We start from the raw sequence: 113,261 nt of genomic DNA, 5'->3' as shown, positions 1-113,261 counted from the left end.
GCATTGTAGCCTGACCGCTACAATCGCCCGCATCGTGACAGCGTTAGAAAATTGGAGCATCACATGCAACGGAGGTTCGATGCCTGAGTTGCCGGAAGTTGAGGTCACCCGCCTAGGGTTGCTACCGCATATTACGGGGCGACGTATCGTGCGCGCCGTGGTGCGTCATCACGGGCTGCGCTGGCCGATCGATCCGGCGTTGCCCGGTCTGCTTGCCGGCTTGACTGTCACGCGGTTGCTGCGCCGGGGCAAATACCTGCTCATCGAATGCATGCCCGATGCCAGTCACGCCGATGCCGCCGGCGGCTGGCTGCTGGTCCACCTCGGCATGACAGGCACCTTGCGCGTGCTGGAGGCGCCCGTGCCGCCCGGCCAGCATGACCACGTCGACCTCGAGCTGATCGACGCAACCGGCGTTCCGATCACGTTGCGCTATCGCGATCCGCGCCGCTTTGGCGCGGTGCTCTGGCATCCCGGCGACGAGGCCGGCCTGGCCGAGCATCCGCTACTGCGCAACCTCGGCATCGAACCGTTCGACGCGCGTTTTGACGGCGATTGGATGTACACCCGCACGCGAGGGCGACGCGTCGCCATCAAGTCGGCGCTGCTGGCGGGCGACATCGTGGTCGGCGTGGGCAACATCTACTGCTCCGAAAGCCTGTTCCGCGCCGGCATCCGGCCGACCACGGCCGCCGGGCGCATTAGCCGGCCGCGCTACACGGCGCTGGCCGAGGCCATTCGCGCCACGCTCGCCGATGCCATTGCCCGGGGCGGCAGCACGCTGCGTGATTTTGTCGGTTCGGATGGCCAGAGCGGTTATTTCCAACTCGAAGCGTTCGTGTACGACCGGGCGGGCCTGCCATGCCGCGTGTGCGGCACACCGATTCGCCAGATCGTGCAGGGCCAGCGCTCCACGTTCTACTGCCCTACCTGCCAGCGCTGAAGTGCTCGCCAGGGCCCCGGTGCGGGGCCTGGTGGAGCGATCCGCCCGCCATTTCGCAAGGATTTCGAAGGGGGGTATCCGGCTGCCGATGGCATCCCGCAACACTTGATTGTCAGGGCTGCGGAAGTCGGCGGAAAGTTCTCCCGGAATAGGGCGGTTCCCTGTATCGTTCCACCTAAATTTGTGCATTTCTGTGCCGTAGGGGCGGTAGTAGCGATGCCGAGAGGGCGCGTTTTCGGGGCGCGCACACAATAAGACAGAACGATGAACAACACACTGAGCACACAGTTCGAGCAGTACAGCGCCTGGCGCGCTGCGGTACTGCAGTCGGTGGGGGAATTCCAGGACTGGCTGCAAGCCCAGGAGCTGTACGACGCCCAGGCCGACATGCGCGCCCAGCGCATTCGCGGCGTCCTGCGCAGCGACAAACTCAAGGTCGCCTTCATTGCCGAGTTCTCTCGCGGCAAGAGCGAGCTGATCAACGCCATCTTCTTTGCGGACTTTGGCCGCCGCATTCTGCCGTCGTCGGCGGGCCGGACCACGATGTGCCCGACCGAGCTGATGTACGACGACAGCTACGCGCCGTCGATTCGCCTGCTGCCGATCGAGACGCGTCTGCACGACGCCTCCACCGCTGATTTCCGCGATGCCGAGAGCCACTGGCTGTCGGTACCGCTCGACCCGTCTTCGCCCGAAGGCATGCTCGAAGCTTTCCGCCACGTGGTGGAAACCGTGCGCGTGCCCAAGGAAGAGGCCGAGCAGCTTGGCCTGTACAACGACGCCGATCCGGACGCAGCGTTTTCGGTGGATGCCGCCGGCACGGTGGAAGTCTCGAAGTGGCGCCACGCGATCATCAATTTCCCGCACCCCATGCTCAAGCAGGGGCTGGTGATCCTGGATACACCGGGCCTGAACGCCATCGGTACGGAGCCTGAGTTGACGCTGCGCCTGATTCCGGATGCGCACGTCGTTGTGTTTGTGTTGGCCGCCGATGCCGGCGTGACCAAGAGCGACCTCGAACTGTGGCGTTCGCACGTGGGTGGCGGCCAGCGCAAGGGTTGCATCGCCGTGCTCAACAAGGTCGACGGCTTGTGGGATCCGCTCAAGACCGAGCAGGAAATCGAGAACGAAGTCAGCCGCCAGATCATGACCACGGCGCAGGTGCTCGACATCGACGTCGAGCGCGTGTATCCGGTGTCGGCGCAGAAGGGTTTGCTGGCCAAGGTCAGTCATGATCACGAGCTGTTGGCCAAGAGCCGCCTGCTGGAGCTGGAGTCGGTGCTGTCGGATCAACTGATCCCACAGCGTCGCGAGATCGTCACCGAGCAGGTGCAACTGGCGGTGAAGGATATGGCCGCCGGTGCGCAGCAACTGCTGCAGATGCGCCGCCGCGACATCGTCGAGCAGTTGTTCGAGTTACGCGGTCTGCGCGGCAAGAACCACACGATGGTCAAGCACATGCTGATGCGTGTGCAGGGCGAAAAGGAAGAGTTTGAGCAGAGCATCGCCAAGTTCCAGGCGCTGCGTACGGTATTCGGCCGCCATAGCGCGGAAATCATCAAGAGCGTGCAACTCAAGCAAATCCGCTCGACGATGCGCGAGGCGCGCGAGAAGATGAAGGAGCGCGTGTTCTCGCGCGGCCTGCGCGACGACATGGACAAGCTGTTCGGCCACCTGACCGGCTTGGTGCGCGACGCGGCCAACCGCATCGACCAACTGCACCAGATGGTTGACGGCATGTACAAGAAGTTCAACGCCGAGCACGGCTTTACGCTGTCGCCGCCGCTGCGCTTCCTGGGCACGCGCTACGACGCCGATCTGAAAGAAACGCTGATGCTCGCGCACAACCACTTTGGCGCGTTCAGCTTCCTGACCCGTCCGAAGCCGCAACTCGTGCACGGTGCGTTCTCGACGGTGGCCAGCCGCGTGCTGGATACCTTCCAGGACATGAACCGCGACATCGAGATCTGGCTGAAGTCGGTCATGACGCCGCTCGAAGCGCAGGTGCGAGACCACCAGAAGCAGCTGCGCAAGCGTGTCGATTCGATCGAGCGCATTCACGAGGCCACCGACACGCTGGAAGCGCGTATCGCCGAGCTCGAAGCGCTGCTCAACACGCTGGACGAGCGCAGCGGCACGATTGCCCAGTACACCGACCGCATCCTGGCGGCCGGGACGATTCTGGAGCGGCAGTCGGTTGCGGCCTGACGCGAGCGTTGCTCATGAGAAAGGCGCCTGCGGGCGCCTTTTTCGTTCTGGTAGGATCGCCGCCAGCGCGTTCGTCTTCTGCGCCGCCTCTTCTCCACACGCATGACTGTCACCCAACGCCGCACGCGCCGCACCGCGCTTCCCGCTCCCGCCTTGCCGATGCTCCCCGACGATTTCGCTGTGCGCGTGATTGCTTGGCAGCAGCGTCATGGTCGCCACCATCTGCCATGGCAGAACACTGGCGACGCGTATCGCACGTGGCTCTCCGAGATCATGCTGCAGCAGACGCAGGTGAGCGCCGTGCTTGGTTACTACGCGCGCTTCATCGAACGGTTTCCGACCGTGCAGGCGCTGGCTGCCGCACCCGCTGACGACGTCATGGCCGCCTGGGCCGGTCTGGGTTACTACACGCGCGCGCGCAACCTGCATCGCTGTGCGCAGATTGTCGTGGCAGAGCATGGCGGCATCTTCCCGCGCGATCCGGAAGTGTTGGCGACGTTGCCGGGCATCGGGCGTTCAACGGCTGCCGCCATCGCAGCGTTCTCGTACGGAGTGCGCGCGGCCATTCTGGACGGCAATGTCAAGCGCGTCTTCGCACGCGTGTTTGGCATCGACGGCTTTCCCGGTGACAAGCGAGTCGAATACACCATGTGGCGTGTCGCCGAAGCCGTGCTGCCGCCGGCCGATGGTATCCAGCCGTACACGCAGGGTTTGATGGATCTGGGCGCCATCGTCTGCACGCGCGGCAAGCCCGCCTGCTTGACCGGCGAACGCGCTTGTCCGCTCGAATCGCTATGCGAAGCGCGCCGTACCGATCGCGTGATGGAGTTGCCTGTGCCGCGTCCACGCAAGGCGACGCCCGAACGCGCGGCCACACTGGTGATTGCGCTGCACGGCGACGCAGTGTTATTGCAGCGGCGTCCGCAACGCGGCATCTGGGGTGGGCTGTGGTCGCTGCCGCTGGTGGGGGACATGGGCGACGCGCTCGATGCGCATCCATTGGACGCAAGTGCCGTGCGCCAGGCCGCGCAGGCCTACGGCGTGGTCACGGCGGTGGTAACTGCCGGCGCGCTCACGCATACCTTCACGCATTTCCGTCTGCATATGCACTTGCTACGCGCGGAGATTGCCGCGCCCACCTCGCTCGACAGCGGCTGGCGCTGGGTGCCGCTCGCGCAGCTCAATTCGGTAGGATTGCCCGCGCCCGTCAAGCTGGCGCTGGAAACGTTGGTGCAGCCGAGCCTGATCTAGCGCGATCGCTCGGCTTGGGGCATCACAGGATGTGATGCTGCTTCATGTACCGATGGACGATCTCGATGCGCATGCCGGCATCCATCAATTCCATCAGCTTCTGCTTGGCCTTGAGCGGTACCGGTAGCAACTCGCACAGCCGGTTGGCGACCCAGCTCGGACTGCCCCATTCGTACGGCTCGGCCATCGGCACGTTGCCCTCTTCGCGCGCACCCAGCGTGGCAACGATGCGGCGCAAGGCGCCCACGCAATCGTCGAAGAGTTCGCCCTTGCAGTCTTCAACATCGGCGCCGATGGGTTCCACCGTGCCGCGCATCAGGCCGTTGGCATTGGTCTCGAACGACAGCACCTTGAAGCGCTGTGTGCCGCGCACCTTGATCATCAGCAGGCCGAGCTGCTCCATGTCGCACTCGACGATGTGGGCGATGCAACCGATGTCCACCGGCACGGTCGGCGCGTCCGTCGCGGCGATTTCATTTCCTCGTTCGATCATGCAGACGCCGAACGGGGTCTGGTCGCGCAGGCAGGTGCGCACCATGTCGATGTAGCGGGCTTCGAAAATCCGCAGCGGCAGAAGGCCGCCCGGGAACAGCACGGTGTGCAGTGGAAACAGCGGCAGTTCCGTAGGCAGCGGCGGCAGCGGTGAGAACGGCGAGAGAGCGATGTCTTCTTGCATGGGCGGGTGGAGCGAACGGCAAGTCCAACACGCGGCGCCGCGCAAGCCGATTCCTACGGGACTGGCCCGGCGCGCATGGCGCGCGGTTCAGCTCTCTATGGCCATTTCGCGGTGGCGGACCAACACATTACCATGCGCGCGGAAGTACGTGGCAAGCCGCTCGGCGATATACACCGAGCGATGCTGACCGCCCGTGCAGCCAATCGCGACGGTCAGATAGCTGCGGTTGTCGGCAATGAAACTCGGCAGCCACTTTTCGACGTAGGCGCGGATGTCCTCGGCCATCGCCAGCACCATCGGCTGGCTTTGCAGGAAGTCGATGACGGGCTGGTCGCGACCCGTGAGGGGGCGCAGTTGCGTGTCGTAGTACGGGTTGGGCAGCGAGCGCACGTCGAAGACGAGGTCGGCGTCGGTAGGCACGCCGTGCTTGAAGCCGAACGACTCGAACATCAGCGTGATGTCATGCGGCTCGTCGCTGATGAATTCCTTGATGTACGCGCGCAGGGCGTTGGTGCGCAGCGTGCTGGTGTCGATGCGGTGCGCCGGATCGGCCAGCGGGCTGAGGAGTTCGCGCTCCATCTCGATGGCTTCGATCAGCGATGTGTCGGCGCTCTTGGCGGCGGCGTGCGTATGGGCCTCGTCAGGACGGCCGTTGCGGATCGACAGCGGGTGGCGGCGGCGTGTTTCGGAGTAGCGCTGCACCAGCGCGTTCGAACTGGCCGTCAGGAACAGCATGCGCACGTCGTGTTCCTTGCGCAGCGCAGTGATGGTCTCTGGCACCTTGCGCAGCGATTCGCGGCTGCGGATATCAGTGGCCACGCCCAGGTGTGTGTAGCCCTGATCCGCCAGATAGCGCGCTAGTTCGGGAATAAACTGCGCTGGCAGGTTGTCGACGCAGTAGTAGCCTGCGTCTTCGAGCACGTTCAGGGCGACCGATTTCCCTGAACCCGACATACCGGTGATGAGAATGATCCGCATGGCGCGAGGATAGCATTCCTCTGTGGCAAACCCGAGACCAAACAAAAAGGCGGCCGAGCCGACCGCCTTTCCGGTACGACGTTAAGCGGTTGCTCAGCTCTTGTTCGAGAGGCAATCCTTCATGAATGCCTTGCGCGCGTCGCCCTTCTTGCCGCTGGCATCCTTGTTGCACATCTTCATGCGCTCTTTCGGATCAGCCGGCTTGGCGGCGGCTGCCATTGGCTTGTCCGACAGGCAGCCCTTCATGAATGCCTTGCGCGCGTCCCCTTTCTTGCCTGTGGCGTCCATGTTGCACTGCTTCATCTTGTCTTGCTGCGAGTTCTTGGCAGCCGGTGCGGCGGCGGGGGCGGCTGGAGCAGCGGCCGGTGCGCTGCCTTGGGCGAAAGCCTGGCCTGCCAGGAACGGGAGCGCCAGGGCGCAAGCGGCAATCAGTTGTTTCATCGTTTTATTCTCCTTGGGTGCAGTCAGAAGAGCGGGTGGAACTTGCCGCCGCGCTCGCGATGAACGCCGCCGCGTGCGTGCTCGGCGCATTCCCTCCCACAACGGGGCGAGCGCATGTCGGGTTGACGTTTCTCGACGAAAAGTAGGGTAAAACCCGTCCGATTGCGAAGCTTTGTGACGACTTTGTTAAAGCAGGCGGCCTTGTGGCGAATGCGACGCGGCTTCGGCCTGCATGGCGGCACGCTGGCGGTCCATGAAGTCTCGCAACGTATCGATGCCGCGCAGGCGCAGGATGGTGTTGCGTACGGCGGCTTCGACCAGCACGGCCAAGTTGCGGCCGGCTGCCACCTGGATCTTCACCATGTGGATCGGCAAACCGAGCACATCGAGGTATTGCGAATCGAGCGGCAGGCGTTCGAATTCGCCGTCGTTGCGGCGCACGAGTTGCACGATCAGCTTGATCTTCATCTTCCGGCGCACGGCCGTCTCACCGAAGATGGTCTTGATGTCGAGCAGGCCCAAGCCGCGCACTTCCAGCAGGTTTTGCAGCAGTGGCGGGCAGCGGCCTTCGATAAAGTCCGGCCCCAGGCGCACGAAGTCGACCGCGTCGTCGGCAACCAAGCCGTGGCCGCGGGAGATCAGTTCCAGGCCGAGCTCGCTCTTGCCCAGGCCAGAATCGCCCATGATCAGCACGCCCATGCCGAGGATGTCGAGGAACACCCCGTGCATTGTCACGCGCGGCGCCGAGATGCGCGAGAGGTACAGGCGCAGGTGGTCGATGACCGCCGCTGAGGAAATCGGCGAAGTGAACAGCGGCGTGGACGAGCGTGTGCAGCGCAGTTCCAGGTCGGGCGGTGGGTCGACGCCGTCGGCCACTACCAGGAACGGCGGCTCCAGCAGAATCAGCTCGCCCATCTGACGCTTGCGGTTTTCTTCCGACAGGCGCTGGTAGTAGGTGATCTCGGGCTTGCCGAGTACCTGGATGCGGTTCGGGTGAATAAGGTTCAAGTGCCCGACGAGATCGGCCGCCGAGGTAGCTTCCTTGGCGAAATCCACGTCGAACGCGCGGTCCGCACCTTCCAGGCCGGCGACCCACGACAGCTTCAGGTCGGCTGCGTTGTCGTCGAAGATCGATTGGGCAATGACGCCGGTCAGTTCCATAGCAGGGCAGTGGTGCCGATGGGGGCGGGGCGCATTCGCAATCGGTTGCGTTTCACACCGATTACGCTGCGTTCATGGCCGCCAGTCGGTCAATAGCTGGTGAATCGCCTCGGGCGAGGGCAGGGTGGCAAGGCCTTCGCGCATGTCGCGGTCGGACAGCAGTTGGGCGATTTCGGAAAGGATCTCCAGATGCTGCTGGGTCGCTTGCTCCGGCACCAGCAGGAAGATCAGCAGTGACACCGGCTTGCCGTCGGGCGACTCGAATGGCACCGGCTCGGATAGGCGCATGAACGCCGCCAGCGGCTGCTTGAGCCCCTTGATGCGGCCGTGCGGGATGGCCACGCCGGCGCCCAGGCCCGTGGAGCCAAGTGATTCGCGCGCGAACAGGTTGTCGGTGACGACCGCGCGTGCAACGCCGTGGTTGTTTTCGAACAGCAGGCCGGCCTGTTCAAATACCCGCTTCTTGCTGGTTACGCTGACGTCGAGGGCAATGTTCCCGGGCGGCAGCAGTTTGGCCAAGCGATTCATGTGCAATGCGTGAAATGAGCGGCGTCCTTCTGCACCAAAACGGCGCACGGACAATTGGGCCATTATAGACCACGCGCCGCGCGGCTTTGTGCGACGCACCAGCGGTGTGCCGCGCAGGGCAGAGAGGAGAATCCCCCAGGGCTGCAATCGGTCGTTGCCGGCAAATTGCGCCTAGGCATCGACCCTGTTGTTGCTGGCATCGCGGCAAGACCCGCGTCACGCCAAGCATTCATACTTTCGTCAGATTTTAGCCCGACTTAATTCGGATGCAATCGGATTCGTCGGGAATGCACCACGACATAAAAAAACCGCGCCATCCGAGGGCGCGGTTTTCTGCGGTGCGGTGTGCTATTGCTGCATCTGCACGGCCTGGAGGGCTTGGTGCTTCACGCTGTCACGATCATGGCCTTGCACGCGATCCTTGTATTTGATGACCTGCCGATCCAGCTTGTCGACCAAGAGGTCGATGGCCGCATAGAGATCTTCATGGTGTGATTCGACGAAGACGTCCTTACCCTTGAGGTGCAGGTTGATTTCCGCATACTGGCGACGGTTCTTCTCCTTGTGGTTATCGACCGATAGCAAGACGCTGACGCCAATCACCTGATCGAAGTGCCTGATCACACGCTCCAGTTTCGTTTCCACGTACTCACGCAACGGCGGCGTGATGTCCAGGTGGTGTCCACTGAGTTTGAAGTTCATAGCGGTTCTCCTTCTCACGGATGGGCCGCACCGGAACTGCCCGCGATGCGGCTATAAGGACTTACGCAGATTCACTGCAGGGATCTTGAGGGCTTCGCGGTATTTGGCCACCGTCCGACGGGCCACCACGAATCCTTGTTCGCCTAACAGCTCGGCAATTCTGCTATCGGACAGAGGATTCTTCGGGTCTTCGGCTCCTACAAGTTGCTTGATGAGCGCGCGTATCGCGGTGGATGACGCGGCCCCGCCGGTTTCCGTCGATACATGGCTGCCAAAGAAGTACTTCAGCTCAAACGTCCCCATCGGGGTCGCCATGTACTTGTTGGTTGTCACACGGGAGATCGTGGACTCATGTAGGCCCAGTGTATCGGCTATTTCCCGCAAAACCAAGGGGCGCATGGCGATTTCGCCGTGCGTGAAAAAGCTCTTTTGACGCTCGACAATAGCTTGCGAGACACGCAGGATCGTGTCGAAACGCTGCTGGATATTCTTGATCAGCCAGCGCGCTTCCTGCAGCTTCTGCTGCAGATTGGCGGCACCCGATTCGCCCCGGCTGCTGCGCAGGATCTGCGCGTACATGTCGTTGATGCGCAGGCGCGGCATGACGTCGGGGTTCAGTTGCGCCATCCAGCCAGCGCTGGTCTTGCGCACCACCACGTCGGGCACCACGAAATCGGCTTCCGCGCGCCCGAAGGCGTGACCCGGGAACGGCGCCAAGGAACGGATCAGCTCATGTGCCGCCTTCAGTGCGGGTTCGTCGACGGACAATGCCTTCTTTAGGCGCGTGTAGTCACGCGCGGCAAGCAGTTCGAGATGCTGATTGACGATGATGAGCGCCAGCGCTTTGGCAGGCGAATCGAGTCGTTGCAGTTGCAGCGTCAGGCACTCAGCCGCCGAGCGCGCGCCGATGCCGGGCGGGTCGAAGCTCTGCAGCATGCGCAGCGCGGCCTGCAGTTCATCAAGCTCGACTTCGAGTTCGGCGGGCAGATCCGTGAGGATCTCGTCGAGCGTGGCCGAGAGATAGCCCTCGTCGTCGAGCGATTCGATCAGGAAGATGACGAGGCCCTTGTCGCGCATCGACAGCTTGAGCGGCGCGAGCTGTTCCATGAGGAATTCGCGCAGCGTGGGCTCGGCCTCGCGCAACTGCATGGGGGCGCGGTCGTCCTCGTCCGATTGCGGTTTGCGGGCGAAATCGTCGAGGCTCCAGTCGGAGCGGTCGGAACCGTAGTCGCTGTCAAAATCGGCGCCGTTCTCGTAGCTGTTGTCGGGGGCGTCGCTACTCTCGGCGCCGTTGGGCGTGGGCGGCGGCGATTCGGTGGGCAGCGGCGTGGCGCTGTTGCTCTGCAGTGCGTTGACGGAGCCGTCCGCGCCGATGCGCGCGGAGGTGTCGAGCCACTCGTTTTCCCGCTCCAGCAGCGGGTTCTCGGTCAGGGCCTGCTCGACTTCCTGCTGCAGTTCGATGGTCGACAGTTGCAGCAGGCGGATGGACTGCTGCAACTGTGGCGTAAGCGCCAGATGTTGAGAGAGGCGGAGCTGGAGCGACTGTTTCATGCGGGCTATTCTATGCCCAACAGTCAACCGATGGAACGGATTTTGCTTTAAGGTGCGCCTTTGCCACGTCCATAAGACGTAGGTGCGGCGTGCGGCTTACATCCGGAAGTTATCGCCCAGATAGACCTTGCGCACATCCTCGTTTTCAACGATCTGCTCGGGCCGGCCTGCGGCAAGCACGGTGCCTTCGCTGATGATGTAGGCGTGATCGCAAATGCCCAGCGTTTCGCGTACGTTGTGATCGGTGATCAGCACACCGATGTTGCGATCCTTCAGGAAGCTGACGATGCGCTGGATTTCGCCCACGGCGATGGGGTCCACGCCCGCAAACGGTTCATCGAGCAGGATGAAGCGCGGCGACGAGGCCAGCGCCCGGGCAATTTCCACGCGGCGGCGCTCGCCGCCTGAGAGCGACAGCGCGGGGTTGTCGCGCAGATGCGCGATCTGCAGGTCATCGAGCAGCGCGTCGAGCCGGCGGTTGACTTCGGCTTGCGTGAGCTTCTTGCCGTCCTGCTCCTGCAATTCGAGCACCGCGCGGATGTTCTCCTGCACGTTGAGCTTGCGGAACACCGAGGCTTCCTGCGGCAGGTACGACAGCCCCATGCGTGCGCGCTGGTGGATCGGCAGGCGGCTGATGTGCTCGCCGTCGAGCACGATGTCGCCGGCGTCCAGCGCCACCAAGCCCACGATCATGTAAAAGGAGGTGGTCTTGCCCGCGCCGTTGGGGCCGAGCAGGCCGACCACCTCACCGCTCTTCACGTCAAGCGACACGTCCTTGACCACCGTGCGCGTGCCATAGCGCTTCTTCAGGTGCCGGACCACCAGCGTGCTGGAAGTCAGGGCCTGCGGCGCGACAGTCTTGGGATCAAGGGTGGTAGCGGACATAGACAAAACGGAAGGGCTGGCGGGACGGATCAGGGTTTGGCGGCAGGCGCGGCGGGCGTGCCCGGGGTGCTGCTGCGGGGGGCGAGAACTGCACGCACGCGGCCCGACGGGTTGGCGGCCGTGGTGTTCTCGGCGCCGCCCGTGGCCGTGTAGAACTCCTTCTGGCCGTCGTACGTGATGACTGCGCCGCGAATCTCATCGAGCTGCGTGGCGCCCTGCAGGCGTTCCATGCGCGCGCGGGTGATCAGCTTGGAGATCTCCTGCTTGCCGTCGTATTCGATGCGCTCGCCATAGCCCTGGATGTATTCGTCGACGTTGTCGCGCTTCTGGCGGATGAAGGCCAGGTTGCCGGGCTTGGAGGTGGCGATGGCGTAGTTATAGCCCTCGGGGTCGGTGCGCAGCTCGGCTTCGTCGGAGCGCAGCACCATGGTGCCCTTGGTCAGCACGACATTGCCGGTCAGGTGGTAGACCTGCTTCAGGTCATCGTAGCTGGCGTTGTCGGCTTCGAGCACCAGCGGCTTGTCGCGGTCAGCGCGCTCGGCGTATGCGGGCAGGGCCGGGAGCAGCAGCACGGCGGCGAGAGCAAGGCCGGCGGCACGGAGGGAGTCGGTCATGGAAGTCGAGTTGGAGAGAGGCGCGGTCGATCGTTGCGAGGGCTGGTTGGGGGCGGGCATGCAGTTTACTGCTTCGGCGCCCCCAGCCCTTCGATCCGGCCGCGCACATTGCCCAGCAATTGTACTTGTCGCGTCACGTTGTTGAAGACGAGGCCGTTGGCGTTCATGATCGACGGCCCGCGATGCAGCTCGACCGGCTTGTCGGTGCGCACGACGTCGTCATTGAGCAGCACCTGGAAGTAGGTCGAGTCGGCGGTCATCAGCGGGTCCTGGTGCGTGTCCGGGCCCTGTGCGCGGATGATCTTGGCGTTGTTGTACAGGTCGATGACGGTGCCCTCGCCATTCATCTTGCCGAGGTCGGCGCGGGCAGTCACCTGCGGGCGGTCGGGCGCATAGACGCGCAGCGCCGGGAAGGTGACGTCGTACGAGAGGTCGTCTTCGTAATGGTTCATGTGGACGCCGGTGAAGCGGTATTTGGTTGCGCCCTTTTCGTCCAGAGCGGTGGCCGAGACGCCGTCCATGGTGTAGTCGGCGACATGGCGCTTGGCCTGGTTGGCAGCGTTATCGGTCTGTGGCGTGTTGACCTGCACGAGCAGGAACGTGACACCGCAGACGATCGCCATCAGCAGGATCGGCAAGCCGCGCAGCATGATCTGCAGCACGGTGGAGACGAGGCGTTGGGAGCGTTCGCTGGCCATGAGGTCAGAAGGATTGCGGGGCCTGCAGCAGTTGCGCGAGCAGGGCATCGTAGGCGCCCTGGGCCTTGAGGATCAGGTCGGCCACTTCGCGCACCGCGCCGCGTCCGCCCGTCGCTTGCGCGACATAGTGGGCGCGGCTGCGCAGTTCGGCGTGGGCCTGGGCGGGGCAGGCGGCAAAGCCCACCAGTTGCATCACTGGCAGATCGGGCCAGTCGTCACCCATGTAGCCGGCGTCGGCGGCCTGCAGTTCGGTGGCCGCGAGCAGGTGGGCAAACGCCTCGCGCTTGTCGGGCACCCCTTGGTACAGATGTTCGATGCCGAGTTCCCCGGCGCGCCAGGCGACGATTTCGGACTGCCGCCCGGTGATGATGGCCGGCGTGATGCCCGCCTGGTCCAGCAGCTTGATGCCGTGGCCGTCGAGCGTGTCGAAGGCCTTGCTGATCTCGCCCTCGGGGCCGACCAGCAGGCGGCCGTCGGTGAGCACGCCGTCCACGTCGAACACCATCAGGCGCACGCGTGCGGCGCGTTCCATCGCCTGCGGAAAGCGTGCATCGATGTTGCTGTGGACGGGAGATTCGGCCGGAGCGCTCATCAGCGGAATGTCAGATGACCTTGGCGCGGGTCAGGTCGTGGATGTGCAGGGCGCCAACCAGCATGCCGTCAGCCTCGACCACGAGGAGCTGGTTGATGCGGTGCGTTTCCATCACTTCGACGGCCTCGACGGCGAGCTGGTCCGGGCCAACCGCACGCGGGTTGCGGTGCATGACTTCGTGTATCGGCACGGTGCGCCAGTCTCGCGGGGTTTCCAGCAGGCGGCGCAGGTCGCCGTCGGTGAAGACGCCCACGGCGCGGCCGTCGGTGTCGACCACGGCGGTCATCGCCATGCCCTTTCGGGTGATTTCCATCAAGGCTTGTGACAGCGGCGTGTCTTCCATCACGCGTGGTACGGCGTCGCCCGCGCGCATGACGTCGCGCACGTGCGTGAGCAGCTTGCGCCCGAGCGAGCCGCCCGGGTGCGAACGGGCGAAGTCTTCGGCGCCGAAGCCGCGTGCGTCGAGCACGGCCACGGCCAGCGCGTCGCCCAACGCGATCTGCGCGGTGGTGCTCGCGGTGGGCGCCAGGTTCAGCGGGCAGGCTTCGACGTCGACGTGCGAGTTGAGCACCACGTCGGCATGTTTGCCGAGCGAGGATTGCGGGTTGCCCGTCACGGCGATCAGCTTGGCGCCCAGCCGCTTGATGAGCGGCAGGATGGCGTTCAGCTCCGAGACCTCGCCGGAGTTGGAAAAGCCGATGAAGACGTCGTCGCGGGTAACCATGCCAAGGTCGCCATGGCTGGCTTCGGCCGGGTGCACGAAGAAAGCCGGCGTGCCGGTGGAGGCCAGCGTGGCCGCGATCTTGCGTGCAATGTGACCGGATTTGCCCATGCCCGAGACGACCACGCGCCCGGTGCAGCCGAGCACCATTTCGACCGCACGCGCAAAGTCGGCGGACACCTGGGATTTGAGGCCAAGCACGGCTTGCGCTTCGATGTCGAAGGTTTGCTGCGCCAGCGCCAGCGCTCGATCCGGATTGAAATTCGTTATCATGGCGGCGAAGTATAACAACGATTGACACCGTCCCTGGCCACTTGCGGCGTGTTGGGGCGTGGCCTGCGGGGGAGCAGCGGGGCGTGCGGGCGCTCTGTTTTGCTGCATCGCGGCAATCTGATTTCGAACCCCTTTCCTTCCCGCCGCCACGCCGCCATTTTCTGCACTGCGGCGTCCCGCGTTTCGCGTTCTTCGTTGATACCCTGGCATCGGTCTTGCAACGCGCTGCGTGCTGTCCTCGGCATGTTTGTCGTATGCACCGTCACGATGCCCGGGTGCTGTCCGTCCTGTCCAACCCCTTTTTGCTTGGCTTTTCGCGTCGCATGCATTCGCCGCTGGAACTCACCCTCGTGTTGTTGATTGCCGCCGTGATCGGCGTGGTGCTGTTCCGCATGCTGCAATTGCCGCCCATGTTGGCCTATCTGGTGGTGGGAGTCCTGATCGGGCCGAAGGCGACGGGCCTGGAGCCGGATTCCGCCCAGACACGCTACCTCGCCGAGTTCGGCGTGGTGTTCCTGATGTTCTCGATCGGGCTGGAGTTCAACCTTTCGAAGCTGCGCTCGATGCGGCGGCTGGTGCTGGGACTGGGTGCGTCGCAGGTGCTGTTGACCATACTGCTGACGATTCCGGTGTCGCTGCTGCTCTCGCACTGGTATCCGCTGTCGTGGCAGTCAGGGCTGGCACTGGGCGGGGCGCTTGCCATGTCGTCCACGGCCATCGTCTCGAAGATGCTGGCCGAGCGGCTGCAGCTCGAAACCGAGCACGGCCGCAACATTATCAGCGTGCTGCTGTTCCAGGATCTGGCGGTGGTACTGCTGCTGATCGTTGTTCCGTCGCTGGGCAAGAACCCGACCGATCTGGTGCTGGCATTGTCGATTGCGGCGGTGAAGATCACCATCGCGCTGGTGCTGATCCTGTTCATGGGGCAGAAGCTGTTCTCGCGCTGGTTCCACCTGGTGGCGGCGCGCCGCTCGCAGGAGCTGTTCATGCTGAACCTGCTGCTGGTGACGCTGGGCATGGCGGCGCTGACCGAGCGGCTAGGCCTGTCGATGGCGCTGGGCGCCTTCCTGGCTGGCATGCTGGTGTCGGAAACGCCCTACAAGCTGCAGGTGGAGGAGGACATCAAGCCGTTCCGCGACGTGCTGCTGGGGCTCTTCTTCGTGACGGTGGGCATGTTGCTGGACCCGCGCGTAGTGGTTCAGCACTGGACGCTGGTGCTGGCACTGGTGACCGGGCCGGTGCTGTTCAAGTTCGTGCTGATCGCGTTGCTGGCGCGTGCCTTCGGCTCGGGCGGCGGCGTGGCGATCCGTACGGCGCTGGGCCTGGCCCAGGCGGGGGAATTCGGCTTCGTGCTACTCAACCAGATCGACGGCATGAAGCTGATCGATCCGGTGCTGGGTCAGGCGATTCTGGCGGCGATGCTGCTGTCGATGCTGCTTGCCCCGTTCCTGATCGAGTACAGCGACGCGATCGCCATGCGGCTGTCGCGCACGGACTGGCTGATGCAGTCGCTGGCGATGACCAAGATCGCTGCACAGAGCATCGCCACCGAGCGCCACGTCATCATTTGTGGCTACGGGCGCAGCGGCCAGAATCTGGCGCACATGGTGGAGCAGGAAGGCATCGGCTACATGGCGCTGGACCTCGACCCCGACCGCGTGCGCGATGCCGCCGCCGCTGGCGAGCACGTGGTGTACGGCGACGCGGCGCGGCGCGAATCGCTGGTGGCGGCCGGTATCCATCGTGCGTCGGCGGTCGCCATTACCTATGCCGACACGGCCTCGGCGCTGAAGGTGCTGCACCACGTGCAGGCGCTGGAGCCGACGCTGCCCGTCATCGTGCGCACCATTGATGACACCGATCTGGACCGCCTGCAGCAGGCCGGCGCCACCGAAGTCGTGCCAGAAATCATCGAAGGCAGCCTGATGCTGGCCTCGCACGCGCTGGTGCTGCTGGGCGTGCCGCTGCGCCGTGTGGTGCGCCGTGCGCAGGAGATGCGCGATGCACGCTACAGCCTGCTGCGCGGCTACTTCCACGGCCAGGACGACGAAGATGACATGCTCGAGCGCGACGCCGTGCGCCTGCACTCCGTGCCGCTGGCCGCGGGCTCGCCCGCCATCGGCCGCAAGCTCGGCACGATGGGGCTGGAAACCTTCAAGACTTCGGTGACGGCGATCCGCCGCCAAGGCATCCGCGCGATCGATCCGGAGCCGGATACGGTGCTGGAGCTGGGCGATATCGTCGTGCTGCGCGGCACGCCCGAGGGGCTGCAGATGGCGGAGGAGCGGCTCTCCGCACGCTGATGCCGCGCTGCATCGGCCTACTTGGCCAGCGCTTCGAGGAGCGGGCCGCGCGAGCGGCGCGGCGGCGGGACATCCGCCATGCTCGGCGGCAGGCCGGCCAGCACGGCAGCGGCATCGAGCGACCGGATCGACACGCGCGTATCGGCCGGAATGCGTCCGTCCTGCTGCAACATCAGGTAGCGCAGGCAGCAGACCCGCAGGAACGAGGCGAAGTTGGCAACCTCACCGCGATGCTCAAGCAACTCGTCATACAGCTTGCCGATCAGTTGGCTGACCGTCAGGCCGTCGCGCTGGCCGATTTCTTCCAGCACCTCCCAGAACAGGCATTCCAGGCGCACGCTGGTCGCCACGCCATGCAGGCGTAGCGAGCGGGCCAGGGTGTCGTACGAATGGGGATTGGCGCGGATGAAGATTTCGCACATGGCCGGGCTCCTCGTCAGGTGCCCGGCTGGCGGGCAACCGGATCAGTGTAGAACCCGCGTGCCCAGGACTTCAAGAAATTGCGCGAGCCACGCGGGATGCGCCGGCCAGGCGGGTGCCGTCACCAATTTGCCATCGGTATGGGCCTGGTCGACGGGGATGTCCTGGTACTTGCCGCCGGCTGCTGTGACTTCCGGACCACACGCGGGGTAGGCCGAGCACGCCTTGCCTTCCAGCACGCCGGCCGCCGACAGCAACTGCGCGCCGTGGCAGATGGCCGCGATGGGTTTGTCGGCGCTGGCGAAGTGGCGCACGATGTCGAGCACGCGGGCATTCAGCCGCAGGTATTCAGGCGCACGGCCGCCGGGCACGACGAGTGCGTCGTAGGCGGCGGGGTCGATGTCGGCAAACGCGGCGTTGACGGTAAAGCGGTGCCCGGGCTTTTCGGAGTAGGTTTGCGCGCCCTCGAAGTCGTGCACGGCGGTGGCCACCGTTTCACCGGTGCGTTTGTCCGGGCAGACGGCGTGGACGGTGTGGCCGACCATCTGCAGAGCCTGGAAGGGAACCATGACTTCATAGTCTTCAACGTAGTCACCCACCAGCATCAGAATCTTCTTTGCCATCGCCGTGTCTCCTGTATGGTTGCGGTCTGCCCATTGTGGTGACGCGTTGCCTGCCGTGGGTGGTAGCCGGTTACCGCGGGCCATCTTCTCCTCCTTTCCACCATGACCAACGTTCCCCACCATCAGGCCGCCTTGCTGACGCCGTCGTCGTTGCCCGCCTCCACAGAGCTGGGCGACGTGACCCGCTACCTGTGCGACCGCATCCGCACCGTGCCCAATTGGCCGCAGCCGGGGGTGATGTTCCGGGACATCACGCCGCTGCTGCAGGACCCGAAGAGCCTGCGCGTGCTGGTGGACGTGTTCGTCCACCGCTACATGGGGCAGGGGCTGAATCTGGTGGCGGGCATCGACGCGCGCGGGTTCATCCTGGGCTCGATCGTCGCGTATGAGCTGAACCTGGGCTTTGTGCCGATTCGCAAGAAGGGCAAGCTGCCGTTCACGACGGTGGCGGAGGAATACATGCTCGAATATGGCAGCGCCACGGTGGAGATCCACGCCGATGCCTGCAAGCCCGGCGACCGCGTGCTGCTGATCGACGACCTGATCGCCACCGGTGGCACCATGATGGCCGGCAAGCGCCTGCTGGAACGCCTGGGCGCCACGGTGGTGGAAGGCGCCGCGATCGTCGACCTGCCGGAGTTGGGCGGCTCGCGCCTGCTGATCGAGGGTGGCCTGCCGCTCTTTACCGTCTGCCGCTTCGACGGGCATTGACGACTTCAGGGCGACATATCCGCCGCAGCCGCTCATGTGACAAAAATATGACACTGCGTGGCCGTGCGCGGTAGCATGGCCCTTTCCTCTTTTTCTGCTGCTGCCAGGAGGCGCCGATGCCGCATGTGCTGCTGTTTCTGCTGACTTCCGTCGCCATTACGGTGATGCCGGGGCCGGACAACCTGCAGGTGATCGCACGTGGCGCGAGCCAGGGCCGCAAAGCCGGGCTGTCAGCGGCGGCCGGGTTTGCCTCGGGCTGCCTGCTCCACACCACGTTGGCAGCGCTGGGGCTGGCGGCGGTGCTGCAATCTTCGCCCCTGGCGTTTCAGGCGATTCGCTGGCTGGGCGCAGCCTACCTGATCTGGCTGGGCGTGCAGGCGCTGCGCAGCAAGGGCGGCTTCGGCCTGAACAATGGTGGACCACAGGCGGCGCCGAACCTGCGGCAGGTGTTCCGGCAGAGCGTGTTCGCCAACCTGCTCAACCCAAAGGTCACGCTGTTCTTCGTGGTGTTCCTGCCGCAATTCGTCGACGCGCAGGCGGGCCATGCGGCGCTGCAGATGCTGTTGCTGGGCGGCGTGTTCATGGCACAGACCATCGTCGTGTTCAGCCTGTACGGCTGGTGCGCGGCAGCGCTGGGCGGCTGGATGCGCCGTACGCCGCGCGCATCGCTGTGGCTCGATCGGGTGAGCGGCTGCATCTTCATTGGGTTGGGCCTGCGCGTGGCGCTGACCAAGTAAGGCTTCGGGATCGATGGTCACGCTGCTCAAGCTGCTCTCGGGGGTGGCCCTGCTGGTGTGGGGCACGCAGACCGTCAAGGTCGGCATGCTGCGCCTGTATGGCGCGGACTTGCGCCGCCTGCTCTCGCGCAGCGTATCGAACCGGTTCTCCGCGCTGCTGGCCGGCATTGGCGTGACGTGCCTCGTGCAAAGCAGCAATGCCACCGCCACCATCGTCGGGGCGTTCGTGGCGCAGGGGCTGATGAGTGTGTCTTCGGCGCTGGCGATCCTGCTGGGCGCCAACGTGGGCACGGCGCTGATGGCGCAGGTGTTTGCGCTGAACCTGTCATGGCTGTCGCCGCTGCTGATCTTCTTCGGTGTGATCCTGCACCTGTCGCGCAAGGGCAGCCCGGTCGGGCACTTCGGGCGTGTGCTGATCGGGCTGGGGCTGATCCTGCTGGCGCTGGAGCTGATTGCAGTGGCGACCAGCCCGATGGTCGAGGCCAACGCGCTGCGGGTGCTGCTCGGTTCGATTTCGGCCGACACCGGCCTGAACATGCTGATCGGCGCGCTGCTCACGCTGCTGTGCTATTCGAGCTTGGCGGTGGTGCTCTTTTGCGCCACGTTGGCGACTTCGGCGGCGGTGTCGGTCAAGGCGGCGTTTGCGATCGTGCTGGGCGCCAACATCGGCAGCGCGATTGCCGCGCTGGCCACCACGCCGGCTTCCAGCCAGGCTGCGCGCCGGGCGACGCTGGGCAACCTGCTCTCGCGCGTGCTGGGTGCGGTACTGGTGGTGCCGTTTCTGGGCAAGCTGGCTGTGCTGGCACCGCACGCAGGGGTGGCGTTGCAGCATGTGGTGGTGGCCTTCCACGTGGTCTTCAACGTGGCGCTGGCGGCGCTGCTGATCGGCTTCACCGACCAGATGGCCAAGCTGTGTGCGCGCATCTTGCCGGGCGGGCGGCATATCGACGAGCTGGTCGCGCCGCGCTACCTCGATCCGTCGGCGCTGGCTACGCCCACGTTGGCGTTGGGGAATGCCTCGCGCGAGGTGCTTCGCATCGGCGACCGCGTCGAGCAGATGTTGGAGAACACACTGCGCGTGCTCAAGACCGACGACGTGCGCCTGCTGCAGACCACGCGCGCCGTCGACGACGAGGTCGATGCGCTCTACACGGCCGTCAAGTTCTACCTCACGCAACTCAGCCACGAGGCGCTGGACGAGCGCGAGGGCAAGCGCTGGGCAGACATCATCTCGCTCACCATCAACCTCGAGCACGCCGGCGACATCATCGACCGTCTGCTGCAGGACGTGCGCGAGAAGAAGATCGCGCACAAGCTGGCGTTTTCCGAGGCCGGCATGCAGGAACTGGAAGACATGCACACGCGGCTGGTCGCCAACCTGAAGCTGTCGATGTCGGTGTTCCTGACCGGCGACCTGCCCAGCGCCCAACGCCTGATGCTGGAGAAGGCGCACTTTCGCGATCTGGAGACGCGCTACGCGCGCAGCCACCTCACCCGTATCTCGGCGCAGACCTCCGAGAGCATCGAAACCAGCTCGCTGCACCTCGACATCATCAGCGACTTCAAGCGGCTGAACTCGCTGTTCTGTGCGGCGGCATATCCGGTGCTGGACGAGGCCGGGCTGCTCAACCGCAGCCGGATGCAAGAGCGGGAAGAGGTCTTATAGCTTGTAGCCGATCTGCCGCAGCAGGTCCTTGCGCCAAGCGATGTCGGCGTCGGTCTCGATGCCCAGCGGCGAGGCGCCGTCCACCACGCCCAGCACGCCGCGCCCCAGCTCTGTTTGCGCAACGATCACCTGCGTCGGGTTGGCTGTGGCGCAATAGACGCGGCACACCTCGGGCACCGCGCGCACGGCAGCCAGCACGTTGACGGGAAAGAACCCGTCGCCCAGGAAGATCAGGAAGGTATGGCCCGCGCCGATGGACAGTGCGTTGTCGCGCGCGAGTTGGAGTGCCGCCTCGTCATTGCCTGACCAGCGTACGAGCCGCTTGCCGGAGGCCTCGCAGAACGCAATGCCGAAGCGGATGCCCGGCACCGCACCGACGAGTGCCTCGTGGAGGTCTTCCACGGTTTTGATGAAATGCGATTGGCCAAAGATGAAGTTGGACGCTTCCGGCTTGACGATGGGCACCACGGTGAGGTCCATGGCGACGCTCCTGTGCGGTGGAAACGCTCTTCATCGTAGGGCGCGGCGGCTTGATTGCAAGCTGCCGCGCCCGTGCTGCCTTACTTCTACTTGCGCTTGAGCAGCGGCGCCAGATACTTGCCTGTGAAGCTCGCCTTGCTCTTCGCCACATCCTCGGGCGTGCCCTTGGCGATGATCTGCCCGCCGCCTGCGCCGCCTTCTGGCCCCAGGTCGAGCAGCCAGTCCGCCGTTTTGATCACGTCGAGGTTGTGCTCGATGATCACGACCGTGTTGCCCTGGTCGCGCAGCTTGTGGATGACCTTGAGCAGCAGTTCGATATCGTGGAAGTGCAGGCCGGTAGTCGGCTCGTCCAGGATGTACAGCGTGCGGCCGGTATCGCGCTTGGACAGCTCCAGCGACAGCTTCACGCGCTGCGCCTCGCCGCCCGAGAGCGTGGTCGCCGATTGCCCCAGGCGGATGTAGCCGAGGCCCACGTCGAGCAGCGTCTGCAGCTTGCGGCGCACCACCGGCACCGGCGCGAAGAACTCGTGCGCCTGCTCGACCGTCATCTCCAGCACTTCGGTGATGTTCTTGCCCTTGTAGAGCACCTCGAGCGTCTCGCGGTTGTAGCGCTTGCCGTGGCACACGTCGCAGGGCACGTACACGTCGGGCAGGAAGTGCATTTCGACCTTGAGCACGCCGTCGCCCTGGCAGGCTTCACAGCGGCCGCCCTTGACGTTGAACGAGAAGCGGCCCGGGTCGTAGCCGCGCTCCTTGGCCGAGGGCACGCCCGCAAACAGCTCGCGGATTGGCGTGAACAGGCCCGTGTACGTGGCCGGGTTGGAGCGCGGCGTGCGGCCGATGGGCGACTGGTCGACGTTGATGACCTTGTCGAAATGCTCCAGCCCGTCGATGCGGTCGTGCGCGGCCGGCTCCGGTGTGGAGCCGTACAGATGGCGCGCCACTGCGTGGTACAGCGTGTCGTTGATCAGCGTCGATTTGCCCGAGCCCGACACGCCCGTGATGCACGTCAGCAGCCCGACGGGGATGTCCGCCGACACGTTCTTCAGGTTGTTGCCCGTGGCATTGATGATGCGCAGCCAGCGCCCTTCATCGGGCGCGGTGCGCTGCTTGGGCACCTCGATGCGGCGCTTGCCCGAGAGGTATTCGCCCGTGAGCGACGTGGGCGATTGCTCGATCTGCATGGGCGTGCCCTCGGCAATGACTTGGCCGCCATGCACGCCGGCGCCCGGGCCGATATCGACCACATGATCGGACGCGCGGATCATGTCTTCATCGTGCTCGACCACCAGCACCGAGTTGCCGAGGTCGCGCAGGTGCTTGAGCGTGCCGATCAGCCGATCGTTGTCGCGCTGGTGCAGGCCGATGGAGGGCTCGTCCAGCACGTACATCACGCCGGTCAGCCCCGAGCCGATCTGCGACGCGAGCCGGATGCGCTGCGCCTCGCCGCCCGAGAGCGTATCGGCGCTGCGCTCCAGCGACAGGTAATCGAGCCCGACGTTGTTCAGGAAGTTCAGCCGCGCGGTGATCTCCTTGACGATCTTGTCGGCGATCTCGCGCTTGGCGCCGTGCATGTTCAACGTCAGGAAATACGTGAGCGCATCGCGCAGCGGCCAGCCGTTGATCTCGTAGATGGCGCGGGCCTGGTCGGCATCGCCCACCTTGACGTTGCGGGCCTCGCGGCGCAGGCGCGTGCCCTCGCATTCGGGGCAGGCCTGATTGTTCTGGTACTTGGCCAACTCCTCGCGCACGGCGATGGAGTCGGTCTCCTTGTAGCGGCGTTCCAGGTTGGGGATGATCCCCTCGAACGCGTGCTCGCGCACCGTGGTGCGGCCGCGCTCGTTGATGTACGTGAACGGAATCTGCTGCTTGCCCGAGCCGTGCAGCACGATCTGCTGGATTTCCTGCGGCAGCTCTTCAAAGGCGACGTCGATGTCGACGTCATAGAACGCCGCCAGGCTTTGCAGCATCTGGAAGTAGAACTGGTTGCGGCGGTCCCAGCCCTTGATCGCGCCCGAAGCCAGCGATAGGTTCGGGAAGGCCACCACGCGTTTCGGATCGAAGAAGGTGATCTGGCCCAGGCCGTCGCAGTGCGGGCAGGCGCCCATCGGATTGTTGAACGAGAACAGACGCGGCTCCAGCTCCTGCAGCGAATACGAGCAGATCGGGCAGGCGAACTTGGAGCTGAAGACGTGCTCCTTGCCTGTATCCATTTCCAGTGCCACCGCGCGGCCGTCGGCCAGGCGCAGCGCGGTCTCGAACGATTCGGCCAGGCGCTGCTTGAGCTCCGGGTTCACCTTCACGCGGTCGACCACGACTTCGATGGTGTGCTTGTCGTTCTTCTTGAGCTTGGGCAGGTCATCGACCTCGTAGATCTTGGCTTCGGCCTCGTGTGCCGTGCCGCCGCCGGAGCGCACGCGAAAGCGCACGAAGCCCTGCGCCTGCATCGCCTCAAACAGGTCGACGTGCTCGCCCTTGCGGTTGGCGACCACGGGCGCCAGGATCATCAGCTTGGTGTCGGCCGGCAGCGCCAGCACGGCATCGACCATCTGTGACACGTTTTGCGCCTCCAGCGGCTGACCGTGGTCTGGGCAGTAGGGCGTACCGGCGCGGGCATACAGCAGGCGCAGGTAGTCGTGGATCTCGGTGACGGTGCCGACGGTCGAGCGCGGGTTGTGGCTCGTTGCCTTCTGTTCGATGGAGATGGCCGGCGATAGACCTTCAATCAGGTCAACGTCGGGTTTCTCCATGAGCTGCAGAAACTGCCGGGCATAGGCCGACAGCGATTCCACATAGCGCCGCTGCCCCTCCGCATACAGCGTGTCGAACGCGAGCGACGACTTTCCGGACCCCGAGAGCCCGGTGATCACGATCAGCTGGTTGCGCGGCAGATCGAGGTTGATGTTCTTCAGGTTGTGGGTACGGGCCCCACGAATCTTGATTTCTTCCATGTGCGGCTTGCGCCTCGCGGGCCGCCTGCGGCAATCGGCGGGAGGGGGGGGGGAAAGGGTAAGCCTGCTAATATACCGAACTTCGGTTTTACGAGCGCTGGCCCCCACGTGAGGCAACTCGGAAGACCGTTCAAGTGTCCTTGCCGTCGCATTTTTGCGGCGGTTTTCGCGCCATGTCCTCCGCCTCCCCATCCATGACTTCCGCTTCCGGCCGCATGACCAGCCTAGAGCTGCGCGCTGCCGCCTCGCTGGCCGGCATCTTCGCGCTGCGCATGCTGGGTTTGTTCATGATCATGCCGGTCTTCGCGGTGTTCGCGAAAACGCTGCCGGATGGCAACAACACCCAACTCGTCGCCTTCGCTATCGGCGTGTATGGCCTTACGCAGGCGGTGCTCTACATCCCCTACGGATGGCTATCGGACCGCTTCGGGCGCAAGCCGGTCATCGTGACGGGGCTGGTGATCTTTGCGGTGGGCAGCCTGGTGGCGGCGTTCTCGCACAGCGTCGCGGGCATCGCTGTCGGGCGGGCCATTCAGGGCGCGGGGGCGATTTCCTCGGCGGTGATCGCCTTCGTGGCTGATCTCACGCGCGAGGAGCACCGCACCAAGGCCATGGCCATGATCGGCGGCAGCATTGGCGTGTCGTTTGCCGTGGCCATCGTGAGCGCGCCGATCATCTTCCGCTGGGTCGGCATGCCGGGGATGTTCCTCGCGATCGGCGTGTTGGCCGTCATCGCCATCGGCGTGGTGCTGTGGGTGGTGCCGAACCCGCCGCGCCCGCCCGAACACGTGAAAGCCCCCTTCCGCGAGGTGCTGCACAACCGCGAACTGCTGCGCCTGAACTTTGGCGTGTTTGCCCTGCATGCCACGCAGACGGCGTTGTTCGTCGTGCTGCCGCACATGCTCGAAGCCGCCGGCCTGCCAGTCGACTCGCACTGGAAGATCTACCTGCCGGTGATGGGCGTGTCGTTCGTGCTGATGGTGCCGGCCATCATCGCTGCCGAGAAGCGCGGCAAGATGAAGATTGTGCTGCTGTCCGCCGTGGCATTGGTGATGGCGGCGCAACTGGCGCTGGGTGAAGTGCAGCCGACGCTCACGGCTTTGTCGATTGCGCTGCTGGTGTATTTCCTTGGCTTCAACGTGCTGGAGGCGTCGCAGCCGTCGCTGGTGTCGAAGTATGCGCCGGGCGTGCGCAAGGGCGCGGCCATGGGCGTGTACAACACCACGCAGGCGCTGGGCCTGTTTGCGGGCGGTGCCGGAGGCGGCTGGATTTTGCTGCACGCGGGGCAGCATGCAGTGTTTTTTGCCTGTGCGGGACTCGCGCTTGCGTGGCTTATAATCGCCAGTCCAATGCAGATGCCGGCGCTGCGTCGTCACTAGACTTCTAGCCGGCCCCCCAACGGCGGCATCACTTCATTTACCTTCGGAAACTCATCATGGCGTCCGTCAACAAAGTCATCATCGTCGGCAATCTCGGCGCCGATCCCGAAACGCGTTACATGCCCAGCGGCGACGCCGTCACCAACATTCGCGTGGCGACCACCGACCGCTATAAAGACAAAGCCAGCGGCGAAATGCGCGAAGCCACCGAATGGCACCGCATCGCCTTCTTCGGCCGCCTGGCCGAAATCGCCGGCGAATACCTGAAGAAGGGTTCGCAGGTCTACGTTGAGGGCCGCCTCAAGACCCGTCAGTGGGAGAAGGACGGCCAGAAGCAATACAGTACCGAAATCGTCGCGGAACAGATGCAGATGCTCGGCGGCCGCCAAGGTATGGGCGGCGAGGGCGGTGGTGGAGGCGGCGGTGGCTACTCGCGCGGCGGTGAAGGCGGCGGCGGTGGTTATGGCGGTGGCCGTGGTCAAGGCGGCGGTGGCGGTTACGCGCGCGGTGGCGAAGGCAGTGGCAGCCAGGGCGGCAATCAAGGTGGTGGTGCACGCCGTCAGCAGGCACCGTCGAATGGTTTTGAGGATATGGACGACGATATTCCGTTCTAAGAGAAACGTAGTCCAGATCTGTAAAGAAGGGCCCCGAAAGTTTTGTCTAATGAATGGGTTAGACAAAAATTTGCGGAGCCCTCTTTTTTGGCTTGCTCCAGGCGCCAGTCGGAACAGGCTTGAGCAGCAAGCAGTGCGCTTCCATCACACGATGGAGCACGTAGTGGATTCATTCCCCGTCTGCGAAGTTCGCCTTGAGACCGGCGGGCTTACCTTACCTCTACTGTGCGGCTTGAGGAGGAAGGCGTTCGGCAACGGTCAGACACCCTTGCACTCGCTTCGCGGTATCACACTTGTTGCTCAAGGACTGCCGAACCTCTCTTCGGCCAAATAGCGATTCCGCAATCGCGTAAGTCTGCAAAAAGGGGCCGCAGCGCTTCCTTCATTCTGGGACGAGCGCTTCCTCAACCGCCGGTCGAAACAGCGCCTGCGGGCGCTGCCTTTCTGGTTTTTGTCGAGCGGCCGGAATAAACCGCTGCTCGCACGTGTTTACTGCGGCAACGTACCACCCACTTCAAGTGAGAGGAACTTGCCATGTCGCAGCTTCTGAAGACTCTTCTACGCAAATCCCTGTTGGCGGCGCTCATCGCCACTCTTGGTGGGCAAGCCAGTGCGGTGCTTGCCCAGAACACCCAGACTTCGGGCGATCGCGAGCGGGCTTTCCTTGCGGCGAACGATCTCGCCATGACGAAGATGATGGACGACATGACCATCAAGCCGACTGGCGACATCAGCCAGGATTTTGTCGCCATGATGATGCCGCACCATCAAGGCGCCATCGATATGGCCCAGGCGTATTTGCGCTACGGCCAAAACGAACAGCTGCGCCGTATCGCTCAAGAAATCATCGTGGATCAACAGCAGGAGATTCTGGCGATGCGGCTGGCCGTGGGTCTGCCGCTGCCCGCGCCCGCGCCCGCGCCCGCGCCCGCGCCCGCGCCGGTGCCAACCCAGCCGGCCGCCGCTTCAACATCAACCCAGTCGCAATCGCATTCGGCTGAGCTCACCGGGCATGCACACGCCCACACGATCAAGTAGAGGGGGTATCGATGAAAGCCAGATTGTTTGTCGCTGCTGCGCTGGCCGTAGCGGCGCTTGGATGTGTCGGAGGCGCCAATGCAGGTCAAGCACCGGCGCCGCTCTCGTCTCCGGACATTCCCATCAGCCATCGGGATCGGGTCTACGCTGCAGAACAATTTTCGAACACCGTTTCGGTCACGGACCCGGCTGACAACAAGCTCCTGGGGGTGATCAAGCTGGGCGATCCTGCGCCCGGCAACTTCAGCCCGCTCTACCGCGGGCAGGTGCTGGTTCACGGGATGGGGTTCTCGCCGGATCACCACACCCTGGCGGTTGTCTCCATCGGCTCCAATTCGGTGACGTTCATTAACACGCAGACCAATGCCGTCGAGCACACCACGTATGTTGGCCGTTCTCCGCACGAGGCGCTCTACACGCCCGATGGCAGCGAGGTCTGGGTGACCGTGCGCGGCGAGAACTACATCTCCGTGCTCGATGCAAAGACGTATGAAGAGAAGACGCGTATCACGGTGCCGGCTGGCCCGGGCATGCAAATCTTCTCGCCCGACGGCAAGTACGGTTACGTCTGCTCTTCGTTCAACCCGGAAACCGTGGTGATCTCTACCGTAGACCACAAGATCGTTGGGCGCATCAAGCAGGCATCGCCGTTCTGCCCGAATGTCGCTGCCACGCCCGATGGCAGACAGGTGTGGCTCACGCTCAAGGATATCGGCCACGTGCAGGTGTTCGACGCAAGGCCGCCTTTTGCTCCCATCAAGTCGTTCGAGACGGGACCGATCACCAATCACGTTAACTTTGCGCACAACGCGAAGGGCACGTTCGCCTACGTGACGATCGGTGGCTTGAACCAGGTGAAAGTCTTCCGGACCGACACCTTCGAGCAGGTGGCGACGATTCCCGTCGGCAAACTGCCGCACGGCCTGTGGCCCTCCGGCGACGGAACACGCATCTATGTCGGCCTGGAAAACGACGACGCGCTGGCTGTCATCGACACGCTGACAAACAAAGTCGTAGCAAACGTGCCTATCGGCCAGGCTCCGCAGGCGCTGACCTATGTACCCAACGCGGTTCCGGAAGGCGACGGCACCCAGAATCTGCAGCCGCTCGGTCTCGCAGGACAGGCCATTCATCTGACGTTGATGCCGGTCGCTACCGGCACCGCCGGTTCGTCTGGCACGCCCACGAGCGTGGTGCTGTTCGATCAAGGGCTCGTTCAGGTGCTTCAGGCATCTGTCACCGGCCTGCAGCCGAAACAGCCCTACGTAATCGCGCTGTCTGAAAACGCTGACGGTAGCGGACCACTTGAGGGGCTTGCCAATTTCATGACGAATCCCGCCGGGGCGGGCATCGTGAATGCCATTGGGCGGATCCGGCAGATCGTTGCTCCTGGCAGCGTCGGCACTGACAACAAACGCGGATATCTCGTGGTCGCACCGGTTGTCGCTGGCAAGCCAGGTGCTCCGGTGCAAGTGCAAGCGCCTTAAGCAATCGACGTCGTCGTGGAAGCGTTGCCCATATCAGTGGGCAACGTCCGGCTTTGCATCGCGATGCGGCAGGCGGATCGTGAAGCGCGTCCGCCCATCAACGCGCGAGACATCGATGGTGCCGCCATGGGCCACGACGATGGCCCGGGTGATGGCCAACCCAAGCCCCGTGCTTTCCGACTCAGGGCGGGCGCGCGACTTGTCGGCGCGGAAGAAGCGCTCGAACAGGAACGGCAGCTCGTGCGGTGCGATGGCTTCGCCGTCGTTGTCGACCGCAACCGTGACACCATCGTGATCGCCGCTGACCGTGACCAGCACCTTGCCCCGTCTGGGCGTATGGCGGATCGCGTTGGACAGCAGGTTGCTCAACGCGCGACGCAGCATCAGCCGGTCGCCCAGGATGCGGCCGTCGCCTTGCAGTTGAAGCTGTACCGCCTTGTCGTCGGCCAGTGCGTCGTAGAACTCGAACAGCGCGCGAATCTCGTCGGCGAGATGAATCGCTTCCGCGCTGGGCAGCGTCAGGCTGTGTTCCATCTTCGCGAGGTAAAGCATGTCGGAAACCATGCGTGCCAGGCGTTGGAGCTCTTCCGCGTTGGAAGCCAGCACGTCGCGATACTTGATGCCCTCTCGCGGTTGCGAGAGCACGACTTCCGTCTGCGTGAGCAGGTTGGTGAGCGGCGTGCGCAGCTCGTGTGCGATGTCGGTCGAGAAGTCCGACAGACGGCGGAAGTCGTTCTGCAGACGCTCCAACATGGCGTTCAGTGTGGCGGCCAGGTCTGCGACCTCCTCCGGCACGGTCTCAACCGGCATGCGCTCGTCGAGCCTGTCGGCCGTCACGGTGCGTGCGCGCGAAGCCATGGTGCGCAGAGGTGCCAGACCGCGACGCGCGGCCCACCAACCGAACAGACCAGTGGCCAGCGCCGCCAAGGCGATGTAGAACGCCAGCGTGCGGCGGAACGTGTGCAGGAAATGGGCATGCGTATCCGTGTTCATGCCCAGCAGGATGTCCAGGGACTTGGCCGATGCGTTGTGCAGCGGGATCGACGCGCGAATGCCCCGATAGTGCTGCCCACCTTGCGCCCATGCGAGGACGTCGCCGTTGTGCTGCTGCGCCAACGCTGCTGCCTCGGCCTGGAAGTCGAAGCCGTGGGTCGAGTACAAGACCTGCTGGTCTGGGTATTGAATGCGTGCAACCAGGTCGGCGTGATACTGCAAGGCCTCCCGAACGCGCTCGGGAATCTGATCGGTCGGGTTCGATTCGACGATCTTCCGGATGACGTTGATGTGCTCGCGCAGCGTCGCGTAGTCCTGTTCGGCAAAGTGCTGATCCATGGCGAGGGCGATCACGAGTCCCAAGCCCAGCAGCACCGCCGCCGAGCACAGCGAGAAGTACGCCGTCAGCCGAGTGGTGAGCGAGAACCGCCCCATCAGGCGTCCTCCGGGTCTTCCAGCACGTAGCCCATGCCGCGCACGGTCTGGATCAGTTTCGGCTCGAAGTTGTCGTCGATCTTTGCGCGCAGGCGGCGGATGGCCACGTCGATTACGTTGGTGTCGCTGTCGAAGTTCATGTCCCAGACCTGGGAGGCGATCAGCGAGCGCGGAAGCACCTCGCCGCGGCGCCGGGCCAGCAGTTCCAGCAAGGAGAACTCCTTGCTCGTGAGCGGAATCTTCTGGCCGCCACGCGAGGCGCGTCGGCGGGTCAGGTCCAGCACAAGATCCGCAACCTGGATGCGATCGGCCGACAACGCGGCGCTGCCACGACGCAGCAGCGTGCGCACCCGTGCCAGCAGTTCGGCAAACGCAAACGGCTTCACGAGATAGTCGTCGGCTCCCATCTCCAGCCCCTTGACGCGGTCGGCCACGCTGTCGCGTGCGGTCAGGAACAGGACCGGGGTCACATGGTCCGCCGCGCGCAACGACTGGACGATCTGCCATCCGTCGAGATCCGGCAGCATCACATCCAGCACAAGCAGGTCGTAGTCGCCCGTCATGGCGAGGTGACGTCCGTCGATGCCGTTCCTGGCCAGGTCCACCACGAAGCCGGCTTCGGTGAGCCCTTGCTGCAGGTACTCCCCGGTTTTGGGTTCGTCCTCGACGACTAGCAATTTCATGCGTGTTCTGCCCGATTCAGGCGCGCGGTATTGGCATGGGCGGTAGAGTACCGCGTTGCCCGCCACATGACGGGAAGATGACCGATTTGTAATGTGTCGGTCAGGTGTGGGTAGCCTGCCCTTCAGTAGCCTGCACGCATCTTCTTGAACACGGCAGTGATCTCACTCCAAGGAATCGCAATCATGCGCAGACATCGTGCCTCCGGCCTCGTGCTCCCGAACCTGCCACGCCGGCGGTTTGTGCAAGGCCTGACCGCCGGCGGCGTGATCGCCGGGTTGGGGCTTGGCGGGATGGGCGCTTCGCTGACTGCGGGGGCGGCGTCTACGACGTTGGGCACGGCACCCGTCTTGCGGGGGACCGAGTTTGATCTGGTGATCGATGAAACACCGGTCAACTACACCGGCAAGCCCGCCATGGCAACCACCATCAACGGCATGCTGCCCGGTCCGACGCTGCGCTGGCGCGAAGGCGACACGGTCACGGTGCGTGTCACCAATCGCTTGCGCGAGCCGACATCGATTCACTGGCACGGCATCATCCTGCCGTTCGAGATGGACGGCGTACCGGGCATCAGTTTTCACGGCATCCCGCCCGGCGAGAGCTTCACCTATCGGTTCAAGGTGCGGCAAAGCGGCAGCTACTGGTACCACTCCCATTCCGGTTTTCAGGAGATGACCGGCGTGTATGGCGGTCTTATCATCGACGCCGCCGGTGGCGACATGATCCGCGCCGATCGTGATCACACCGTTTTGCTGTCGGACTGGACCGACGAAGACCCGATGCGCGTGCTGTCCAAGCTCAAGACGCAGAGCGACATCTACAACTACCACCAGCCGACCGTGGCGGACTTCTTCCGTGATGTCTCCAACGATGGCTGGAAATCGGCCATGGACAAGCGGCGCATGTGGAACCAGATGCGCATGAGCCCGACGGATCTGGCTGACCTTTCCAGCGCCACGCTGACCTACCTGACCAACGGCGTCACGCCGGCCGGCAACTGGACGGGCCTGTTCACGCCGGGCGAGACCGTGCGGCTGCGTTTCATCAACGGCTCCGGCAACACGTTCTACGACGTGCGCATCCCGGGGTTGAAGCTCAAGGTCGTGCAGGTCGATGGGCAGAACATCGAGCCGGTGACCGTGGACGAGTTCCGCTTCGGCCCGGGCGAGACGTGTGACGTGCTGGTCGCGCCCAAGGACGATGCCTACACGATCTTCTCCCAATCGATGGACCGCACGGGCTATGCCCGCGGCACGCTGGCGGTCCGGCCCGGGTTGACGGCCGAGGTTCCCGCACTCGACAAGGTGGAGTGGCTCACCATGGCGGACATGATGGGGGATATGGGCGGCATGGGCGGCATGGACCACGGCGACATGCAGATGATGGATGCCGGCGAGATGACGATGATGGACGGTAGCCAGCAAGGTGCCGCCGCCGATGACGCGCAGAGCCTGAAGGTGCCGAGCAAGAAGGCGCGGCACGCGCGTACGGAGTACGGGCCGGGCACCGACATGCGCGTCGACAACGCACGCACCAACCTGGACGACCCCGGCATCGGGCTGCGCAACAACGGGCGACGGGTGCTGGTGCTCGCTGACATGCACACGATTGGCGGCCCCATGGACCCGCGCGGTCCGGGGCGCGAGGTGGAGCTGCATCTCACCGGCAACATGGAGCGCTACACGTGGTCCATTGACGGCGTGGAGTTCGGTAAATCGACGCCGGTGCACTTCAAGTACGGCGAAAGGCTGCGGGTCATTCTCCATAACGACACGATGATGACTCACCCCATGCACCTGCACGGCATGTGGAGCGAGCTGGAGGCGCCCGATGGCACCTTCCTTGCGCGACGGCACACGCTTCCCGTGCAGCCCGCACAACGGATCAGCTTTCTCGTGACGGCAGATGCGCTGGGCCGCTGGGCATGGCACTGCCACCTGATGCTGCACATGGACGCGGGCATGTTCCGCGAGGTGGTGGTGGCCTGATGCTCGAAACTCACAGCGGACTCAACATGCGCAGGCACGCAAGGACTCTATTGGCCGTCGCGCTGGCCGTTGCGGGCCTCGGCGCCGCTTCGGCCCAGGAAATCCAACTGATGAACGGTGAGACGGCTCCCGCGCAGGAGATGGACCACAGCGCAATGCCGGGCATGGATCACGGCGCGATGCAAGGGATGGACCACGGCAGCATGAGCATGCAGGGTGGTTCGGCGCCTTCCGATGCGCGCGATCCCGATGCCTATTCGGGCGGGTATCGACTCGGCGTCGGCAAGTACGCGCTCGGCGAAACCCGCCACCTGATGATGGCGGACGAGCATCTGTTCGGCTCGGTGCTGGTGGACAAGTTGGAGTGGGTGCATGGCAGCGACGCCAACGCGACCGCCTACGACCTGCAGGGCCGCTTCGGCACCACCTACGACAAGGCTGTCCTCAAAGCCGAGGGCGATGTGTCGAAGGGACGGTTTGAAGAGGCACGCACCGAGTTGCTGTGGAGCCACGCCGTGGCGACGTTCTGGGATACGCAGCTCGGTATCCGGAACGATGCAGGCTTCGGCCGCCCGGCGCGCAACTGGGTGGCGTTTGGCATGCAAGGCCTGGCGCCATACTGGTTTGATGTGGAAGCGACGGCCTACGTGGGCAACAGCGGCCGCACGGCATTGCGCCTGTCCAGCGAATACGAATCGCGGCTGACCCAGCGGCTGATCCTGCAACCGCGCGTGGAAGCCAACTTCTATGGCAAGCGCGATCCCGAACTTGCCATCGGCAGCGGGCTCGCAAACGCAACGGTCGGCCTGCGGCTGCGGTACGAAATCAACCGCCAGTTTGCGCCGTATATTGGCGTTGAGCGCAGCCAGGCATTTGGTGCTACGGCCAACATGATCGAAGCTGCCGGCGGCCGTCGTGGCGATACCCGCTTTGTCGCTGGCGTGCGCCTCTGGTTTTAGGTGCCAGTAGAAATAGATTCAGTCCCAACCCCTGACCCCAAGAGTGTTCTTATGGCGACCTCCCGTTTTACCCGGCAAGCCCTCATCGGCATGTCCATGGCGCTGCTGGCAACGGCTGCGCTTGCGCATCCCAAGCTCGTCTCATCGACGCCGGCCGACAAGGCAGAAGTGGCCGCTCCGGGCAAGGTCGAACTGCATTTCTCTGAAACCCTGATGCCGCAATTCTCGGGCGCGAACCTGGTGATGACGGGCATGCCTGGCATGGCCGACCACGCACCGATGAAAGTTGCGGCCAAGGTCTCGGGCGGTGAAGACGGCAAGACCATGATCATCACGCCCACGCAGCCGCTGCCAGCCGGCAGCTATCGCGTCGACTGGCGTGCGGTGTCGTCCGATACGCACAAGGTGAACGGCACCGTCACCTTCGAGGTGAAGTAAGCCGATGCCGGAGGATTGGCTGGCCGTCGCGCTGCGCTCTGCGCTGTACCTGGACCTGATGGTCGTCTTTGGCGTCGCGCTGTTTGGCGTGCACGCCATGCGGGAAAGCGATCGTCGCTCAGCGATGGCACGGCAATACGTTCGTGTCATCGGTAGCGCAGCGGCGCTGGGTATCGGGCTCTCGCTCGCGAGCATGGTGGTGATGGCCAAGGCGATGACCGGCGCCAGCGCGTATGCCGAACTCTCCGCGCATGTTTTCAGCATGATCGTGACGGGGACGGCAGTTGGCCTGGCTTTGGTGATGCGCGCAGTGGCCTTGCTCGCCGTGTTGGCGGCTGTTGTTGCGTTGAGCACACGTCCGCTGCCGCGCTTATCGGTGCTGTCCGCAATCGGGGCCGTCGCCTTGGCGACCCTCGCCTGGGCCGGCCACGGCGCGATGGATGACGGCATGCGCGGCGTGTTCCATCTCGTGATCGACATCGCTCATCTTCTGGCTGCAGGAGCATGGGTCGGCGCGCTGGTCGCGTTCGTCATGCTGGCTTCAGTGGCGAAAGACGCGTCACCGGAGGCAGCCGACCTGCTCGGCCGGGCTTCCAACGGTTTTGCCCATATCGGCACGCTGATCGTGGCCACATTGGTCGTGACCGGGGTGGCCAACTATTTTCTGATCGCAGGCCCGACGCTCGATGGCCTGCCAGGTACGGCTTACGGCAACCTGTTGCTCGTGAAGCTCGCGCTGTTCGCGCTGATGTTGCTGCTGGCCGCAGCCAACCGATATCGGCTGAGCCCACGTCTTGCAGCAGCGTTGTGCATTGGCAGCTACGCCGAAGCCGTGGCCGTGCTGCGCCGGAGTCTGGTCATGGAGGCCAGTCTGGCCGGCTTGATTCTTGTCCTGGTGGCCTGGTTGGGGGTGCTTTCTCCCACTGGTGCTTGATACGCTTTCTTTCTATTTTCACGATGTGATGACCGCCAACTCGCACGCACCATCCTTGTTTCGCACGAGACGAACTTTCGCCCTTGGCCTTGCGCTGCTGCCCGTCGCGGCCCTGGCGCGGAAAGCCGCAGCAAAGCCAGTGGTCGAAGTCTGGAAGACGCCAAGCTGCGGATGCTGCAAGGACTGGCTTGCGCACCTGCGCGACAACGGCTTCGACGTGGTGGCACACGATGTCGAAGACACCGTAGAGGCTAGGAAGGCCGCGCGGATGCCCGAGCGCTATGCTTCCTGCCACACCGGCATCGTGCGTGGCTACGCCCTGGAAGGGCATGTTCCGGCCCGCGAGATCAAACGGCTGCTGCGAGAGCAACCGAAGGCGATTGGGCTGGCGGTGCCGAGCATGCCGCTGGGTTCGCCCGGCATGGATGGGCCGGCGTATGGCAACCGCCACATGCCCTACAACGTCTTGCTGATCGGCCTGGATGGCCAGTCAATGGTGTATCAGGCTTACAGTTGAAGCTGGCCGGTTTGAGACGCCAATAGGACCGTGCCAGCCCGAGGACGGGTGATTCCTTCGTTGACATCGAGAGGAGTAGCGCCAATGCAAGACCATCGCCATCCGCACGACGAGGAACATGGTCACCACCACGCGCATGCTCCGCAAACCGTGGCGCAGCCAATAGCAATAGCCCCGACCGGCGCCATCTACACCTGCCCGATGCATCCCGAAATCCGGCAGGACCACCCCGGCAATTGCCCCATCTGCGGGATGACGCTGGAGCCCGTCATTCCCGAGCTTGAAGATGACGATAATCCGGAACTTCGCGATTTCAGCCGACGTTTCTGGTGGACGCTGCCCCTGACGGCGATTGTGTTTGTACTGGCCATGGCCGGGCATCGATACGGCTGGATGGACGCTGCCGTCCAAAGCTGGGTCGAACTGGTGCTGGCGACGCCCGTCGTCGTGTGGGCGGGATATCCGTTCTTCGAGCGATGCGTGCAGTCGTTCGTCCGCCGCAGTCCCAACATGTGGACCCTCATCGGGCTGGGGACCGGCGCGGCTTATCTGTACAGCATCGTCGCCACCGTTGCGCCCGGCGTCTTCCCGCTGACGTTCGCGGCCCACGGCCGCATCGGCGTGTATTTCGAAGCCGCTGCGGTCATCATCTCGCTGACCTTGGCCGGGCAGTTGCTGGAGCTGAAAGCGCGCTCGCAAACCTCGGCGGCAATCAAGTCGCTGCTTGGCCTGGCACCCAAGACAGCGCGACGGATCAATCCCGACGGCACAGAAGCCGACGTCCCGTTGAGCCACGTGCACGTGGGGGATCGCCTGCGGGTGCGGCCGGGCGAGAAGGTGCCAGTGGACGGTGTGGTGATCGAGGGCACGAGTTCGGTGGACGAGGCGATGATCACCGGAGAACCGATTCCCGTCACCAAGCGGGCGGGCGACCACGTCATCGGCGCGACGATGAACGCCACCGGAAGCCTGGTAATCGAGTCGGAGAAAGTGGGCTCGCAGACCGTGCTGTCGCAGATCGTGCAGATGGTGGCCCAGGCCCAGCGCTCAAAGGCGCCGATGCAACGGTTGGCCGATCAGGTGGCAGGCGTCTTTGTCGTCGCCGTGGTTGCCGTTGCCGTGCTGACTTTCCTGACCTGGGGCCTGTTCGGGCCGGACCCGAGCTGGGTCTACGGGCTCATCAATGCGGTGGCGGTGCTGATCATCGCGTGCCCATGTGCGCTGGGTCTGGCAACGCCGATGTCGATCATGGTGGCGAGCGGCAAGGGCGCATCGAGCGGCGTGCTGTTCCGGGATGCCGCTGCCATTGAGAACCTGCGCAAGGTCGACACCCTGATCGTCGACAAGACCGGCACGCTCACGGAAGGCCGGCCAACCTTCGAGCGAAGTGTTGGTGCCAACGGTTTCAGCGATGCTGAAGTCCTGCGCCTGGCGGCCAGCCTGGATCAGGGGAGTGAGCATCCGCTGGCCGCCTCGATCGTCGACGCTGCACGAGAAGCCGGTCTGCCGCTGGACAAGGCAGCGGACTTTGAATCGAGTACCGGCATTGGCGTACGTGGCACCGTTGCCGCCAAAAGGCTGGTGCTTGGCAACGCGATCCTGATGCAGACCGAAGGGGTTTCCATTGCGTCGCTGGCACAGGCGGGAGACGCGCTGCGCGCGCGGGGGGCGAGTGTGATGTATCTCGGTGTCGACGGCGTGCTGGCGGGGTTGCTTGCGGTATCCGATCCGATCAAACCGACCACCGCCGAGGCGTTGCGGACGCTCAAGGAAAACGGCATCCGCGTTGTGATGGCAACCGGTGACGGTGTGGTGACGGCAAAAGCGGTTGCCCTCGCACTGGGCATCGAGGAGTTCCACGGAGAGGTCAAGCCCGCCGATAAGCTTGCGCTGGTCAACCAGCTTCAGGGCGAAGGGCGCGTCGTCGCCATGGCGGGGGACGGCATCAACGACGCCCCCGCGCTGGCGAAGGCGGATGTGGGCATCGCCATGGGAACCGGCACCGACGTGGCGATGAACAGTGCGCAAGTGACCCTGGTCAAGGGCGACCTGCGGGGCATTGTGCGTGCCCGCAAGCTGTCCGAAGCGACCATCGCCAACATGAAGCAGAACCTGGGGTTCGCTTTCCTTTACAACGCCTTGGGTGTGCCGCTGGCGGCCGGCGTGCTGTACAGCGCGACGGGCATGCTGCTGTCTCCCATGATTGCCGCGCTGGCCATGAGCCTCAGTTCGGTGTCGGTGGTATCCAACGCACTGCGGCTGCGGCGCGTTGTCATCTAAATATCAAGGAGATGGGTGGGATTGGGCGGGGCTTCTTTTGCGCAGTCGCTCTAGTCGTTCGAGCATCCCTTCTTGAACACTTTCTTCACGCCACACTTGGTGGCGTGTGCCGCATCCCGGAAGCCATGGCCGACCGCCCGCGCACCGTTGGCCGTGGCATGGCCGACTTCCTTCGCAGCGTGGCCAGTCTTCTTGGCCGCATCTTTTGTTCCTTGCTTGATGTCCTGCTTCATCTCGGACAGATCAGCATGGGCGACGGGGCTTGCGAGCGCCAGCAGCAGCGTGGCGGATAGGAACAGGCGACCTTTCACGACAGGAATCCTCTCAAACGGGTTCAACCAGCGGATGCATCGAGCACCACGGCAGCACGGCCAGTCAGCAGGATGCGCCCGGCACAGCGCACGGTAAAGCCGTATAACACGTTGTTACCGTCGCCGCCGATGCGCTCGGCTTCGATGTCCAGCGGACCGTCGAGCGTATCGAGCCGCGTGACGTTGGCAACGACCCCGCGCACACTGGCCAGAAAGCCTGCACGCGGACGTTGTTGTGCGGCATCGCGCAGAGCGCCATGCACGGCCATGGCCTGCGCGGCGTATTCGACACCGCAGACCGCCGCCAGCCGGCCGTTGGCGCGCAACGGGTTGGCCGGATCGCGGTGGCTGGTGGCCGTGCATCGGATGTGCGCATCGTCCCAGGCGAGCACGGCATCGAGCAGGCACATCGTGCCGCTGTGCGGAATGCGTGCGGCGATCCAGCTTCGGTCAAGTGGCGGCGGCGGCGTGTCCAGTGTCATGGCGTGCTCTTGCTGAACGCCCCGGATGCATCCGGCAGGACGATATCCACCTGCAGGCGGGTGTCGGGCAGATAGTCGAGCACGACGCTGGCCGCCCGCTGGTTTGCCAGCGCTTCGAGCAGCGGCAGCGCGCGCGCAGCGGGGTTGCCGCATCGCAACGGTTCGAGCTCCGCGTGCGCAAGTGTCGTGGCAGGCGTGTCCGTGAGTGCGACATCGATGCGCGCCAGCGTGTGCGTGCCCGGCTCGGGCGCCAACACCAGTGCCACGGCAAAGGCGTCGGGCACCGGCCGCGTCGCGTGCAGCGGTTCGGGGTATTCGCTGTCGTAGGCGATCAGCAGGCTAGGTGCAGCGTCGATCACGACTTGGCAGAGGCTGTCGAGCAGGCCCGCCGCAAAGCTGCCGTCGTGCGCGCACAGCACGTTGGACGGCGCCATCGCATGCGTGGCGATACTCCAGTAGCCGGCCGGCGCGTTGTGCACGGAATTGTGGAAGCGTGTGGGCGAGAGCTTGCGGTCGTCGCTGGCCAGGGTTTCGCAAATCACGTGGCAGTTCTGGCCGTCCCCGCCGGACGAGGTGAACACGGTGGCCAGCGTGGCGGCGTCGCGCCCGCTGGTGGCTACCGCCTCGTGGCCGACCGCCAGCGCGAGCTTGACGACCGGCCCTGTGCGCCGCCGCTCGATCGGCGGCAGGCCCGCTGGCGGCGGCAGAGCGGTGCGCTCGTGTGCATAGGCGGTACGGCCCGCGAGCACGCCGGCAGCGTGCGGCCAGTCCGGCAGGCCGGGGCCGAGCAGGCCGATGCTTTCGATGAAGGCGCTCAGTCGGGTCATGGTCGGGTGTGGTCTGCACGACCGAAGAGCAGGCAGCAGTTCGTGCCGCCAAAGCCGAAGGCGTTGGACAGCGCGATACGCACGCGCGCATCGCGGCTTGTCGTCACGTACGGCATGGCCAGCGCCGGGTCGGGCTGTGTGGTGTTGATGCCGGCGGGCAGGAACTGATGGCGCAGGGCCAGCGCCGTGATGACGGCTTCCAGTGCGCCAGCGGCACCCAGCGTGTGGCCGGTCGCGCCCTTGGTTGAGCTGCTCGGCGGGATGTCTGAGGTGCTGTCGAACAACCTGTGGATGGCGTGGCCTTCGGCGGCGTCATTGCTCAGCGTGCCGGTGCCGTGCAGGTTGATGTAGTCAATGTCCGACGCGGCGAGGCCGCTGCTGACCAGCGCCTGTGCCATGGCCGCGTGCGCGCCCAGTCCTTCGGGGTGCGGCGACGACATGTGATGCGCGTCGCTCGATTCGCCGATGCCGAGCAGCAGGATCGCGTCGTCGTCCAGCGTCTGTTCAGGCCCGGGTGCGCGCTCCAGCAGCGCAAACGCGGCGGCCTCGCCGATCGAGATGCCATCACGTGCAACGTCGTACGGCCGGCACGGCTGCCGCGACAGCAATTCAAGCGAGTTGAACCCATACAGCGCGGTCAGGCACAGCGAATCCACGCCGCCCACCACGGCCGCGTCGATCAGGCCGGCTTCCAGCATGCGCCGCGCCGAGGCAAACACCTTGGCGCCGGACGAGCACGCCGACGAGATCGCCATGGCCGGGCCGCCCAGTGCGAAATACGTGCGCACGAAGGCGGCGGGCGAATAGATGTTGTGCGTCTGCGCGTAATGGAAATCGGCGGGCAACGCCCCCGTTTGCGGATCGCGGTGCTGGTAGGCGTGTTCCGTTTCGAGGATGCCCGACGTGCTGGTGCCCACGAATACGCCGACGCGCTTGGCGCCGTAGCGTGCCTTGGCGGCTTCGACGTGTTCGGCAAAGCCGTCCTGCGTGAGGCCGATCTGTGCCAGGCGGTTGTTGCGGCAATTGAAGTCGGCCAGGTCGGCGCGTACCGGCTGCGCATCGACACCGTCCACCGCGCCGATCCAGGTGTCGAGGTCTGCTCGTGGGAAGTCGCACGGCACCAGGCCGCCGCGCTGCCCGCGCAATGCATCGAGCGCGGCGTCGAGGCCACGTCCGATGCAGCTTGTGGCGGTGAAATGCGTGAGCAGAATGGGCTTCACGGAGGCGGTCTTGGGACAGTTGAAGGGGGGTGCGGCTCGGCAGATTGGGGGCGCCGGTAGTGAACAAATTTTATCAAATGGCCACTTGTGGCCCTGCCGGTTGGGTGGCTTCCAGCGCGAGTGCCGCGCGCAGCGTCGTGCAGCGCAACTGCGCTTGCGCGGCCGCTTGCAGCACGGTCGGCAGCGCTGCCAGCAGGACGGGCTTGCTGTGTGCGTCGTGCGCCGCATGTCCGTCGTGCACCAGCAGGATGTCTCTTGGCGCCAGGTTGTGCAGCAAACGCCGCGTCACCGCATCGGGGTTGCCCGAACGCGTGTCGAAGCCGCGCCGCGTCCAGCTTGCCAGTTGCAGGCCGAGCTGGCACAGCACGGGTTCGAGGAACGGGTTGCGCAATCCGGCGGGCGCGCGGAAGAACAGTGGGCGCGTGCCGCTGATCTCGGTGAGGGTGTCCTGCGCGGTCCGGATCTCGCGCCGCAGCGCGCCCGGGCCTTGCAGCGAGAACGTGTGCTGGTGCCGCTGGCTGTGGTTCTCCACCGCGTGCCCGCGCGCGACGATGGCCTCGATGCAGCGCGGGTGCCGGCGCGCCAGATCGCCGATGCAGAAGAACGTCGCCTTGGCGTCGTAACGGTCGAGCACATCGAGCACGCGCGGCGTGACCTCGGGGTCGGGGCCGTCGTCGATGGTCAGCGCGATCTGCTGGCCGGCCGCTGCCGGCAGGCGTGTCCAGTTGGGCCCAAGCAGGGTGCTGCGCGGCCACAACCCGGCGGCTACCACCACCAAGTGCGAGGCGATCACCGCGCCGCCGGCCCACGGCCATGATGACGGCTGGGCCACCAAGGCCGCTGCCGCACCGGCGTGCAGGGCCAGCGTGCCGCTGATCAGCGGGGTCGGTTTCCAGCGCCGTGCCGTGCCGGGTGCGGGGGGGAGCGGTGCGTTCATGCGGGGTCGGGGCCGTCGTGGTCAGCGGGTGCACCAGCGGTGGCACGTGCGGCCGGCGGCGCGAGGATGGCGGCAAACACCAGCGCGAGCATCGCGCCGGGGCCGACGGTCAGCCCGAACGTTTCCAGCATCGGCACGCGCGAGAAGGCCAGCAGGCCGAAGCCGGCCACCGTTGCCAGGTTGGCGATCAGCAGCGACACCAGTGTCTGCGGTGCCACGCTTTGCGCGTGTTCCGTCGTGCCCGCGCGTTGATTGAAGAACAGCGCGTAGTTCGACCCCACGGCCACGATGAGCAGCATGCCCACCAGGTGCAGGATGGTCAGTTGCACGCCCGCCAGGGCAAAGCCGGCCGCAACCACCAGCACCGCCGCCACCAGCGAGCTAAGGGCGCGCACCGCGCGTTGCGGCGAACGCAGCGCCACGAGCAGCAGCAGCGCAATCGCTGCGAACCCGGCCAGCGACAGGCGGATGTCTTCGCGCACGTAGTTGACGTACAGCCGGTCGGCTTCGGCCTTCAGATCGATGAAGAGCGCGCCGGGCACGTTGGCCCGTTCGACGGCGGTGCGGACCGGGGCGGCATCCAGGCTGGGCTGGTTCGCGGCGCTTTGCGTGTTGGCGGGTGCGCGCAAGGGCAGCATGGCGCTCCGCTGGCCATCGCGTTGGGTCAGCAGCGCATCGACCGCCAGCGCCATCGAGGTGCCCTGCAAGTCTGCACGCCGCAGCAGCGGTTGAGCACGCGCGGCGGTCACGTCGGCGATGAACGGGGCGAAGAGATCGGGCTTGACGCGGATCGGCTGATTTTCGACCGCCGTGCGCATGCGCGCGGCCAGCACATCGGCCGGCGGCAGGCTGGCCAGGCGCGCGCGCTGGGTGGCATCGCTGGGCAGGTAGCGCGCGGGATTTTCGAAGCCGGCGAGTACGCCGCTGTCCGCCAGCAGTTGCAGTTGCGCGGCGACCTTCTCCGCGCCTTCGAGCGCGGCTTGCTCGGTGGCGCCGGGAATCACCACCAGATAGCGCACGTCGGGTGCCCCCACATCGGCGCGCAGGGCGGCATCGAGTGCCTGGCTCTTGGCGGGCACCGGACTCAGCGCGGCAAGCTCCCGGCTCCACAGGCCGTTGCGATGCAGCGCGAGCGTGGCGCAAGCGCCAATCAGCACGAGCGCCAGCACCCAGCGCAGGCGCGGCGCGGCCTGCGTGATCTGCGCCAGCCATGCGCCCAGCCGCGAAACATCACGGATCGCCACCCGCGTGCCGCGCAGATGCGGCAGCACGTAGCGCGTCACCAGCGCCGCCGTCGTCAGCCCGACGATGGAATAGCCCCCGAGCTGCACCAGACCCGGAAAACCCGAGAACAGCATCGACGCAAAACCGCACACCGAGGTCAGCACGCCCAGGCGGATGGTCGGCCAGTAGGCGGCAATCCAGGCGCGCAGGGAGTCACTCGTGCTTGCGGGCGTCTGTGCGATTTGCGTGCGAGCGGACTGCACGAACAGGTAGATCGAATAATCGACCGCCTCGCCGATGAGCGTGGTGCCGAAGCCGAGTGTGAGCCCATGCACGGTGCCGAACGCAAGGCTGACCGCCGCCACACCGGCGGCCACGCCCGAGAGCACCGGCAGCAGCCCCAACGCCACCGTGCGCGGCGAGCGATATACCGTCAGCAGCAGCGCGACCACCAGCACGAGGCTCAACGTGGAAAGACGTTCGACGTCATGCTTGATGGTGTCGCGCGCCTCGACGGAGAAGACGCCCGGACCGGTCATCAGCAGCCGGGCGGAAGCGGCATTTGGTACCGCGTGCGATGCGGCATCGAACGCGCGGCGTACGGTGTCGATGGCGCGGGCCTGGGCGTCGGTGTCGGAGCCGGCGGCGGCTGTCTGCATGACCAGCACGGCGCGCTGGCCGTCACGCGAGGCCCACACGCCGTGCGTCATTGATGGCAGCGCTGCGCTGTCAAGTTGACTGACCAGCGCTGCCACTTCGCCGGTCGGGTCGCGCGGCAGCAGGTTCTTGGCGATCAGGCCTGCGGACGAGCTGAGCAGGTCCAGGCTTTCGCCCAGCGCCGCATGCAACCCTTCCGCCGAAAAGCGTTGCGGTGTCACGGCCGGGCTGAGCACGTAGCGGTGCTCGAAGATGAACTGCTGGTCGCGCGCCTCGCTCACGGGCTCGCCGTTGTTGATTGCGCTGAACTGCGCGTCGGAGCGCAGCGCGGCCGCAAGCTGCCGCGACAGCGCTGCGCGCGTGGCTCCATCGCAGCCCTCGATGCCGACGAGGATCAACCGCGACACCAGCCCCTCGCGCAACTGATCGACCAGCACACGCTGCTCGACGCTTGGCGAGCGCGGCAGGAAGGCGGAAAGATCGGCCGTGAAGCTCGTGCGGCCGATCACCACCGCGCACAGCAGCAGGCCGATCAGCCACACCAGCACTGCCGGCCGTCGCAGTGCACGCGTGCCCGGCGTTGCGGAAAGCGTGTCGTGAGCAGGCTTGTGTGTCGGAGTGGGCATCGGCTTCAGTTGGCGTGGGCCGGCGCGTGCTGCAGCCGCATCAATGAATGATCGCCGTCAGTCTGGCGGATGACGACGCTGCGCAGCATGTCGCGCGTGCCGTCGAGCGTGATGGTGCTGACCACCTTTTGCATGCGCGAGTCAATGGGAGTGAGGGTCAGCGTCCAATCATCGCCACGGCCGGCAATGGCCACCTTGTACACGGCTTCGAGCGCGTAGCGGTTGCCCGCCAGCGTGGCGCGGATGCTCTCGATGAAGGCGTTCAACTCCGGGTACTGCGCGAGCGGCACGGTGAACTTGCGCTGGTTGCGCTCGACGGTGAGCTTGTCACCGTCGATCACGAGATGCTCGGGCTTGGGTGCCAGCGTGAGCTTCTCCAGATGATCGGGCGCCACAAATACCAGCTCGCCGGACGACTCCACCGGATCTGCGGCGATCGACAGGTATTTCGTCTCGGTAAAGGTGGCGCGCCCGGATTTGTTGCGCGCGAGAGTCGACATCAGGCGATCGAGCGTCCAGGCGGTGGAAGCGGGGCTGGTGGCTTCGGCTGCGTGGGCCGTACCTGCCAATAGGCTGGCGGAAAGCATGGCCAGAGCGGCACGAAGAAGCGGGCGCAGGGTGGGGCGCGTGAGCGTCATGGGGTCTGGGTTTCCTGGTCGGAGAGTCGCGGCTCGGTTGCGCCGGCATCCTGCCAGAAGTCGAAGAAGTTGAACCAGTTATACGGCGCCGTGCGGCAGTGGTGTTCGACGCGTTCCACGTAACGGGCGAGCGCGGCTTGCACGGCAGCGGCGCGTTCTTCGCGGCGGATGTTGGTGAAGTCGGCCACCACGTCGAAGTGGACGGCGTAGCGGTTGCCGCCAAGGTGCAGGCCGGTCATGAAGAGCACCGGCCGCTTGAGCATGGCCGCCATATGCAGCGGGCCCAGCGGGAATGCAGCGGGCGTGCCAAGAAAATCCATACGCCGCACCGATGCCCCGGCGTCGCGCAGCAGCGTGCGGTCGGCCAGCATGCCGACCAGGCGGTTGTTGTCGAGCGCTTCGCGCACCTGCAGCATCGCATCCACGCGCCCCAGCGGAATCACCTCCGGCGCCGCCGCCGGATTGATGGCGGCAATGGCCGCGTTGATGTTGCGCGCGTTGTCTTCGTACATGGCGACCGCCACGCGCAGGTCGGGCACCGTACGGCCGAGCGCGCGCACCACCTCGAAGCTGCCCAGGTGCGCGCCCAGCAGGAAGGCGCCACGCCCCTGCGCGAGCACGGCGTGCACATGCGCCTGCCCCTGCAACTGGATGTCGAACAGGTCGAACCGCCCGTTGATCAGGTAGATGCGATCGTGGATGGTGGTGGCGAAGGTGAACATGTGCCGGAACACTTCGCGCATGCCAGGAGGCTTGCCCAGCGTCCGGCGCAGATAGTCGCGCGATGCGCGGCATGCCGCCGGCGAGAACAGCACGAAATACAACGCGATCAGCCGCAGCACGACCCGGCCGAACGGCCTGCCCAGTCGCAATGAGAGCCACGTCATCGCGCGCAGCAGCGTCAGGTTGCTGCGCTCCGGGCGCTCCGCCCATTCGGTGCGCTTCATGGGCTTCACGTGCTCCGGCCCTCCTGCGCATCCGCCGGCGGGGACAGCACGCCGCTTGCCACATCGCGCGCCCCTTCCTGCGCGCTCGCACGGATCGTGAAGCGGATTGCGCCGCTGGCCGTGGTCTCGAACGCAAGGTCGAGCGGCTCTTCCGGCGCTGCGGGGCTGAGGAACTTGGCCGAACTGATCCGGCACGCATCGAGCGAACGGCCCACCGCCACGCCGATGATGTGGATGGCGTGATCGAGCAGCACCACGCCGGGCACGATCGGGTGGCCGGGAAAGTGGCCGGGCAGGGCGGGGTGATCTGCCGGAATGGTGAAGCGCATGTCGGGTTTGCGGTGATGGCGTGGCAGGTGCTGCGCAACCAATGCGGCCAGCACGTCGCGCGCCAGCTTGCCGGTGCCGTTTCGCGGCAGCGTATCGACCAATAGCAGCGGGCGTGGCAGGAAGACGGCGTCGATGCGTTCGTGCAAGGCGCGCAGCAGTTCCGCTGTGCTGCGCCCCGGCGCCACGACCAGTGCCACTAGGCGCGTGACCGGTGCGCCGCCGTGCTCGTGCGGGGCGGCCGGCGCATCGTCCGGCATGAAGAAGACGCCGTCCACGACACCCGGAATCGCGTTGAGTTGATGGTTCAGGTAGGCCAGCGACGAGCGCTTGCCGGCAATGTTGATGAGATCGGCCTTGCGCCCATGCAGCAGGAAATGCGTGTCGTCCAGCAGTTCGATCACGTCGCCCATCGGCACCGGGGTTTCCACGTGGCCGCCGGACACCCAGACGGTTGGGCCGTCGTCATCCGGCGCGTTGACCGTATCGGCCGTGCTGGGGCGCGACTCCAATTGGATGTCCGGGTACACGTGCCACGCGGCGCCCAGCGCGGTGCGCCTCGAAGCGATCTGACCGGTCTCGGTGCTGCCGTAGATCTCGACCAGCGGTGCCGCCAGGCGTGCCTCGGCTTCGCGGGCAAGCGCCTCCGACAGCGGCGCGGTGGCTGACAGGATTAGCGACACGGCCGGCAACGCCGGCTCCGATGCCAGCAGGGCCCGCAGATGCACGGGCGAGGTCACCAGCACGCGCGGCTGCGGCACGGCCTCAAGCGCTTCCCGGATGTCCGCCGGATAGAACGGCTGCCGGTTGCCGAACGCCAGCCCGCCTTGCAGTGCAAGCAGCACCGTCACTTCGAAGCCGTACATATGCTGTGCAGGCACCGTGCCGACCAGCGCAAACGCCCGCCCGTCATCCAGACCGAGTTGCTGGGTTGTCGCACGCATGCAGCGCACGAGCGCGCCCCAGGTCTTGCGATGCGGCACGGGGGCACCCGTCGAGCCGGAGGTGAACAGCACGGCCATGACCTGCGCGGCGTCAATGCAAGGCACCTGCGGCGGCGCATCGGTGGGCGCTTCGCCCGCTGTCGCGTCATCGGGGTAGCGGAAGCCGGGCAAGTCGACCGGGCACGCAGGCGCGTCGTGCAGGCAGAACACATCCGGCGCGAACGCCGCGAGCTGATGCACCATCTGCGGCGTCTGCATGGGCGGCAGCAGGCTGATCCTGCTGGCGACGAGCGTCGCGCACAGGCCGACGGCAAAGCGGTAGCGATCGGCGCATGCGTTGAAGACGTGGCTGCCGGCCGGCAGCTGTGCGGCCAGCCGCATCACGTCGGCAAGGAACGCACGCACGGGAACCGGCGCACCATCGCGCCAGGCGATGGTGTGATCGAGCGATGGATGGGAGACCAGCGGGTAAGTCGGCATGAAGCAATAGCGGGTGTGGCGTTCTGACGGGGCGGGTTCAGCGGGGCCGGTCAGCGGCGGTGCGCGTGGATTGTCGGTAGGCGCGCACCGCATCGAACAGACTCGAGCGCGGCTCGCCGCGCAGGGCGATGCGGCGGCAGAGGTATTCCAGCACAAACATCGCGCCCACCAGCGGCAGCGACAGGGTGTTGGCAAACATCGACCACGTGACGATCGATGCCGTGGCAAACAGCAGCGTAGAGACGGCGGCCGTGGCCAGGAAGAACAGCGTCCACGCCACCGTGACCTGCCGAGAATAACGCGCGATGCGCGGCGTGAGCGTGCCGTGCACCACGGCGGCAAAGCGCGTGCACAGCGGCTCGCGCCCCGCAACGAGCGTGCGGCCGAACACGTAGGCCATCATCAGGTTGAAGCTTGCGTGCTCAAGGTACAGGCCCCAGCCGAAGTGGTGTGCCAGCGGTTCGTGCGCAATCCAGAGCACACCGCAGACGAGCCACCAGAGCGGCAGCAGCCAAGCGCGCCGCGCCGATCGTGCCGCAGCCACTAGCGCGATCATCAGCGGCGGCACGAGCGCCATCGCCAGCCCGATGCCATGCGCCCCCGGCGTGGCCGCCGCATAGTACGCGCCCGCCTGATAGGCCACGACGGCGGCCACGCCCGCTGCGCCGCGCACGATGCCGGTCAGTCGATTCATATCAGAAGCGGGGAGGAGGGGTGTAACGGCGGGCGCCGCATGGTCGTTGCATCAAGGCTGTCGGGGCACATCCGGCGCGGCCGGGCATTTTCATCATACGCATCTGCCGGTGGCTTGGATGGAGCGGAACCGTGCATTCTGGCGGGCACATTCTAGGGCCGGGCACGGGCCTCGCCCGATCGGGCGAAGGCGGGTTTGTAACCGGATGTACGGCATGCCGCAAGCACGCTGATTCCACCCTTGCCGGTTTGCGGCGCCGGTCAAGCCGTTGGATCGTTTGCGTCACACGACGCGCGTGCCGCACCCCGGATATTTGTCACGGTTTCGCGCTATACGATGGTGGGCCCTTCGTCTAGAATCCGCGTAGCTTAAACGACCCCCAATATCACACCGGCACGGGCGGGGGCGGGGCAAGGCAGGGTTTCAGGCGAGGAGGACGTCGTCGTTTCTGGCCGCATTCCCTCGCTGCAAGTTGCCCGTGTGTGCAAGACCGATGAACGATCTGGAAAAAGAACTCGCCGCGCTGATGATCGGCGAGCTGAATCTCGAAGACATCCAACTCGATGCCCTCGCTGCCGATACGCCCTTGTACGGCGAAGGGTTCGGGCTCGACTCCATCGACATCCTCGAAGTTGCGCTGCTGATCTCCAAGAAGTACGGCTTCGAACTGCGCTCGGGCAATCCCGACAACGAAAAGATCTTCGCCTCGCTGGGCTCGCTGGCCGCCTACGTGGCTGCCCACCGCACGCGTTAGGCACACGCCAGTGCCCTCGCTTCCGGCGGTTCTTGCCGCACCGACGCCATGCCGATGACCGGCGCCCCTGCCTCGACCACGCATCTTGTCCTGATCCCGAGCTACAACCCCGGCGTCAAGGTGGACGACACCGTGCGCAGTGCCCGCGCGCAGTGGAACCCCGTGTGGGTGGTGGTTGACGGCAGCACCGACGGCAGCACGGAGCGCTTGCAGACGATGGCCGCGCAGGACCCGGGGCTACGCGTGATCGTGCTGCCGCGCAACCGCGGCAAGGGCGTGGCGGTGCTGGCCGGTCTCGACGCTGCCGCTGCGAGCGGCTTCACGCATGTGCTGACCATGGATTCCGACGGCCAGCACCCCGCAGATCTGATCCCCGCATTCATGGCCGCTTCGCAGGCTGCACCCGACGCGATGATTCTCGGGCAGCCGTTGTTCGACGCGAGCGCGCCGCAACTGCGCGTGCAGGGCCGCCGCCTGTCGAACCTGTGCGCGGACATCGAAACACTGTGGGCCGGTATCGGCGATACGCTGTTCGGATTCCGCGTATATCCGATTGCGCCGCTGGCCAGGATCATGCGCCGGCACGTGTGGATGCGCGGTTTCGACTTCGACCCAGAGGCGGCGGTGCGCCTGTGCTGGATCGGCGTGTGCCCGATCCGGCTGGATGCACCCGTACGCTACTTCCGCACGGACGAGGGCGGCGTGTCGCATTTCCAGTATCTGCGTGACAACGTCTTGTTGGTCGGGATGCACCTGCGCCTGCTGGCCGGAGGCCTGCTGCGCTTGCCCTGGATGATCGTGCGGCGGCTGCGGCGGGGCTGGTAGCCGTAGAGTCTTCGTACAGTTATGCGTTCTTGGCGGCAGCCTTGGCCTGGTTCAGCAGCGTCAGTGCGGCATGCCAAGCCTGGGGGGCGGCGGTCGGATCGCCAACGGCGCGTGCATCGGCCGTGGCGCCGCTGAGCAGCATCACGTACACCCCCGCAAGCTGACGTGCCGGGCCAGCGGGCACCACTTCCTTGAGCAGTGTCTCCATCATGGCAAGCAAGTCGTCGCGGTAGCGGACCGCCACCTCGGTCACCTTGGGACAGGTGGCGCCGAACTCGGCCAGCGCGCGCTCGAACAGGCAGCCCGCAAACTCGGGGCTGCGGAACCACGTCTCGTACCAGTCGAAGATGCCCTTCAGGCGCGCGGTGGAATCGGGCAGCGGCTCGAGCTTCTCGGCCATGCTGTCCATGATGAAGGTGTAGCGCTGCTCCAGCACTTCCTTGATCAGGTCTTCCTTGCCGGAAAAGTGCCGATAAAGCGTCATGCGGGCAACACCGGACTCGTCGATGATCCAATCGACGCCGACCGGGTGGAAACCGTGCCGGGAGAACAGTTCGCTGGCCTTGTCCACCACCTGCTGGCGCTTGCTTGCGCGCATTGCTACCTCTCCTGATTGCTGGGCCGCATCTTAGCACCGTCCCCGTGCTGGACCTCCCCACTCCGGCTGACGGGAGCAGGATCTGCCGCACCGCCAGTGTTGGGGTGTTCTACTGAGACGGAAGTAGGGCGATCTGTATCATTTCGTGCGGTTTGTCCGATAGTGCGGCAGCCGGTTTGCGAATGCCTGGCAGCGTTGATATTGAGATAAAAAAACCCCGCGCCACTCAGGCGACGGGCTTTTCATTTTGCGGGCGAACTCAGCGTGCGTCTTTCGGCCGATCGCCCTTGGGCCAGTCCTTGACGCGTGCGGCGTAGTCGGGGCGCGGCTGCTCGGTGAAGAATGCCGCCACGTCCACCGCCTCCTGCGCCGTGAGCGTGCCGCCCTGGCCGAGCGGCATGTTGTGCTTCACGAAGGCGGCGGCGGTAAACATGCGCGCCATGCCCGCCCCCACGTTGAACGAATCGTTGCCCCACAGCGGCGGTATCGCGTAGCCACCCTGCGGGTTCGCAATGCCCAGGCCTTCAGCGCCATGGCAGGCGGCGCAGCGTTGTGCGTAGACGGCTTTGCCCTGCGCCCGGTCCGGCACGAGTGCCGTGTCGATCTTCTCGAAGCCGCGTCCTGTCACGTTGACGCCGGTGGGCACGCCGCTGGAGAGCCATTTCATATAGGCGAGGATGGCGTTCATGTCGTCGCTGTCGAAAGCCAGCGGTTTGCCGTTCATCGAGCGCTGGAAACAGTCGTTCACGCGCTGCTGCAACGAGATGATTGCGCCGCTGCGTGAGCGGTATTCCGGAAACGCGCCCGTCAGCCCTACCCATGGCGAGGCGTACGGTACTGTGCCGCCGTTGAGGTGGCAGCTCGTGCAGTTCAGGCCGTTGCCGACGTTGTGCGGCAACTGGCGCTTGGTGTCGGTGAGGATCAGCTTGCCGCGCTTGATGGCGTCGCCCATGGGGCCAGCCGGGATGGTGGCTTCATCCGGCACCGGCAGTGTGGCTGGCGTGGATTGTGCGAATGCGGATGTGCTGAAGGCCAGCGCCAATGCAGCGCCAAGCATGCGGGGCGTCATGTTGTCTCCTGACAGGTTGGTTGTGTGTTGCTTGTGTTGCGTTGGATCGGGGCGTCTGAGCGGTTAGCGTGGGCGCTCGATCCAATGGAAGATGGCCATGTCCGCCAGCATCGTGCCGACAAAGTCGGTGGGTATGGGCGGAGAAGCATGGCGACTCAATTAAGGTTTCAATAATATATCGAAACGTAGATTGTTGGGCTCCAAACCTGAGGAACACGCGTCCGCTGCGGGCCAAGAAATCTCTGTGCGACCGCAGTGTGCCGGCGTACCGTTGAGCGCCAAGCCTGATCACGAAAGCGTGGCCGCGCTTGTCGCCGTGCGTCCCAATGCTGCGGGCGGAACGCTGGTGCGCGCGCGCTTCAATGTGACGATCTGGGACTCCAACGGCGATTCGCGCACGACCACCGTGACCGATGCCGAGATGTATGACCGGTTCTTCGCGCGGTTGAACGAGGTGATTGCCTCCGCCCGGTAGCAGTCGATGGCAGGTCGCTGCGCGGCCTGAGCGCACGCCTGTTCAAACACGGGTGTGAACCGATTGTCCGGGCAGCGCATCCTCGCTAGGCTGGTGTTTTCGAGCTGAGGATCGCGCGATGAGCTGGCAGAACTGGGTCATCTCCTGGATGGTGCGAAACCAGGTCAAGAAACCGACTGAGCGGGAACCCTTCGACCCGGTTGCCACGCGCCTTCACGCCGAGAAGCGGACCATGCCGAAACCGGTAGAGTTGCCGCCGGACTGGCGCATCGTGCCGGCCAACGGCGGACTGACCGGCGAGTGGATCGAACCGGCCGACCCGGACATGCTGGGCGACGTTGCTGGCTCGGCCCCCGTGGTGCTCTACCTGCACGGCGGCGGCTACTTCTTCTGCAGCCCGCGCACGCATCGTCCGATCACCATCGGGCTGGCGACGCATGCGCGCTCGCGCGTGTATGCGCCGGATTATCGCCTCGCGCCCGAGCACCCGTTTCCTGCTGCCGTGGAAGACGCACTCGCCGCCTATCGTGCATTGCTGACGCAGGGCGTTGAGCCGTCGCGCTTGGTGGTGGCGGGTGATTCGGCGGGCGGCGGGCTGGCGCTGGCACTGCTGGTGGCGCTGCGCGATGCGGCAGACCCGCTGCCTGCCGGCGCGATTCTCTATTCGCCGTGGACGGACCTGGCCGCCACCGGCCAGAGCCTGATCGACAACGATGAATCCGACGTAATGTTTCGCGGCGCCTGGATGGCGCACGGTGCAGCGTTGTACCTGGGCGATTCGGGGGCGCCGGTGGATCATCCGCTCGCCTCGCCGCTGTATGCCGATTTCGTCGGCCTGCCGACACTGCATTGCTATGTCAGCAGCAGCGAAGTCCTGCGCGACGACACCCTCCGAATGGCCGAGCGAGCGCGGGCTGCGGGGGTATCCGTTTCGGTGGAAGTGGGCCACCGGCTTCCGCATGTGTGGCCGATCTTCTATCCTTTCTTACCAGAGGCGCGCATTGCGCTCAAACAATCGGGCGAGCAGATCCGGCGATTGGTCGCCGCCCGCACAGAACCGGCGGAATCGACGCCGGCATGACCTGACCGCTGCGCCCCCTGCGCGAGACCGGTCGGGATGCGCAGACGGGGAGCCCAGCATGCGTCGGGTGGTGGTCTTGGGTTTGGTGCTGGCATGCGTTGCCGGTGGCTTGGTTTGGAGCCGGCACTACCGCGCGCAGTTGGCCAATGTCCGCTTTGCACCCATTGAGGCCGTTGCCGCAACGACCGAGGATGGACATGCTGCCGTGCCGGTCAGCCTGTCAGAGTCCAAGACGTATTGGCTGCAGGTCTGCGACGAGAAGCTGGGCCCCATGCATGTGACCGTTCATGCCAGCGAAACCCCGCTGACCTTCTCCAACGACAGGTCTGTCGACCAGTTGACCGCCGAGGCGCCGTCTTACGACCGTGCCGCACGAGTCCTTGGAAAAACCTACGCCACGCTGGGTGCGCGTTTCGACGTCACCAGCCGCTACATGGCGCTGCCGACGCAGCCGCCCACCACATGCCTGCGGCCGTCCATCGACGTGGAACTGGTCCTGAGCGATTTTCGCGTGACGGTGGCGCGTGAGTTTGCGCCGGGTAGCTGCGCTTACAGCGCCATTCGCGAGCACGAGCTGCGGCACGTGGCCGTCAATCGCGCCGTGCTGCCGCGCGCGGCAGCGGTGATCAGCAAGGAGATCCGGCGCGAATACGGCGGGCGGCTTTACTTTGGCGACCCAGAGCGCATTGCGGCCGATCTGCAGACTGCGCTTGCGCGCCACTGGTTGCCGCGCGTGCAATCCCTCATCGAGCTGGGTCTGCAGACGCACGAGCAGATCGACACGCCGCAGGAGCAGGATCGCATAAGCCGCGTCTGCAACGGCGAGGTGCAGGCCGTGCTGCTGCAACTGTCGCGCAGTTAGGCGGCCGGGCGATGCGCGGCGCGCGCCTGGAGTTGCTCAACGGCGCGATCGACGATGGTTTCGGGCGGCAGGGCGATGTCGACGACGATGGCGTCGGTCGGCTCTTCCAGTGCCTCGAACTGGCTGCGCAGCAGGTTGGGGTTGAAGAAGTGATCCTTGCGCGCGCCCAGACGGCTTTGCAGCAGGTCGAAATCACCCTTCAGGTAGACGAACTCGGTGTTGCCGACGTTGCCAGGATTGCCGCGCAACACGTCGCGGTAGCGCTGCTTGAGCGCAGAGCAGGCGACCACCAGCGAGCGGCCGTCGCCGGTCATCTCGTCCATGTAGGCGCGGATGGATTCGAGCCAGGGCTTGCGGTCGTCATCGTTGAGCGGGATGCCGGCGTGCATCTTGGCGCGGTTTGCGTCGCTGTGGAACTCGTCGCCATCACGAAAGGCGCAACCCAGACGCTCGGCGATCTTCTGGCCCACCGTCGACTTGCCGCAACCCGACACTCCCATCACCACAACGATCATCACGCATCCCACAGGCAAAAACGTCAGGCCGGCATGTTAGCGCGTCGGCGGCATCTGGCCCGGATTTTTGCTGCTGCGGCGCAGCAATTGTTCCGCGTCACTGTTCGTCGGCGAGCGGATTGCCAAAAGCGTCAAGCTGCGTCAAATTGCAGGCAAAACAGCGGTTACAAATCACTTAAAACAGGCTCACAAGGCCACGTTGATAGGAGGAGACATCCATGGCTGGTGAAGTATTCGACCCGCGCCCGCGCGGCGGCGTGTCATATGTGGTGGGCGATACATCGGTGCCGCTGGCGCACGTGACGGTGTCGGCGCTGCTGGCAGACACCGTGCGCCGCAACCTCGATGCGGAGGCGGTGGTGTTTCGCGAGCAAGGCGTGCGCTGGACCTGGCGCGCCTTTGCCGAGCAGGTCGATGCGTTGGCTGCCGGCCTGCACGCGCTGGGGCTGGAGCGGGGTGACCGCATCGGCATCTGGTCGCCCAACCGCTACGAATGGGTGCTCACGCAGTTCGCGACCGCGCGGCTCGGGCTCATCCTCGTCAACATCAACCCTGCGTATCGGCTTGCCGAGCTGGAGTACGCGCTCAACAAGGTCGGCTGCAAGGCCATCGTCGCGGCCGAGGCGTTCAAGACCTCGCGCTACCTGGAGATGCTGCAGACGCTTGCGCCTGAGTTGTCCACCGCGCAGCCCGGTGCATTGAGCGCTGCCAAGCTGCCCGCGCTGCGCTGGGTCATCCGCACGGGCGAGGGCGCCACGCCGGGCATGGTCAACTTTGCCGACGTCATTGCGCGCGGTGTGAACGTACCCGTTGATGCGTTGGACGCCATCACCGCCACGCTGTCGCCGGATGATGCCATCAACATCCAGTTCACCAGTGGCACCACGGGCTCGCCCAAGGGCGCCACGCTCACGCACATGAACGTGGTCAACAACGCGCGCTTCGTGGCGATGGCGATGAACCTGCAAGGCGGCGACCGGCTGTGCATTCCGGTGCCGCTGTACCACTGCTTTGGGATGGTGATGTCGGTGCTCACATGCACCGCCACCGGTGCGTGCATGGTGTTCCCGGGCGAGGCATTTGACGCGCTCGCCACGCTGCGCACCGTGGCCGAGGAGCGCTGCACGCAACTGCACGGCGTGCCGACCATGTTCATCGCGCAGCTCGATCACCCCGAGTTCAAGACCTTTGATGTATCGAGCCTGCGCGGCGGCATCATGGCGGGCTCACCGTGTCCGATCGAGGTGATGAAGCGTGTGGTGTCCGAGCTGAACCTGCGCGAAGTCACCATCGCCTACGGCATGACCGAGACGAGCCCCGTGTCGTTCCAGAGCGCCGTGACCGACCCGCTGGACAAGCGCGTCACCACGGTGGGCCGCATCCAGCCGCATCTGCAGGTCAAGCTGGTGGACGGCGCGGGCGAAACCGTGCCGGTGGGCGAGAAGGGTGAGCTGTGCACCAAGGGCTATTCGGTCATGCTCGGCTACTGGGACGACGAGGCCAAGACCGCAGAGTCCATCCACGACGGCTGGATGCACACGGGCGACCTCGCCACGTTCGACGCCGAGGGTTACTGCAACATCGTCGGCCGCGTGAAGGACATGCTCATTCGCGGCGGAGAGAACGTGTACCCGCGCGAGATCGAGGAATTCCTCTTCCGCCACCCGAAGGTGCAGGCCGTCAACGTATTCGGCGTGCCCGACCCGAAGTACGGCGAGGAGGTGTGCGCGTGGATCGTGCTCAAACCCGGTCAGCAGGCCACGGAGGACGAGATTCGCGCATTCTGCCAAGGCCAGATCGCGCACTACAAGATCCCGCGCTACATCCGCTTCGTCACCGAGATGCCGATGACGGTGACGGGCAAGGTGCAGAAATTCGTCATGCGCGATCGCATGATCGAAGAACTCAAGCTGACGGTGGCAGCGACGGCTTGAGGCTGCGCCGCACGGTGCAATTTCTTCGCTGAAATGCGAACCGGTTGCGCGCGGCATGTCGTTGCCATGACGATGCTTGCCGTGCGCGGCCCCTCTTGCCTGCCCCGGGGCGTGGCCCGGCGCAGAATCGAAGACTCGGTTCCCGCATGTGTCTTGCTGATAGGGGGCACTCGCAGGAGACCCCGCGTGCACGGTCGCGCGGCCACGGCATATCCCGCATCGTGATTTGCCCCTCGGCGCGTGGCGTGCGCCACGGGATGCATGTCGCCCAAAAGCGGCAGCGTCAGCAATGTGAGCCCGGATGCGCCGATGTATCGCCGCTGAATCAGATTCCGAAGCGATAGGCTTAACCGCCCGGGTCACGTGCATCCGCTGGTGGGCCTTACGTCTTGCGCCGGCGCTGGAATGCAGGCTTTCCGCCTATGCCCGGCAACGCCGTTTCAATGCTGCAACCAACGCACGCCAATTACCCCTACGAAAAGAGGATGCCTTGGCACGATCCCATGCTTTGGCACGCGCGTACGGCATGCCCGTCCGCGCTTTTCTTTCGCGTTTTCAATTGCTTAGGGATTGTGGTGCGCTAGCGCGCCAGAAGGTGGCATTGAATATGCAAACACGCGCCCCCGGGGTGGGTGATGTTTTTCCCACAGGCAGAGCGCGCCGGCCCCACCGGCCGCGCTTCCCGCCGTCCCTCTCACCTTTATGGAGGAGTGCGTTATGAAGAAGACCTTACTGGCCACCGCGATCGCCATGGGATTGGGGGTCTCTGGCGTTGCATTGGCCGATATTGGGAATTCAGCGTCTGGAGCGGGTGACAAGACCCAAACCAATACGTCGACCATCACCAACACCAGTACCACCAACACGACTGACACCAACACCAATACCAGCTCGCGCACGAGCACCCGCAACACAGACAATTCCAACCAACATAACGACCAAAGCCAGGGCAGCAACCGCGATAACAGCGGCTGGGCCAATGCCGACGGTTATGGCACCGCGGCCGCCAACAACGGCGGCACCTCGGTCGCCACGTTCAGTAATTCCTTCAACACTAGCAAGGCGATCGCCGTCTCCAAGCTGGAAGGCACCGTGACCAACATCAGCGTGTCCGGTATCGGCAATGTCGCCACCAACAACGGCGGCTCGGCCAACGGCGGCAGCGGTGGCCGTGGTGGTTATGGCTACGGCGGCACGGGCGCAGGTGGCAACGGCGGCGCCGGTGGCGCGGGCGGCTCCGGCGGTGCGGGCGGCAGCTCGGGCAACGTTACGCATGGCAGCGCAACCAACGGCAGTGCGACGGCCGGCAATGGCGCCAGCGGTGGTGATGCTGCCGGCAGTGCTGGCAATGGCGGCAACGGTGGAAGCTCCGGCACGCTATCGGCCAGCCTTGGCGCAGGCCTGGGTGGTGTAGCGGGCAGCGCGAGCGCAGCCGGCGGTGGTGGTGGCGGTGCGGGTGGCTCGTCCAGCGCCAGCGGTGGCGATGCCAACCATCATCACGGCGCGGGTGCGGCCACTGGCGGAGCAGCCGGTTCGGCAGGCGGCGCGGGCGGTGCGGGTGGCTCGGCAACGAGCGGCACGTCGACGGCTGCGGGCGGTGCAGGCACAGGTACCAGCGCGGCGAACGGCACGAGCACGGGCGGCGCAGGTGCGGCTGGCGGTGCAGCCACCAACGTGGCCGGCAACGGCGGCGCGGGCGGCAGCGCTACCAACGGCAGTGCCACCAACGGCTCGGCTTCGTCCACTGCGGGCAACGGCGCGGTAGGCGCTGTCGGCGCGGCAGGCGGTGCGGGTGGCGTTGGCAACGGCGGTGTCGGCAACGGTGCGGTGGGCGGCACGGGTGGCAATGGCGGCACAGTGATGGTGGATGCGGGCACGTTCAACATGTCCAATGCCATGACCAGCGTCGGCCAGTCGGCTGCCGGGGTGATGATCGCGAACCAGAACAGCGGCTTCGCGTCCCTCGTCCAGCAAAGCGTCAATGTGCAGGCCAACCTGAATGTCGGCCACTGATCCGGCATCGGGCATGAGCGGGGAAGTGCCGCTGCTGTCGCAATGACGTATCTGCGACCAGCGGTTCACAGGCCGGGCTGCTTTTGTGGCCCGGCCGCAGTCGGAACGTGAAGGAGACCACTCGATGCGATCCGACAGAACCAGAGCAGGATGGGCGGCATGGCTGGTGGCATGCGGCCTGGTGGCATGGCCAGCGGCAGTGGCGATGGCGGCGGACGATGCGCAGATCGCAGACGGTGCTCAGACAGCCAACATGGAAGCGGTGCGTCCCCCGGTCGCCGCGCCCGTGTCGGTGCCTGGGTTCGGTCGTGCGGTCGATGCAGACAAGCTCGACGGCTATCGCGGCGGAACGCAGGACCTGTACCAGACCGTGAATGATGCGCGCCTGTCGGGCACTGTGAGCGACAACGCCGCCGTGAACGTGGCGACGGGCTCGAACATCGTGCGCGACGGATCGTTCACCAACGCCGCCGGGATCCCCACGGTCATCCAGAACAGCGGAGCGAACGTGCTGATCCAGAACGCCACCATCGTCAACGTGCAGTTCCGGCCTTGAGGATGCGGCGATGCGATGGAGGTGGAGCGCGGCGCTGATGGTCGCGTGCGGGCTGGTGCCGGCGTCGGCAGGCGCCGGCTCGATCGACATGCTTGGTACGGGCGGCGGGACTTATGCCGTGCCGGTGACGAGCATGAAGGAGGCGCGCTTTCTGCGCACGATCCATCAGCGCTTCGACTTCAGTTGTGGCTCGGCTGCCGTGGCCACGCTGCTCACCTATCAGTACGGCTATCCGGTGAGCGAGCAGACCGTGTTCCAGGCCATGTATCTGCATGGCAATCAGGAGAAGATCCGGCGTGAAGGTTTTTCGCTGCTCGACATCAAACGCTATCTGGAGTCGCAAGGCTTCGAGGCCGATGGTTTCGAGCAGCCGCTGGATGCGTTGAATGACGCCCATCTGCCGGCCATCGTGCTGTTGAGCGAGAACGGCTATCACCATTTCGTGGTGGTCAAGGGCGTGCAGGAAGGGCGCGTGCTGGTGGGCGATCCGGCCATGGGCACGCGCGCGATCCCGCGTGCGAGTTTCGAGAGCATGTGGGACAACCATTTGCTGTTCGTCATCCACAACCGCGAAGCGCGTGCGACGTTCAATGCGCTACCGGATTGGCGCGTTGCACCGCGCGCGCCGCTGGCGGAGGGCGTGGAGCGCAGCGGCCTGGGGAACATCGTGATCCCCAAGCACGGCCCGGGCGATTTCTGAGCGCAGGCCACGGCAAGCAGGAGGCATCATGGGACGGTTTCGCAAAGCGATGTGGGCCGTAGGGCTGCTCGCGCTGGCGGGTTCCCGCTACGCGCTGGCGGCCGGTATGGAGGACAACCCTGTTCACGCGTGGCAAGCCGTGTCGGAAGACAAGCTCGACGATATGCGCGGCGGGTTCGATGTGCCGTCTGCGGCGGGACTGCGCATCTCGTTCGGCATCGACCGGGCGGTCTACATCAACGGCGACCTGGTGGCGAGTGTGTCAGCCAACGTTCCCGACGTCGCGCACATGACGGCCTCCCAGGCGCAGCAGCTTGCCGGCGTGGTCAACACTGTCAATATCGTGCAGAACGGGCCGAACAACGTTGCGCCGCCCGATGTGGTGACCGGCGCGGCGGCCGCTGCTACGGTCATCCAGAACAGCCTGAACAACCAGACGCTGCAGGCCGTCACCACCATCAACGCGGCAGTCAACAGCCTGCCGCAGTTCCGGCAACTCAGCCTCGCCAACGTATTGCAGGGCGCGCTGGCCAACGTCGTCACGACGCTGCACTGAGAGGCAGGCCGCGCGTTAAAAGCTAGAACTGGATCGGCAGCCGCAGCGTGACCGTCAGGTCCGGCGTGTCGCGCGTGAGGCCCGCGCCTACCGACAGGTTCAGCGTCATCTTGGGCGAGATGCGGTACGAATAGCCCACCAGCAGCGTGCCCAGGAGGGTGCGCACCGAGCCAGGTACGCGCTCGCCGTTCTGCTTGGTCGGCCCGATGATGCTCTGGTCGTAGCCGATCGAGAACGAGGCTTTTTCGTTCAGTGCCAGCCCCATGCCGAAGTTCAGGCCGATGATGTCGCCAGCCCTGACGTTGCCCAGGAACTGCTGCGAGCCGTCCACCAGATTCAGGCTCACGTCCTTGCGTTCGAAGTTGTGCAGGTAGCTGATGCTGCCGAAGAACACCGCAGGGTCGGTCGGGAACAACCACGTCAGGCCCGGCTGGATGGCGAAGAAGCCCGAGCCCGTGGGCTGCTGCAGCGGCAGGCCGGTGCCGGTGGTGTTGCTCACGCAGCGCGTCACGCAGTCGGTGGTGACTTCGAACGGGTCTTTGCCGGTGCGCGTCTTGAAGCGCAGCCAGCCGATATAGAACGGCTTGTCGACACCGCCGGCGTTGATCTGGTAGCGCGCGGTCAGCTCCACATCGCCGATGCCGTGACCGTGCGAGCTGAAGGCGTTGTCGGTGGCGGTGCCGGTGAAGAGCTCGCGGCTGACGGTATCGCTCGTGCTGTAGACGTACGGCACGCGGGCTTCCAGTTCCCAGCGCTTGGCTAGGCCGTAGCGCACAGCCAGCGTGCTGGTGAGCGAAGTGGTTTTCACCTGTCGCACGTCGATCAACCCGATGAGCAGCGCCGGGATGATGGTGTAGCCCACCAGCGCCACGCGGTCCGACGACGAATACGCCATCTGCAATGACGGCTCGACGACGAACTTGCCGGGTGGAGTGAGCGCGCTGGGCTCGTCGAAGATCTGCGCGATGCGCGGGGGTTGGTCGGACGGCTCTGGCGGCTTGCCGACCGGCGTGCCAGGCTGGCCGTTCTGTGCCATCTGCGCATTGGCTTGGCCTGTGCTGTCGCTGGCGGAGTCCGTGCCCGCACCCGCGCCGGGTGCGCCGGCACCGCGCACGGTATCGAGCTCGCTCATGCCGAGCGCGCGCCGCATGTTCCTCAGGTGAGCTTCCTGCTGCTGGATCGATCGCTTCAGTTCCTGCAGGTGCGCTTGCGCTTGCGCAAGCTGCCGCTGGATGGCTTCGAGGCTGGGTGGTTTGTCGTCCACCGGCTCGTTGGTCTGTGCAAGTGCCGACCTGCTGCACAACAGCAGGCATGCGCACGCAACCGCGCGAAGCGGCCCCCATGGTGCGTTCTTCATGGCAATGTCCCCGTCGAGAGCGCCCTGTCCACGAAAAGCGGATGGGCCCTTCACGATTTCCCCCGGGTGGCGTACTGCGGATACCACTATAGGCGAGCGGGCGTGAAACGATAGGGCCTTCGTGTCCCCTAAACGGAGGAGGTTTGCGTGCCCGTTTGGCGGATCGCAAGGGACAAAAAAGGCGCCATGAAGGCGCCTTGGCGTGCGATACGTCAGTGCTTACTGACGTGCATTCCGGAGGTTGTCCGGCCACGGCGTGTTGTAGTTCGTGCGGAATGGGTTGATGTCCAGCCCGCCGCGCCGCGTGTACCGTGCATACACCGCCAGCTTGACCGGCCGGCACTGGCGCAGGATGTCGGTAAAGATGCGCTCGACACACTGCTCGTGGAACTCGTTGTGCTCGCGGAACGAGATCAAATACTTGAGCAGCCCTTCCTGGTTGATCGGTGCGCCCACATAGCATATCTGCACGCTGCCCCAGTCGGGCTGGCCCGTCACCAGGCAGTTGGACTTGAGCAGGTGAGAGACCAGCGTTTCTTCCACCGGGCTTTCTTCCAAGTCTGCGTGCAGCAACTCGGGGGTGGGCTGGTAGACATCGGTTTCGATGTCCAGGCGATCCAGCAGCAGGCCGTCGAGCTCGCCCATTTTCTGCCGCGCAAATTCTTCCTGCGGCACGATGCGCACCTGCACCGGTGCACCGCAGGCTTCCGACAGATCGTGGTGGATCAACTGCTGCAGCGCCTCGTGCGACGCCACCTTCGTCTGGTTGAACGAATTCAGATACAGCTTGAACGACTTCGATTCAACGATGTTCGGTGAATCTGCAGGCACGATCGCCGTACCGACGGCCACCTGGGGCTTGCCCTTGAGGTTCAACCACGACAGCTCGTACAGGTTCCACAAGTCCACGCCGAAGAAGGGCAGGGCGCTGCCGGCGGGCAGACCAATCTCGTCGCGTTTGCCCTGGCGTGGAATGGGAAATAGTAGGCTGGGGTCGTACTCCGTCTTGTAGGCGGAAGTCTTGCCCAGTGGCGAATGCTCGGGTTGGTTGCTCATCACAAAAACAGGCTGTAGACGGGGTTTTCGCTTTCGTCCCAATAGGTATAGCCCAGCGTGCCCAGGAACGTCTTGAATTCGCGCTTCTCATTCTTCGGCACCTGAATGCCGACGAGGATGTTGCTCGAATCCGCGCCCTGGTTGCGGTAGTGGAACAGGCTGATGTTCCAGTTCGGGCTCATGCTCGAGAGGAACTTCATCAGCGCGCCCGGCCGCTCGGGAAACTCGAAGCGGTACAGCAACTCGTTCTCGGCCAGCGGCGAGCGCCCGCCCACCATGTAGCGGATGTGCTGCTTGGCGAGTTCGTCGTTGGTCAGGTCCAGCGTCGGGAAGCCGTGCTTGCGGAAGTTCTCGGCAATCTTGTCGCCCTCCGCGCGCGAGGTGATCTGCACGCCCACGAAGATATGCGCGGCATCCTTGCTGGCAATGCGGTAGTTGAACTCCGTCACGTTGCGCGACCAGCCGACCAGCTCGCAGAAGCGCTTGAAGCTGCCGCGCTCTTCGGGAATCGTCACCGCAAATACGGCTTCGCGCGCCTCGCCCACTTCGGCGCGTTCGGCCACGAAGCGCAGGCGGTCGAAGTTCATGTTGGCGCCGCTGGCCACGGCCACCAGCGCCTCGTTCTTGATCTTGTTCTTTTCGGCGTACTGCTTGAGGCCGGCCAGCGCCAGCGCGCCCGAGGGCTCCAGCAGGCTGCGCGTGTCCTGGAACACGTCCTTGAGCGCCGCGCAGATGGCGTCTGTATCCACGGTGATGATCTCGTCGACCAACTCGCGTGTGATGCGGAAGGTCTCCTTGCCCACCAGCTTGACCGCCGTGCCATCGGCAAAGAGGCCCACTTCCTTCAATTCCACGCGCTTGCCGGAGGCCACCGAGCGCGCCATCGCGTCGGAATCCACGCTTTGCACGCCGATCACCTTGATGTCGGGCCGCACGGCCTTCACGTACGCCGCAACACCCGAGATCAGCCCGCCGCCGCCAATGGAGCAGAAGATGGCGTGGATCGGCTGCGGATGCTGGCGCAGGATCTCCATGGCGATGGTGCCCTGGCCGGCAATCACCTCCGGATCATCAAACGGGTGCACGAAGGTGTAGCCGTGCTTCTCTTGCAGCTTGGCGGCGTGGGTGTACGTGTCGGAGTAGCTCTCGCCGTGCAGCACGACTTCGACCCATTCACCGCCGCGCGAGCGCACGCCGTCGATCTTCAGTTGCGGCGTCGTCACCGGCATGCAGATGACGGCCTTGCATTCCATCCGGGCCGCGCTGAACGCCACGCCCTGTGCGTGGTTGCCGGCCGAGGCCGTAATCACCCCGCGCTTGCGCTCGGCCGGCGTGAGCGAGGCCATCTTGTTGTAGGCGCCGCGCAGCTTGAACGAGAACACCGGTTGGTCGTCTTCACGTTTGAGGTAGACGCGGTTACCGGTGCGCACCGACAGATTGGGCGCGAACTTCAGTTCGGTTTCCAGCGCGACGTCGTAGACCTTCGCGGTCAGGATCTTCTTGAGGTAATCGATGGCCATGGTGCGGACCGGGTTGGACTCAGAGCGTGTTACGCACTTGTACGGGAGTGCGAACCCACCCAAAAGGCCACAGGACTAGGCGAGGCCGACGCCGTGTGGTGATTCCACACAAGGAGGCCGCAACAACGCCATGTGGCCTTTTGGGTGGGTTCCCTTCGGGTTGTTTCCAAAACACGCGCTGGAGGGTGTTGCTGCCACCCGCCAGTGGAACAACCACTGGCGGCCGTCCGCGCCTACCCAGCACGCGTTTTGGAAACAGCGCATCTCCCGTACAAGCGCATAACACGCTCCAAGGAGAGCCCGTAAGCCTATCACGGGGCGCCTTGCCGGATGGGCGGGGCGGTCGGTACACTGCCCCGGCCGCGCCCCGGGGGTGCGGCCCATCTCCGGCGAGAGGCCCCATGAACACCCCATCGTCTCCCTTCCGACCGTCCCGATCCTCCCAGCGTGCGCGCCGGGGACGCAAGGTCTGGTCGGGCACCCAGCAAGTCATCGCCTACGGCATGCCGTCGCTCGGCTGGCGCGATGTCTACCACCACGCGCTGGAGGTCAATTGGCCGACCTTCTTCGCTGCGCTCGCCGCGCTGTTCCTCACCCTCAACACCGTCTTCGCCGGGCTCTACCTGCTGGGCGACGCGCCGATCGCCAATCAGTCGCCGGCGGGTTTCGCGGGTGCGTTCTTCTTCAGCGTGGAGACGCTCGCCACGGTGGGCTACGGCGACATGCACCCGCAGACGACCTACGCCCACCTTATCGCCACGCTCGAGATCTTCATTGGCATGTCGGGCATCGCCATGGCCACGGGGCTGGTGTTTGCGCGGTTCTCACGCCCGCGCGCCAAGATCATGTTTGCCAACAACGCTGTGGTGCGACCGCTCAACGGCAAGATGACACTGATGGTGCGGGCCGCCAACGCACGCCAGAACGTCATCGCCGAGGCCACCGCCAAGTTGCGCCTGTTGCAGGACGAGCGCACGCCCGAGGGCTACACCATCTACAGGATTCGAGATCTGCGTCTGGAGCGCAGCGAGCATCCCATCTTCCTGCTCGGCTGGGTCATGATGCACGTGATCGACGAGACCAGCCCGCTGCACAACGCCAACGCCGAATCGCTCGCCGCCGGTGACGCGTTGCTGCTGCTTACCATCGAAGGTTCCGACGAGACCGCCGCGCAAACCTTGCAGGCGCGACATTCCTGGCGCCATGACGACATTCGCTGGGGATATCGCTATGTCGATCTGATGCGCGATGACGACAACGGCGTCACGCATGTGGACTACGACAACTTCCACCGGATCGTGCCCGTCGACGAGTCGGCACAGGCACAATGAGCAGCTTGTCGGATCCCAACGCGCAACCTCCGTGGCCCTGAATCTCGTCTGGCTGGCTTTCTTCCTCGTTGCCTTTGTCACGGCCTGCGTACAGGTGGTGCAGGGCGACATGGAGGTCTTCTCCCGCATGCTCACCGCCATGTTCGATGCCGCGCGCACCGGCTTCGAGATCGCGCTGGGCCTGACCGGCATGATGGCGCTGTGGCTCGGCATCATGCGTGTGGGAGAGCGCGCCGGAGTGGTCGACCTGTTCGCGCGGCTGGTGAACCCGCTGATGCGACATCTGTTTCCTTCCGTGCCCGCTGGCCACCCGGCCAACGGCGCGATGATGATGAACGTCTCGGCCAATATGCTGGGCCTGGACAACGCCGCCACGCCGCTCGGCCTGCAGGCCATGCGCGAGCTGCAGCAGGTCAACCCGCAGCCGCAGCGCGCCAGCGATGCGCAGTTGATGTTCGTGGTGCTCAATACGGCCGGCGTGACGCTGGTGCCGACGTCCGTCATCGCCATCCGCCAAGCCATGGCGGTCAAGCAGGGCCTGGCCGGCTTCAATGCGGCGGACATCTTCCTGCCAACCTTGCTGTCCACCTTCATCGGTTTTTGCGCGGGCATTGCGGCGGTGGCGTGGTATCAACGCATCAACCTGTTCAAGCCGGTGCTGCTGGCGTATTTCGGCGGCTTCATCGCGGCGATGGGGCTGCTGTTTGCCTGGCTGCGCCAGTTTCCGTCGCAGCAAATGGCGGCCTGGATCGGGCTGATCGGCGCCGGCGCGATCCTCACCATCGTGGTGGCGTTCCTGGTGTGCGGCGCCATTCGGCGCATCAATGTCTACGAGACCTTCGTGGATGGCGCCAAGGATGGCTTTCAGGTGGCGATCGGCATCGTGCCGTACCTGGTGGCTGTGCTGGTGGGCATTGCCGTGTTCCGTGCGGCGGGCTGCATGGATGTGCTGATGCAAGGGCTGTCGGCTGGGTTCTCGCATCTCGGCATCGACACGCGCTTCGTGCCGGCGCTGCCCGTGGGGCTGATGAAGACGCTCTCCGGCGCCGGCGCGCGCGGCCTGATGGTGGACGTGATGACCACCTACGGCGTCGATTCCTTCCAGGGCAAGCTGGCCGCAATCATCCAGGGCTCGACCGAGACCACGTTTTATGTGCTGGCCGTGTATTTCGGCAGCGTTGGCATCAAAGACACGCGCTACGCGCTGGCCTGCGGGCTGTGGGCCGACTTGATCGGGTTGATCGGGGCGGTGTTCATCGCTTACCTGTTCTTCGGTTGAGCAGGTTGCCTCGGCCACTACAATCGACCGCATGGACACATTCATCGACTGGCTGTTCACAACGCTGGCTCTGCCCACTGTGGGGCTGCCCGCCATCTTCATCGTCAGCTTTGTCTCGGCGACGCTGCTGCCGCTGGGCTCGGAGCCGGCAGTCTTCGGCTACATCAAGCTCAACCCCGACATGTTCTGGCCGGCCATCATCGTGGCCACGATCGGCAACACACTGGGCGGCGTGATGGACTGGTGGATGGGCTACGCAGCCAAGCTGGCCTTGGTGCGCTACCACCTCGCGCGCCGTCGCCGCCAGCACGATGCCGAGCACATCCAGCACGTGCCGCACCCACAGCACCACCGCGCGCCGCCGCTGGACAAAAAGTACTTCCGCTGGATGCGCCGCATCGGGCCGGTGTCGCTGCTGGCGGCGTGGTTGCCGGGCATTGGCGATCCGCTGTGCACGCTGGCCGGATGGCTGCGCCTGTCGTTCTGGCCCAGCGTCATGTACATGGCCATCGGCAAGTTCTTGCGCTACCTGGCCATGACTGCCGCGTTGCTGCTGCTGCCCGATGACTTCTGGCATGGCATCTTCGGCTGGCTCAAGAGCGTCCTGGCGTGACGTTTGCGTGGCGCTTGCGCCACTTTTATGTCCCCGCATTGTTCGCAAGCCATTGAAAACGCGGCAGTTTTCGCGCCCATGCTCGTGGCATGGGAAACCGTTGCTGCGTCGCATCAAGGTTGAACCTTGCAGTACAATCGCCCTTTAAAGACCGCGCGACCAGGACTGACTCTACCGTCACTGTCGCGCTCCCTCCCTGCGGCTCGCCATGAATGCCCCACTTCTGATCGACGCCAAACTCGCGGCGCAGGACGCTGCGCCCCGGCTGCGCGAGATTCCCTATAACTACACCTCGTTCTCGGATCGGGAAATCGTCATTCGTCTGCTGGGCGAGTCTGCATGGCAGATCCTCGACGGGCTGCGCGCCGAGCGCCGCACCGGCCGGTCGGCGCGCATGCTGTACGAAGTGCTGGGCGACGTCTGGGTGGTGCGCCGCAACCCGTATCTGCAGGACGACCTGCTCGACAACCCGAAGCGCCGGCAGATGCTGATCGACGCGCTCAATCACCGCCTGGCGGAGATCGAGAAGCGCCGCGTGGCCGACCACGACTCGCACCACGACCCGGAAGGCGACGAGCGTGCCGCCAAGGTCGAGCAACTCGTCGTGCATGCCCGCCGCGCCGTGAAGGCGTTCCAGGAAGAATTCGCCCAGGTGTATGACCTGCGCCGCCGCGCCCAGAAGGTGCTCGGCCGCGTCACCGCCAAGGACAACATCAAGTTCGATGGCCTGTCGCGCGTCTCGCATGTGACGGATGCCACCGACTGGCGGGTCGAATACCCGTTCGTGGTGCTGACGCCCGATACCGAAGAAGAGATCGCCGGCATCGTCAAGGGCTGCTTCGAGCTGGGTCTGACCATCATCCCGCGCGGAGGTGGCACCGGCTACACCGGCGGCGCCGTGCCGCTGACGCCGTTCTCGGCCGTCATCAATACCGAAAAGCTCGAGCGCCTGGATGCGGTCGAGCAGACTGACCTGCCTGGCGTCGACCATCCGGTCGCGACCATCTATTCGGGCGCCGGCGTGGTCACGCGTCGCGTGGCGGACGCCGCCGAGAAGGCCGGCCTCGTTTTCGCCGTGGACCCGACGTCGATCGACGCCTCGTGCATTGGTGGCAACGTCGCCATGAACGCGGGCGGCAAGAAGGCCGTGCTGTGGGGCACCGCGTTGGACAACCTCGCCTGGTGGCGCATGGTCGATCCGGACGGCAACTGGCTGGAAGTCACGCGCCTGAATCACAACCTCGGCAAGATCCACGACGCACCGGTCGTCACCTTCGAACTGAAGTGGTTCGACGGCAATGCGCCGATGGGCAGCAAGCTGCTGCGCACCGAGACGCTCACGATCGAGGGCCGCAAGTTCCGCAAGGAAGGCCTCGGCAAGGACGTCACCGACAAGTTCCTGGCCGGCCTGCCCGGCGTGCAGAAGGAAGGCTGCGACGGCATCATCACCAGCGCGCGCTGGATTCTGCACCGCATGCCCAAGTCGATCCGCACCGTGTGCCTGGAGTTCTTCGGCCAGGCGCGTGACGCGATCCCGAGCATCGTCGAGATCAAGGATTACCTCGACGCCGAGACCAAGAAGCCCGGCGGCGCGATCCTCGCGGGCCTGGAGCACTTGGATGAGCGTTATCTGCGTGCGGTCGGCTACGCCACCAAGAGCAAGCGCAACGCGTTTCCGAAGATGGTGCTGATCGGTGACATCGTCGGCGATGATGATGACGCCGTGGCACGCGCCACCTCGGAGGTGATCCGCCTCGCCAACGGCAAGAGCGGCGAAGGTTTCGTGGCCGTCAGCCCCGAGGCGCGCAAGAAATTCTGGCTCGACCGCTCGCGCACCGCCGCCATCGCCCGCCACACCAACGCCTTCAAGATCAACGAAGACGTGGTGATTCCGCTTAACCGCATGGGCGAGTACACCGACGGCATCGAGCGCATCAACATCGAGCTGTCGATCAAGAACAAGCTGAAGCTGGGCGACGCGCTGCAGGAGTTCTTCGCGCGCAACGACCTGCCGCTGGGCCGCACCGACGACGCCAACGAAATCCCGAGCGCAGAGCTGCTGGAAGACCGCGTGCAGCAGGCGCAGCAACTCGTGCGTGCAACGCGCGCGCGCTGGCAGTACCTGCTGGACCATCTCGACACGCCGGTGAATACCGCGCGCGCCAGCCTGATCGGCCTGGGCCTGGGCTATCTCACGCAGACCATCGACGATCGCCTGCAGACCCAGCCCGACGCCAACCTGTTCCACCTGCTGCAGGATCGCACGATCCGCGTGTCGTGGAAGGCGGAAATCCGCGCCGAGCTGCGCAAGATCTTCAACGGCGGCGAGTTCAAGCCGATCCTCGACGAGGCGCAGGCGATCCACAAGCAAGTGCTGCGTGGTCGCGTTTTCGTGGCGCTGCATATGCACGCCGGCGACGGCAACGTGCACACCAACCTGCCGGTCAACTCCGACGATTACGACATGCTGCAGGACGCCCACAAGGCGGTGGCCCGCATCATGACGCTGGCGCGTTCGCTGGACGGCGTGATCTCGGGCGAGCACGGTATCGGTATCACCAAGCTGGAATTCCTGACCGACGACGAGATCGCCGACTTTGCTGCCTACAAGCGCCGCGTCGACCCGAACGGCCGCTTCAACAAGGGCAAGCTGCTGCGCGACATCAACGACCCGCAAGGCCTGGCCGCTGATCTGCGCAATGCCTACACGCCGTCGTTCGGCCTGATGGGGCACGAGTCGATCATCATGCAGCAGAGCGACATCGGCGCCATCTCGGAGAGCATCAAGGACTGCCTGCGCTGCGGCAAGTGCAAGCCGGTGTGCGCCACGCACGTGCCGCGCGCCAACCTGCTGTACAGCCCGCGCAACAAGATTCTTGCCACCTCGCTGCTCATTGAGGCCTTCCTGTATGAAGAGCAGACGCGCCGCGGCGTGTCGGTCAAGCACTGGGAAGAGTTTGCCGACGTGGGAGACCACTGCACGGTCTGCCACAAGTGCGTGACGCCGTGCCCGGTCAAGATCGACTTCGGTGACGTGTCGATGAACATGCGCAACCTGCTGCGCAAGATGGGGCAGAAGAAGTTCAACCCCGGCACCGCCGCGTCGATGTTCTTCCTGAACGCGACCAACCCCGAGACCATCAACCTCACGCGCAAGGTGATGATCGACTGGGGCTACAAGGCGCAGCGTCTGGGTAATGACGTGCTGAAGAAGTTCGCCAAGAAGCAGACGGCGCACCCGCCCGCCACGGTAGGCAAGCCGCCGGTGCGCGAGCAGGTGATCCACTTCATCAACAAGAAGATGCCGGGCAATCTGCCCAAGAAGACGGCGCGCGCGCTGCTGGACATCGAGGACAACGAGATTGTTCCGATCATCCGCAACCCGAAGGCGACCACGTCCGACAGCGAGGCGGTGTTCTACTTCCCGGGCTGCGGCTCGGAGCGGCTGTTCTCGCAGGTGGGCCTGGCCACGCAGGCGATGCTGTGGCACGCCGGCGTGCAGACCGTGCTGCCGCCGGGCTACCTGTGCTGCGGCTATCCGCAACGCGGCAATGGCCAGTACGACAAGGCCGAGAAGATCGTTACCGACAACCGCGTGCTGTTCCATCGCGTCGCCAACACGCTCAACTACCTCGACATCAAGACGGTGGTGGTGAGCTGCGGCACGTGCTACGACCAGCTCGCCGGCTACGAGTTCGACAAGATTTTCCCGGGCTGCCGCATCATCGACATCCACGAGTTCCTGCTCGAGAAGGGCGTGAAGATCGATGGTGTGCAAGGCACGCGGTACATGTACCACGACCCCTGCCACACCCCGATCAAGACCATGGACCCGACCAAGCTGGTCAACCAGCTAATGGGCGGCAACCTGGGCGCCGACGGGCAGACGCGCGCGATCGAGAAGAACGACCGCTGCTGCGGTGAATCGGGCACGCTGGCGGTCTCGCGCCCCGACATCTCCACGCAGATCCGCTTCCGTAAGGAGGAGGAGATGAAGAAGGGCGCCGACAAGCTACGCGCCGATGGCCAGAACGGCGAGGCTTTCAACGGCGACGTGAAGATCCTGACCAGCTGCCCGTCGTGTCTGCAGGGCCTGTCGCGCTACAGCGAGGACGCCTCGGTGCAGGCCGACTACATCGTGGTTGAGATGGCGCGCCACGTGCTCGGCGAAACGTGGCTGGAAGACTACGTCTCCCACGCCAACGCAGGCGGCATCGAGCGGGTGCTGGTGTGATCAGTGTGACGACGGGCGACCGGGCGCCCGGCTGCGCGCTGTGTGAGACCGATGGCGGCGAGCCGGTCTGGCGCAATGCCCGGGCGCGCGTGGTGCTGGTTGAGCACGCGCGCTTCCCAGGCTTCTGCCGCGTGATCTGGAACGACCACGTGGCCGAGCAGACGGATCTGTCGGATGCCGACCGCCACTGGCTGATGGAGGTTGTCACGCGCGTGGAGCGCGTGCTGCGTGCCGAGCTGGCGCCGGACAAGATCAATCTCGCCAGCTTCGGCAACTTCGTCCCGCACCTGCACTGGCACGTCATCCCGCGTTATCAATGGGACACGCATTTCCCGGAAGCCGTCTGGGGACCCGCTCAGCGCCAGCCTGATGCCGTCCGCATCGCCGAGGTCGCGGCCAAGCTGCCGGCGCTGCCGTATGCGCTGCAATCGGCGCTCGCCGACGTCTGAGCGGTTACCACCGGTAACGCAACGCTACGCTCTGCGCGGAACCCCCGTAGCGCGTAGTCCGTCAGACTCTCATTCTGTCCGTCTTTCTGTCGTGCTACAGCCATCGCCATGACGACACCGCGCACCGCCGCTACACCTGATTCCCACAAGGATTCCATCGCCGAGCTGAATGTTCATCACGGCCGGCTGAATCTGTCCGAGACGTGGCAACTGATCCGCCCGTACTGGTTCTCGGAAGACCGCTACAAGGCCTGGGGGTTGTTGGCGCTCGTCATTGCGCTGAGCTTGTTCGTGGTCTACATGACCGTGCTGTACACCGAGTGGTACAAGTTCTTCTACAACGCGCTGGAGCAGAAGGACAGAGCGGCGTTCTGGCATCAACTCGGGCGTTTCTCGTGGATTGCCGCGCTGATCATCGTCGCGCAGGTTCTGCGCCAGTACTACACCATGATGCTGCGCATGCGCTGGCGGACATGGATCACCGGCAGCTTTCTCGACGACTGGCTCGGCAAGCAGGCCTTTTACCGCCTGGAGCAGACCCGCACCGCCGACAACCCCGACCAGCGGATCGCCGACGACCTGCGCAATTTCACCGATGCCACGCTCACGCTGGGGCTGGGCTTCCTGAATTCGGCGGTCACGTTGGTGTCGTTCTTCGGCATCCTGTGGGCCGTGTCGGGGCCGCTGGCGTTCGCGCTGGGTGGGCATGACTTCGTCATCCCCGGCTATATGGTGTGGTTCGCGTTGCTGTACTCGGTGCTGGGCTCGGTCATCATCCACTTCGTGGGCCGGCCGTTGATCGGGCTGTCGTTCCAGCAGGAGCGCTACGAAGCGTATTTCCGTTTCCTGCTGGTGCGCGTGCGCGAGAACAGCGAGAGCATCGCTCTGTACCGTGGCGAGCCCACGGAAAAGGCTATTCTGCGCGGCCGTTTCGAGCGTATTCGCGCGAACTGGAACCAGTTGATGGACTACACCCGGCGCCTGAACTTTGCCAGTTCGGGCTATGGGCAGTTCGCCATCATCTTTCCGTTCCTGGTGTCCGCGCCGCGCTACTTTGGCGGCACACTCACACTGGGCGGCATGATGCAGGTCGCCACCGCCTTCGGGCAGGTGCAGGGCGCGATGTCGTGGTTTGTCGATAACTACAGCACGTTGGTGAGCTGGAAGGCTTCCACCAACCGTCTGATTGAATTCCAGCGTGCCATCCGCGCTGCTGATCGCGAAGAAGAGCACCGTGCCGGCATTCGCGATGTCGAGGTCGAGACCGCGCCCGTGCCCGCCATCGAGGCGCGCGGTTTGGCGCTGAATCTGCCCAACCGCAAGCCCGAGGATCTGCTGGTCGAACCGTTCGACATGACCCTCGCGCGTGGGGAACGGGTGCTGGTCAACGGCCCATCCGGTTGCGGCAAGAGCACGCTGGTGCGCGCCGTGGCCGGCATCTGGCCCTACGGCACCGGCCGCATCGAGGTGCCCGACGATGCGCGCGTGCTGTTCTTGCCGCAGCGCAGTTACCTGCCGTCCGGTACGCTGGCCGATGCGTTGTCGTATCCTGATCTCGCCACCGAATACACCGCCGAGCGCTTGGCGCAAGTGCTGGCCGCCTGCCGCCTCTCGGCGCTGGTCGACCTGCTGGACGAGGTGAGCAACTGGAGCCTGCGCCTGTCTCCCGGCGAGCAGCAGCGCCTGGCCTTCGCGCGCGCTTTGCTGCAGCGCCCCGACTACCTTTTCCTCGACGAAGCAACCAGCGCACTCGACGAAGACACCGAGGCGTTCATGTACAGCCTGATGCTCGAAACGATGCCCGATGTGACCATCGTGAGTGTGGCGCACCGCAGCACGGTGGCACGTTTCCATCACCGCCGCTTGCGCTACATCCCCGAGGGCGATCCGTTGACTGCGGTAAGCTATCGGGTGGTGGAAGAGCCGGCGCACATGGTGCTGGCCGCTTCCTGATTCGCAATTTTCAGGCAATCACCGAGACGTTTTTTTCATGGCCGGACTTTCCGCCGACACCCCACACCCGACCGGCCTGACCGTGCACACGCAATCGCGCGTGCTCGAAATCGCCTTTGCTGACGGCAAGCAGTTTCGCCTGCCGTTCGAATACCTGCGCGTGCTGTCGCCGTCGGCCGAAGTGCAGGGGCACGGGCCAGGCCAGGAAGTGCTGCAGACCGGCAAGCGCGACGTCGGCATCGTCGGCGTGGAGCCGGTGGGCAACTACGCGATCCGCCCGCTGTTTTCCGACGGCCATGATTCCGGCATCTACGACTGGGCCTACCTGTATCGCCTTGGCGTTGAGCACGACACGCTGTGGCAAGCGTACCTTGATCGCCTGACTGCCGCCGGCCTCGACCGCGACGCACCGATGGCGCCCAACGCGGGCCACGCCTGCGGCCACGGCCACTGATCCCAATTCACATCGCGGCGCGCGGGCGCCGCATCCGCATCCCTTTCTGTCATGAGCCAAACCCACTTCGGATTCGAGCAGGTCGACGAGCGCGAGAAGGCCGGCAAGGTCGCCGGCGTGTTCCATTCCGTCGCCAGCAAGTACGACGTGATGAACGACCTGATGTCCGGCGGCCTGCACCGGCTGTGGAAGATGTTCACCATCGCCCAGGCAGCGGTGCGTCCCGGCTACAAGGTGCTTGACATTGCCGGTGGCACGGGCGATCTCGCCAAGGCCTTCGCGCGCCAAGCCGGTCCGACCGGCGAGGTGTGGCTGACCGACATCAATGAATCCATGCTGCGTGTCGGCCGCGACCGCCTGCTCGATGCCGGCGTGCTCACGCCGACCGCCTTGTGCGATGCCGAGCACATTCCCTTTCCGAATGCTTACTTCGATGTGGTGACAGTGGCATTTGGCTTGCGCAACATGACGCACAAGGATCGTGCGCTTGCCGAGATGCGCCGCGTGGTCAAACCAGGCGGCAAGGTGATGGTGCTGGAGTTCTCCAAGGTGTGGCAGCCGCTGGAGAAAGCCTACGACGTCTACTCGTTCAAGGTGCTGCCCTGGCTGGGCAGCAAGGTGGCTGGCGACGCCGAGAGCTACCGCTACCTGGCCGAGTCCATCCGCATGCACCCGGATCAGGAAACGCTCAAGCAGATGATGGAACGGGCCGGGTTGGACTCGGTCGAATATTTCAACCTGACGGCGGGTGTCGTGGCCCTGCACGTCGGTCGTCGCCTCTGATTGATGGTCCACCGGATGGTCGATGCAGTGCGCTGCGACGATATGCCACGATCCCACACATTGAATTCGGCGCTGACGTCTTCATCTAATGGCGTCACTGCCATTGGAGAGAAGACAGCGATGAGTTTGCATTGGGGTGGAAAATTGATGGTCGGCGCGCTAGTTGCGACGATCGCTCTGGGCACGGCGGTCGACGCCAACGCCAAGCGCATGGGCGGCAGCCGCAGCTTTGGCAAGCAATCGTCCACCGTGACGCAACGCCAGCAAACGCCGCCGGCGACCACGCCTTCGCCCACGCAGCAGGCCGCACCGGCCGCACAGCCGTCGCCTGCCGCGCCGGCCCCGACCGCGCCTGCACAACAGCCGCGCCGCAACTGGGGCGGCATGCTGGGCGGTTTGGCCGCCGGTCTGGGGATCGGCTATCTGCTCTCCAAGTTCGGTCTGGGCGCGGGCCTTGCCTCGCTGCTCTCGAACCTGATCCTGATCGCCCTTGTCGCCTTCGTGGTGATGTGGATCATCCGCAAGGTGCGTGGCAGCCGTCCGCAAGGTCCGGCCTACGCCACGGGTGGTCCGTCGCTGGGTGGTGACCGCGAGCCGTATGTGCCGCAGCCTGCCGCGCCGGCTCCGCAGGCTTCCGCGCCCGCCGCTGCGTCGCTCAACAACGGCAACACGTCGGGCCTGGGTGCCGGCGCACCGACGGCTGCACAATCGTGGAATCTGGGTGGCCCGGCCGCTCAAGCCGTCAATGCGCAACCTGCCACAGCCGCACCGCAACAGCCGTGGGGCGTGCCGGCGGACTTCGACACGCAAGCCTTCCTGCGCAACGCCAAGGTCTACTTCATTCGCCTGCAGGCCGCATGGGATGCCGGCAACTTGAACGACATCCGCGAATTCACGACGCCGGAGATGTTCGCCGAGATCAAAATGGATCTTGCCGACCGCGGCGCCGCGCCCAACAAGACTGACGTGGTCTCGGTCGAAGCCGAGCTGCTCGGCATCGAGACGCAGGCCGCCGAACACCTGGCAAGCGTGCGCTTCTCGGGCATGATCCGCGAGGAAACCAACGCGCCGGCCCAGCCGTTCGCAGAGGTGTGGAACCTGACCAAGCCGACGCAAGGCAGCGGTGGTTGGGTGCTGGCAGGCATCCAACAACTGCAATGACGCAGTAACGCCGGGGTGTACTGAGGCGGCGCAAAACGGCCGTCGCAGCATTCCCCGTAAAATAGGGCCCGACCGTCCGGTTCGGGCCTTTTTTGTTGGCCGCCGGCTAGCCCGCTTCTGGCCGCTTTTGCGCACCATCGCCGCATGTCTTCGACTGCCACTCCATCTTCGTTTCCTTCTGTGCTGATGCAGCCGCTGCTGCTCGCGCTCAATCATCTGCTGCGCCAGGAGCCCTGGGCGCAGGAGACGCTGCGCCCGTTCGCGGGCCGCGCCGCGCGTTTTGATTTGGCGCCGGTGTCGCTGACGCTGCAGGTCGATCCGGCCGGGTTGGTGACGGTACCCGAGGCGGGAGCCGAAGCTGCCGTCACGGTGGTCGTACCGCTCATGTCTGCCGCCAGCGATTACGCCACGGGCGGGCAGGCTGCCGTGCTCAAGCATGTGCGCATCGAAGGCGAGGCCGAGTTCGCCAATGTGTTGTCGACGCTGCTGCGCAACCTGCGCTGGGATGCGGCGGAAGACTTGTCGCGCGTGTTCGGCGACGTGGTCGCGCAGCGCATGGTGAGCGGCGCGCAGGTCGCGCGCACGGAAGCCACGCGCGTTGGCCGTTCGCTGGCGGAGTCCGTGGCGTCATACCTCACGGATGAGCAACCGACGCTCGTGCGTCATGCGCGCTTAGCGCAATTTGCCGCGGATGTGGCTGCACTGCGTGATGCGGAGGCCCGCTTGGTCAAACGCCTGGAGCGGCTTGAGAAGCTCGCGCGCCCAGCAACCTTGACGGCACGCGCGGGTGAATCGGCATGACGCGTCTCTTCCGGCTGGGCAAGATCATCTTCGTCATCCTGTACTACGGGCTGGACCAGCTCGCGCTGTCGGGCTTCAAGAGCCGCCGCATCCGCGCGCTGGTGTGGGTGCTGACCCTGGGTCGCAAGCCCACGCGCCCACGCGGCGAGCGGCTGCGCCTGGCACTGGAAAAGCTCGGGCCGATCTTTGTGAAGTTCGGGCAGGTGCTGTCGACACGGCGTGATCTGCTGCCGCCCGACGTGGCGGATGAGTTGGCCAAGCTACAGGATCGCGTGCCGCCGTTTGATCCGAAGGTGGCGGCGGCCATTGTCGAGAAATCGCTGGGCAAACCGCTGTCAGCGCTGTTCCATCGTTTCGACCATCATCCGGTGGCGAGCGCGTCCATCGCGCAAGTGCATTTCGCCACGCTGCGCGGCGGCCCCGACGACGGCCGCGAGGTGGCGGTAAAGGTGCTGCGCCCGGGCATGCTGCCCGTGATCGACAGCGATCTCGCGCTCATGCGCGACCTCGCCACCTGGATGGAAAAGCTCTGGGCCGACGCTCGCCGCTTGAAGCCGCGCGAGGTGGTCGCCGAGTTCGACAAGTACCTGCACGACGAACTCGACCTGATGCGCGAGGCGGCCAACGCGAGCCAGTTGCGCCGCAACTTCGCCAAGTCCGACCTGCTGCTGGTGCCTGAGGTGTTCTGGGATTGGTGTACGTCCGACGTGTTCGTCATGGAACGCATGCATGGCATGCGCATCTCGCATACTGAAGAGCTGCGCGCGGCCGGCGTCGATATGCACAAGCTCGCGCGCGATGGCGTGGAGATCTTCTTCACGCAGGTTTTCCGCGACGGCTTCTTCCACGCCGACATGCACCCCGGCAACATCCTTGTGAGCGTGGCCCCCGAGACGCTGGGCCGCTATATCGCGCTGGATTTCGGCATCGTCGGGGCGCTGTCGGAGTTCGACAAGAATTACCTCGCGCAGAACTTCCTGGCGTTCTTCCAGCGCGACTACCACCGCGTGGCAGTGTTGCATATCGAGTCTGGCTGGGCGCCGGAAGAGACACGCGTGGAAGAACTCGAAGGCGCCATCCGCGCCTGCTGTGAGCCGTACTTCGACCGGCCACTCGGCGAAATCTCGCTGGGCCTGGTGCTGATGCGTTTGTTCCAGACCTCACGCCGCTTCAACGTGGAAGTGCAGCCGCAGCTCGTGCTGCTGCAGAAGACGCTGCTGAACGTGGAAGGCCTGGGCCGCCAGCTTGATCCGGACCTGGACCTGTGGAAGACCGCCAAGCCGTTCCTCGAACGCTGGATGCATGAACAGATCGGCTGGCGCGGCTTTATCGAGCGCCTGAAGGTCGAGGCGCCGCAGTGGGCCAACAAGCTGCCGGACTTGCCGCGCCTGGTGCATCAGATTCTCGATCGTCATGCCCGCGATGAGGGCAGTGCGCAGACGGCCGCACTCACCGCGCTGCTGGCCGAGCAGCGGCGTACCAACCGGTTGCTTTCGGCAGCGCTGCTGTTTATTGGCGGGTTTGCCGTCGGCATCATTGCCACGCACGTGCTGGCGTGGCTGGCACGTCATTGATCGTCTGAACTCATTTCTAGCGCCATGGCTGAACCGCCCGTTTTCCAATCCCGTGATGCCGCCGATCCTGCTTTCTGGGACGAGCGCTTCAGCCGTGACCATACGCCCTGGGATGCGCATGGCGTGCCGTCCGCCTTCCGGGAATTCCTCGAAGCGCAGCCCGCGCCGCTCTCCACATTGATCCCGGGCTGCGGCAACGCTTATGAGGCCGGCTGGCTGGCCGAGCGTGGTTGGCCCGTGACGGCCATCGACTTCGCGCCGAGCGCGGTGACGTCGGCCAAGGCCGTACTGGGCCCGTATGCCGATGTGGTGGAACTGGCGGATTTCTTCCGGTTTGAGCCGCACCGGCCGGTGCAGTGGATTTACGAACGTGCCTTCCTGTGCGCGATGCCGCGCCGCCTGTGGCCGGACTACGCGGCGCAGGTCGCCAGGCTACTGCCGCGGGGCGGCTTGCTGGCCGGTTTCTTTGCCGTGGTGGAGGGCAGGGAGGCGTCGCCCAAAGGCCCGCCGTTTGAGGTCACGCAGCCCGAACTGGATGCGCTGCTGTCGCCTGCTTTCGAGCGGATCAGCGACACGCCGATCGCCGAGTCCGATTCGATTCCGGTCTTTGCCGGGCGCGAGCGCTGGCAGGTCTGGCAGCGGCGTGCTGGCTGATCAGGCGACTTTCGCGCCGCACGGATGCTCATCGACCGCCGTTGTGTTGGTGCGAAGCAACATGGCGGTTGATCCGCAAAAAGCCTGTGGACGCCCGTTGCGGGGCGCCGCGTGAAAAAGTGGGAAGCCGGCCGGCATTCGTGGTCGCACCAATGCCCAGCCGGGGTATCCCATCGCTATAATCGCGCCATTTCGCCCGGCGCCCGGCGTGGCCGCCATGGGGTTTTCCAGCTTCTTTCCGCGCTGCCATGCTGATCTGGTTTGTCATTGTTTACTGGGTGATTTCGGTCGGGATCGGCCTTTGGGCCGCACTGCGCGTGCGCAATACCGCCGATTTCGCGGTGGCCGGCCGCGGCCTGCCGTTCTATGTCGTGACCGCCACGGTGTTCGCCACGTGGTTCGGCTCCGAGACAGTGCTGGGCATTCCCTCGGTGTTCCTCAAGGATGGCCTGCACGGCGTGGTGGCCGACCCGTTCGGTTCTTCCCTGTGCCTGATCCTGGTGGGCCTGTTCTTCGCCCGGCCGCTGTACCGGATGAACCTGCTCACCATTGGTGACTTCTATCGCAACCGCTTCGGCCGCCTGGCCGAAGTGCTGACCACGCTATGCATCGTCGTGTCGTATCTGGGCTGGGTGGCGGCGCAGATCAAGGCGTTAGGCCTGGTGTTCTACACCGTGTCGGACGGCGCGCTGTCGCAGGAGACCGGCATGATGATCGGCGCGGCCAGCGTGCTGGTCTACACCCTGTTCGGCGGTATGTGGTCGGTGGCGGTGACGGACTTCATCCAGATGATCATCATCGTGATCGGCATGATGTACATCGGCTGGGAAGTGTCGGGCCAGGCCGGCGGTGTGAGCACGGTGGTGGCGCACGCGGCGGCTTCGGGCAAGTTCTCGTTCTGGCCGGCGTTCAACCCGATCGAGGTGATCGGCTTCGTTACGGCGTGGATCACGATGATGCTCGGGTCGATCCCACAGCAGGACGTGTTTCAGCGCGTGACCTCGTCGCGCACGGAGCGCATCGCCGGTACGGCCTCGGTGCTGGGCGGCGTGCTGTACTTCCTGTTTGCCTTCATCCCGATGTTCCTGGCGTACTCGGCCACGCTGATCGACCCGGCGATGGTCGAGAAATACATCAACACGGATTCGCAGTTGATCCTGCCGCAACTGGTCCTGCAGCATGCGCCGCTGATTGCGCAGGTGATGTTCTTCGGCGCGCTGCTCTCGGCCATCAAGAGCTGCGCGAGCGCGACGCTGCTGGCGCCGTCCGTTACCTTTGCGGAAAACGTGCTGCGCCCGCTGCTGCCGCGTATGGACGACCACCGCTTCCTGCGCGTGATGCAGGCCGTGGTGCTGGTCTTTACGGTGCTGGTGACGCTGTTTGCGCTGAACTCGCACCTGTCGATTTTCCACATGGTCGAGAACGCCTACAAGGTGACGCTGGTGGCTGCCTTCGTGCCGCTGGCTTTCGGTCTGTTCTGGAAGCGCTCGACCAAGCAGGGTGGCCTGCTGGCCATCATCCTGGGTTTGGCAGTCTGGATCTGGTGCGAGGTGTTCTTCCCGGAAGCGATGTTCCCGCCACAATTGGTTGGCCTTCTGACCAGCCTGAGTGCAATGATCCTCGGCTCGCTCGGACCACAGTGGATCGAGAACCGCGCGCCCACCGCCAAGGCCGCCACGCAAGCCTGACCGTCCAGCGCCGAGCGTGCGCGGTGTGCCACTTTGTAGCGCGCCGCCGTCGCCGGTTCCGAATCTGCGGGCGGGAATTCCCTGGAAAGGGTTTATAATTCAAGGCTTTGCGCGCCAGCACTTGTATTACGCGCATCCGCCCCGATCTTTCGCGAGCCTGCGTGCACTTCCCGCGCGATGTTCGCGGTCTGCGCGGGCATTCCAAATCGCTTTCTCGAATTTCGTTTGTTCCAGGGTGAGGACACCATGCCGATCTATGCTTATCGATGCGACGCCTGCGGCCACGCCAAAGATGTGCTGCAGAAGATGAGCGACGCGCCGCTGACGGATTGCCCCGCATGCGGCGCGCCGGCGTTCAAGAAGCAACTGACGGCCGCCGGCTTTCAGCTCAAGGGTTCGGGCTGGTACGTGACGGATTTCCGTGGCGGCTCGGGCGGCACCTCGGCTGCCAGCACCACGGCCAAGGCTGATGCCGCCGCCCCTGCAGCCGCACCGGCCGCGTCCGACAGCGCATCGTCCAGCGCCAGCGCGTCCAGCACGCCGGCGGCGACCTCCGGCGGTTGCGGCACGTCGTGCGCGTGCCATTGACAGCGTCCTTGATTCCTCGATCCGTCGTCCCATGAAACAGAAAACCAGCGCGCTCAAGACGTGGTTCCTGACCGGTCTTCTGGTGCTCGTCCCGCTTGCGATTACGCTGTGGGTGCTGTCGCTCATCATCGGCACGATGGACCAGAGCCTGGCGCTGCTGCCGTCGGCTTGGCAGCCCGATCGCCTGTTCGGTGTGAGGATCCCAGGGTTGGGCGCCATCCTCACGCTGCTGTTCATCCTGATCGTCGGCGTGCTGGCGCACAACTTCATCGGCCAGAAGCTGGTGTTGTGGTGGGAGGCGCTGCTCGGCCGCATTCCTGTTGTCGGCCCGATCTATACGAGCGTGAAGCAGGTGTCGGACACGCTGCTGTCGTCCAGCGGCAATGCGTTCCGCAAGGCGCTGCTGGTGCAATACCCGCGTGAAGGCTCATGGACGATCGCTTTCCTGACCGGTCGCCCCGGCGGGGATGTAGAAAACCATCTGCTGGGCGAATATGTCAGCGTCTATGTGCCGACCACGCCCAACCCGACCTCGGGCTTCTTCCTGATGATGCCCAAGGCCGACACCATCGAGCTGGACATGACGGTGGATGCAGCGCTCAAGTACATCGTGTCAATGGGAGTGGTGGCGCCCGAAACGCTGCCGCGCCGCATGGACCCGCCCGATGCAACGCCACCGACGGAGGATCGGTCGCCGGCAACATCGCCGCGCGACCCCTCGAATCCGACCGCGCTGTCCGATGGCGGCGCCGTATCGCCCCCCTGAGCCGGTAGCGCGAGTCGACCCTTCCGGCCCCCGATCAACTTTCTCGCGCGACGCCCTGTTGGCGGCGCGCTTCGCGGAAAAACACAACATGCAAATGCGTACTCAATACTGCGGTCAGGTCACCGAACAACTGCTCGGCCAGAGCGTCACGCTGTCGGGCTGGGCGCATCGTCGTCGTGACCACGGTGGCGTGATCTTCATCGACCTGCGCGACCGTGAAGGCCTGGTGCAGATCGTGTGCGACCCGGACCGTCCGGAGATGTTCAAGGTGGCCGAAGGCGTGCGCAACGAGTTCTGCCTGCAGGTGAAGGGCGTCGTACGTGCACGCCCGGAAGGCACCACCAACGCCAACCTGACCAGCGGCAAGGTCGAAGTGCTGTGCCACGAGCTGACGGTCCTCAACGCTTCCGTCACGCCGCCGTTCCAGCTCGACGACGACAACCTCTCGGAAACCACGCGCCTGACGCACCGCGTGCTGGATCTGCGCCGCCCGCAGATGCAATACAACCTGCGCCTGCGCTACAAGGTGGCGATGGAAGTCCGCAAGTACCTGGACGACAAGGGCTTCATCGACATCGAAACGCCGATGCTGACCAAGAGCACGCCGGAAGGCGCGCGCGACTACCTCGTGCCCTCGCGTGTGAACGCCGGCCAGTTCTTCGCGCTGCCGCAATCGCCGCAGCTCTTCAAGCAGATGTTGATGGTGTCGGGCTTTGACCGCTATTACCAGATCACCAAGTGCTTCCGCGATGAAGACCTGCGTGCAGACCGCCAACCCGAATTCACCCAGATCGACTGCGAAACGTCGTTCCTGACGGAGCAGGAAATCCGCGACCTGTTTGAAGAAATGATCCGCACGGTGTTCAAGAACACCATGTCGGTCGAGCTGGACGCGAAGTTCCCGGTGATGGAGTTCCGTGAGGCGATGGCTCGCTTCGGTTCGGATAAGCCGGACCTGCGCGTCAAGCTGGAATTCACGGAGCTGACCGACGCCATGAAGGACGTCGACTTCAAGGTGTTCTCGGGCCCGGCCAACGCCGATGGTGGCCGCGTTGTCGCACTGCGCGTGCCGGGCGGTGCTGCCCTGTCGCGTGGCGATATCGACGCGTACACCAAGTTTGTCGAAATCTACGGCGCCAAGGGTCTGGCCTGGATCAAGGTCAACGAAGTAGCCAAGGGCCGCGACGGTCTGCAATCGCCGATCGTGAAGAACCTGCACGACGCGGCCATCGCCGAGATCCTCAAGCGCAGCGGCGCGCAGGATGGCGACATCCTGTTCTTCGGCGCTGATCGCGCCAAGGTCGTCAACGACGCCATGGGTGCGCTGCGCCTGAAGATCGGCCATTCGGACTTTGCCAAGAGCACTGGCCTGTTCGAAGACGCCTGGAAGCCGCTGTGGGTGGTGGACTTCCCGATGTTCGAGTACGACGAGGAAGACGCGCGCTGGGTGGCCATGCACCACCCGTTCACGAGCCCGAAGGACGAGCACCTGGAATACCTCGAGACCGACCCGGGCAAGTGCCTGGCCAAGGCCTACGACATGGTGCTCAACGGCTGGGAAATCGGTGGCGGCTCGGTGCGGATCTACCGCGAAGAAGTGCAGAGCAAGGTGTTCCGCGCGCTGAAGATCAACGATGAGGAAGCGCGTGCCAAGTTCGGCTTCCTGCTGGACGCACTGCAGTACGGTGCGCCTCCGCACGGTGGTATCGCGTTCGGTCTGGACCGCGTTGTCACGATGATGGCCGGCGCGGATTCGATCCGCGACGTGATCGCCTTCCCGAAGACGCAGCGTGCGCAGGACTTGCTCACGCAGGCGCCGAGCCCGGTGGACGAGAAACAGTTGCGCGAACTGCACATTCGCCTGCGCGCCGCCGAAGCAAAGGTGGCTGCACCGACGACTGCCACCACGGCCTGATCGTCGCCGCACAACGCAGCATTGCCGCACAGCACACCGCGCCGACCCGCAAGGGCGGCGCGGTTTGTTTTTGGGCTGTCCGGAGCGTTTGCTGCGGGCGGGAACGTCGCTTGCTACACAGTTTCCTTCGCTGGTGTCACTTGAGTGATGACGAAGGAGACTTCCCTTGATTGAATTCATCGATTTTGTGCGCACGTGGGTGGCTGCGCACGCCGAATTTCTGCTGACTTGGCTGGTTGCCGCGCTAGTAATGATGCTCCTGGCGTGGAGCGAGATTCGCCGCGCCACCCGCCGCGCCGCTATCGCCATGACCGAAGCCGTGGCAACCACGGTAGCGGCTTGCGTGCCGGAGATTGCCGCTGCGGCGCAGAGCGCACATCCGGTCATGCCAACATCGTTTGCATCAACCGCGGCGCTCAACGTCCTGGGGGAGGCGCTGCGCGATCTGGGGCGCCTGTCCGCCGACCGCATGCGCTGGCTGCGTGGCGTCGCCAACCTTCGGGTGCCCGATACAGCGCTGCCGCCGGCCGCTCCGGAGGCGCCCATCCATCCGCTCGTGTACGACACGCCGCGCCCGCTGGCCGAAGCCCACTTGGCCGCCGAGCGTTGCTTTGCCGATCATGCACGCGCTCTGCTGGCCGAGCGTCGTGCCCTGCAGACGCTGCAGGCCGCCGAGCGCGATGGCCGCGACGAATTGCAGCGCATCGAACGTGAGGCGTCCGCCATCGTTGTGCGTTTCGAGCAGGTCAACGCGCAGTCCGAGCAGACTGAGATGCAGCGCTTCCTGATCCAGAAGTTCAACGCGCTGGGTACCCGCGAGCGCGAGCTGACTACCCAGCTTGCCGCGCTGCGCCAGCAATTCGGCGAGCGGGCTGAGGCCCTGTGGGCGCAATCGCAGCTAGCCGCTGAGGACTACGCCGCGATGCTCGACCCGCTGCTGGCGATGGTGCGCCGCGAACTCGGCCACGAGGCCGCCACGGACGAGACGGTGCTGTGGCTTTGGCGCACGCGTACCGGCCAGGGGCCACTACGCGCAGCCTGATTGCCCAGGCGGTTGTATCGCCGGCGATCGCGGACATCACAGTCACGTGCGTCCGGCTGCGGTAAGCTATCGGACTGTGGCGCGCTCGCGCCGCCCGTTGCTGCCAATGTCATGTCGCACAAGATTCCCGTTTCCGTTCTCGTCGTCATCTACACGCCCGAGCTGCAGGTACTGGTGATGGAGCGGGCAGATCACCCGGGCTTCTGGCAATCCGTTACCGGCAGTTGCGACGCACTCGACGAACCCCTGGCCGAGACCGCCCGCCGCGAGGTGCTGGAGGAAACCGGCATCGATACGGCCCGGCATCACCTGATCGACTGGGGCCACCAGATCGAATATGAAATCTATCAGCGCTGGCGGCACCGCTACGCGCCAGGCGTCACGCGCAATACCGAGCACTGGTTTGGCTTGTTGGTGAGCGGCAAGGTGCCGGTGCGCCTGTCACCCCGCGAGCATATCCAGGCCGAATGGCTGCCCTACCAGGACGCCGCCGCGCGCTGCTTCTCGCGCAGCAACGGCGAGGCCATCCTGCAACTGCCCGAACGTCTGGCCGCCTATGCCGCCCGTCAGGCCGCATTCACGAAGGACCAAGCCTGACATGCTGCGTCTGCGCGTCGCCACCTACAACATCCACAAGGGCGTCACAGGCATCGCGCGGCGCGTGCGCGTGCATGACGTGCGGCAGGGCCTGCATACCATGGACGCCGACATCGTTTTCCTGCAGGAAGTGCAGGACCGCAACGACCGCCTGGTTGCCGCCGAGCTGTTCGACCCGAACTACACGCAACTGCGCTATCTGGCGACCGATGTCTACCCGCATACGGTTTATGGCCGCAACGCCGTCTACGAGCACGGGCACCACGGCAACGCCATCCTGTCGCGTTTTCCCCTCCTGCTGTCGGAAAATCTCGATATCTCAGATCACCGCTTCGAGCAGCGCGGCCTGCTGCACGCCGTGACCGATCTTGGCTTCGGCGAGGTGCATTTGCTGTGCGCGCACTTCGGGTTGTTTGCGCGCAGCCGGCAGCGGCAGGCCGAAGCGCTGATCGAGCGCGTGCGCTCCGTGGTGCCCAAGGATGCACCGCTGGTCGTGGCGGGCGATTTCAACGACTGGAACAACCGCCTCGACCGCGTCATCTGCCAGGCGCTGGGTGCCACCGAGGTGGCCGACAAGGCCGCTGATACACGTCCCGTGCGCACTTTCCCGAGCCACTTGCCGTGGCTGCGGCTCGATCGCATCTACGTACGCGGTTTCGACATCGAACACGCGCATGCGTTGACCGGTCGCGAGTGGGCGCAGCGCTCCGATCACGTGCCCTTGCTGGCGGAACTGGCGCACCCATGAGGGTTGTGCGCGATGCGGGGCCGCTGCGTTCCGAGTGGCGGCGGGGCAAGCCCCTGCCGGGTAACGATGTGGATTTGCTGTGCGGCGGCGCGGAGTTTTTCCCGGCACTGATCGAAGCCATCGACGCGGCGCAGCGCCGCGTTGCGCTCGAAACCTACATCTACGCCGAAGACGCCACCGCGCGCCGCGTGACTGAAGCGCTCGCGCGCGCAGCGCAGCGCGGCGTGGAAGTCCATCTGACCGTCGACGGCTTTGGCACTGGCACGCTGCCTGCCGACATTGCGGCGACGCTCGATGCGGTGGGCGTGACCTGGCGTGTGTATCGTCCCGTGCGCGGCTTCCGCCTGCAGCGCCGCCACCTGCGCCGGCTGCACCGCAAGATCGCCATCGTCGATGACGAGATCGCGTTTGTCGGCGGCATCAACATCATTGACGACCAGAATCACGCGCCGCTTCACGACGCCACACTGGGCGAGCGCTACGACTTTGCGGTGCGCGTGCGCGGGCCGCTGGTTGCGCAGATCGTGCTGACGGTTGATCGGCTCTGGTGGCAGATGGGCGTGCGTGCAGGGCTCAGCGAGGTGGGCGTGACCCGCGTGGCGGCCGAGTTTCCGGTGATGACCGATGTACCGAGGCCGCGCCATCGTGGCGCATCCGGTGCCGAGAACATGCGTGCGCCGGGCAACGTGCTGGCCTCGCTGGTGTTGCGCGATAACGTGCGCAACCGGCGGGCCATCGAGCGTGAATACCTGCGCGCGCTGGGTGCGGCGCGTCACGAAGTGATCATCGCCAGCGCATATTTCCTGCCTGGCGTGCGCTTCATGCGGGCGCTGGCCGCGTGTCGACGGCGCGGCGTGCGCGTGCGCTTGCTGCTGCAAGGGCGCGTCGAATATCCGCTGCAGCACTACGCGACGCGCTCGCTGTATCACATGCTGCTGCGTGACGGCGTGGAGATCCACGAATACACAGCCAGCTTCCTGCACGCCAAGGTGGCGGTGGTGGATGACCGCTGGGCCACCGTCGGCTCCAGCAACATTGATCCGTTCAGCCTGCTGCTCGCGCGCGAAGCCAATGTGGTCGCCTGGGATGCCGAGGTGGCCGCGCGGCTGCAGACGGTGCTAGAAGACGCCATTGCCCATCAGGCGCGTCCGGTGCTGGCCGATGCCCATGCGGCGCGCCGCTGGTGGTGGCGTCTGGCGGACTGGTGTGCCTACCGCCTGGTGCTGCTGGGCGTGGCGATCAGCGGGCGGGCGGCGGAGTACTAGCGGTTCAGTCGTACAAGAACAAAACAAGCACGGAGGAGACATGCAAGTCATCACTGCAGATGAAGCTGCGCGGCTGGTGCAGCCCGGATGGACGGTGGCGTGCGCTGGCTTTGTCGGCGCGGGCCATGCAGAGGCTGTCACGCACGCGCTGGAGCGCCGCTTCCTGGCTACTGGCGAGCCGCGCGACCTCACACTGGTCTATTCGGCTGGCCAGGGCGATCGCGCCACGCGCGGCGTCAACCACTTCGGCAATCCGGGCATGACGCGCTGTGTGGTCGGCGGCCATTGGCGTTCGGCGACGCGGCTGGCAGACCTGGCGCTGGCCGAGCAGTGCGATGCGTTCAATCTGCCGCAGGGTGTGCTGACGCATCTATACCGCGCCATTGCGGGCGGCAAACCGGGTGTGCTCACCAAGATCGGCCTGCACACCTTCGTCGACCCGCGCAGCGAGTTGGACGCCCGCTATCACGGCGCCGCCATCAACGCGCGTGCCAAGGCAGCGCGCGCGGCGGGCACGGCGTCGTGGGTCGAGTTCGAGCGTTTCCGCGGTGAAGACTATCTGTTCTATCCGAGTTTCCCGCTGCACTGCGTCTTCCTGCGAGGCACGGCGGCCGACCCGCGCGGCAACATCAGCACATACGAAGAGGCCTTCCATCACGAGCTGTTGGCGATGGCGCAGGCCGCGCGCAACTCGGGCGGGATCGTCATCGTCCAGGTACGGCGACTGGTGGATCGCCACGACAACCTGCAGGCGATCCACGTGCCGGGCATCCTGGTCGACTACGTGGTTGTCGCCGAGGATGAAGCCGAGCATCAGATGACCTTTGGCGAAGCCTTCAACCCGACTTACATCCGCCCTTGGCAAGGCGAGGCGATTCAGTTGAAGGAAGACGCGCTGAAAGCAAGCGAGGCGCTGGAGGCCAGCCCGCATGGCGCGCTCGACGCCCGTATGCTGGTGCAGCGCCGTGCCGTGCTGGAGCTGATGGCGCAACAGCCGCGCGTGGTGAACCTGGGCGTGGGCATGCCTGCCGCCGTGGGCGCGCTGGCGGAGCAGGAAGGTGCGGGCGGCTTCACGCTCACGGTGGAGGCCGGCCCCATCGGCGGTACGCCGGCGGATGGGCTCAGCTTTGGCGCCTCGGCCTATCCCGAAGCCGTGGTCGACCAGCCCGCGCAGTTCGACTTCTACGAGGGCGGCGGAATCGACCTCGCCATCCTCGGTCTGGCCGAACTCGATGGCGCAGGCAACGTCAACGTCAGCTTGTTCGGCGAGGGCAACGACACCATCATCGCGGGCGTGGGCGGCTTCATCAATATCACCCAGAGCGCGCGCTCGGTGGTGTTTATGGGCACGCTCACCGCCGGTGGTTTGCAGGTGGAGGCGGAGGGTGGCCGCCTGCGCATCGTGCGCGAAGGCCGGCTGAAGAAGATCGTGCCGGCTGTCTCGCATCTCACCTTCAATGGCGATTACGCCGCACGCGCGGGCATCCCGGTGCGCTATGTGACCGAGCGCGCCGTCTTCGAGATGCGCGCTGATGGGCACGGCGGGCGCCGCCTCACGCTCACGGAGATCGCCCCCGGCATCGATCTGCAGCGCGACGTGCTCGACCAGTGCGCTGCGGAGGTTGCCGTGGCAGCCGACCTGCGCGAGATGGACGCACGCATTTTTCGTCGCGGCCCCATGTCCGCCGGTACTGCGTCGACCTGATTTGGCCCAGCTTTATTTACTGACGGGTAGCACTAGAAAATCCATCAGGCATGTTGCGCCGCACGTGTTTTCTAGGTGCGGCGCACATCCCGTAAAGCCTTTCGCTGAAAGGGTTTGCGATAACTCTGTTGCAGTGCGAAAGGCATCCTTGAGGCGTCTTCGTTTAGACGCGTCTTTCTAATAAAACACTTGCCGCTCAACAGGCGCATGTAAATAATTGAACGACCGTTCGATTTTGGGCTAGAGTGTTTGCGCAGGCTGGTTTACAGTCCTGCCCGGCATGCGAAAGGCGCCTTGCGAAGCGTTGATTTTTCAGTGTGCTGAGCCCCAGAAATGAACGGAGAGAAATCATCATGCGTCACCCGAACGCTCGTCTCGAATCGAATCACGCAGCAGCCACGCCGATGCGCAAGGGCGAGCTGACGCGTGCGGCGATTCTCGATGCCGCGCTGGAACTGGCTTCGCGCGACGGACTGGAAGGGTTGACGATCGGTGTGCTCGCGGAGCGCATGCAGATGAGCAAGAGCGGGGTGTTCGCGCACTTCGGCTCGCGCGAGGATCTGCAGGTGGAAGTGGTTCGCGAGTATCACAAGCGGTTCGAGCAGGAAGTCTTCTACCCGAGCTTGACGGAACCGCGCGGGCTGCCGCGCCTGTGGAGCATGGTGCGACGCTGGATGGAGCGTCGCATCCAGGAAGTGACCACGGGCTGCATCTACATCAGCGGCGCGGTGGAGTACGACGACCGCGCCGAAAGCCCGGTGCGCGACGAACTCGTCAAGAGCGTGACGATCTGGCGGTCGGCATTGACGCGCGCGATCGTGCAGGCGAAGGAAGAAGGCCACTTGCGTGCGGAGGCGGACCCGAGGTTGATGCTCTTCGAGATGTACAGCCTGGAGTTGGGCCTGCATCACGATGCGCGTTTTCTGCGGCTTCCCGATAGCGCCGAGCTGGCCATGGTGGCACTTAATAAACTGATTCAGTCTTATAGAACCTGACGCGGCATCGCACACCTAGCGGGTCGCGCAGCAACACACCAAGGAGCCCAAGATGGGTCAATACACCGCACCGTTGCGCGACATGCAGTTTGTCCTCCACGAGCTTCTCGATGTCGAGGGCCATCTGAAGCAGATGCCGCAGCACGCGGAGATCGATGCCGACACCATCAACCAGGTGATCGAGGAAGCCGGCAAGTTCTGCTCCGAAGTCATCTTCCCGCTCAACCAGTCCGGCGATCGCGAAGGCTGCACCTATCATGGCGACGGCGTGGTGACCGCTCCGAAGGGCTTCAAGGAAGCGTATCAACAGTACGTCGAGGCCGGCTGGCCCTCGCTGGGCTGCGATCCGGAGTACGGCGGCCAAGGCTTGCCCATCCTGATCAACAACGCGCTGTACGAGATGCTGAACTCGGCCAACCAGGCCTGGACGATGTATCCCGGCCTGTCGCATGGCGCGTACGAAGCCCTGCACGCGCACGGCACCGACGAACTCAAGCAACGCTACCTGCCCAAGCTGGTGTCGGGCGTGTGGACCGGCACGATGTGTCTGACCGAGCCGCATTGCGGCACTGACCTGGGCATCCTGCGCACCAAGGCCGAGCCGCTGGCCGATGGCTCGTACGCCATTACCGGCACGAAGATTTTCATCTCGGCAGGCGAGCACGACCTGGCCGAAAACATCATCCACCTGGTGCTGGCACGCCTGCCGGATGCGCCGGGCGGCACGAAGGGTATCTCGCTGTTCGTGGTGCCGAAGTTCATTCCCGATGCCAGCGGCAACCCGGGCGAGCGCAACACCGTGGCCTGCGGTGCCATCGAGCACAAGATGGGCATCCACGGCAACGCGACCTGCGTGATCAACCTCGATGGCGCCAAGGGTTGGATGGTCGGCGAACCGAACAAGGGCCTGAACGCCATGTTCGTGATGATGAACGCAGCCCGTCTGGGTGTCGGCATGCAGAGCCTGGGTCTGACCGAAGTTGCGTATCAGAACTCGGCTGCCTACGCCAAGGAGCGCCTGCAAATGCGCAGCCTGTCGGGCCCGAAGGCACCGGACAAGCCGGCTGACCCGATCATCGTGCACCCGGACGTGCGCCGCATGCTGCTGACCCAGCGCGCCTTCGCCGAAGGCGGCCGCGCATTCAGCTACTGGATCGCTCTGCAGATCGACCGCGAGCTGTCGCATGAAGACGAGTCCGTGCGCAAGGACGCGGCGGATCTGGTCGCACTGCTGACCCCGATCGCCAAGGCCTTCTTGAGCGATAACGCATTCATCTCTACCAACGAAGGCATGCAGGTCTTCGGTGGCCACGGCTACATCGCCGAGTGGGGCATGGAGCAGTACGTGCGCGACGCCCGCATCAACATGATTTACGAAGGCACGAACACCGTGCAGTCGCTGGACTTGCTGGGCCGCAAGATTCTGGGCGACATGGGCGCCAAGATGAAGAAGTTCGGCAAGCTGGTCCAGGACTTTGTTGAAGCCGAAGGCACCAACGAAGCCATGCAGGAGTTCATCAACCCGCTGGCCGACATCGGTGACAAGGTCCAGAAGCTGACCATGGAAATCGGCATGAAGGCCATGGCCAATCCGGACGAAGTGGGCGCGGCTGCTGTGCCGTACCTGCGCGTGGTCGGCCACCTGGTGTTCTCGTATTTCTGGGCCCGCATGGCCAAGATCGCCCTGGAAAAGCAAGATAGCGGCGACACGTTCTACAAGGTCAAGCTGGCAACGGCGCGCTTCTACTTCGCCAAGCTGCTGCCTGAGACGGCTTCGCAGATCCGCATGGCACGTGCCGGCGGCGCGACGCTGATGGCACTCGAAGCCGACCTGTTCTAAACAGGCGCATCCTCTTGAGGCGACGTGCACAGACGTCGCCTCGCTCGTCTCTTCCTCACCTCCCGCGAGGACAACAATGACCCGCACTGAACTCCCCTCCAGCGCCCAGCCGCAGGCCGGCCAGCGTTCCAACTTCCTCGTCCGGCGCGTGGCTGTGCTGGGCGCCGGCGTGATGGGCGCGCAGATTGCCGCGCACCTGGTCAACGCCAAGGTTCCCGTCACGCTGTTCGATCTTCCGGCCAAGGAAGGCCCGAAGAGTGGCATCGCGCTCAAGGCGATCGAAAACCTGAAGAAGCTGTCGCCGGCGCCGCTGGGCATCAAGGATGACGCCAACCTGATCCAGGCTGCCAACTACGAGGACGACATCGAGAAGCTGCGCGACTGTGACCTCGTGATCGAGGCCATTGCCGAGCGCATGGACTGGAAGCACGACCTGTACAAGAAGGTCGCGCCGCACATCGCTGCGCATGCGATCTTTGCATCGAACACGTCGGGCCTCTCGATTACGGAACTGTCCGACGGGTTTGACGCTGAGCTGAAGTCGCGCTTCTGCGGCGTGCACTTCTTCAACCCGCCGCGCTACATGCATTTGGTCGAGCTGATCCCGACCGCACACACGCGCGGCGACATTCTCGACAAGCTGGAAACGTTCCTCACCTCCGCGCTCGGCAAGGGCGTGGTCCGCGCGAAGGACACGCCCAACTTCATCGCGAACCGCGTCGGCATCTTCTCGATCCTGGCGGTGTTTGCAGAATCGGCCAAGTACGGTATTCCGTTCGATGTGGTGGATGACCTGACGGGCTCGAAGCTGGGCCGTGCCAAGTCGGCGACGTTCCGCACGGCGGACGTGGTGGGTCTGGACACGATGGCGCACGTCATCAAGACGATGCAGGACAACCTGAAGGACGACCCGTTCGCGCCGGTCTACGCCACGCCACCGGTGCTGGCGAAGCTCGTGGAGGCAGGTGCCTTGGGCCAGAAGACCGGTGCCGGCTTCTACAAGAAGGAAGGCAAGGAAATCAAGGTGCTGGATCCGCAAAGCGGCCAGTACGGCCCGAGCGGCAAGAAGGCCGACGACATTGTCGTGCGCATCCTGAAGAAGGAGCCGGCTGAGCGCCTGAAGCTGCTGCGTGAATCGACCAACCCGCAGGCGCAATTCCTGTGGGCTGTCTTCCGCGACGTGTTCCATTACATCGCCGTGTACCTGGAGCAGATTGCCGATTCCGCAGCGGAGGTCGATCTGGCCATCCGCTGGGGCTTCGGCTGGAACAGCGGCCCGTTCGAAGACTGGCAAGAGGCCGGCTGGAAGCAAGTGGCCGAGTGGGTGAAGGAAGACATCGAAGCGGGCAAGGCGCTGTCGAACGCAGCGCTGCCGCAGTGGGTGTTCGCCGGCCCGGTGGCGGACAACGGCGGTGTGCATTCCGCCCAGGGTTCGTGGTCGGCCAAGCAGGGTACGTTCCTGTCGCGCAGCACGCTGCCGGTGTACGGCCGCCAAGTGTTCCGCGCACCGATCAAGGGTGCGACCACGGTGAACCCGCTCACGTATGGCAAGACCATCGAAGAGACCGACGCCGTGCGCATCTGGGTGGACGACGCGGCAGGGCAGGACGATGTGCTGATCGTCTCGTTCAAGAGCAAGATGAATACGATCGGACCGAGCGTGATCGACGGTCTGACGCGTGCGGTTGATCTGGCTGAAGCCGGCTACAAGGGTCTGGTGGTGTGGCAGCCGACGTCGCTCAAGCTGGGCGCGCCGGGTGGTCCGTTCTCGGCCGGCGCGAACCTGGAAGAAGCCATGCCGGCCTTCATGATGGGCGGCGCCAAGGGCATCGAGCCGTTCGTCAAGAAGTTCCAGGACGGCATGATGCGGGTGAAGTACGCGGGCGTGCCGGTTGTGTCTGCTGCGTCGGGCATTGCGCTGGGCGGCGGCTGCGAACTGCTGCTGCACTCGGCCAAGCGCGTGGCTGCGCTGGAAACCTACATCGGCCTGGTGGAAGTGGGCGTGGGTCTAGTGCCGGCCGGCGGCGGTCTGAAGGAAGCCGCGCTGGCAGCCGCCAAGGCCGCACAGGCTGCGGGCAGCACCAACATCCTGCAATTCCTGACCAACCGCTTCCAGGCGGCGGCCATGGCCAAGGTGTCGTCCTCCGCGCTGGACGCGCAGAAGATCGGCTACCTGCAGCCGACCGACACCATCGTCTTCAACGTGCACGAATTGCTGCACGTTGCGCGCAACGAGGTGCGTGCGTTGTCCGATTCGGGCTACCGCGCGCCGCTGCGTCCGGTCGGCATTCCGGTGGCGGGCCGTTCGGGCATCGCAACGATCAAGGCGTCGCTGGTGAACATGCGCGACGGTGGCTTCATCTCGCAGCACGACTTCACGATCGCCTCGCGCATCGCTGAAGCCGTGTGCGGCGGTGACGTCGAAGCCGGTGCCCTGGTGGACGAAGAATGGCTGCTGGCGCTGGAGCGCAAGGCCTTCGTGGATCTGCTCGGCAGCTCCAAAACCCAGGAACGCATTATGGGCATGCTGCAGACCGGCAAGCCGGTGCGCAACTGATTGCGCGACCTGTAGACGAACACGAGAACAGGAATTTCATCATGACCAAGCAACTGCAAGACGCCTACATCGTCGCAGCAACGCGTTCCCCGATCGGCAAGGCGCCCAAGGGCACGCTCAAGAACCTGCGTCCGGACGATCTGCTGGCGACCATCCTCAAGAGCGCTGTCGCCCAGGTGCCGAACCTGGACCCGGCGCTGATCGAAGACGCCATCGTGGGCTGCGCGATTCCGGAAGCGCAACAGGGCCTGAACGTGGCGCGTATCGGCGCGCTGCTGGCCGGTCTGCCCAACACGGTGGGCGGCGTGACCGTCAACCGTTTCTGCGCCTCGGGCCTGACCGCCGTGGCGATGGCTGCCGACCGCATCCGCGTGGGCGAATCCGATGTGATGATCGCCGCCGGTGTGGAATCGATGAGCATGGTGCCGATGATGGGCAACTCGCCGTCGATGTCGCCCGAGATCTTCACGCGCGACGAAAACATCGGCATCGCGTACGGCATGGGTCTGACCGCCGAGAAGGTCGCGCAGCAATGGAAGATCTCGCGCGAAGCGCAGGATGCCTTCTCGCTGGCGTCGCACCAGAAGGCGCTGGCCGCGCAGCAAGCCGGTGAGTTCAAGGACGAGATCACCCCGATCGAGATCGTCGAGAAGTTCCCGAACCTGGGCACGGGCGCCATCGACATCAAGACGCGCACGATGTCGCTGGATGAAGGCCCGCGTGCCGATACGTCGGTAGAGGGGCTGGGCAAGCTGCGCACCGTCTTCGCCAACAAGGGCAGCGTGACGGCCGGCAACAGCTCACAAACGTCGGATGGTTCGGGCGCGCTGATCCTGGTGTCGGAAAAGATCCTGAAGCAGTTCAACCTGGTGCCGCTGGCGCGCTTCGTATCGTTTGCGGTGCGCGGCGTGCCTCCGGAGATCATGGGGATCGGCCCGAAGGAAGCGATTCCTGCCGCGCTCAAGGCTGGCGGCCTGACGCAAGATCAGATCGACTGGATCGAGCTGAATGAAGCGTTTGCCGCGCAGTCGCTGGCTGTCATTCAGGACCTGGGCCTGGATACCAGCAAGATCAATCCGCTGGGCGGTGCGATTGCGCTGGGCCACCCCCTGGGTGCCACCGGTGCCATTCGTGCGGCCACGGTTGTGCACGGCCTGCGCCGTCGTAACCAGAAGTACGGCATGGTGACGATGTGCGTCGGCACCGGCATGGGTGCCGCGGGCATTTTCGAACGCATGTGACCCCACGCAAGGGGGAAGGATTAAGGCCTTCCCCCTGCTTGCTAATCGCCCGTCTCACCACGCATAGTTGCGCAGGCGCGCAGTCGTTCCGGACAAGCGCGCCGAAGAATGCGGCCGGCACACAGCCGGTATCGCAATAGAAGCGGAGCCACGATTCCGCAACAGAGGAGACACACCACCGGGTCACCGGCGGTGCACCAAGAGGAGGGCGCGCGATGGGCAACACTGTCGGCGACACAATCGTATTGACCGACGCGGCATGCGACATGCCGCGCTCGATGATCGATCAGCTGGGGTTGGGTGTGGTGCCGTTCCGCATCCGCGCGGGCGACATCTTCGTGGAAGACCGCCGCGACGAGGTCGCGCTGCCGCAGCTCTACCGAAAATACCTGGTCGACAAGCAGGACCACTACGCCGAGTCGATCCCGCTGCTGGAGCGCGAGATCGAGGATTTCCTGCTCAAGCACGTGGTCACGCAGCACGACCGTGCATTGCTGCTGACGATCGCCAGCTCGCGCAGCCATTTCTACAGCCATGCCACTGGCGCGGTGGTGGGCACGACCGCCAAGAGCTTCAAACCGCGCAAGGATGCCGGCCGCTCCGGCCTATTCGAACTGACGGTCGTGGACACCGGCGCCATCGGCCCCGGCCAGGCGCTGATGGTGCACGAAGCTGCGCGCATGTTGCGCGAGGGTGCCGAGGTGCGTGACGTCGTGCATGTGATCGAGAACCGCCTGCGCGATGCCTCGCACGTCTACCTCGTGCCCGACGAATTGCTGTACATGTACACGCGCGCCAAGCAGAAGGGCGAGAAGAGCATCACCTGGGGCCGCTACATGATGGGCACGGCGTTCAACGTGCGCCCGCTCATCCACATGCACCGTGGCGAGACCGAGGCCATCGCCAAGGTGCGCGGTTCCGATGAAGGCATTCGTCGCCTGATGGCGCATACCGAAACCATGATCGCCGAGGAGCGTCTGGCTACGCCCGTGGTGGCGATCACGTATTCCGGTTCGATCGACAACGTGCGCCGCATGGAGCCGGTGCAGTCGTTGATGCGGACCGCCCAGGACCGCGGCGTGGAAGTGCTGCTCGCGCCGATGAGCCTGACCGTGGCGTTGAACGTGGGGGCCAACGCGTTCTCCGTCGGTTATCTATCTGATTCACCCGTGCCGATCTAGCACCCGCGCGGGCTTCACTTTGGAGACTTCATGTCGATTCGTACCGAGACCGCAGACGGTGTCCTGACACTCACCTTCGACCGTCTGGACCGCAAGAACGCCATCACCGCCGCGATGTACCAGACGCTGGCGGATGCATTGGTGACCGCCGAGACCGATCCCGCCATCCGCGTGATCGTGCTGGCCGGCCATGAGAGCGTCTTCACGGCCGGCAACGATCTCGAAGATTTCATGAAAAACCCGCCGAAGGACGAGACCGCGCCCGTGCACCAGTTCCTCAAGGCGATCAGTACGGCCACCAAGCCGCTGATCGCGGCGGTGAGCGGAGCGGCGGTCGGCGTGGGTACGACCATGCTGCTGCACTGCGACCTCGTCTATGCGTCGGAGACGGCCAAGCTGTCGATGCCGTTCGCGCAACTGGGGCTGTGTCCGGAGGCTGCATCGAGCCTGTTGCTGCCGCAACTGGCCGGCTATCACCGCGCGGCCGACAAGCTGCTCTTCGGTGAGCCGTTCGACGCACAGGAAGCGCGCGAACTGGGCCTCGTCAATCGCGTGCTGCCGGTGGGCGAGCTGGACGTGTTTGTGCGTGCACAGGCGCGCAAGCTGACGCTACTGCCGCCGGCTTCGATGCGCGCGACCAAGCGTCTGATGAAGGAAGGCTCCATGCCGCAGATCGCGGCGCGCATGTCGGTCGAAGGCCAGCAGTTTGGGCAGATGCTGCGCGCGCCGGAAGCACGCGAGGCGTTCACCGCATTCTTCGAGAAGCGCCGCCCGGACTTTTCCAAGTTCAACTGAGCGCTCTCGCCATCCGCAAAAGAAAACCCGGCGCGAGGCCGGGTTTCTTATTGGGCGAACCGGTTTACTCCGCCGGCAGGACGCGCGGCTTGCGGCTCTCGTCGGTGGCGACGTAGGTGAGAGTGGCTTCCGTCACTTTGACGGTGGCGTGGCGGCCGTTGTTGCCCATGCGTTGCGCAAAGACTTCCACGTCCACCGTGATGGACGTGCGGCCGGTCTTGACCACGTTGGCATAGAAGCTCACCAGGTCACCGACGTACACAGGCTGCTTGAAGACGAACGAGTTGACGGCCACCGTTGCCACGCGGCCATTGGCGCGCACCACCGCTGGAATCGACCCGGCAATGTCCACTTGAGACATGATCCAGCCGCCGAACACGTCGCCGTGCACATTGGCGTCGGACGGCATCGGCATGACGCGCACGGCGGGGTGCTTGCCGGCAGGCAGCTCGACGGTTTCGGTGGAGGCTTGAGTATCGGACATGATGAGGCAGGGCAGCATTGAAGCGGGGGACGCCGGGCGGCGCAGGGCGCGCACGGGTGATCGGTGGGAGAATACACAATCCGCCATTTTATTGCACCGCACATGCGTCGCTTCCCGGCCTCCTCCGAACCGCCCCCGCCCGGGGCAGCCGCCCGCGGCGACTGGCGCACCATCAAGAGCCTGCTGCCATATCTGTTGGCCTACAAATGGCGCGTGGGGATGGCGCTATCGTTCCTGATCGCCGCCAAGGTCGCCAACCTGGGCGTGCCGATGGTCATGAAGCGGCTGATCGATTCGATGAACGTGTCGCCCTCAGACTCGCGTGCGCTACTGGTGGTGCCGGTGGGCATCATCGTCGGCTATGGGTTGCTGCGGTTGTCGACGTCTTTGTTCTCGGAGCTGCGCGAAATCCTGTTCGCCAAGGTGACGGAGAGTTCTGTGCGCACGCTCGCGCTGCAGGTGTTCCGGCACTTGCACGCGCTGTCGCTGCGCTTTCACCTGGAGCGCCAGACCGGTGGCATGAGCCGCGACATCGAGCGCGGCACGCGCGGCATCCAGTCGCTCATTTCGTATTCGCTGTACAGCATCCTGCCGACGCTGGTGGAAGTCGGCCTCGTCATTACATACTTCTTCGTGAAGTACGACGTGTGGTTCGCGCTTATCACGTTCTGCGCGCTCGTGAGCTACATCGTCTTTACGGTGACGGTGACGAACTGGCGCACGCATTTCCGCCGCAAGATGAACGAGCTGGATTCGCGCGCCAATCAGAAGGCGATCGATTCGCTGCTGAACTTCGAGACCGTGAAGTACTTCGGCAACGAAGAATACGAAGCACGCCGCTACGACGAGAACCTGCAGAAGTATCGCGCTGCGGCCATCCGCTCGCAGAATTCGTTGTCGGTGCTGAATTTTGGCCAGCAGTTCATTGTGGCCACGGCGCTGATCCTGATCCTGTATCGCGCCACGCAAGGTGTGGCGGCCGGGCACATGACGCTGGGCGACCTTGTGCTGGTCAACACGTTGATGCTGCAGATCTACATTCCGCTCAACTTCCTGGGCGTGATCTACCGCGAGTTGAAGCAGGCCGTGACCGACATGGACCGCATGTTCCACCTGCTGCAGACCAATCGCGAGGTGGCCGACAAGCCAGATGCCGCGCCGCTGGTCGTGCATGCCGGCGAGGTTCGCTTCGCGCATGTGGATTTCGGCTACGAGGCCAATCGCCAGATCCTGTTCGATGTCGATTTCACCATCCCGGCCGGCACGACCACGGCGGTGGTCGGACAGAGCGGCTCGGGCAAGTCGACGCTGGCGCGCCTGCTGTTCCGCTTCTATGACGTGAAATCCGGCGCCATCCAGATCGACGGCCAGGATGTGCGCGACGTCACGCAGGCCAGCGTGCGTGGCGCCATCGGCATCGTTCCGCAAGACACGGTGCTCTTCAACGACAGCATCTACTACAACATCGCCTACGGCCGCCCCGACGCCACGCGCGAGGAGGTAATCGAAGCCGCTCGCGCCGCGCAGATTCACGCCTTTGTCGAGTCGCTGCCCGACGGCTACGACACGCAGGTCGGCGAGCGCGGGCTGAAGCTTTCCGGAGGCGAGAAGCAGCGCGTGGCGATTGCGCGCACGCTGCTTAAGCGTCCGCCGATCCTCGTGTTTGATGAGGCCACCTCGGCGCTCGATTCACGCACCGAGCACGCCATCCAGGAAGAGTTGATGCGCCTGGCGCAGAACCACACCACGCTGGTGATTGCGCACCGGCTGTCCACCATCGTGCGGGCGCACCAGATTCTGGTGATGGAGCACGGCCGCATCATCGAGCGCGGGACGCACGAGTCGCTCCTGCGCGCGGAAGGGCGCTACGCGCAGATGTGGCGCATGCAGGCGCGCGAGCCCGAGCGAGTGGCCGCCGAGTCGGAACAGGCTGAAGACGCCTGAGCAGGTTGGGGGAGAGAGGACGCGATGGAACTGAAATGGCTGGAAGACTTCATCAGCCTGGCCGAGACGCGTAGCTTTTCGCGCTCGGCTGAATTGCGGCACGTCACGCAGCCAGCGTTTTCGAGGCGCATTCAATCGCTGGAAGCGTGGCTGGGCAATGAGCTGATCGACCGGTCCAGCTACCCCACACGTCTCACCCCGGCAGGCGAGGTCTTCTACGAGCAAGCTCTGGCGATGCTCGCGCAGGTGAGCGAAACGCGCGCGCTGATGCGCGGCCAGCGCCCGGCCAGCGCGTCGACCATCGACTTTGCTGTACCGCACACGCTATCGCTCACGTTTTTCCCTGGTTGGTTGGCGCAGGTGGAGGAGAAGATCGGCAAGCTGCAGTGCCGCCTGCGCGCTCTCAACGTACACGATGCGGTGATGACGCTGGTGGAAGGCGGCTGCGATCTCGTCATGGTCTATCACCACGCGCGCCAGATGATCCAGCTTGATCCGACGCGCTACGACATGTTGGTGCTGGGCACCGAGCGGCTTTCGCCGTTCTCGAAGCCCGATGCGAGCGGCCGACCGATCTTCCGGCTGGCGCCCGCCGCGCGCAAGCCGATCGCTTACTTGAGCTATACCCCCAACGCCTTCCTGGGCCGCATGGTCGACGTGCTGCTGGAGAACTCACCGGTGGCGCCGCTGCTCGACAAATGCTACGAGACCGATATGGCCGAGGCACTGAAGGTAATGGTGCTGGCTGGCCATGGGGTTGCCTTCCTGCCCGAGAGCGCGGTGCGCGACGAGGTGGCCGCTGGGGGCCTGGTGCGCGCGGAGGGCAAGGGCGGCGGTACCTTGTCGATCGAGATGGAGATCCGGCTGTATCGCGAGCACCCGCAGAACGGCGCGCACGACCGCCGGCACCCCCAATCCAAGCGCAAGCGCGAGCTGATCGACCAGCTTTGGAGCGTGTTGTCGGCGTGATCGCGCTATTTTGAAGGCCCGTGATGGTTATGCGCTAGATGCATAACCCGATGTAAAAACGGCATTGGATTTCGTTCGGAGGGCTCCCTAAGCTGGCGGGCATTTTGTGGGACTTGAAGGGCCTTACCGAGGCCCAAAAAAGGAAGACAGCCATGTCCAATGTCGCATCTCCGTCGACACTCCAGCATTCCATTCCGTCCTATCTGCCGGCCGACAACCTCGGCCCGTGGGGCATCTATCTGCAGCAGGTCGACCGGGTCACCCCCTACCTTGGCTCGCTGGCACGTTGGGTTGAAACCCTCAAGCGCCCCAAGCGCGCCCTGATTGTCGACGTGCCCATCCAGATGGATGACGGCCGCATTGCCCACTTCGAGGGCTATCGCGTGCAGCACAACACGTCGCGTGGCCCGGGCAAGGGCGGCGTGCGCTTCCACCAGGACGTGACGCTGTCGGAAGTGATGGCGCTGTCCGCCTGGATGTCGGTGAAGAACGCGGCCGTGAACGTGCCGTACGGCGGCGCCAAGGGCGGCATTCGTGTCGATCCGCGCAAGCTGTCTTCTGGTGAATTGGAACGCCTGACTCGCCGCTACACCAGCGAAATCGGCATCATCATCGGCCCGAACAAGGACATTCCGGCTCCGGACGTGAACACCAACGCGCAGATCATGGCGTGGATGATGGACACGTACTCCATGAACGAAGGCTCCACCGCCACCGGCGTGGTAACCGGCAAGCCGATCGCGCTGGGCGGCAGCCTGGGTCGTCGCGAAGCCACCGGCCGCGGCGTGTTCGTGGTCGGCAGCGAAGCCGCACGCAACCTTGGCATCGACGTCAAGGGCTCGCGCGTGGTGGTGCAGGGCTTCGGCAACGTGGGTAGCGTGGCCGCCAAGCTGTTCCACGACGCCGGTGCCAAGGTCATTGCCGTGCAAGACCACAAGGGCATCGTGTTCAACGGCAACGGCCTCGACGTCGACGCGCTCATCAAGCACGTTGAGCAAAACGGCAGCGTGGCCGGCTTTGCTGCAGAGACCGTCTCTCAAGACGACTTCTGGGCGCTGGACTGCGAATTCCTGATCCCGGCCGCGCTGGAAGGCCAGATCACCGCCAAGAACGCGCCCCATATCAAGGCAAAGATTGTCGTGGAAGGTGCAAACGGCCCCACGACGCCCGAAGCGGACGACATCCTGCGCGACCGGGGCATCCTGGTCTGCCCGGATGTGATCGCCAACGCCGGCGGCGTGACGGTCAGCTATTTCGAATGGGTGCAGGATTTCTCGAGCTTCTTCTGGACCGAAGACGAGATCAACCAGCGCCTGGTACGGATCATGCAAGACGCCTTCCGTGGCGTCTGGCAAGTGGCGCAGGACAACAAGGTTACCCTGCGTACGGCGGCGTTCATCATCGCCTGTACGCGGATTCTGCAGGCCCGCCAAGAGCGCGGTCTGTACCCCTGATCGGCAACGCGCTGGTCAATACCGGCGCGGTGCTCCAACAGGGCGCTGCACCGGTCTATCGCGTTGCTGCCGATCAGGCGGCCATGCGCGACGGTTGAAGAAAGCCGGTGTTCATGGGGCGAACCATAACGTTCCGGAGCACCGCACCATGAGAAGGGCGATAGCATCATCATCGTCGTCCTTCCCATCCTCAAGTCGGGTTCGTTAAGCGACAGAGAGCGCACATCGGGCGGGCTTTATTTCCCTTGGTTTTCCTTTGCAATTGGCGGTCATCCGCTCAAGCAATCGTGCCTGCGTGTCGATGTTGCAGAGCGTTGCCGTGTCTGGCACTGCCCGTCTTTTCCGGCTTTTCGGAAAAGTACAACGCAAGGTGTCCGGTTGCTCGGAAAACGCGGTTGCAGCAGGGTCCGCGCCAGAGGAGAAACTCCGTTGGATTCAACGATTTAGTGGCAACACCAATACTGTCGCCAAACGTTTTTTGGTACAGTCCCGTCTTTCTCTTTCATGGTCAAAAGGAGACTTTCATGAACCTCGCCAAACTGGCAACCGTGCTTGCAGCCGTTGGTGTGTTGAGCAGCGCAGCCCACGCGCAAGAGCTGACTGGTACGCTGAAGAAGATCAAGGACACCGGCACCATCACGCTGGGCGTGCGCGATTCGTCGATTCCGTTCAGCTACAACATCGGCGGCGTGCGCACCGTTGGCTACTCGTACGACATCAACCAGAAGATCGTCGAGGCCGTGAAAGACCAGCTCAAGCTGAAGGATCTGCAGGTCAAGGAAATTCCGATCACCTCGCAGAACCGCATCACGCTGCTGCAGAACGGCACCATCGACATCGAGTGCGGTTCGACCACGAACAACCTCGAGCGCCAGAAGCAGGCATCGTTCACCGACACCATCTTCATCATCGGCACCCGCATCATGGTGAAGAAGGATTCGGGCATCAAGGACTGGGCTGACCTGAAGGGCAAGAATGTCGTGACCACTGCCGGCACGACCTCCGAGCGCCTGCTGCGCAAGATGAACGATGACAAGCAGCTCGGCATGAACATTATCAGCACGAAGGACCACGGCCAGTCGTTCCTGACGCTGGAATCGGGCCGCGCCGTCGCGTTCATGATGGACGATGCCCTGCTGTACGGTGAGCGCGCCAAGGCAAAGAACCCGGCGGACTGGGTGGTGGTGGCCAAGCCGCAATCGCGTGAAGCCTACGGCTGCATGGTCCGCAAGGACGACAAGCCGTTCAAGGATCTGGCCGACAAGACCATCGCTGGTCTGATGAAGGACGGCACGGTCACCGCGCTGTACAAGAAGTGGTTTGAGAGCCCGGTTCCGCCCAAGGGCCTGAACCTGGAGTTCCCGCTGTCGGACGACATGAAGGCGCTGGTCAAGAACCCGAACGACAAGGCTCTTGACTGATCGGCTCCCTCAACGGGCCTGACACAAGCGTCATCGAAACGGAAGGCAAAGGCCGGCTAACAGGTCTTCTCCCTTCCGTTTCTTTTTGAGGGAACCATCATGAATTACCACTGGAACTGGGGCGTCTTCTTTACCGAAGCTGCCCAGAATCAGACCTATCTCGACTGGCTGCTGGCGGGGTTGAAGACCACGCTCGCGCTCGGTCTCTCCTCCTGGGTCATCGCGCTCGTCCTCGGCTCCGTGCTGGGCGTGCTGCGCACCGTGCCTAACAAGTGGCTGTCGGGCTTCGCTACCGCCTACGTGGAGCTGTTCCGCAACATTCCGCTGATCGTGCAGTTGTTCATCTGGTATTTCGTCATGCCCGAACTCGTGCCGGGCGGCGACTACATCAAGCAGATGAACCCCACCACGGCGATGTTCCTCTCCGCGATGCTGTGCCTCGGTACCTTTACCGCGGCGCGGGTGTGCGAACAGGTGCGCTCGGGTATCAATTCGTTGCCGCGCGGCCAGCGCAATGCCGGCCTTGCAATGGGCTTCACGCTTGCGCAGACGTATCGCCACGTGCTGCTGCCCATGGCGTTCCGCATTGTCGTGCCGCCGCTCACGTCGGAGTTCCTGAACATCTTCAAGAACTCGGCCGTGGCGTCGACCATCGGCTTGTTGGAGCTCGCCGCGCAGGGCCGCCAGTTGGTGGACTACACCGCGCAGCCCTACGAATCGTTTATCGCCGTGACGCTGATGTACATGCTGATCAACCTGACCGTGATGGGCATCATGCGCTGGGTGGAAGCACGTAGCCGGCTGCCCGGCTTCATCGGTGGCAAGTAACCGGCGCGAGGACTCTTCATGGCTTATCAATTCGATTTCTCGTCCATCAACGCCGACAACATGCGCGTGCTTGGCGAGGGCATGCTGCTCTCGCTCGAGATCACGGCCACGGCTATCGTCGTGGGCATCGTCTGGGGCACGCTGCTGGCAATGATGCGCCTGTCCGGCGTCAAGCCGCTGCAGTGGTTCGGCCAGGCGTACGTGAACCTCTTCCGCTCCATCCCGCTGGTGATGGTGCTGCTGTGGTTCTTCCTGATCGTGCCGCAGGTGCTGCAGAAGATCTTCGACCTGTCGCCGGCCACCGACATGCGCATGACCTCCGCGCTGGTTGCCTTTGCGCTGTTCGAGGCGGCGTATTACTCCGAGATCATCCGCGCCGGTATCCAGAGCGTCTCGCGCGGGCAGATGTTCGCGGCCTATGCGATGGGCATGACGTACGGCCAGGCCATGCGCCTGGTCATCCTGCCGCAGGCGTTCCGAAACATGATCCCGCTGCTGCTCACGCAGGCCATCATCCTGTTCCAGGATACGTCGCTGGTGTATGTGAGCGCACTGTCGGACTTCTTTACGCAGGCGTACAACATCGGTGAGCGCGACGGCCGCATCGTCGAGCTGCTGCTGTTTGCCGGCTTTTGCTATTTCGTGATCTGCTTCGGTGCCTCCGTGCTGGTGAAGCGGCTTCAGAAGAAGGTGACCCAATGATCGAGATCAAGAACGTTTCCAAGTGGTACGGCAGCTTCCAAGTGCTGACCGACTGCACCACCAGCGTGAAGAAGAGCGAGGTGGTGGTGGTGTGCGGCCCATCGGGCTCGGGCAAGTCCACGCTCATCAAAACCGTCAACGCGCTGGAGCCATTCCAGAAGGGCGAGATCTTTGTCGACGGCACTTCGGTGGGCGCCAAGGGCACCAACCTGCCGAAGCTGCGCTCGCGCGTGGGCATGGTGTTCCAGAACTTCGAACTGTTCCCGCACCTGTCGATTACCGACAACCTGACGATTGCGCAGATGAAGGTGTTGGGCCGCTCCAAGGAAGAGGCCACTGCCAAAGGCCTGAAGTACCTGGACCGTGTTGGCCTGAAGGCGCACGCAGCCAAGTACCCCGGGCAACTGTCGGGCGGTCAGCAGCAGCGCGTGGCGATTGCCCGTGCGCTGTCGATGGATCCGATCTGCATGCTGTTCGACGAGCCGACCTCCGCGCTGGACCCGGAAATGGTCAACGAAGTGCTCGACGTGATGGTGGAGCTGGCCAAGGAAGGCATGACCATGATGTGCGTGACCCACGAAATGGGTTTCGCCCGCAAGGTCGCCAACCGCGTGATCTTCATGGATCAGGGCCACATTGTTGAGGATTGCGAGAAGGAAGAGTTCTTCGGCAACATCAACAACCGCTCGGATCGCGCCAAGCAGTTCCTGTCGAAGATTCTGTCGCACTAAGCGCTGGGTTCAAAGACAACAAAAAGCCGCTCTTTCGGGAGCGGCTTTTTGTTGGGCCATGCGGCGTCAGGTGCAGGCGGTGTTGGCTGCGTTGGCGATCTGCACCGCTTCCGGAATCGGCACCTTGGTCGCCATGGTGGCCTGGCCTGATTCGAACATCAGTAATTCGCCCGGCACGAAGGGTGTCCAGACCTCGTTGTCGGTGAGCGGCGCGGTCGCGATCACGGCAACGCGGTCGGCGGGTGTAGTGAATTTGGCGAAGTCGATCGTCATGTCGGCGTCGATCAAGTGTGCCGTTGAGAACGGCCACTGCCGCACGATGTAGTAAAGCCGCGTCGAGCAATGCGCGAACAGCGCCTGCCCGTTGCACAGCAGAAAGTTGAACACACCGTAGCGGGTGACTTCCTTGGTGATGTCGGACAGCGCGTAGAACAGCTCGTTGAGCGGCGGCTGCGAGCCCGGAAAGCGCTTGCGCAACGCCTGCATGATGAAGCAGAAGGCGAGTTCGCTGTCGGTGTCGCCCACCGGCTGGTAGACGCCCGAGAGGAGCGGCGAGAAGTTCTTCAGATCGCCATTGTGGGCAAAGATCCAGTGCCGGCCCCACAGTTCGCGCATGAAGGGGTGGCAGTTCTCCAGCCGTACCGTGCCCTGCGTCGCCTTGCGGATGTGCGAGATGACATTCTTGGACTTGATCGGATAGCGCTTGACCAGCTCGGCCACGGGCGAGGTGCCGGCCGACTGGTTGTCGATGAACAGGCGGCAGGCCTTGTCTTCGAAGAATGCGACGCCGAAGCCGTCGGCATGGTGATCAGTCACGCCACCGCGCGCGGCGAAACCGGTGAACGAGAACGTCACATCGGTCGGTTCGGCGCAGTTCATGCCCAGTAGCTGGCACATGGTAGGGAGGAAGAAAATACGGATGCAATAAAATAGTCATTATCCTGCGCGCTGCCGGGGGTGCCAAGCGCTATGGGGCGCAAAACCCGCATCAAACCCGCCTGCGCTTGCCGGCCGTTGCGCTCCCGCCGCATCCCGTCAGATTTGCCACGAAACGTAGCACTCGACCGTTGCTCAACCGGAACCCATCCCCATGAACTCGTACCGCATTGCCGTGATTCCCGGAGACGGCATCGGCAAGGAAGTTGTCCCTGAAGGCCTGCGTGTGCTGGACGCGGCGGCGCGCAAATTCGGCTTTGCGCTGCAGACCGATCACTTCGACTTTGCGAGCTGCGACTATTACCTGCGGCACGGCAAGATGCTGCCGGACGACTGGTTCGACACCCTGCGCAGCTACGACGCGATCTTCTTTGGCGCTGTCGGCTGGCCGGACACCGTGCCGGATCACATCTCGCTGTGGGGTTCACTGCTGCAATTCCGGCGCGGCTTTGATCAGTACGTCAACCTGCGCCCGGTGCGCCAGATGCCCGGGATCCGCAGCCCGCTGGTCGATCGCAACGGCCAGCCGCGCGCGCCCGGCGCGATCGACTTCTATGTGGTGCGCGAGAACACCGAGGGCGAATACTCCAGCGTCGGCGGTCGCATGTACGGTGGCACCGAGCGCGAGATCGTCATCCAGGAAACGGTCATGAGCCGTACGGGCGTCGACCGCATCCTCAAGTTCGCCTTTGACCTGGCGCAGCGCCGCCCGGCGCGCCACCTCACGTCCGCCACCAAGTCCAACGGCATCTCCATCACCATGCCGTACTGGGACGAGCGCGTGGAGGCGATGGCCAAGCACTATCCCGAGGTCAACGTCGATAAATTCCACATCGACATCCTGACCGCGCACTTCGTGCAGAAGCCTGAAATGTTCGACGTGGTGGTCGCCAGCAACCTGTTCGGCGACATCCTGTCGGACCTGGGCCCCGCGTGCACCGGCACGATTGCCATCGCTCCGTCGAGCAACATCAACCCGGACCGCACGTACCCGAGCCTGTTCGAGCCGGTGCACGGCTCGGCGCCAGATATCGCGGGGCAAGGCATCGCCAACCCGATCGGCCAGATCTGGTGCGCGGCAATGATGCTCGATCACCTTGGCCAGCCGGAAGCAGGCGCCGCCGTGCTGGCCGCCATCGAGCGTGTGCTGGCTTCGGGCCCGGGCCATGCGCCGCTCACGCGCGACATTGGCGGCACCGCCGGTACGGCTGACCTGGGCCGTGCCATTGCCGAAGCGCTGGCATGAAACCTGGTCGCGTCACGCTCGTTTTCTGATTTCCGTTTTCGTCTTTCTGCTGCCCCACGCACCATGACCGATACCCTCACCATCGTCCGCCCCGATGACTGGCACCTGCACCTGCGCGACGGCGATGCGCTCGCCGACGTGGTGGGTGACACCGCGCGCCAGTTCGGCCGGGCGATCATCATGCCCAACCTCAAGCCACCGGTGACCACCACCGCGCAGGCACGTGCCTACCGCGACCGCATTCTCGCCGCGCTGCCCGCAGGCACGCAGTTCGAGCCGCTGATGACGCTGTACCTGACCGACAACACGTCGCCAGACGAGATCCGCGCGGCCAAGGCCAGCGGCTTCGTGCACGGCGTGAAGCTGTATCCGGCCGGTGCCACCACCAACAGCGATGCCGGCGTGACCGACCTGCGCCGCTGCGCCAAGACGCTCGAAGCAATGCAGGAAGTCGGCATGCCGCTGCTGGTACACGGCGAAGTGACCGACCCCACCGTCGACATCTTCGACCGCGAAGCCGTCTTCATCGACACGGTGATGCTGCCGCTGCGCCGCGACTTCCCAGCGCTGAAGGTCGTGTTCGAGCACATCACCACCAAGCACGCCGCCGAATACGTGCGCGACGCGGAAGGGCCGGTCGGAGCGACCATCACCGCGCACCACCTGCTGTACAACCGCAACGCGCTGTTCGTCGGCGGCATCCGCCCGCACTACTACTGCCTGCCGGTGCTCAAGCGCGAGACGCACCGTCTGGCACTGGTGGCGGCCGCCACCTCGGGCCACCCGCGCTTCTTCCTCGGCACCGACAGCGCGCCGCACGCCAAGGGCCTGAAGGAACACGCCTGCGGCTGCGCAGGCTGCTACACCGCATTGCACGCGATGGAGTTGTACGCCGAGGCCTTTGAAGACGCCAACGCGCTCGACAAGCTCGAAGGCTTCGCCAGCCTGCACGGCCCGGATTTCTACGGCCTGCCGCGTAACGCCGGCACGCTCACGCTCACGCGCTCGCAATGGCAGTTGCCCGCCGAGGTGCCGTTCGGCGAGCAGATGCTGGTGCCGCTGCGCGGCGGCGAAATGCTGCGCTGGAAATCAGTCTGAGCGGTCTGCGTTCGTGATCGAAGGGCTGGGGTCGATCGACTGGGCGCATCCGGCGTTTGCGCCGCTCGCGTCCGTCGGTGCGCCCATCGCACAAGCCGTCGTGCACGGTGCGGGCCTGCGTGATGCACTGAACGCGCATCCGCTCACGCAGGTCATCCATACATCGGGTGGCCACGCGCTGCACTTCGTCCCGCAAGACGCGTTACCGGCTGGCGAGGCCTATGAGGCGCACATTGCCGCCACGGGCGCCGTGCCCACGCGGGACAATCTTCACGACTTCTTCAACGCGCTGATCTGGCTGCATTGGCCGTGTGCCAAGGCGGCGCTCAACGCGCGTCAGGCGCGGGCCATTGCGCGGGACGGCATCGGCGCAGCGCGCGGCACGGTGCGCGATGCCGCCACGCTGTTCGACGAGAACGCCCTCATCTTCCTGCACACTGACGACGCGATCGAGCACAGCTTGGCCGGTTTTGACTGGCAAAGCTTGTTCGTCCGCGGGAGAGCGGCGTGGGGTGCGGCGTGCTCTGTGTTGCCGTTCGGGCACGCGTTGCTGGAAAAGCTGGTCTCGCCTTACAAGTCGATCACTGCGCACGCGTGGCCAGTGCGCGCGGTGGCGTTGTCGACGGATCGCGCGTCGCTTGATGGCGCATTGGCTGACACGCTACGCAATGCCGAACTGACCCCGCGCGATTTCCGCCCGCTGCCCGTCATGGGCATCCCCGGCTGGTGTGATGCCAACCAAGATACCGACTTCTATTTAGACATGGCGGTATTCCGCCCCGGCCGCCGAGCAGCGACCAAACCCTGAATAGTGCTAGACTCGCGCCTCGCGAAGCGGACTAGACAACCGCTGCTTCCGCCGCCTCGTGCGAGCGGAAGGGGAGGAAAGTCCGGACTCCACAGGGCAGGGTGATGGCTAACGACCATCCACGGCGACGTGCGGAATAGGGCCACAGAGACGAGTCTTCGCCCCTGGCTTCGGTCGGGGCGAAGGGTGAAACGCGGTAACCTCCACCCGGAGCAATCCCAAGTAAGCAGGCGATGAAGCGGCTCGCTGAGTCTGCGGGTAGGGAGCTTGAGCCGGCTGGCAACAGCCGGTCTAGAGGAATGGTTGTCACGCCGCATGGTTTCGGCCACGCGGTGCACAGAATCCGGCTTATCGGTCCGCTTCGCTTTTCTCTTCTGCCGGGTTGGCCAGATCGATCAGTTCCAACGAGTGCGTGATCTCGGCCGTCTTGGCCAGCATGATCGACGCCGAGCAGTACTTCTCGTGCGAAAGCTGCACGGCACGTTCCACCGTTTCCCGCTTCAGGTTGCGCCCGGTCACCGTGAAGGTGAAGTGGATCCGCGTGAAGACCTTCGGGTCGGTCTCGGCGCGGTCGGCGTGCAGCTTGACGCTGCAGCCCTGCACGTCCTGGCGGCCACGCTTGAGAATCAGTACGACATCGTAGGCAGTGCAGCCCCCGGTGCCCAGCAGCACCATTTCCATTGGGCGCGGCGCCAAATTGCGGCCGCCGCCGTCGGGCGCGCCATCCATCGTGACGAGGTGGCCGCTGCCGGTTTCCGCCGAAAAGGCCATGCCGTCCGGGCCGGCCCAGCTCACTGTGCATTCCATGTCGAATCCTTGTGCCGTGTCGGCGAGTGCCGCCGAAAAGCCACATTGTAGCCATCGCGTCCAGCCTGCGCTGGCAGGTTAGGGTGATCTCTTCTTGACAGTGGCACCTTTGCGAAAAGGTGCAACCCGTTGCGTGTGCACCCGAATTGGGCCGAAATTGGAAGAAGGTTTCTAGTAGACGACAGCCATACGGGCGCTGAATATTCGTAAGTCTTTGATTTTTAAAAGAATGAATCTTTTGTGTGCACATCATGGTGCATTCCGTATTACGAAATGCAATTTCGTAGTGCAAACTCTCTTGCGTGTGCCCCAGAAGTGGGTATAATGGCACCCATCGGATCGGCTGATGCGGTGCAACCCACCAAGTCAACGATCAGCAGGTGTCTCCTCCACCCTCCTCCTTTGGTGGATTCAAACCCAAGCTCAACGGCTTGGGTTTTTTTTCGTCTTCTGTGCCGAGGTGTACCTTTTTCCTTGTGCCAAGGATTGCTTGCGAGGTACAATCGAAATCTTTTCCGGATTGCCCGCGGAAAAAGAAATCCAGAGAGCCCGCGCCAACAAGCGGGAAGGCGGGCCGGCGATGACTCTGCATGGAGTTGCGCAGGCGTCCGCAAGACGATCCGTTCGTAAGCAGTTGAAGTGCGATACGGGTCCACTCGGGCACTGACTCAAACATTGGAAAAATCATGAAGACCTTTTCCGCAAAGCCGCATGAGGTGAAGCGCGATTGGTACGTGATTGACGCGACGGACAAGGTCCTCGGGCGTGTCGCCAGCGAAGTGGCACACCGACTGCGCGGCAAGCACAAGCCCGAATTCACTCCGCACGTCGATACCGGCGACTACATCATCGTCATCAACGCGGCCAAGCTGCGCGTGACGGGAGCCAAGACGACCGACAAGAAATACTATCGCCACTCGGGCTATCCGGGCGGTATCTACGAAACGACGTTTGGCAAGATGCAGCAGCGTTTCCCGGGCCGCGCCCTGGAAAAGGCTGTGAAGGGCATGCTGCCGAAGGGTCCGCTGGGCTATGCGATGATCAAAAAGCTGAAGGTGTACGCCGAAGGCTCGCATCCGCACGAAGCTCAGCAGCCGAAAGCGCTGGAAATCTAAGGGGCCAAGCCATGATCGGAAACTGGAACTACGGTACCGGCCGCCGCAAGAGCGCTGTGGCACGTGTCTTCATCAAGTCGGGCAAGGGCGACATCATCGTCAACGGCAAGGCCATCAACGAGTACTTCGCTCGTGAAACCTCGCTGATGATCGTGCGCCAGCCGCTCGAACTGACCAACCATTCGGCCACCTTCGACATCAAGGTGAACGTGGTTGGCGGCGGTGAAACCGGCCAAGCCGGTGCTGTGCGTCACGGCATCACCCGCGCCCTGATCGACTACGATGCAACGCTCAAGCCGACCCTGTCGAAGGCAGGTCTGGTGACTCGCGATGCACGTGAAGTCGAGCGTAAGAAGGTTGGTCTGCGCAAGGCCCGCCGCGCAAAGCAGTTCTCCAAGCGTTAATCGCCTGGTCTGCTGCAGCAAAAAACCACACCTTCGGGTGTAATGCCGTTCAGTTAAGGTC

The 113,261-nt window shown here is 64.6% G+C and carries 102 protein-coding genes, 1 other RNA gene and 1 pseudogene; 67 read left to right on the top strand and 37 right to left on the bottom strand.

The window, feature by feature from the left end:
• The first annotated feature begins 79 nt into the window (after window positions 1-79).
• The 3 genes from mutM to mutY all read left to right on the top strand — a co-directional run bounded on the left by mutM (window position 80) and on the right by mutY (window position 4,402).
• Window positions 80-943 carry a bifunctional DNA-formamidopyrimidine glycosylase/DNA-(apurinic or apyrimidinic site) lyase gene (mutM, locus tag B4F51_RS19840; protein ID WP_296228338.1) on the top strand — a complete coding sequence of 288 codons (864 nt, stop codon included), beginning with the start codon at window positions 80-82 and terminating at the stop codon, window positions 941-943.
• A gap of 264 nt (window positions 944-1,207) precedes the next feature.
• Window positions 1,208-3,151, top strand: a complete 1,944-nt coding sequence (locus B4F51_RS19835; RefSeq protein ID WP_296228336.1) for a dynamin-like GTPase family protein — start codon at window positions 1,208-1,210, stop codon at window positions 3,149-3,151.
• A 102-nt stretch (window positions 3,152-3,253) separates the two neighbouring features.
• Entirely contained in the window at window positions 3,254-4,402 is a 1,149-nt protein-coding gene (mutY, locus tag B4F51_RS19830; protein WP_296228333.1) for an A/G-specific adenine glycosylase, read from the top strand.
• Window positions 4,403-4,424: 22 nt separating this feature from the next.
• Here the strand turns inward: mutY and B4F51_RS19825 are convergent, their stop codons facing one another.
• The 12 genes from B4F51_RS19825 to B4F51_RS19770 all read right to left on the bottom strand — a co-directional run bounded on the left by B4F51_RS19825 (window position 4,425) and on the right by B4F51_RS19770 (window position 14,222).
• On the bottom strand, window positions 4,425-5,078 hold the full coding sequence (locus tag B4F51_RS19825; protein WP_296228329.1) for an LON peptidase substrate-binding domain-containing protein: 654 nt from the start codon (window positions 5,076-5,078) through the stop codon (window positions 4,425-4,427).
• Window positions 5,079-5,165: 87 nt separating this feature from the next.
• On the bottom strand, window positions 5,166-6,056 hold the full coding sequence (gene rapZ, locus B4F51_RS19820) for an RNase adapter RapZ (RefSeq protein ID WP_296228326.1): 891 nt from the start codon (window positions 6,054-6,056) through the stop codon (window positions 5,166-5,168).
• 93 nt (window positions 6,057-6,149) lie between these two features.
• Entirely contained in the window at window positions 6,150-6,497 is a 348-nt protein-coding gene (locus B4F51_RS19815) for a PsiF family protein (protein ID WP_296228324.1), read from the bottom strand.
• A gap of 186 nt (window positions 6,498-6,683) precedes the next feature.
• A complete protein-coding gene (gene hprK / locus B4F51_RS19810; protein WP_004633393.1) occupies window positions 6,684-7,658 on the bottom strand; it encodes an HPr(Ser) kinase/phosphatase in 975 nt (324 codons plus the stop codon).
• Window positions 7,659-7,730: 72 nt separating this feature from the next.
• The gene (gene ptsN / locus B4F51_RS19805; RefSeq protein WP_004633390.1) at window positions 7,731-8,186 is read right to left on the bottom strand and encodes a PTS IIA-like nitrogen regulatory protein PtsN; all 456 of its coding nucleotides are present in this window, start codon (window positions 8,184-8,186) and stop codon (window positions 7,731-7,733) included.
• A gap of 348 nt (window positions 8,187-8,534) precedes the next feature.
• Window positions 8,535-8,888 (bottom strand): ribosome hibernation-promoting factor, HPF/YfiA family, encoded by a 354-nt coding sequence (gene hpf / locus B4F51_RS19800; protein WP_021196401.1) that lies wholly within the window; start codon window positions 8,886-8,888, stop codon window positions 8,535-8,537.
• A 51-nt stretch (window positions 8,889-8,939) separates the two neighbouring features.
• Window positions 8,940-10,439: an RNA polymerase factor sigma-54 gene (locus B4F51_RS19795; protein ID WP_296228318.1), complete on the bottom strand. Its 1,500-nt coding sequence runs from the start codon at window positions 10,437-10,439 to the stop codon at window positions 8,940-8,942.
• 96 nt (window positions 10,440-10,535) lie between these two features.
• Complete coding sequence (gene lptB / locus B4F51_RS19790; RefSeq protein WP_296228314.1) at window positions 10,536-11,324, bottom strand: LPS export ABC transporter ATP-binding protein; 789 nt, start codon at window positions 11,322-11,324, stop codon at window positions 10,536-10,538.
• A 29-nt stretch (window positions 11,325-11,353) separates the two neighbouring features.
• Window positions 11,354-11,938, bottom strand: coding sequence for a lipopolysaccharide transport periplasmic protein LptA (lptA, locus tag B4F51_RS19785; protein ID WP_296228311.1), 585 nt, complete (start codon window positions 11,936-11,938; stop codon window positions 11,354-11,356).
• A 65-nt stretch (window positions 11,939-12,003) separates the two neighbouring features.
• On the bottom strand, window positions 12,004-12,636 hold the full coding sequence (gene lptC, locus B4F51_RS19780; RefSeq protein WP_296228308.1) for an LPS export ABC transporter periplasmic protein LptC: 633 nt from the start codon (window positions 12,634-12,636) through the stop codon (window positions 12,004-12,006).
• Between the two features lie 4 nt (window positions 12,637-12,640).
• Window positions 12,641-13,228 carry a KdsC family phosphatase gene (locus B4F51_RS19775; protein WP_296228304.1) on the bottom strand — a complete coding sequence of 196 codons (588 nt, stop codon included), beginning with the start codon at window positions 13,226-13,228 and terminating at the stop codon, window positions 12,641-12,643.
• Between the two features lie 10 nt (window positions 13,229-13,238).
• Window positions 13,239-14,222, bottom strand: coding sequence for a KpsF/GutQ family sugar-phosphate isomerase (locus tag B4F51_RS19770; RefSeq protein ID WP_296228301.1), 984 nt, complete (start codon window positions 14,220-14,222; stop codon window positions 13,239-13,241).
• A gap of 323 nt (window positions 14,223-14,545) precedes the next feature.
• On the opposite strand from B4F51_RS19770, the gene B4F51_RS19765 reads away from it, so the two are divergent.
• Window positions 14,546-16,525: a monovalent cation:proton antiporter family protein gene (locus tag B4F51_RS19765; protein WP_296228300.1), complete on the top strand. Its 1,980-nt coding sequence runs from the start codon at window positions 14,546-14,548 to the stop codon at window positions 16,523-16,525.
• Between the two features lie 17 nt (window positions 16,526-16,542).
• On the opposite strand, the gene B4F51_RS19760 is transcribed toward B4F51_RS19765, so the two are convergent.
• Window positions 16,543-16,947: a ribbon-helix-helix domain-containing protein gene (locus B4F51_RS19760; protein ID WP_296228298.1), complete on the bottom strand. Its 405-nt coding sequence runs from the start codon at window positions 16,945-16,947 to the stop codon at window positions 16,543-16,545.
• Window positions 16,948-16,989: 42 nt separating this feature from the next.
• Complete coding sequence (locus tag B4F51_RS19755; protein WP_296228296.1) at window positions 16,990-17,568, bottom strand: DJ-1/PfpI family protein; 579 nt, start codon at window positions 17,566-17,568, stop codon at window positions 16,990-16,992.
• A 102-nt stretch (window positions 17,569-17,670) separates the two neighbouring features.
• Between B4F51_RS19755 and B4F51_RS19750 the strand changes: the two genes are divergently transcribed.
• The 3 genes from B4F51_RS19750 (at window position 17,671) to B4F51_RS19740 (ending at window position 20,682) form a co-directional block, all read left to right on the top strand.
• Window positions 17,671-18,279, top strand: coding sequence for an adenine phosphoribosyltransferase (locus tag B4F51_RS19750; RefSeq protein WP_296228294.1), 609 nt, complete (start codon window positions 17,671-17,673; stop codon window positions 18,277-18,279).
• Window positions 18,280-18,395: 116 nt separating this feature from the next.
• Entirely contained in the window at window positions 18,396-19,016 is a 621-nt protein-coding gene (locus B4F51_RS19745) for a LysE family translocator (protein ID WP_296228291.1), read from the top strand.
• A 13-nt stretch (window positions 19,017-19,029) separates the two neighbouring features.
• Window positions 19,030-20,682: a Na/Pi cotransporter family protein gene (locus tag B4F51_RS19740; protein ID WP_296228290.1), complete on the top strand. Its 1,653-nt coding sequence runs from the start codon at window positions 19,030-19,032 to the stop codon at window positions 20,680-20,682.
• On the opposite strand, the gene B4F51_RS19735 is transcribed toward B4F51_RS19740, so the two are convergent.
• Window positions 20,677-21,162: an adenosine-specific kinase gene (locus B4F51_RS19735; protein WP_296228289.1), complete on the bottom strand. Its 486-nt coding sequence runs from the start codon at window positions 21,160-21,162 to the stop codon at window positions 20,677-20,679. The genes B4F51_RS19740 and B4F51_RS19735 overlap by 6 nt on opposite strands.
• A gap of 86 nt (window positions 21,163-21,248) precedes the next feature.
• Entirely contained in the window at window positions 21,249-24,113 is a 2,865-nt protein-coding gene (gene uvrA / locus B4F51_RS19730) for an excinuclease ABC subunit UvrA (RefSeq protein ID WP_296228288.1), read from the bottom strand.
• A gap of 215 nt (window positions 24,114-24,328) precedes the next feature.
• Between uvrA and B4F51_RS19725 the strand changes: the two genes are divergently transcribed.
• The 4 genes from B4F51_RS19725 (at window position 24,329) to B4F51_RS19710 (ending at window position 28,631) form a co-directional block, all read left to right on the top strand.
• Window positions 24,329-25,492, top strand: a complete 1,164-nt coding sequence (locus tag B4F51_RS19725; RefSeq protein WP_296228517.1) for an MFS transporter — start codon at window positions 24,329-24,331, stop codon at window positions 25,490-25,492.
• A gap of 56 nt (window positions 25,493-25,548) precedes the next feature.
• On the top strand, window positions 25,549-26,106 hold the full coding sequence (locus B4F51_RS19720) for a single-stranded DNA-binding protein (RefSeq protein ID WP_296228287.1): 558 nt from the start codon (window positions 25,549-25,551) through the stop codon (window positions 26,104-26,106).
• A 534-nt stretch (window positions 26,107-26,640) separates the two neighbouring features.
• On the top strand, window positions 26,641-27,144 hold the full coding sequence (locus tag B4F51_RS19715; RefSeq protein WP_296228285.1) for a DUF305 domain-containing protein: 504 nt from the start codon (window positions 26,641-26,643) through the stop codon (window positions 27,142-27,144).
• Between the two features lie 11 nt (window positions 27,145-27,155).
• Window positions 27,156-28,631, top strand: coding sequence for a YncE family protein (locus B4F51_RS19710; protein ID WP_296228283.1), 1,476 nt, complete (start codon window positions 27,156-27,158; stop codon window positions 28,629-28,631).
• Between the two features lie 33 nt (window positions 28,632-28,664).
• Here the strand turns inward: B4F51_RS19710 and B4F51_RS19705 are convergent, their stop codons facing one another.
• A complete protein-coding gene (locus tag B4F51_RS19705; RefSeq protein ID WP_296228281.1) occupies window positions 28,665-30,059 on the bottom strand; it encodes a heavy metal sensor histidine kinase in 1,395 nt (464 codons plus the stop codon).
• Window positions 30,059-30,742, bottom strand: coding sequence for a heavy metal response regulator transcription factor (locus B4F51_RS19700; RefSeq protein WP_296228279.1), 684 nt, complete (start codon window positions 30,740-30,742; stop codon window positions 30,059-30,061). The genes B4F51_RS19705 and B4F51_RS19700 overlap by 1 nt, the downstream gene beginning before the upstream one ends.
• A gap of 183 nt (window positions 30,743-30,925) precedes the next feature.
• On the opposite strand from B4F51_RS19700, the gene B4F51_RS19695 reads away from it, so the two are divergent.
• From B4F51_RS19695 to B4F51_RS19670, 6 genes are all read left to right on the top strand, one after another.
• A complete protein-coding gene (locus B4F51_RS19695) occupies window positions 30,926-32,731 on the top strand; it encodes a copper resistance system multicopper oxidase (RefSeq protein ID WP_296228277.1) in 1,806 nt (601 codons plus the stop codon).
• The gene (locus tag B4F51_RS19690) at window positions 32,731-33,690 is read left to right on the top strand and encodes a copper resistance protein B (RefSeq protein ID WP_296228275.1); all 960 of its coding nucleotides are present in this window, start codon (window positions 32,731-32,733) and stop codon (window positions 33,688-33,690) included. The genes B4F51_RS19695 and B4F51_RS19690 overlap by 1 nt, the downstream gene beginning before the upstream one ends.
• Window positions 33,691-33,741: 51 nt before the next feature.
• On the top strand, window positions 33,742-34,128 hold the full coding sequence (gene copC, locus B4F51_RS19685) for a copper homeostasis periplasmic binding protein CopC (protein WP_296228273.1): 387 nt from the start codon (window positions 33,742-33,744) through the stop codon (window positions 34,126-34,128).
• Between the two features lie 4 nt (window positions 34,129-34,132).
• Complete coding sequence (copD, locus tag B4F51_RS19680; RefSeq protein ID WP_296228271.1) at window positions 34,133-35,062, top strand: copper homeostasis membrane protein CopD; 930 nt, start codon at window positions 34,133-34,135, stop codon at window positions 35,060-35,062.
• 28 nt (window positions 35,063-35,090) lie between these two features.
• The gene (locus B4F51_RS19675; RefSeq protein ID WP_296228269.1) at window positions 35,091-35,579 is read left to right on the top strand and encodes a DUF411 domain-containing protein; all 489 of its coding nucleotides are present in this window, start codon (window positions 35,091-35,093) and stop codon (window positions 35,577-35,579) included.
• An 84-nt stretch (window positions 35,580-35,663) separates the two neighbouring features.
• On the top strand, window positions 35,664-37,859 hold the full coding sequence (locus B4F51_RS19670; RefSeq protein WP_296228268.1) for a copper-transporting P-type ATPase: 2,196 nt from the start codon (window positions 35,664-35,666) through the stop codon (window positions 37,857-37,859).
• 50 nt (window positions 37,860-37,909) lie between these two features.
• Here the strand turns inward: B4F51_RS19670 and B4F51_RS19665 are convergent, their stop codons facing one another.
• From B4F51_RS19665 to B4F51_RS19620, 10 genes are all read right to left on the bottom strand, one after another.
• The gene (locus tag B4F51_RS19665) at window positions 37,910-38,170 is read right to left on the bottom strand and encodes a hypothetical protein (protein ID WP_296228266.1); all 261 of its coding nucleotides are present in this window, start codon (window positions 38,168-38,170) and stop codon (window positions 37,910-37,912) included.
• A 23-nt stretch (window positions 38,171-38,193) separates the two neighbouring features.
• The gene (locus tag B4F51_RS19660; RefSeq protein ID WP_296228264.1) at window positions 38,194-38,652 is read right to left on the bottom strand and encodes a hotdog family protein; all 459 of its coding nucleotides are present in this window, start codon (window positions 38,650-38,652) and stop codon (window positions 38,194-38,196) included.
• The gene (locus tag B4F51_RS19655) at window positions 38,649-39,479 is read right to left on the bottom strand and encodes a beta-ketoacyl synthase chain length factor (RefSeq protein ID WP_296228262.1); all 831 of its coding nucleotides are present in this window, start codon (window positions 39,477-39,479) and stop codon (window positions 38,649-38,651) included. Before B4F51_RS19655 ends, B4F51_RS19660 begins: the two co-directional genes overlap by 4 nt.
• Window positions 39,476-40,699, bottom strand: coding sequence for a beta-ketoacyl-[acyl-carrier-protein] synthase family protein (locus B4F51_RS19650; protein WP_296228261.1), 1,224 nt, complete (start codon window positions 40,697-40,699; stop codon window positions 39,476-39,478). Before B4F51_RS19650 ends, B4F51_RS19655 begins: the two co-directional genes overlap by 4 nt.
• Before the next feature lie 73 nt (window positions 40,700-40,772).
• Entirely contained in the window at window positions 40,773-41,636 is an 864-nt protein-coding gene (locus B4F51_RS19645; RefSeq protein ID WP_296228258.1) for a polysaccharide deacetylase family protein, read from the bottom strand.
• A complete protein-coding gene (locus B4F51_RS19640) occupies window positions 41,633-44,143 on the bottom strand; it encodes an MMPL family transporter (RefSeq protein ID WP_296228256.1) in 2,511 nt (836 codons plus the stop codon). The genes B4F51_RS19645 and B4F51_RS19640 overlap by 4 nt, the downstream gene beginning before the upstream one ends.
• A 5-nt stretch (window positions 44,144-44,148) precedes the next feature.
• Window positions 44,149-44,781, bottom strand: a complete 633-nt coding sequence (locus B4F51_RS19635) for a LolA family protein (protein WP_296228254.1) — start codon at window positions 44,779-44,781, stop codon at window positions 44,149-44,151.
• The gene (locus B4F51_RS19630; protein WP_296228252.1) at window positions 44,778-45,728 is read right to left on the bottom strand and encodes an acyl-CoA synthetase; all 951 of its coding nucleotides are present in this window, start codon (window positions 45,726-45,728) and stop codon (window positions 44,778-44,780) included. Before B4F51_RS19630 ends, B4F51_RS19635 begins: the two co-directional genes overlap by 4 nt.
• Window positions 45,729-45,733: 5 nt before the next feature.
• Window positions 45,734-47,479: an AMP-binding protein gene (locus tag B4F51_RS19625; protein WP_296228250.1), complete on the bottom strand. Its 1,746-nt coding sequence runs from the start codon at window positions 47,477-47,479 to the stop codon at window positions 45,734-45,736.
• Window positions 47,480-47,516: 37 nt separating this feature from the next.
• Entirely contained in the window at window positions 47,517-48,173 is a 657-nt protein-coding gene (locus B4F51_RS19620; protein ID WP_296228248.1) for a hypothetical protein, read from the bottom strand.
• A gap of 493 nt (window positions 48,174-48,666) precedes the next feature.
• On the opposite strand from B4F51_RS19620, the gene B4F51_RS19615 reads away from it, so the two are divergent.
• Entirely contained in the window at window positions 48,667-48,927 is a 261-nt protein-coding gene (locus B4F51_RS19615) for a phosphopantetheine-binding protein (protein WP_296228246.1), read from the top strand.
• Between the two features lie 48 nt (window positions 48,928-48,975).
• Entirely contained in the window at window positions 48,976-49,752 is a 777-nt protein-coding gene (locus tag B4F51_RS19610; RefSeq protein WP_414706796.1) for a glycosyltransferase family 2 protein, read from the top strand.
• A 19-nt stretch (window positions 49,753-49,771) separates the two neighbouring features.
• Here B4F51_RS19610 and B4F51_RS19605 read toward each other — a convergent pair whose 3' ends face one another.
• Window positions 49,772-50,350, bottom strand: a complete 579-nt coding sequence (locus B4F51_RS19605; RefSeq protein ID WP_296228243.1) for a TetR/AcrR family transcriptional regulator — start codon at window positions 50,348-50,350, stop codon at window positions 49,772-49,774.
• A gap of 259 nt (window positions 50,351-50,609) precedes the next feature.
• Window positions 50,610-51,419 (bottom strand): c-type cytochrome, encoded by an 810-nt coding sequence (locus tag B4F51_RS19600; protein WP_296228241.1) that lies wholly within the window; start codon window positions 51,417-51,419, stop codon window positions 50,610-50,612.
• Window positions 51,420-51,690: 271 nt separating this feature from the next.
• Here B4F51_RS19600 and B4F51_RS19595 point away from each other — a divergent pair, with 271 nt between their 5' ends.
• The 3 genes from B4F51_RS19595 (at window position 51,691) to B4F51_RS19585 (ending at window position 53,837) form a co-directional block, all read left to right on the top strand.
• Window positions 51,691-51,894 carry a hypothetical protein gene (locus B4F51_RS19595; protein ID WP_296228238.1) on the top strand — a complete coding sequence of 68 codons (204 nt, stop codon included), beginning with the start codon at window positions 51,691-51,693 and terminating at the stop codon, window positions 51,892-51,894.
• Between the two features lie 118 nt (window positions 51,895-52,012).
• Entirely contained in the window at window positions 52,013-52,975 is a 963-nt protein-coding gene (locus B4F51_RS19590) for an alpha/beta hydrolase (RefSeq protein WP_296228236.1), read from the top strand.
• Between the two features lie 58 nt (window positions 52,976-53,033).
• A complete protein-coding gene (locus B4F51_RS19585; RefSeq protein ID WP_296228235.1) occupies window positions 53,034-53,837 on the top strand; it encodes a hypothetical protein in 804 nt (267 codons plus the stop codon).
• Here the strand turns inward: B4F51_RS19585 and B4F51_RS19580 are convergent.
• A complete protein-coding gene (locus B4F51_RS19580; RefSeq protein WP_296228516.1) occupies window positions 53,834-54,352 on the bottom strand; it encodes a gluconokinase in 519 nt (172 codons plus the stop codon). The genes B4F51_RS19585 and B4F51_RS19580 overlap by 4 nt on opposite strands.
• A 218-nt stretch (window positions 54,353-54,570) precedes the next feature.
• On the opposite strand from B4F51_RS19580, the gene B4F51_RS19575 reads away from it, so the two are divergent.
• From B4F51_RS19575 to B4F51_RS19555, 5 genes are all read left to right on the top strand, one after another.
• Window positions 54,571-56,286: an AMP-binding protein gene (locus tag B4F51_RS19575; protein WP_296228234.1), complete on the top strand. Its 1,716-nt coding sequence runs from the start codon at window positions 54,571-54,573 to the stop codon at window positions 56,284-56,286.
• Window positions 56,287-57,003: 717 nt separating this feature from the next.
• A complete protein-coding gene (locus B4F51_RS19570; protein ID WP_296228232.1) occupies window positions 57,004-58,299 on the top strand; it encodes a hypothetical protein in 1,296 nt (431 codons plus the stop codon).
• A gap of 124 nt (window positions 58,300-58,423) precedes the next feature.
• Window positions 58,424-58,855: a hypothetical protein gene (locus B4F51_RS19565; RefSeq protein WP_296228230.1), complete on the top strand. Its 432-nt coding sequence runs from the start codon at window positions 58,424-58,426 to the stop codon at window positions 58,853-58,855.
• Window positions 58,856-58,865: 10 nt separating this feature from the next.
• Window positions 58,866-59,555, top strand: coding sequence for a C39 family peptidase (locus B4F51_RS19560; RefSeq protein WP_414706794.1), 690 nt, complete (start codon window positions 58,866-58,868; stop codon window positions 59,553-59,555).
• Between the two features lie 28 nt (window positions 59,556-59,583).
• Complete coding sequence (locus tag B4F51_RS19555; protein ID WP_296228228.1) at window positions 59,584-60,111, top strand: hypothetical protein; 528 nt, start codon at window positions 59,584-59,586, stop codon at window positions 60,109-60,111.
• Between the two features lie 22 nt (window positions 60,112-60,133).
• On the opposite strand, the gene B4F51_RS19550 is transcribed toward B4F51_RS19555, so the two are convergent.
• From B4F51_RS19550 to ilvA, 3 genes are all read right to left on the bottom strand, one after another.
• A complete protein-coding gene (locus tag B4F51_RS19550; RefSeq protein WP_296228226.1) occupies window positions 60,134-61,468 on the bottom strand; it encodes an acetate kinase in 1,335 nt (444 codons plus the stop codon).
• 219 nt (window positions 61,469-61,687) lie between these two features.
• A complete protein-coding gene (gene queF / locus B4F51_RS19545) occupies window positions 61,688-62,524 on the bottom strand; it encodes an NADPH-dependent 7-cyano-7-deazaguanine reductase QueF (protein WP_296228224.1) in 837 nt (278 codons plus the stop codon).
• Window positions 62,524-64,107: a threonine ammonia-lyase, biosynthetic gene (gene ilvA, locus B4F51_RS19540; RefSeq protein ID WP_296228222.1), complete on the bottom strand. Its 1,584-nt coding sequence runs from the start codon at window positions 64,105-64,107 to the stop codon at window positions 62,524-62,526. The genes queF and ilvA overlap by 1 nt, the downstream gene beginning before the upstream one ends.
• 338 nt (window positions 64,108-64,445) lie before the next feature.
• Here ilvA and B4F51_RS19535 point away from each other — a divergent pair, with 338 nt between their 5' ends.
• From B4F51_RS19535 to B4F51_RS19405, 27 genes are all read left to right on the top strand, one after another.
• Window positions 64,446-65,375 (top strand): ion channel, encoded by a 930-nt coding sequence (locus tag B4F51_RS19535; RefSeq protein WP_296228221.1) that lies wholly within the window; start codon window positions 64,446-64,448, stop codon window positions 65,373-65,375.
• A gap of 31 nt (window positions 65,376-65,406) precedes the next feature.
• Window positions 65,407-66,654, top strand: coding sequence for a nucleoside recognition domain-containing protein (locus tag B4F51_RS19530; RefSeq protein WP_296228220.1), 1,248 nt, complete (start codon window positions 65,407-65,409; stop codon window positions 66,652-66,654).
• Window positions 66,655-66,685: 31 nt separating this feature from the next.
• The gene (locus tag B4F51_RS19525) at window positions 66,686-67,267 is read left to right on the top strand and encodes a YqaA family protein (protein WP_296228219.1); all 582 of its coding nucleotides are present in this window, start codon (window positions 66,686-66,688) and stop codon (window positions 67,265-67,267) included.
• Between the two features lie 208 nt (window positions 67,268-67,475).
• Window positions 67,476-71,501 carry an FAD/FMN-binding oxidoreductase gene (locus B4F51_RS19520; protein WP_296228217.1) on the top strand — a complete coding sequence of 1,342 codons (4,026 nt, stop codon included), beginning with the start codon at window positions 67,476-67,478 and terminating at the stop codon, window positions 71,499-71,501.
• A 5-nt stretch (window positions 71,502-71,506) separates the two neighbouring features.
• Window positions 71,507-71,950 (top strand): HIT family protein, encoded by a 444-nt coding sequence (locus B4F51_RS19515; RefSeq protein WP_296228215.1) that lies wholly within the window; start codon window positions 71,507-71,509, stop codon window positions 71,948-71,950.
• Between the two features lie 108 nt (window positions 71,951-72,058).
• Window positions 72,059-73,903: an ABC transporter ATP-binding protein/permease gene (locus tag B4F51_RS19510; protein WP_296228213.1), complete on the top strand. Its 1,845-nt coding sequence runs from the start codon at window positions 72,059-72,061 to the stop codon at window positions 73,901-73,903.
• A gap of 37 nt (window positions 73,904-73,940) precedes the next feature.
• Window positions 73,941-74,357 carry a DUF971 domain-containing protein gene (locus tag B4F51_RS19505; RefSeq protein ID WP_296228212.1) on the top strand — a complete coding sequence of 139 codons (417 nt, stop codon included), beginning with the start codon at window positions 73,941-73,943 and terminating at the stop codon, window positions 74,355-74,357.
• Window positions 74,358-74,408: 51 nt separating this feature from the next.
• On the top strand, window positions 74,409-75,140 hold the full coding sequence (gene ubiE, locus B4F51_RS19500; RefSeq protein ID WP_296228210.1) for a bifunctional demethylmenaquinone methyltransferase/2-methoxy-6-polyprenyl-1,4-benzoquinol methylase UbiE: 732 nt from the start codon (window positions 74,409-74,411) through the stop codon (window positions 75,138-75,140).
• A 120-nt stretch (window positions 75,141-75,260) separates the two neighbouring features.
• On the top strand, window positions 75,261-76,301 hold the full coding sequence (locus tag B4F51_RS19495) for a Tim44 domain-containing protein (protein WP_296228208.1): 1,041 nt from the start codon (window positions 75,261-75,263) through the stop codon (window positions 76,299-76,301).
• Window positions 76,302-76,445: 144 nt separating this feature from the next.
• The gene (locus B4F51_RS19490) at window positions 76,446-77,102 is read left to right on the top strand and encodes a ubiquinone biosynthesis accessory factor UbiJ (RefSeq protein ID WP_296228206.1); all 657 of its coding nucleotides are present in this window, start codon (window positions 76,446-76,448) and stop codon (window positions 77,100-77,102) included.
• Window positions 77,099-78,676, top strand: coding sequence for a ubiquinone biosynthesis regulatory protein kinase UbiB (gene ubiB, locus B4F51_RS19485; protein ID WP_296228204.1), 1,578 nt, complete (start codon window positions 77,099-77,101; stop codon window positions 78,674-78,676). The genes B4F51_RS19490 and ubiB overlap by 4 nt, the downstream gene beginning before the upstream one ends.
• Window positions 78,677-78,700: 24 nt before the next feature.
• Entirely contained in the window at window positions 78,701-79,330 is a 630-nt protein-coding gene (locus B4F51_RS19480; RefSeq protein WP_296228202.1) for an SAM-dependent methyltransferase, read from the top strand.
• A gap of 248 nt (window positions 79,331-79,578) precedes the next feature.
• Window positions 79,579-81,018 carry a sodium:solute symporter family protein gene (locus tag B4F51_RS19475; protein WP_296228200.1) on the top strand — a complete coding sequence of 480 codons (1,440 nt, stop codon included), beginning with the start codon at window positions 79,579-79,581 and terminating at the stop codon, window positions 81,016-81,018.
• A gap of 246 nt (window positions 81,019-81,264) precedes the next feature.
• Window positions 81,265-81,606 carry an FmdB family zinc ribbon protein gene (locus B4F51_RS19470; RefSeq protein ID WP_296228198.1) on the top strand — a complete coding sequence of 114 codons (342 nt, stop codon included), beginning with the start codon at window positions 81,265-81,267 and terminating at the stop codon, window positions 81,604-81,606.
• 31 nt (window positions 81,607-81,637) lie between these two features.
• The gene (locus tag B4F51_RS19465) at window positions 81,638-82,372 is read left to right on the top strand and encodes a DUF502 domain-containing protein (protein WP_296228197.1); all 735 of its coding nucleotides are present in this window, start codon (window positions 81,638-81,640) and stop codon (window positions 82,370-82,372) included.
• Window positions 82,373-82,460: 88 nt separating this feature from the next.
• Window positions 82,461-84,287: an aspartate--tRNA ligase gene (gene aspS / locus B4F51_RS19460; protein WP_296228195.1), complete on the top strand. Its 1,827-nt coding sequence runs from the start codon at window positions 82,461-82,463 to the stop codon at window positions 84,285-84,287.
• Window positions 84,288-84,453: 166 nt separating this feature from the next.
• On the top strand, window positions 84,454-85,329 hold the full coding sequence (locus B4F51_RS19455; protein WP_296228193.1) for a hypothetical protein: 876 nt from the start codon (window positions 84,454-84,456) through the stop codon (window positions 85,327-85,329).
• Between the two features lie 111 nt (window positions 85,330-85,440).
• Window positions 85,441-85,926, top strand: a complete 486-nt coding sequence (nudB, locus tag B4F51_RS19450) for a dihydroneopterin triphosphate diphosphatase (RefSeq protein WP_296228191.1) — start codon at window positions 85,441-85,443, stop codon at window positions 85,924-85,926.
• A 1-nt stretch (window position 85,927) separates the two neighbouring features.
• Window positions 85,928-86,674, top strand: a complete 747-nt coding sequence (locus tag B4F51_RS19445; protein WP_296228189.1) for an endonuclease/exonuclease/phosphatase family protein — start codon at window positions 85,928-85,930, stop codon at window positions 86,672-86,674.
• Complete coding sequence (clsB, locus tag B4F51_RS19440) at window positions 86,671-87,939, top strand: cardiolipin synthase ClsB (RefSeq protein ID WP_296228187.1); 1,269 nt, start codon at window positions 86,671-86,673, stop codon at window positions 87,937-87,939. The genes B4F51_RS19445 and clsB overlap by 4 nt, the downstream gene beginning before the upstream one ends.
• A 40-nt stretch (window positions 87,940-87,979) precedes the next feature.
• Window positions 87,980-89,644 (top strand): acyl CoA:acetate/3-ketoacid CoA transferase, encoded by a 1,665-nt coding sequence (locus B4F51_RS19435; RefSeq protein WP_296228185.1) that lies wholly within the window; start codon window positions 87,980-87,982, stop codon window positions 89,642-89,644.
• 404 nt (window positions 89,645-90,048) lie between these two features.
• Window positions 90,049-90,639 (top strand): TetR/AcrR family transcriptional regulator, encoded by a 591-nt coding sequence (locus B4F51_RS19430; protein ID WP_296228514.1) that lies wholly within the window; start codon window positions 90,049-90,051, stop codon window positions 90,637-90,639.
• A 52-nt stretch (window positions 90,640-90,691) separates the two neighbouring features.
• Entirely contained in the window at window positions 90,692-92,479 is a 1,788-nt protein-coding gene (locus B4F51_RS19425) for an acyl-CoA dehydrogenase C-terminal domain-containing protein (RefSeq protein ID WP_296228183.1), read from the top strand.
• A gap of 76 nt (window positions 92,480-92,555) precedes the next feature.
• Window positions 92,556-95,036 (top strand): 3-hydroxyacyl-CoA dehydrogenase/enoyl-CoA hydratase family protein, encoded by a 2,481-nt coding sequence (locus B4F51_RS19420; RefSeq protein ID WP_296228181.1) that lies wholly within the window; start codon window positions 92,556-92,558, stop codon window positions 95,034-95,036.
• A gap of 41 nt (window positions 95,037-95,077) precedes the next feature.
• Window positions 95,078-96,277: an acetyl-CoA C-acyltransferase gene (locus B4F51_RS19415; RefSeq protein ID WP_296228180.1), complete on the top strand. Its 1,200-nt coding sequence runs from the start codon at window positions 95,078-95,080 to the stop codon at window positions 96,275-96,277.
• A 215-nt stretch (window positions 96,278-96,492) separates the two neighbouring features.
• On the top strand, window positions 96,493-97,458 hold the full coding sequence (locus tag B4F51_RS19410) for a DegV family protein (protein ID WP_296228178.1): 966 nt from the start codon (window positions 96,493-96,495) through the stop codon (window positions 97,456-97,458).
• Between the two features lie 30 nt (window positions 97,459-97,488).
• Window positions 97,489-98,253 (top strand): enoyl-CoA hydratase, encoded by a 765-nt coding sequence (locus tag B4F51_RS19405; protein ID WP_296228176.1) that lies wholly within the window; start codon window positions 97,489-97,491, stop codon window positions 98,251-98,253.
• A gap of 64 nt (window positions 98,254-98,317) precedes the next feature.
• On the opposite strand, the gene B4F51_RS19400 is transcribed toward B4F51_RS19405, so the two are convergent.
• Window positions 98,318-98,755 carry an acyl-CoA thioesterase gene (locus tag B4F51_RS19400; RefSeq protein ID WP_296228174.1) on the bottom strand — a complete coding sequence of 146 codons (438 nt, stop codon included), beginning with the start codon at window positions 98,753-98,755 and terminating at the stop codon, window positions 98,318-98,320.
• Between the two features lie 84 nt (window positions 98,756-98,839).
• Between B4F51_RS19400 and B4F51_RS19395 the strand changes: the two genes are divergently transcribed.
• From B4F51_RS19395 to B4F51_RS19365, 7 genes are all read left to right on the top strand, one after another.
• Window positions 98,840-100,681: an ABCB family ABC transporter ATP-binding protein/permease gene (locus tag B4F51_RS19395; protein ID WP_296228172.1), complete on the top strand. Its 1,842-nt coding sequence runs from the start codon at window positions 98,840-98,842 to the stop codon at window positions 100,679-100,681.
• Window positions 100,682-100,705: 24 nt separating this feature from the next.
• Window positions 100,706-101,650 (top strand): LysR substrate-binding domain-containing protein, encoded by a 945-nt coding sequence (locus tag B4F51_RS19390; protein ID WP_296228170.1) that lies wholly within the window; start codon window positions 100,706-100,708, stop codon window positions 101,648-101,650.
• Between the two features lie 152 nt (window positions 101,651-101,802).
• Window positions 101,803-103,104, top strand: a complete 1,302-nt coding sequence (locus B4F51_RS19385) for a Glu/Leu/Phe/Val family dehydrogenase (protein ID WP_296228168.1) — start codon at window positions 101,803-101,805, stop codon at window positions 103,102-103,104.
• Between the two features lie 524 nt (window positions 103,105-103,628).
• On the top strand, window positions 103,629-104,525 hold the full coding sequence (locus B4F51_RS19380; protein ID WP_296228166.1) for a glutamate/aspartate ABC transporter substrate-binding protein: 897 nt from the start codon (window positions 103,629-103,631) through the stop codon (window positions 104,523-104,525).
• Between the two features lie 99 nt (window positions 104,526-104,624).
• Window positions 104,625-105,353, top strand: a complete 729-nt coding sequence (locus tag B4F51_RS19375) for an amino acid ABC transporter permease (RefSeq protein ID WP_296228164.1) — start codon at window positions 104,625-104,627, stop codon at window positions 105,351-105,353.
• Window positions 105,354-105,371: 18 nt separating this feature from the next.
• Complete coding sequence (gene gltK / locus B4F51_RS19370; RefSeq protein WP_296228162.1) at window positions 105,372-106,055, top strand: glutamate/aspartate ABC transporter permease GltK; 684 nt, start codon at window positions 105,372-105,374, stop codon at window positions 106,053-106,055.
• Window positions 106,052-106,786: an amino acid ABC transporter ATP-binding protein gene (locus B4F51_RS19365; protein ID WP_296228161.1), complete on the top strand. Its 735-nt coding sequence runs from the start codon at window positions 106,052-106,054 to the stop codon at window positions 106,784-106,786. The genes gltK and B4F51_RS19365 overlap by 4 nt, the downstream gene beginning before the upstream one ends.
• A 66-nt stretch (window positions 106,787-106,852) precedes the next feature.
• On the opposite strand, the gene B4F51_RS19360 is transcribed toward B4F51_RS19365, so the two are convergent.
• Window positions 106,853-107,683, bottom strand: coding sequence for a class II glutamine amidotransferase (locus B4F51_RS19360; RefSeq protein WP_296228159.1), 831 nt, complete (start codon window positions 107,681-107,683; stop codon window positions 106,853-106,855).
• 193 nt (window positions 107,684-107,876) lie between these two features.
• On the opposite strand from B4F51_RS19360, the gene B4F51_RS19355 reads away from it, so the two are divergent.
• The 4 genes from B4F51_RS19355 (at window position 107,877) to rnpB (ending at window position 111,241) form a co-directional block, all read left to right on the top strand.
• Window positions 107,877-108,968, top strand: coding sequence for a tartrate dehydrogenase (locus B4F51_RS19355; RefSeq protein WP_296228157.1), 1,092 nt, complete (start codon window positions 107,877-107,879; stop codon window positions 108,966-108,968).
• Window positions 108,969-109,031: 63 nt separating this feature from the next.
• Window positions 109,032-110,066 carry a dihydroorotase gene (gene pyrC, locus B4F51_RS19350; protein WP_296228155.1) on the top strand — a complete coding sequence of 345 codons (1,035 nt, stop codon included), beginning with the start codon at window positions 109,032-109,034 and terminating at the stop codon, window positions 110,064-110,066.
• A 16-nt stretch (window positions 110,067-110,082) separates the two neighbouring features.
• Entirely contained in the window at window positions 110,083-110,874 is a 792-nt protein-coding gene (locus tag B4F51_RS19345) for a DUF3025 domain-containing protein (protein WP_414706801.1), read from the top strand.
• Between the two features lie 23 nt (window positions 110,875-110,897).
• An RNA gene (gene rnpB, locus B4F51_RS19340) (RNase P RNA component class A) lies at window positions 110,898-111,241 on the top strand.
• Between the two features lie 17 nt (window positions 111,242-111,258).
• Here the strand turns inward: rnpB and B4F51_RS19335 are convergent.
• Window positions 111,259-111,681: pseudogene (locus B4F51_RS19335) on the bottom strand (OsmC family protein); the annotation flags it as partial.
• Between the two features lie 686 nt (window positions 111,682-112,367).
• Between B4F51_RS19335 and rplM the strand changes: the two are divergent.
• Together rplM and rpsI are read left to right on the top strand one after the other, a co-directional pair.
• Window positions 112,368-112,796 carry a 50S ribosomal protein L13 gene (gene rplM / locus B4F51_RS19330; RefSeq protein WP_296228152.1) on the top strand — a complete coding sequence of 143 codons (429 nt, stop codon included), beginning with the start codon at window positions 112,368-112,370 and terminating at the stop codon, window positions 112,794-112,796.
• Between the two features lie 11 nt (window positions 112,797-112,807).
• Complete coding sequence (gene rpsI / locus B4F51_RS19325) at window positions 112,808-113,200, top strand: 30S ribosomal protein S9 (RefSeq protein WP_296228150.1); 393 nt, start codon at window positions 112,808-112,810, stop codon at window positions 113,198-113,200.
• Window positions 113,201-113,261 lie beyond the last annotated feature (61 nt).

Origin of the sequence: Ralstonia sp. UBA689, from assembly GCF_002298975.1 — a bacterium.
Lineage (GTDB): Bacteria > Pseudomonadota > Gammaproteobacteria > Burkholderiales > Burkholderiaceae > Ralstonia.
The sequence above is the reverse complement of the archived record's forward strand: the minus strand, read 5'-3'. Positions and strand labels throughout refer to the sequence as shown.

What these genes read in the sequence shown, in the direction of transcription:
- mutM (WP_296228338.1), top strand. Translation starts at nt 80, where the DNA reads ATGCCTGAGTTGCCGGAAGTTGAGGTCACCCGCCTAGGGTTGCTACCG.
- B4F51_RS19835 (WP_296228336.1), top strand. Translation starts at nt 1,208, where the DNA reads ATGAACAACACACTGAGCACACAGTTCGAGCAGTACAGCGCCTGGCGC.
- mutY (WP_296228333.1), top strand. Translation starts at nt 3,254, where the DNA reads ATGACTGTCACCCAACGCCGCACGCGCCGCACCGCGCTTCCCGCTCCC.
- B4F51_RS19825 (WP_296228329.1), bottom strand. Translation starts at nt 5,078, where the DNA reads ATGCAAGAAGACATCGCTCTCTCGCCGTTCTCACCGCTGCCGCCGCTG.
- rapZ (WP_296228326.1), bottom strand. Translation starts at nt 6,056, where the DNA reads ATGCGGATCATTCTCATCACCGGTATGTCGGGTTCAGGGAAATCGGTC.
- B4F51_RS19815 (WP_296228324.1), bottom strand. Translation starts at nt 6,497, where the DNA reads ATGAAACAACTGATTGCCGCTTGCGCCCTGGCGCTCCCGTTCCTGGCA.
- hprK (WP_004633393.1), bottom strand. Translation starts at nt 7,658, where the DNA reads ATGGAACTGACCGGCGTCATTGCCCAATCGATCTTCGACGACAACGCA.
- ptsN (WP_004633390.1), bottom strand. Translation starts at nt 8,186, where the DNA reads ATGAATCGCTTGGCCAAACTGCTGCCGCCCGGGAACATTGCCCTCGAC.
- hpf (WP_021196401.1), bottom strand. Translation starts at nt 8,888, where the DNA reads ATGAACTTCAAACTCAGTGGACACCACCTGGACATCACGCCGCCGTTG.
- B4F51_RS19795 (WP_296228318.1), bottom strand. Translation starts at nt 10,439, where the DNA reads ATGAAACAGTCGCTCCAGCTCCGCCTCTCTCAACATCTGGCGCTTACG.
- lptB (WP_296228314.1), bottom strand. Translation starts at nt 11,324, where the DNA reads ATGTCCGCTACCACCCTTGATCCCAAGACTGTCGCGCCGCAGGCCCTG.
- lptA (WP_296228311.1), bottom strand. Translation starts at nt 11,938, where the DNA reads ATGACCGACTCCCTCCGTGCCGCCGGCCTTGCTCTCGCCGCCGTGCTG.
- lptC (WP_296228308.1), bottom strand. Translation starts at nt 12,636, where the DNA reads ATGGCCAGCGAACGCTCCCAACGCCTCGTCTCCACCGTGCTGCAGATC.
- B4F51_RS19775 (WP_296228304.1), bottom strand. Translation starts at nt 13,228, where the DNA reads ATGAGCGCTCCGGCCGAATCTCCCGTCCACAGCAACATCGATGCACGC.
- B4F51_RS19770 (WP_296228301.1), bottom strand. Translation starts at nt 14,222, where the DNA reads ATGATAACGAATTTCAATCCGGATCGAGCGCTGGCGCTGGCGCAGCAA.
- B4F51_RS19765 (WP_296228300.1), top strand. Translation starts at nt 14,546, where the DNA reads ATGCATTCGCCGCTGGAACTCACCCTCGTGTTGTTGATTGCCGCCGTG.
- B4F51_RS19760 (WP_296228298.1), bottom strand. Translation starts at nt 16,947, where the DNA reads ATGTGCGAAATCTTCATCCGCGCCAATCCCCATTCGTACGACACCCTG.
- B4F51_RS19755 (WP_296228296.1), bottom strand. Translation starts at nt 17,568, where the DNA reads ATGGCAAAGAAGATTCTGATGCTGGTGGGTGACTACGTTGAAGACTAT.
- B4F51_RS19750 (WP_296228294.1), top strand. Translation starts at nt 17,671, where the DNA reads ATGACCAACGTTCCCCACCATCAGGCCGCCTTGCTGACGCCGTCGTCG.
- B4F51_RS19745 (WP_296228291.1), top strand. Translation starts at nt 18,396, where the DNA reads ATGCCGCATGTGCTGCTGTTTCTGCTGACTTCCGTCGCCATTACGGTG.
- B4F51_RS19740 (WP_296228290.1), top strand. Translation starts at nt 19,030, where the DNA reads ATGGTCACGCTGCTCAAGCTGCTCTCGGGGGTGGCCCTGCTGGTGTGG.
- B4F51_RS19735 (WP_296228289.1), bottom strand. Translation starts at nt 21,162, where the DNA reads ATGGACCTCACCGTGGTGCCCATCGTCAAGCCGGAAGCGTCCAACTTC.
- uvrA (WP_296228288.1), bottom strand. Translation starts at nt 24,113, where the DNA reads ATGGAAGAAATCAAGATTCGTGGGGCCCGTACCCACAACCTGAAGAAC.
- B4F51_RS19725 (WP_296228517.1), top strand. Translation starts at nt 24,329, where the DNA reads ATGACCAGCCTAGAGCTGCGCGCTGCCGCCTCGCTGGCCGGCATCTTC.
- B4F51_RS19720 (WP_296228287.1), top strand. Translation starts at nt 25,549, where the DNA reads ATGGCGTCCGTCAACAAAGTCATCATCGTCGGCAATCTCGGCGCCGAT.
- B4F51_RS19715 (WP_296228285.1), top strand. Translation starts at nt 26,641, where the DNA reads ATGTCGCAGCTTCTGAAGACTCTTCTACGCAAATCCCTGTTGGCGGCG.
- B4F51_RS19710 (WP_296228283.1), top strand. Translation starts at nt 27,156, where the DNA reads ATGAAAGCCAGATTGTTTGTCGCTGCTGCGCTGGCCGTAGCGGCGCTT.
- B4F51_RS19705 (WP_296228281.1), bottom strand. Translation starts at nt 30,059, where the DNA reads ATGGGGCGGTTCTCGCTCACCACTCGGCTGACGGCGTACTTCTCGCTG.
- B4F51_RS19700 (WP_296228279.1), bottom strand. Translation starts at nt 30,742, where the DNA reads ATGAAATTGCTAGTCGTCGAGGACGAACCCAAAACCGGGGAGTACCTG.
- B4F51_RS19695 (WP_296228277.1), top strand. Translation starts at nt 30,926, where the DNA reads ATGCGCAGACATCGTGCCTCCGGCCTCGTGCTCCCGAACCTGCCACGC.
- B4F51_RS19690 (WP_296228275.1), top strand. Translation starts at nt 32,731, where the DNA reads ATGCTCGAAACTCACAGCGGACTCAACATGCGCAGGCACGCAAGGACT.
- copC (WP_296228273.1), top strand. Translation starts at nt 33,742, where the DNA reads ATGGCGACCTCCCGTTTTACCCGGCAAGCCCTCATCGGCATGTCCATG.
- copD (WP_296228271.1), top strand. Translation starts at nt 34,133, where the DNA reads ATGCCGGAGGATTGGCTGGCCGTCGCGCTGCGCTCTGCGCTGTACCTG.
- B4F51_RS19675 (WP_296228269.1), top strand. Translation starts at nt 35,091, where the DNA reads ATGACCGCCAACTCGCACGCACCATCCTTGTTTCGCACGAGACGAACT.
- B4F51_RS19670 (WP_296228268.1), top strand. Translation starts at nt 35,664, where the DNA reads ATGCAAGACCATCGCCATCCGCACGACGAGGAACATGGTCACCACCAC.
- B4F51_RS19660 (WP_296228264.1), bottom strand. Translation starts at nt 38,652, where the DNA reads ATGACACTGGACACGCCGCCGCCGCCACTTGACCGAAGCTGGATCGCC.
- B4F51_RS19655 (WP_296228262.1), bottom strand. Translation starts at nt 39,479, where the DNA reads ATGACCCGACTGAGCGCCTTCATCGAAAGCATCGGCCTGCTCGGCCCC.
- B4F51_RS19645 (WP_296228258.1), bottom strand. Translation starts at nt 41,636, where the DNA reads ATGAACGCACCGCTCCCCCCCGCACCCGGCACGGCACGGCGCTGGAAA.
- B4F51_RS19640 (WP_296228256.1), bottom strand. Translation starts at nt 44,143, where the DNA reads ATGCCCACTCCGACACACAAGCCTGCTCACGACACGCTTTCCGCAACG.
- B4F51_RS19635 (WP_296228254.1), bottom strand. Translation starts at nt 44,781, where the DNA reads ATGACGCTCACGCGCCCCACCCTGCGCCCGCTTCTTCGTGCCGCTCTG.
- B4F51_RS19630 (WP_296228252.1), bottom strand. Translation starts at nt 45,728, where the DNA reads ATGAAGCGCACCGAATGGGCGGAGCGCCCGGAGCGCAGCAACCTGACG.
- B4F51_RS19625 (WP_296228250.1), bottom strand. Translation starts at nt 47,479, where the DNA reads ATGCCGACTTACCCGCTGGTCTCCCATCCATCGCTCGATCACACCATC.
- B4F51_RS19620 (WP_296228248.1), bottom strand. Translation starts at nt 48,173, where the DNA reads ATGAATCGACTGACCGGCATCGTGCGCGGCGCAGCGGGCGTGGCCGCC.
- B4F51_RS19615 (WP_296228246.1), top strand. Translation starts at nt 48,667, where the DNA reads ATGAACGATCTGGAAAAAGAACTCGCCGCGCTGATGATCGGCGAGCTG.
- B4F51_RS19610 (WP_414706796.1), top strand. Translation starts at nt 48,976, where the DNA reads ATGCCGATGACCGGCGCCCCTGCCTCGACCACGCATCTTGTCCTGATC.
- B4F51_RS19605 (WP_296228243.1), bottom strand. Translation starts at nt 50,350, where the DNA reads ATGCGCGCAAGCAAGCGCCAGCAGGTGGTGGACAAGGCCAGCGAACTG.
- B4F51_RS19600 (WP_296228241.1), bottom strand. Translation starts at nt 51,419, where the DNA reads ATGACGCCCCGCATGCTTGGCGCTGCATTGGCGCTGGCCTTCAGCACA.
- B4F51_RS19590 (WP_296228236.1), top strand. Translation starts at nt 52,013, where the DNA reads ATGAGCTGGCAGAACTGGGTCATCTCCTGGATGGTGCGAAACCAGGTC.
- B4F51_RS19585 (WP_296228235.1), top strand. Translation starts at nt 53,034, where the DNA reads ATGCGTCGGGTGGTGGTCTTGGGTTTGGTGCTGGCATGCGTTGCCGGT.
- B4F51_RS19580 (WP_296228516.1), bottom strand. Translation starts at nt 54,352, where the DNA reads ATGATCGTTGTGGTGATGGGAGTGTCGGGTTGCGGCAAGTCGACGGTG.
- B4F51_RS19575 (WP_296228234.1), top strand. Translation starts at nt 54,571, where the DNA reads ATGGCTGGTGAAGTATTCGACCCGCGCCCGCGCGGCGGCGTGTCATAT.
- B4F51_RS19570 (WP_296228232.1), top strand. Translation starts at nt 57,004, where the DNA reads ATGAAGAAGACCTTACTGGCCACCGCGATCGCCATGGGATTGGGGGTC.
- B4F51_RS19565 (WP_296228230.1), top strand. Translation starts at nt 58,424, where the DNA reads ATGCGATCCGACAGAACCAGAGCAGGATGGGCGGCATGGCTGGTGGCA.
- B4F51_RS19560 (WP_414706794.1), top strand. Translation starts at nt 58,866, where the DNA reads ATGCGATGGAGGTGGAGCGCGGCGCTGATGGTCGCGTGCGGGCTGGTG.
- B4F51_RS19555 (WP_296228228.1), top strand. Translation starts at nt 59,584, where the DNA reads ATGGGACGGTTTCGCAAAGCGATGTGGGCCGTAGGGCTGCTCGCGCTG.
- B4F51_RS19550 (WP_296228226.1), bottom strand. Translation starts at nt 61,468, where the DNA reads ATGAAGAACGCACCATGGGGGCCGCTTCGCGCGGTTGCGTGCGCATGC.
- queF (WP_296228224.1), bottom strand. Translation starts at nt 62,524, where the DNA reads ATGAGCAACCAACCCGAGCATTCGCCACTGGGCAAGACTTCCGCCTAC.
- B4F51_RS19535 (WP_296228221.1), top strand. Translation starts at nt 64,446, where the DNA reads ATGAACACCCCATCGTCTCCCTTCCGACCGTCCCGATCCTCCCAGCGT.
- B4F51_RS19525 (WP_296228219.1), top strand. Translation starts at nt 66,686, where the DNA reads ATGGACACATTCATCGACTGGCTGTTCACAACGCTGGCTCTGCCCACT.
- B4F51_RS19520 (WP_296228217.1), top strand. Translation starts at nt 67,476, where the DNA reads ATGAATGCCCCACTTCTGATCGACGCCAAACTCGCGGCGCAGGACGCT.
- B4F51_RS19510 (WP_296228213.1), top strand. Translation starts at nt 72,059, where the DNA reads ATGACGACACCGCGCACCGCCGCTACACCTGATTCCCACAAGGATTCC.
- B4F51_RS19505 (WP_296228212.1), top strand. Translation starts at nt 73,941, where the DNA reads ATGGCCGGACTTTCCGCCGACACCCCACACCCGACCGGCCTGACCGTG.
- ubiE (WP_296228210.1), top strand. Translation starts at nt 74,409, where the DNA reads ATGAGCCAAACCCACTTCGGATTCGAGCAGGTCGACGAGCGCGAGAAG.
- B4F51_RS19495 (WP_296228208.1), top strand. Translation starts at nt 75,261, where the DNA reads ATGAGTTTGCATTGGGGTGGAAAATTGATGGTCGGCGCGCTAGTTGCG.
- B4F51_RS19490 (WP_296228206.1), top strand. Translation starts at nt 76,446, where the DNA reads ATGTCTTCGACTGCCACTCCATCTTCGTTTCCTTCTGTGCTGATGCAG.
- ubiB (WP_296228204.1), top strand. Translation starts at nt 77,099, where the DNA reads ATGACGCGTCTCTTCCGGCTGGGCAAGATCATCTTCGTCATCCTGTAC.
- B4F51_RS19480 (WP_296228202.1), top strand. Translation starts at nt 78,701, where the DNA reads ATGGCTGAACCGCCCGTTTTCCAATCCCGTGATGCCGCCGATCCTGCT.
- B4F51_RS19475 (WP_296228200.1), top strand. Translation starts at nt 79,579, where the DNA reads ATGCTGATCTGGTTTGTCATTGTTTACTGGGTGATTTCGGTCGGGATC.
- B4F51_RS19470 (WP_296228198.1), top strand. Translation starts at nt 81,265, where the DNA reads ATGCCGATCTATGCTTATCGATGCGACGCCTGCGGCCACGCCAAAGAT.
- B4F51_RS19465 (WP_296228197.1), top strand. Translation starts at nt 81,638, where the DNA reads ATGAAACAGAAAACCAGCGCGCTCAAGACGTGGTTCCTGACCGGTCTT.
- aspS (WP_296228195.1), top strand. Translation starts at nt 82,461, where the DNA reads ATGCAAATGCGTACTCAATACTGCGGTCAGGTCACCGAACAACTGCTC.
- nudB (WP_296228191.1), top strand. Translation starts at nt 85,441, where the DNA reads ATGTCGCACAAGATTCCCGTTTCCGTTCTCGTCGTCATCTACACGCCC.
- B4F51_RS19445 (WP_296228189.1), top strand. Translation starts at nt 85,928, where the DNA reads ATGCTGCGTCTGCGCGTCGCCACCTACAACATCCACAAGGGCGTCACA.
- clsB (WP_296228187.1), top strand. Translation starts at nt 86,671, where the DNA reads ATGAGGGTTGTGCGCGATGCGGGGCCGCTGCGTTCCGAGTGGCGGCGG.
- B4F51_RS19435 (WP_296228185.1), top strand. Translation starts at nt 87,980, where the DNA reads ATGCAAGTCATCACTGCAGATGAAGCTGCGCGGCTGGTGCAGCCCGGA.
- B4F51_RS19430 (WP_296228514.1), top strand. Translation starts at nt 90,049, where the DNA reads ATGCGCAAGGGCGAGCTGACGCGTGCGGCGATTCTCGATGCCGCGCTG.
- B4F51_RS19425 (WP_296228183.1), top strand. Translation starts at nt 90,692, where the DNA reads ATGGGTCAATACACCGCACCGTTGCGCGACATGCAGTTTGTCCTCCAC.
- B4F51_RS19420 (WP_296228181.1), top strand. Translation starts at nt 92,556, where the DNA reads ATGACCCGCACTGAACTCCCCTCCAGCGCCCAGCCGCAGGCCGGCCAG.
- B4F51_RS19415 (WP_296228180.1), top strand. Translation starts at nt 95,078, where the DNA reads ATGACCAAGCAACTGCAAGACGCCTACATCGTCGCAGCAACGCGTTCC.
- B4F51_RS19410 (WP_296228178.1), top strand. Translation starts at nt 96,493, where the DNA reads ATGGGCAACACTGTCGGCGACACAATCGTATTGACCGACGCGGCATGC.
- B4F51_RS19405 (WP_296228176.1), top strand. Translation starts at nt 97,489, where the DNA reads ATGTCGATTCGTACCGAGACCGCAGACGGTGTCCTGACACTCACCTTC.
- B4F51_RS19400 (WP_296228174.1), bottom strand. Translation starts at nt 98,755, where the DNA reads ATGCTGCCCTGCCTCATCATGTCCGATACTCAAGCCTCCACCGAAACC.
- B4F51_RS19395 (WP_296228172.1), top strand. Translation starts at nt 98,840, where the DNA reads ATGCGTCGCTTCCCGGCCTCCTCCGAACCGCCCCCGCCCGGGGCAGCC.
- B4F51_RS19390 (WP_296228170.1), top strand. Translation starts at nt 100,706, where the DNA reads ATGGAACTGAAATGGCTGGAAGACTTCATCAGCCTGGCCGAGACGCGT.
- B4F51_RS19385 (WP_296228168.1), top strand. Translation starts at nt 101,803, where the DNA reads ATGTCCAATGTCGCATCTCCGTCGACACTCCAGCATTCCATTCCGTCC.
- B4F51_RS19380 (WP_296228166.1), top strand. Translation starts at nt 103,629, where the DNA reads ATGAACCTCGCCAAACTGGCAACCGTGCTTGCAGCCGTTGGTGTGTTG.
- B4F51_RS19375 (WP_296228164.1), top strand. Translation starts at nt 104,625, where the DNA reads ATGAATTACCACTGGAACTGGGGCGTCTTCTTTACCGAAGCTGCCCAG.
- gltK (WP_296228162.1), top strand. Translation starts at nt 105,372, where the DNA reads ATGGCTTATCAATTCGATTTCTCGTCCATCAACGCCGACAACATGCGC.
- B4F51_RS19365 (WP_296228161.1), top strand. Translation starts at nt 106,052, where the DNA reads ATGATCGAGATCAAGAACGTTTCCAAGTGGTACGGCAGCTTCCAAGTG.
- B4F51_RS19360 (WP_296228159.1), bottom strand. Translation starts at nt 107,683, where the DNA reads ATGTGCCAGCTACTGGGCATGAACTGCGCCGAACCGACCGATGTGACG.
- B4F51_RS19355 (WP_296228157.1), top strand. Translation starts at nt 107,877, where the DNA reads ATGAACTCGTACCGCATTGCCGTGATTCCCGGAGACGGCATCGGCAAG.
- pyrC (WP_296228155.1), top strand. Translation starts at nt 109,032, where the DNA reads ATGACCGATACCCTCACCATCGTCCGCCCCGATGACTGGCACCTGCAC.
- rplM (WP_296228152.1), top strand. Translation starts at nt 112,368, where the DNA reads ATGAAGACCTTTTCCGCAAAGCCGCATGAGGTGAAGCGCGATTGGTAC.
- rpsI (WP_296228150.1), top strand. Translation starts at nt 112,808, where the DNA reads ATGATCGGAAACTGGAACTACGGTACCGGCCGCCGCAAGAGCGCTGTG.